A 114,586-nucleotide genomic window follows, 5' to 3' on the forward strand; every position below is an offset into this window, starting at 1 on the left:
CAGCTGCTCTACCAACTGAGCTATGCGTCCATTCCGGGGCGGTTTTGAGTGGCGCCCTGGTGTGGCGCCCCGCTGCTGGAGGCGCGCTGTTAGCAGACTCATCGGGGCCCGCAACCCCCTTTTCGTCGATCCGAGTCCGTTTTCGTAAAATACGCTCTCTTTTTGCGGATTAGCCTGACTTTAGACCTACCAGCCGACCGTCTTGCGGTTCTGGCGGTCGATCGACATCAGGATGCCGAGGCACAGCAGCACGGTCATCTGTGCCGAGCTGCCAAAGCTTACCAGCGGCAGCGGGATGCCGACGACGGGGGCGAGGCCCATCACCATCATCAGGTTGATCGCGACGTAGAAGAAGATCGTCGTCGACAGCCCCGCCGCGGTCAGCCGGCCGAAGCGGGTCTGCGCACGCTGGCCGACCTCGATGCCCCAGCGGATCACCAGCAGGAACGCGAGGATCAGCAGGCAGCCGCCGACCAGCCCCCATTCCTCCGCCATCGTCGCGAAGACGAAGTCGGTGTGACCCTCGGGGAGGTAGTCGAGGTGGCTCTGCGTGCCCTGGAGGAAGCCCTTGCCCCAGATCCCGCCCGAACCGATCGCGATCTTCGACTGGCTGATGTGATAGCCGGTGCCGAGCGGGTCGCTCTCGGGGTCGAGGAAGATCAGGATGCGGTTGCGCTGGTAATCGTGCAGCGCGAAGTTGATCGCGAGCGGGATCGCCACCGCCGCCGCGATCGCGCCGCCGGCGAACAGGCGCAGCGGGATGCCGGCCAGGAACATCACGGTCGCGCCGCCCGCGCAGATCATCAGCGCGGTGCCGAGATCGGGCTGGAGCATCACCAGCGCTGCGGGGACGCCGATCAGTACTGCAGCAGGCCAGACCGCGCCGAACCGCCGGGTCTCGCCCGGCGGGAGCATGTCGTAGAATTTGGCACAGGCGAGCACGATCGCCGGTTTCATGAACTCGGACGGCTGCAGGCGGATGAAGCCGAGGTCGAGCCAGCGTTGCGAGCCGCCGGAGACTTTCCCCAGCAGCTCGACCGCGAGCAGCGAGACGACCAGGATGCCGTAGGTCGGCAGCGATCCCGTCCTCCAGACGCTTTCGGGCACGTAGGACAGCCCGATCGCGCCGGCCAGCAACACGAAGAAGCGGATGCCCTGCGACAGTGCCCAGGGGTGCAGCGAGCCGCCCGCCGCGGAATAGAGCACGACCTGGCCGAAACAGCCGATCGCGACCACCAGCAGGATGACCCGCCACGGGAGCTTGGCGAGCGGCTCGGGGACGATCCGGTTCATCGCGTGCGCTCGGCTCGGGTGATCGCGCTCGCGCGGGGACTGGTCATGGCTGGCGATCCCGCGAATCGTCCTCGGCGACGGTGTTGCCGGGCGTGGTGAGTGCCTCCTGCGTGGCGTTGGCCATGTCGGTGGCGTTAGCGACCGCAGGCGCGTCGCTGGGGACGATCTCGTCGGTCTTGGTGGCGATCGCGGCCGGCGGCGCGGATTGCGCCTTGCGATAGGCGTCCGCGGTCGCGGCCATGCGCGTGCGGATGTCGCCGCCCCAGGTCGGTTCGACCTCGGCGAGCGACTTCAGGGCGCGCTCGCGGTCGAGCAGATACGTCATGATGTCGCGGCCGATCATCGGCGTGTCGAGGTTGCGCACGGTATGGCCGTTATGTTCGAGCACCACCGCGAGCGCATAGCGCGGGTTGTCGGCGGGGGCGAACCCGACGAACAACGCGTGATCGCGCATCTTGAACGGCAGCTGGCCGTTCTTGAGCACGCCGCCGCGACGTTCCGCCATCGTGATGCGGCGGACCTGCGCGGTGCCGGTCTTGCCCGCGATCGCCACGCCGGGGATCAGCAGCTTGGCCGCGCTGCCGGTGCCGCCCTGGTTGATCACGCCGAACATCGCGTCGCGGACGCGCGCGAGATGCTCGGAATCGATGTCGAGGGCAGGGGCGTCGCGGTGGACGTGGCTGGCGAGAATGCTCGGCTGCAACGCGCGGCCCGATGCGATCCGCGCGGCCATCACCGCGAGCTGCAGCGGGTTGGCGAGGACATAGCCCTGGCCGATCGACGCGTTCAACGAATCCGCGACGATCCACGGATGCTTGTACTTGCGCTGCTTCCACGCGGCATCGGGCACAGTCCCGTAGCGCTGCGTCGAAAAGGGCAGGTCGAACTTCTGGCCGAGCCCCAGCGTGCGTGCGACCGGCGCGATCCGGTCGTAGCCGACCCTCCGCGCCATTTCGTAGAAATAGATGTCGCAGCTCTGCATGATCGCGTTCTTGAGATCGAGCGCGCCGTGACCGCTTTTCTTGTGACAATGGAATACGCTGGTGCCGAGCCGCATCGCGCCCGAGCAGTTCACGCGAGCGCTCGGGTCGATACCGGCGTTGAGCAGCGCGAGGCCGTTCATCGGCTTGACGGTCGAACCCGGCGGATACAGCCCCTGCGTCACCTTGTTCATCAGCGGCACGTGATCGTCGTCGCTCAACATCTGCCATTCGAGATGGCTGATTCCGTCCGAAAAACTGTTCGGGTCATAGGCCGGCATAGACACCATCGCCAGCATCTCGCCGGTCCGGCAGTCGAGCACCACCGCCGAGCCCGAGTTGGTACCGAGCCGGCGGGCGGCATATTCCTGGAGCCCCGCGTCGATCGTCAGCCGGGCGGTCTTGCCCGGCACGTCCGGCTTGGTGGCGAGTTCGGCGACCAGCTTGCCGCGTGCGGTGACCTCAACGCGCTTCGCCCCGGCGACGCCGCGGAGCTCGGCCTCGAGCATCTTCTCCAGCCCGTCCTTGCCCAGCTTGAACCCGGGCGTGACGAGCAGCGGGTCATGCGTCTTCTTATATTGCTCGGCGTTCGGGACGCCGACATAGCCGGTCAGGTGCGCGACCGCGGCGCCGGCCGGATAGCTGCGCGCGAAGCCCCGCGTCGGCGCGACGCCGGGCAGTTCGGGCAGGCGCACGCTGACCGCGGCGAACCGCTCCCAGTCGAGATTCTCCGCGACCTGGACCGGCTGGAACCCGGCGGCATGTTCGAGATCGATCGCGATCCGCTCGACTTCGTCGGGCGGTAGCTGGAGGATGCGGCCGAGCAGCGGCAGCACGCGCTCCTTGTCGCGGAGGCGATCGGGGATGATGTCGACGCGAAAATCGGTGCGGTTGTTGGCGATCGGCACGCCGTGGCGATCGACGATCCATCCGCGCCGCGGCGGCAGCAGCGTCATGTTCACGCGGTTGCTCTCGGACAACATCGTGTAGCGCTCGTTCTGCGCGATCGACAGCCATGCCATGCGCCCGGCGAGCATCAGCCCGACGCCGCCTTGCGCCGCGCCCAGCATCCAGGCGCGCCGCGAGAAGCTGTATGCCTGCGACATCTCGGTGACGATACGCGGGGTATTCCTCACTCGGTGCCCCGCTTGTTCTGGATCGCCGCGACGATCCGCGCGGCCAGCGGGAAGACCAGCATCGTCACGACGATCTGCGCGAGCAGCACCGTGTCGACGTGCGCGCCGACCGGTACCGCGATGAAGCGCCCGGCCAGCAGGCTAGCGGCAATGAGTCCGCTCGCGATCAACCAGTCCTGCCAGTGATCGCGGAACGCAAGCCGCTGTTCGATCATGTCGATCGCGACGAACGCCAGCGACCAGAGCAGCACCGCACTGCCGAGCGGTTGCCCGCTGACCAGATCGTCGAAGAACCCGAGCGGGGCTGCGGCCCAGGGCCGGAACGCGAACCGTGCGAGCAACCGCCATGCGAGCAGCATGACGAGCCCGAACGGCGGCAGCAGGGGGATCGTCGCGATCACCGGGATGATCGTGAAGAGCGATCCGACCATGACCGTCGCCCAGGGGATCGCGCGCGACCGACCTGCGGGCAGCTTGGTCTCGAACGGCTTGTAGTCGACGCTGTCGACGACGCGCGGGGGCATCATGACGGCGCGCTCACTGCTGCGTGATCGGACGGGGTGGCGGCACGGGCATGAACACGCGCTCGACCAGCGCGAAATCGAGCGTGTCCGGATCCGCAAAGGTGCGCGCCATTACCGAGTCCGATCCCGTTTTGCTGACGCGCGCGACCGGCACGCCCGGCGCATAGATCCCCCCGGTGCCGGTCGTCACGAACAGGTCGCCGGCGTTGAACCGCACGTTGGTCGCGTTGACCGATCGGATATCGACCATACCGTCGCCGCGCCCCGCCGCGATCGCGGGCATGCCGTCGCGGGTACGGCGGACCGGCACGATGCTGTCGCCGTCGCTGAGCAACAGCACGCGCGCGGCGTTCGGCCCCGTCTCGACGACGCGCCCGATCAGCCCGTCGGGGCCGCGCACCGGCATGCCGGGCTGAACCCCGCTCCAGCGGCCTGCGTTGAGCAGCGCGTAGCGCCGCCCGCTCGACGCGCTCGAACTCACGAGGCGTGCGGTGACGACGGGGTCCGGCGAGCGGTCGCGGATCGCGAGCAGGCTGCGCAGTCGGCGGTTGTCATAGGCAATCGTCCGCGCTCGCATCAGCAGTGCGCGCGTGCGGTCGCGGTCCGCCCTGAGCGCAACGTTTTCCTGCTGCACGAAGAAGAAGTTGCCGATCGCATCGGGGATGCCGGCGACGCTCGAACCGACCGTGGCGAGCCCGGTCGACACCGGCACGGTCGCGCCGGCCACGCCCATGCGCAGCGCGGAGAAGGCGGGCGGATTGAACATGGAGGCGACGAGCAGCACCAGGCCCACCACCGCGCCAGCGACGGCGAGCACATAGCCCATGAACACACCATATTGCCGCCGCCGGGAAAACCCCGTGCGCCGGTCGCGGGCTGGCGCCATGCGCCTGTTCCCCTGTTCTCAGGTATCGCGCGCCCATCGGGGACCATCCCCGTCGAGTCACGCGATGCTAATCAATTTCCCCGGGTTCGTCGCTGTTCTTGGTCCAGCGTCGTCACCCCGGTGTCAGCCGCTCATCAGCACGCCGCGGAACAACGGATCCTCGAGCGCACGACCGGTGCCGAGCGCGACGCAGGTCAGCGGGTCCTCGGCGACCGTCACCGGCAGGCCGGTCTCGTCGCGCAGCACTTCGTCGAGACCCTGCAGCAACGCGCCGCCGCCGGTCAGCACGATGCCCTGGTCGACGATGTCGGCGGCGAGCTCGGGTGCCGTGTTTTCCAAAGCGACGCGGACGCCCTCGACGATCGTCGCGACCGGCTCGCTGAGCGCCTCGGCGATCTGGCCCTGGTTGATCTGGATCTCTTTCGGCACGCCGTTGACGAGATCGCGGCCCTTGATCTGGATGATCATGCCGATGCCGTCGACCGGCGGCTTGGCGATGCCGACCTCCTTCTTGATCCGCTCTGCCGTGGCTTCGCCGATCAGGAGGTTGTGGTTGCGACGGACATAGGAGACGATCGCCTCGTCCATCTTGTCGCCGCCGACGCGCACCGACGTCGTGTAGGCGAGCCCGCGCAACGACAGCACCGCGACTTCGGTCGTGCCGCCGCCGATGTCGACGACCATCGAGCCGATCGGCTCGGTGACCGGCATGTCCGCGCCGATCGCCGCCGCCATCGGCTCCTCGATCAGCCAGACCTGCGAGGCACCCGCGTTCGAGGCGGCATCGCGGATCGCGCGCCTTTCGACTTTGGTAGAACCGGACGGCACGCAGATCACGATCTCGGGCCAGCGCGCGAACTTGCGCGGACCGTGGACCTTCTGGATGAAATACTTGATCATCTGCTCGGCGACGTCGATGTCCGCGATGACGCCGTCGCGAAGCGGGCGGATCGCCTCGATGTTGCCCGGCGTCTTGCCCATCATCATCTTGGCGTCGTCGCCGACCGCCTTGACGCGCTTGATGCCGTTGATCGTCTCGACCGCGACCACCGACGGCTCGTTCAGGACGATGCCGCGGCCACGGACGTAGACGACGGTGTTCGCGGTGCCGAGGTCGATCGCCATGTCGTGCGACATGAACTTGAAGAAACGCGAGTAGAAGGCCATTCAATCAGGGTCCCGTAATCCTGGCCGCCGGACGGGCAGCCACCACCAACAATCATGCGCACACACATCATCTCGCGTGACCCGCCGGCGTTTTTAAGCACCGGGTGCCTATACTAAAAAGTGGCGTTTGCGGGTCGCGGGATGCCGTCGCTTGGTCTAGACGCAAACCCATGTCAATACGGCGTCTCCCCGAGCATCTGGTCAATCGCATCGCCGCCGGTGAAGTGGTGGAAAGACCCGCCAGCGCGTTGAAGGAGTTAGTCGAAAACGCGATCGACGCAGGCGCGGGACGCGTGTCGATTCTCCTCGTCGAGGGGGGCACATCGCGGATCGAAGTCGCCGATGACGGCTGCGGCATGACCCCCGCGGACATGGCCTTGGCGCTCGAACGCCACGCCACTTCCAAGCTGCCCGACGAGTTCATCGAATCGGTCGTGACGCTCGGTTTTCGCGGCGAGGCGTTGCCGTCGATCGCGAGCGTCGCGAGGCTTACCATCGAAAGCCGGATCCGCGGCGCGGAGGGATGGGCACGGACCGTCGACAATGGTCGGGTCGATCGCGAAGGCCCGGCCGCGCTCCCGCCCGGCACGCGCGTTGTCGTCGAGGACCTGTTCGCCCGCGTCCCCGCGCGCCGTAAGTTCCTCCGCTCCCCGCGCGCCGAATACGCCGCCTGCCTCGACGTCGTCCGCCGGCTGGCAATGGCAAGGCCGGATATCGGCTTCACGCTCGAGCATGACGGCCGCCGCGCGCTGTCGGCGATGCAGGTCGAGGATCGGCCGGGCAGGGTGGCGACGCTCACCGACCGCGCGCTCGCCGACAATTCGGTCGCGATCGACCTCGAACGCGAAGGCTTGGTACTAGGCGGGGTCGCCAGCCTGCCGACCTACAATCGCGGCATAGCCGACCACCAGTATCTCTTCGTCAACGGCCGCCCGGTAAAGGACCGCTTGCTGATGGGCGCGATCCGCGGCGCCTATGCCGAGATGCTCCCGCGCGACCGCCACGCCGTCGTCGCGCTGTTCCTCGACATCCCGACCGACCAGGTCGACGTCAACGTCCACCCCGCCAAGACCGAAGTCCGCTTCCGCGACCCGGCGATGGTCAGAGGCCTGATAGTCTCCGGCCTACGTCGCGCCCTCGACGCCGCCGGCCACCGCAGCCAACGCGCCAGCGAATCCGCCCTCTCCATGTGGCAACCAGAACAAACCTCCTCTCCCCCCGGGGGAGAGGAAGGGGCCCGTCCGCAAAGCGGATGGGAAGGTGAGGGCACGCCCCAGAGGCTCCCGCTGGAAAGCCGAAGCTACGGCGCGGTCAACGATTCCCGCCCAACCTTCTTCGCATCACCCCCCCAGGCAAGAGCCGAACCCGCCTGGTCACCCCCGCCCCAAACTGCCGCCTTCCCGATGGGCGTAGCGCGCGGCCAGGTCGCAAAAACCTACATAGTAGCCGAAGCCGAAGACGGCCTGGTCCTCGTCGACCAGCATGCCGCCCACGAACGCCTCGTCCTCGAACGCATGCGCGCAGCCCTGATCGGCGGCACCATCGCGTCCCAGGCCCTCCTGATCCCCGAAGTCGTAGAACTCGACGAATCCGCCTGCGACCGCCTCGAATCCCGCGCCGAAGAACTGTCCGAATTCGGCCTCGACCTCGAACGCTTCGGCCCCCACGCCATGCTCGTTCGCGCCACCCCAGCCTTGCTCGGCCAAAGCGACCCCAAAGGCCTCGTCACCGACCTAGCCGACGAACTCGCCGCCTTCGACGAAGCCCTCTCCCTGAAAGAGCGTCTAGACGCAGTAGCCGGTACGATGGCCTGCCACGGCTCCGTCCGCGCCGGCCGCATCTTGTCGGTCCCCGAAATGAACGCGCTGCTCCGCGAAATGGAAGTCACCCCCCACTCCGGCCAATGCAACCATGGCCGCCCAACCTGGGTAAAGCTTTCGCACCTCCAGATAGAGAAGCTTTTTGGTCGTAAGTAACTAAACCTTCTGTGGAAAGGCTGCTTTTTCGCCCAGTTTGTATGGAATCCCGCTAGGCTGTCACAAAACGCCGTGATTAGCGAGCGGTGTGTCCGCAATCGCTCAGTTGCGGACATTCGCGTTCCCTGCGATCTTGCGACATGGCGTCCAAATTTGAGTATCAATGCTGCTACTGCGGCAAGGCGATTTCAGAAACTGATCGAAGCGCACTTCGTATCAATCTGAGCGGTGTTTGGGCTGGCAATCATCGCGCGGTGCAAGACATGTTCTCTCACTCAGCTTGTGCAGCCGGGACGTTCGGCGCTACGCTTCACCCGTCCGTGCCGTTCGACGTAGAGGCATTCGATCAAGACGATTGAATGTCCGCTATTCCTCCCATTTCGGCCATTCCGCTATCGCCCACGTGCGGACATTCGATAGCGCCTACATGATGATCGGATGCCGATCACGTCTCTCGTCTTCGCCGGTGTCATCGCGGGTTTTTCGTTGATTGCGAGCGTGATGGCTGCTGTTTGCCAACTTCTCACTAATAACAAGGCGTTGTCGTTGGCGTTAGGGACGCTTGCGATACCTATCCTACTGTGCGCTTTACTTGCCTATTGGATATTGACGATGGAAGCGGATGATCCAGCACCCGGTAATGTCCTGATCGGCAGTTTGATCTTCGTTGCGGTAATCGCGCCAGTTGCGTTCCTTGCCAGTTATTTAACAATCAGCTTCCTTGCTCGCCGTGCATCGCGCAATGTCCGCTAACCTTCCCACATCGGACATTCGGCGTCTGCGCGCGCAGTTGCGATGGTGACTTCACCTTGGTGAAGCTCGCACACGGGGACATCGAGAAGCTGTTCGGGCGGAAATAAGGGGGCGGCGGCGACCTGCACTGTTGGTGATCGGTTTACAGGACTGGCTGCCGGTCCGCTAACCTCCCATCCCGACAATGTTCGCTTGCGCTAAAGGCGTGTTCGTGCATTCTGGGTGCGTATATCGTCGTGGACTGCAATTGATCCAGGCTGCTGCAACAGGGGACAGGCATTGAGATCATCTTTACGCAAGTGCGTGGTCGGATTGGCGTTGCTTACGGTTTCTGCGTTCGCTGAAGCGAAAGGCATCACATATGATTGCGATACAGCTGCCGATCACTTTTCCGAATTGAGCATGCCAGTCGACACAGCTACCTTTACGGTAACTGGAAAGGTACAACTGAAAACACTTGCCGCAAGCGCAACCTATGCTCCAATTGCTCGCGTTCAAATTGCATCTTCGGCTGCTCCGGGCCAAGCGCCCGATGTATACGCGGGGTTCGCGCTCACAGCATTACCCGTGGATGCTAAAAAGGCACCGGCCGGGACGCCTGCAGTTCAGATGCTAGGGTATAGCGTCAACGGCAAGGAGGACGATATCATCCCATTCTCGTTGCTGACGAAGCCGGGTACCATCCAGCCCTTTAGTTTGACGTATGACGGCAAGGCCGTCGTCGTGAACCTTGGAGGCGAAGCAAAACAGTTTCCTTTAAGAACGAAAGAACCCGTCGTGCGGCTCATTTGCTCGACGGGTGAGTTTCTTTTCACGGATCTTACAATTATCGCATCGCGGTAGTGCCATTTTGATAGTTCACCCAGTCCGGGCCATCGGTACGATGGCAGCGAACTCTTCTTAATTATGTCTGGCTTGTTCGGGTGTTCACGGCGCTGTGAACTCGGCACATGAGATTCGTGCCACGGTGGTCCTGGGAACAAATCCAGCGCAACCGGGGTAATCTATCGTCATGGCCATCGCTCACCATTTAAGGCATTGCGCCTCGATATGGACTCCCTCTCCCTATTCGGCCTAGCCGCGGTATCCTTCACCCTGCTATGCTACGCCAAGGAAGCCGGCTCGCACTGGTGGACGCTCGGTTTCGCCTTTGGATGCGTGCTCGGCTCGATCTACGGCTTCCTCCAGGGCGCGTGGCCGTTCGGGGTGGTCGAGCTGATCTGGACGGTCGTCTCGTTCCGCCGCTGGCTCAAGATGCGCCACGCTGCACCGTCCGCCGCGGAACCGGTCGCTTGACACTGCGTTCGCCCGCGCCTAATTGAATTCTCCCCGACACGACGGTTCCGGCGGCGCTTGTTTGCGTTCGTCGCTATCGTGCGTTTCGGTTCATCGCTAAGAGATGGGGTCTGTGCAGCCATGCCGGACCTCGTGGAGCAGGAGAACCAAGTTCATGGCACGTATCGCGGGTGTTAATATCCCGACCAACAAGCGCGTGGTGATCGCGCTGACCTATATTCACGGCATCGGTTCGACCAAGGCCAAGGAAATCGTGACGAAGCTCGGCATCGCCGACACCGCACGCGTCCAGGACCTGACCGACCAGGAAGTCCTGCACATCCGCGAGACGATCGACGCCGATCACACCGTCGAGGGCGATCTGCGCCGCCAGACCTCGATGAACATCAAGCGCCTGATGGATCTCGCCTGCTATCGCGGCCTGCGTCATCGCAAGGGCCTCCCGGTCCGCGGCCAGCGCACGCATACCAATGCGCGCACCCGCAAGGGCAAGGCCAAGCCGATCGCCGGCAAGAAGAAGTAATCCACTTTTTCAATGGATTACTCCGCCGGCGCTGGTCCCAACGGGCCGCCCGGCGTCACGCAGATACAGGTCAGGAAATACACCATGGCACGCGAACCTCAGCGCATTAAGCGGCGCGAGCGCAAGAACATCACCTCTGGCGTCGCTCACGTGAATGCCAGCTTCAACAACACCATGATCACGATCACCGATGCCCAGGGCAACGCGATCTCGTGGTCGTCGGCCGGCGCAATGGGCTTCAAGGGCTCGCGCAAGTCGACTCCGTACGCGGCCCAGGTCGCAGCGGAAGACGCCGGCAAGAAGGCCGCCGAGCACGGCGTCCGCACGATCGAAGTCGAGGTCAAGGGCCCCGGCTCGGGTCGCGAATCGGCCCTGCGCGCGCTTCAGGCAGTCGGTTTCCAGATCACGTCGATCCGCGACGTGACCTCGATCCCGCACAACGGCGTGCGCCCTTCGAAGCGTCGTCGCGTCTGATTCTCCGCCTCCCGTGCGCGGTTGATCGCGCCGCACGGGTGTATTTTATTGGTCGGCGGACACACCCGTTCGCCGGCCCCCAAATTAGGGGAAGCATGTGTCTGTCAACGCAAAGAACTGGCAGGAACTCAAGAAGCCCAGCGGCCTGGAGAAAAAGGCCGGTGGCGACACCAAGCGCAAGGCGACCTTCATCGCCGAGCCGCTCGAGCGTGGCTTTGGCCTGACGCTCGGCAACGCGCTGCGTCGCGTGTTGCTCTCGTCGCTGCAGGGCGCGGCCGTCACCTCGATCAAGATCGAGAACGTGCTGCATGAGTTCTCGTCTCTGGCCGGCGTCCGCGAGGACGTGACCGACATCGTCCTCAACGTGAAGCAGATTGCGATCCGCATGCAGGGCGAGGGGCCCAAGCGCCTCCAGCTCTCGGCAACGGGTCCGGGTGAAGTCAAGGCCGGCGACATCGCCGTCTCGGGCGACATCGAGATCATGAACAAGGATCTCGTGATCTGCCACCTCGATGAGGGTGCGACGCTCAACATGGAGCTGACCGCCGACATCGGTAAGGGTTACGTGCCCGCGACCGCAAACCGCCCGGCCGATGCGCCGATCGGTCTGATCCCGGTCGATGCGCTGTACTCGCCGGTACGTCAGGTTTCGTACAAGGTCGACCCGACTCGCGTCGGTCAGGACCTGGATTACGACAAGCTGACGCTGACGATCGAAACCGACGGCACGATCACCCCGGAAGACGCTGTGGGTTACGCAGGGCGCATCCTCCAGGACCAGCTCGCGCTGTTCGTCCACTTCGACGATTCGTCGGTCACGCGTTCGTCGGCCCCGATCGGCCAGGCAGCACCCGCTGCCGGTGGTGCGGAGCCAGCAGGCGACACCCAGCAGATCAACCGTTACCTTCTCAAGAAGGTCGACGAGTTGGAGCTGTCGGTGCGTTCGGCGAACTGCCTCAAGAACGACAACATCATCTACATCGGCGATCTGGTCGGCAAGACCGAAGCCGAGATGCTGCGTACGCCTAACTTCGGCCGCAAGTCCTTGAACGAGATCAAGGAAGTGCTGTCGTCGATGGGTCTTCGCCTGGGCATGGAAATCCCCGGCTGGCCACCTGAGAACATCGAAGAGATGGCCAAGAAGCTCGAGCAGGAAATCATGGGGTAAGCGACGTCGGACCCGCGCCATCACCCCAGCGAAAGCTGGTGTATTCCGGTTCGGGTCCGGTCCGCTCCTCGTGGAGATCCCAGCTTTCGCTGGGATGACGGTAATTTGGGTGGGCTCCTCGTCCCCACCAGCTCCCGGGTACCTCATACGGCCCCTGAACGAACGAAAAGGTATTAAACATGCGCCATCGCGTAGGCGGCCGTAAGCTTCAGCGGACCTCGGCCCACCGTCTTGCCCTGTTCCGCAACATGAGCGCCGCGCTCATCAAGCACGAGCAGATCACCACCACCGTCGCCAAGGCGAAGGAACTGCGTCCTTACGTCGAGAAGCTGATCACGCTCGCGAAGAAGGGTGGCCTGTCCAACCGTCGTCTCGCGCACGGCAAGCTGCTCGACGATGCGCAGCTGATCAAGTTGTTCGACACGCTCGCGACCCGTTATGCGGATCGCAACGGCGGCTACACCCGCGTCATCAAGGCCGGTATCCGCATGTCGGACGCCTCGCCGATGGCCGTCATCGAGTTCGTCGACCGCGACGTCTCGGCGAAGGGCCAGGACTCGGGTCCGGTGATGTCGGACGCCGAGTACGACGACGCAGCGTAAGACTGTTCTCCTGCGAACGCAGGGGCCCAGGATCACAAGCGAAATCGTCCGTTACCCTGGCCTCCGGCGTCCGCAGGAGAACAGGGAAACCGTAAGGGCCGCGTCCAGCAATGGGCGCGGCCTCTTTCGTTACGGGGCTCATCCGGCTATGCGCCCGACATGGAGCACCCAGACAGCATTCTCATCGTCGATTTCGGCAGCCAGGTAACCCAGCTGATCGCCCGCCGCGTGCGCGAGGCCGGCGTCTATAGCGAGATCGCCCCCTTCCAGTCCGCCGAGGCCGCGTTCGACCGGATGCAGCCCAAGGGCATCATCCTCTCCGGCGGCCCCGCCTCGGTCACCACCGAGAACTCCCCGCGTGTGCCGCAGCGCTTCTTCGAGGCGGGCATCCCGATCCTCGGCATCTGCTACGGCCAGCAGGTCATGTCGGCGCAGCTCGGCGGCAATGTGATCGTCTCGGGCGATGGCGGCGAGTTCGGCAGCGCCTTCATCGAGGTCAAGTCGAACTGCGCGCTGTTCGACGGCCTCTGGGCCGAGGGCGAACGCCACCAGGTCTGGATGAGCCACGGCGACAAGGTCGACGCGATTCCGCCCGGCTTCACCCCCGTCGCCACCTCGACCGGCGCGCCCTATGCGATCGTCGCCGACGAGGCGCGGCGCTTCTACGGCGTGCAGTTCCACCCCGAGGTCGTCCACACCCCCGATGGCGGCAAGCTGATCGCCAACTTCGCGCGCCACGTTTGCGGGCTGAGCGGCGACTGGACGATGGCGGAGTTCCGCGAGACCAAGATCGCCGAGATCCGCGCGCAGGTCGGCAAGGGCCGCGTCATCTGCGGCCTGTCCGGCGGCGTCGATTCGGCCGTGGCAGCCGTGCTGATCCACGAGGCGATCGGCGAGCAGCTCACCTGCGTGTACGTCGACCACGGCCTGATGCGCGCCGGCGAGAGCGAGCAGGTCGTCAGCCTGTTCCGCGGCGCGTACAACATCCCCTTGATCCACGTGAACGTCGAGGAGCTGTTCCTGAGCGGCCTCGCCGGGATCACGGACCCCGAGCTGAAGCGCAAGTTCATCGGCAAGACCTTCATCGATGTGTTCGACATCGAGGCGAAGAAGCTCGGCGGTGCGGAGTTCCTCGCACAGGGCACGCTGTACCCGGACGTAATCGAGAGCGTCAGCTTCACCGGTGGCCCCTCGGTGACGATCAAGAGCCACCACAATGTCGGCGGCCTCCCCGAGCGCATGAACATGAAGCTCGTCGAGCCGCTGCGCGAGCTATTCAAGGACGAGGTCCGCGTGCTCGGCCGCGAACTCGGCCTGCCCGAGATCTTCGTCGGCCGTCACCCGTTCCCCGGACCCGGCCTCGCGATTCGCATCCCGGGCGAAGTGACCAAGGAACGCTGCGACATCCTGCGCAAGGCGGATGCCATCTATCTAGAAGAGATCCGCGCGGCGGGCCTCTACGACACGATCTGGCAGGCGTTCGCGGTCCTCCTCCCGGTCCGCAGCGTCGGCGTGATGGGCGACGGCCGCACCTACGACAACGTGCTGGCCCTGCGTGCGGTCACCTCGACCGACGGCATGACCGCGCAGGCGTTCCAGTTCCCCGGCGACTTCCTGCCGCGCGTCGCGACCCGGATCATCAACGAGGTCAAGGGCATCAACCGGGTGACCTACGACTATACCTCGAAGCCGCCCGGCACGATCGAGTGGGAATAAGTTAGACGTTCATCACGCGATCCTCCCCCGCCAGGGGGGGGGGCTGGCTCTTGCCAGACGGAGGGGGAGGACACGATGCAGACGTTACCGCTTACCGCCCCCTCCGTCAGGCTACGCCTGCCACCTCCCCCTGGCGGGGGAGGATCGCTCGGCTCCCGCGCCAAATCATTGGTCGGCGTCCTGGCAATCGCTGCCAGCGCGCCGTTACTCCTCGGCGCCGCAGACCCGCCTGCCTGGACACGTCCCCAGGCACCGTTCCCGATCGCCGGCCCGATCACCTATGTCGGCAGCGAAGGTATCGCCGCCTACCTCATCAAGACCGGCGCCGGCGCGATTTTGATCGACGGTACGCTCGCTGAGAATGCTGGCATGATCGAACGCAACATCGTTGCAGCAGGCGTTCGTCTTCGCGACGTGAAGCTGATCCTCGTCACCCACGCGCATTTTGACCATGCCGGCGCCGTCGCGACGCTCAAGCGAGCGACTGGAGCGCAGGTCGTTGCCGGCGTACGTGACGTTCGCGCGCTGGAAACCGGCGTGCCACAGGGCGAGACCAACTACGGCGTCATCCGCTTCCCTGCCGCCCACGTCGATCGCGGCGTTCGCGATGGCGACAAGGTCGTCCTCGGCACCACCACGTTGACAGCCCGTGCGACACCCGGACATACGCCCGGCTGCACGACCTGGACGATGCAGATTCCCGACAAGCCGCGCCCGCTCGATGTCGTCTTCCCGTGCAGCGTCAGCGTCGCGGGCAATCGCCTTGTCGGCAACCGTGCCTATCCCGGCATCGTCGCCGACTACCGCCGGAGCATCGCGATGCTGGGCACGCTGCACGCCGACATCGTCCTGCCGTCGCACCCCGAACTCGCCGACGTGATCGCCAGAGGCAAACGCCGCGGCGCTGGCGACACGACCGCGTTCCTTGACCGCGCGCTGCTTCCGAAAATTGTCGCGAAGGCCAAGGTCGCCTTCGACGCAGACCTCGCCAGGCAGGCGCGCTAGCCCGCGATGCTGGTCCTTTGCGGCATCGCGGTGATCGTCGCGGGGTTTTTGCTCCGCTTCAATCCGCTGCTTGTCGTCGCCGTCTCTGTGCTGGTCACGGGCCTCGCCGCCGGTATCGCACCGGTCGCGATCCTCGCCGCGTTCGGCAAGGCATTCAACGAGAACCGTTTCGTCACCGTCGTCTACCTCGTCCTGCCGGCGATCGGCATGCTCGAACGCCACGGCCTCCAGGAACGCGCCAGGCTCACGATTGCCACGCTGAAGGGCGCGACAGTGGGCCGCTTCCTGACCGGCTATCTCCTGTTCCGCCAGCTCACCGCCGCGCTCGGCCTCACCTCGATCGCCGGCCCGGCCCAGACCGTCCGCCCGCTCGTTGCGCCGATGGCCGAAGCTGCCGCCGAAAGGCAGGGCGTCACACCCGGTGGCGACCGTATCGCGGCGATGGCGGCGGCGACCGACAATATCGGGCTCTTCTTCGGTGAGGATATCTTCATCGCGATCGGCTCGATCCTGCTGATGAAGGGTGTCCTCGAAGGCTACGGCATCGTCATCCAGCCGCTCCACCTCTCGATGTGGGCGATTCCGACCGCGATCGCCGCATTCCTGATCCACGGCTTCCGCCTCTGGCTGCTCGACCGCCGATTGGCGCGCGGCCGATGATCGGCATGATCGGCACCGGATTCATCTACGGCATCGCCGGCCTGATGTTCGCGGCGTTCGCAGTCCTGAGTGCAACCGACCGCACCAACCCGAAGCGCTTCGGCAATGCCGCGTTCTACGCAGCGCTGGCGATCAGCTTCCTGCTGGGGGAAAGCTCGGTGATGTCGGCAACGGCGTTCTCGTCCTGGCCCTCGTGGCGATCGCCGGATCTGGCGCGATGGGCCGCGGCGGGCGTGCTACGACTACGCTCGACGAACGGCGTGCCGAAGCCACCCGACTCGGCAATCGCATATTTCTCCCCGCACTTATCATCCCAGCCGCAGCACTCGGCGGAACGGTCCTGTTCCGCGCAGTCCCGAGCCTCGTCGACCCCAAACAGGCGACACTGGTCGCGCTGACCTGCGGCGTCCTGATCGCGCTGATCGCGATGCACATCTGGTTCCGCCCCCGCATCGCCACACCGCTCGCGGAAGGCGTCAGGCTGATGGACGCGATCGGCTGGGCGGCCGTGCTTCCACAAATGCTCGCAAGCCTCGGCGCGGTCTTCGCGCTCGCCGGCGTCGGCGACGTCGTCGGCAGACTAGCTGGTCACGCGATCCCCGAGGGCAGCCTGATCGGTGCAGTCCTCGCCTACACGCTGGGAATGGCGCTGTTCACGATGATCATGGGCAACGCGTTCGCGGCGTTCCCGGTGATGGCCGCGGCGATCGGCATCCCGCTGCTCGTCCGCCACTATGGCGGTGATCCGGCCGTAGTAGCCGCGATCGGCATGCTCAGCGGGTTCTGCGGCACGTTGATGACGCCGATGGCGGCGAACTTCAATCTCGTCCCCGCCGCGCTACTCGAACTGAAGGACAAGAACGCGGTCATCCGCGCCCAGATACCGACCGCCTTGCCCCTGCTGGCGGTCAATATCGGCTTGCTTTACTGGCTGGGCTTCCGCTGACCTGACGTCCTGATCTTTGTCCCGAGCATCACCAGCTTGCCCTCGATCCCGAACCAGTGCGGAGTTCCGGCCGGGATCAGAAAGACGTCGCCGACCGCAAGCTTCCGCGTCGTACCACCCTCGATCCGGTCACCTTCGACCAGCCCCGGAAAACGCAGCTTCGGCGCGACCAATGTACCGCCCGAGACGAGCGTCCCCGAACCCGCCATCACGGTCGCATATTCGGCTTCGTCGGGATGCACCGCGGGCTTGCCCGGCGCCTTCCAATATTCGAGCGCGGCACTCGTCCCGTCCGCTTGCACCAGAGGGGCCGCAGCAAACCCCTGGCCCGGTTTCATCGTCCTCTCCAACGCGATGATGCGCGACCGGACCTCGGCCGACGCGGCGAAGCTCGTCGGATCGGTCGCGGTCTGGGCGGGCAGGGCAGAGGCTGCGACGAGCGCTACCGCAGCGGCAAGGAAGGGTCTGATCACAGCTTCACCGTCCGACCTTCGCGTGCCGACCGGTAGATCGCCTCGACGATCCGCATGTCGCGAAGGCCCTCTTCCCCCGAGACGATTGGTTCGCGCCCGTCGAGAATGCACTCGGCGAGATGGTCCAGTTGGCCGGCGAATTGCGTCTTGCCGGGGCCGGGAGGAATATTGGTGATCTCGGTCTCGCGCCCGTCGCGGCCGGTCCACATGTGATTGCCGTCATAGCGGGTCGCGGGCTCCAGCTCGATACGGCCCTTGTCGCCCATCAGCAGGATGTGGTTCTGGTTGGCGCTGTACATCGACTGGCAACCGGCGATCGCGCCCGATGGGAATTCGAGCGTCCATTCGATCATGTCCTCGACCTCGCGGAAGCGCGGATCGCGGCGGTCTGTCGATTCGCGGGCAGTGACCGCGATTGGCTCCTCCCCAGTCATGTAGCGCGCCGCCTGAAGGCTGTAGACGCCCATGTCCATCAACGAACCACCACCGGACAAGGCACGTTTCAGACGCCATTTGCCAGGGTCGCCCTGGACGAAACCATGCTCGGAACGGACATAGCGGATCTTCCCCGCCGCGCCGCTGCGTGCCAGCCGCATAGCCTCGAGATTGAACGGCTCGAAGTGACAGCGATAGCCGATCATGAGCTTCTTGCCGGCGGTCTTGCACGCCCGGATCATCGCTTCGCACTCCGCGACGGACACCGCCATCGGCTTCTCGCACATGACGTGCTTGCCGGCCTTCGCGGCGCGAATGGTGTATTCGGCGTGCATCGAGTTGGGCAGGCAGACATAGACGATGTCGACGTCGGGATTGTCGCGGATGCGGTCGAAGTCGGCGTAGGAATAGATCGCGTTCTCGGGAACGCCGTATTTGGTTGCGGTCGCGACCGCCTTGGCCCGATCGCCACTGACCAGCGCCGTCACGCGCGAGTGGCTGCAGTTGACGAACTGCGGCAGGATCACGTCGCGGCCGTACTGACCGAGTCCGACGATCGCATAGCCCAGTTTCCGATCGGGCGCGGCGCGCGCCACCCCGCTGGACGTCGCTGCCAGCGTCGCCGCGGCCACCAGAAGATCACGCCTGCCGAATTCCATCACGGGTCCTTTCGAGAAACTGGGAGCATCTTCGCCGATCCGCGCGGGATCAACCAGCCACCATCGCTCAGCCAGTCGGCGAGCCGATCGGGCCAGTGCTGGATCGAGATGCGTTCCGAATGCATACCCAGATTGAATGCATGATCGGTGTCGGCATACAGATGCAGTTCGGCCGACACGCCCGCGCCGCGAAGTTGCGTGTAGAGCGTCATCGCCGACGTCGCGCAGCATTGGTCGAGCGATCCGGCGACCAGGAAAGCCGGTGGTGCACCAGCGGGCGCCCTGGCAGGCGTGCCGAGCGGTCCCGGATAGACGAGGATCTGGAAGTCCGGTCGTGCACTTGCGCGGTCGATCGCGTCGATCGCGTCGATCGGAGCCGACGCCGATGCCGGATTGTCCGCAACCAGCGACACGAGTTCGCCCCCCGCCGAAAAGCCCATCACGCCGATTCGCGCCGGATCGATCGCGTAATCGACGGCATGCGTGCGCACCCACCGGATCGCACGCCTGAGATCGGCAGCGGCATCGCGCCCGATATCGTAGGTCGAGCCTGGATCGCGCGCGAGGCGGTATTTGAGCACGAATGTCGTCACGCCGTAGCGGTTGAGCGCTTTCGCCGGCACTTCGCCTTCGTTGACCATCACCAGCATGCGGTGGCCGCCGCCGGGGACGACGATAACGGCGGCGCCGTTGGCGTGGGTTGCGGTCGCGCGATACACGGTCAGCGACGGGTTATGAACGTTGCTGACATAACTGTTCTTGACCGTCTCCGCTTCGGTCCGCCGCGCTTCCGATCCGGGCGCACCGTTCGGCCACAGCGCGATCGTCGGTGCCTGTTGTGCAACGGCGGGTGTCGCGAGCACGATCAGGGCGAAGGCTGCGCGGAGCGACATCTTGTATCCTCTAGCGCACCCTTGCATGGATGCGGTCGGCGAGACTTTTCGGCTTGATGCCTGCGCTTTGCTATTACGACCTTAGTCGTGGGGCTCCGGCGCACTCGGGCAACGTGGCAGCCTCGCGTCGAACCCAGTCGAGTGCGGTCGCGCACAGCATGTCCGGCGCGTCCTCCGCATCGAGCGTCACCGCGCGCTCGTCTGGCCCGAGTTTCTCCAGGGTATCGAGCTGGCTCGTGAGCAGGCTGGCCGGCATGTAATGGCCTGCACGACGGACCAGCCGCCGGGCCAGTTCGCCACTGTCGGTCGTATCCAGGAACACGAACAGCAGCGGGATGCCGACCGCCTGGGTCAGCCGGTCGCGATAGACCCGCTTCAACGCCGAGCACGCCGCGACGGCAGTCCCGTCGGCCTTCGCCGCATCATGCAGCCCGTTTGCGATCCGGTCGAGCCACGGCCAACGATCGTGATCGTCGAGCGGATGGCCGGCCCGCATCTTCGCGACGCTGTCGGCGGTATGGAACGCGTCGCCTTCGAGGAAATCACAGCCGAGGCGCTGGGCAAGGGCCGCGCCCAGGGTCGACTTGCCACTACCGCTGACGCCCATCACGATGATGGCATAAAGCGGCGCGTCGGCGCGCGGACTGGGAGCAGGGACGTGGGAAGGAGGCACTGGCTCTCCATAGGCTGAGCGCGGTCGATTCGTCACCGTCTATCGGCCGTGTGACCGGCATCGCCAATTACGACCTTGGTCGTGATCGCCTATCGCCGCCGGGTGGATTACCTGCGCTACGGACAGGCACAGGCTGTATAGCACGCCGCACAACAATCACCGGGTGAGCATGTGAAACAGACGCTAACCACTGCCGCTGCGGCAGCTACCTTGGCGCTGCTCGGAACGACCGCGCCCGTCCTGGCCGCGCCCGGCGCGTCGTCGCGATCCGTGTTCCTGGCCGCGCCGGCCGATCCGCGCGCGGTCACGGTGCGCGGGCGGGGCGACGGCCTGACGGACGATACCGCCGCGATCCAGGCTGCGATCGACAAGGCGGCCAGCGGCAAGGGTGGCGAGGGGATCGTCTTCCTGCCGGCCGGACGATACCGCATCTCGCGAACGATCTTCGTGTGGCCGGGCGTCAGGGTGTTCGGGACGGGCAAGACGCGACCGGTGATCACGCTCGGCGCCGCGACACCCGGTTTCCAGACCGGGGTCGCGAACATGCTGTTCTTCACGGGATCGCGTGCGGACAGTCGCGGTGCGCCGCCGAAGGTGCCCGTGCCGCCGCCGACCAGCGTGCCGTTCGATCCGACGATCGGCGACGCGAATTCTGGCACATTCTATTCCGCGCTGAGCAATGTCGATTTCGAGATCGGCGACGGCAATCCTGCGGCCGCCGCGGTACGGTTTCATCTGGCGCAACATGCCTATTTAAGCCATGTCGACTTTCATATCGGCTCCGGGCTCGCTGGCATCTACCAGGTCGGCAATGTCGGGCAGGACCTGCGCTTCTTCGGCGGCCGCTATGGTATCCTCAGCGAAAAGACCTCACCCGCGTGGCAATACACGCTGCTGGACTCGTCCTTCGAAGGCCAGCGCGATGCCGCGATCCGCGAACACGAAGCGGGACTGACGCTCGTCAACACCAGCATCCGCAACGTACCCGTCGGCATCGAGATCGACCGCGGCTATGGCGACTGGCTGTGGGGCCGCGATGTCCGGTTCGAGAACGTCTCGGACGCCGCCGTCGTGATCAGCAACGAGGACAATGTCTACACGCAGATCGGCTTTCAGAACGCTACCGCCAGCGCAGTGCCGATCTTCGCGCGGTTCCGCGACAGCGGGAAGACGGTCGCCGGGCAGGGCGCGCGATACCGCGTCAAGGCATTCACCTACGGCCTGACATTGTCGGGGCTGGGCGCGACCGGAAAGTACGAGACGCGGGTCGACGCCGCTCCGGTGTCCTCAACGCCCAAGCAGGGCCAATCCGCCATCCGGTCGCTACCACCGGTCGCGCAGTGGTTCGACGTACGAGGCGCGGGTGCGAAGGGCGACGACGCGACCGACGATACCGCGGCGATCCAGCGCGCGATCGACGTTCACCGCGTGGTCTACTTCCCCACCGGCTTCTACCGCGTGTCCGATACGCTCAGGCTTCGGCCCGACACGGTGCTGATCGGCCTTCATCCGGACATGACGCAGATCGGTCTTGCCGACGACACACCCGGGTTTCGCGGCATCGGTGCCGCCAAGGGACTGATCGAAAGCGCCAAGGGCGGGGCGGCGAACGTCTCGGGCATCGGCCTGTCCACTGGCGGCATCAATCCGCGCGCGACCGCGTTGCTGTGGAAGGCCGGCGCGGACTCGCTGGTCGATGACGTTCGCTTCCACGGCGGCCACGGCACCGCCCGCGCCGATGGCAGCCGGATCGATCCCTATAACGCCACCCACACCGCCGACGCCGATCCCCGCAAACGCTGGGACGGGCAATATGCGAGCCTGTCGGTCACCGACGGCGGGGGCGGTACGTTCAACAATCTGTGGACGCCCAACACCTTCGCCGCCGCCGGACTCCACGTCTCGAACACCAGCACGCCGGGGCATGTGTACGAGATGTCCGCCGAACATCACGCGCGCACCGAGATCGTTCTCGACGGCGTGAAGAACTGGGAACTCCTCGCGCCGCAAACCGAGGAAGAAGCGGGTGAAAGCCGCAACGCGGCCTCGCTCGAAATCCGCAACTCGAGCAACATCCTCGTTGCCAACTACCACGCCTATCGGGTCACACGTTCGCTCCAGCCGGCGCCGACCGCGGTGCGGATCTACAACTCGGACGATATCCGTTTCCGCAACGTCCATGTGAACGGCGAAAGCGGACTCGCGTTCTGCGACGCCGAGGGCTGCAGCACCGACCTGCGCGCCAGCAAGTTCCCGTACGAGAACGCGATTCAGGACCTGACGACCGGCCAAGCGGTGCGCGAACGTGAATTCGCGGTGCTGGACGTGAATCGAGGTGCCGGCCCGGTCGCACCCACCACCGGGCCGGTCGTCCGAAAGCTCGAAGACGGGTTCTACTCGATTGCGGGCGCGGCGGTCGATGCGAAGGGCAAGCTCTACTTCGTCGAGCATAACACGCACCGTATCTACGGCTGGACGGCAACCGAGGGGCTGTCGGTCGTTGCCGACGCGCCGACCGATCCCGTCAACCTCGCGGTCGATCGCTCCGGCGACCTGATGGTGCTGTCGTCGGACGGCGCGGCCGGCACGGTCTACAGCATCAAGCCGAGCGCGCCGGACAGCCTCGCCGTCATCGCGCCGACCCCCATCGCACAACACCGCGATGCCAGCGTCGCGCTGCCGGGCAATTTCTGGGTCAACGGCGAGTTCAAGGACCAGATCGATCCGACGACCTATCAGTTCACCACGCTCGGCGAGATGTTCGCGCGCGACATCGCCGTCCCCAAGCCCCGCGAATATGTTTCTCCCGACGGATCGCTCGTCCTCCCGGCCTATCGCACCGTCCAGCAAGGGCCGCCCAATCATCTCGGCTGGCGCTTCTCCGACGCGCTCGACACCTATGGTTTCGTGAAGGCCAAGCCTGGTGAGCGGGTGTTCGTCAGCAACGGCTCCGAAGCGAAGACATATAGCGGTTTGGTCGGCGCGGGCGGCAGCATCACCGATCTCAAGACGTTCGCCAACCGCGGCGGGGAGAGCGTCGCAGTCGGACCGGACGGTCGCGTCTATCTGGCCAACGGCCAGGTCTTCGTCCACGCGCCGGACGGTCGTGAAACCGGGCGGATCGACGTTCCGGAGCGCCCGCTGCAACTGATCTTTGGCGGCGCGAACGGACGAACCCTGTTCATCCTAACCCATCATGCGCTCTACGCCGTCGAGACCTGAAGAGCCCGCCGTTGCCTCGGCAGCGCCGCTGACGCATGACCCCGCAGCAGCAACGAAGGACGCGCACATGACCGATTGGACCACGACACGACGGTCGGCGCTGACCGGGATGGCTGCGACGATCGCCCTCCCGGCAATAGCGGCGCGGTCCGGAGGGCGGGCGATCACGCTGGTCGCCGGCACCTATGCGCGAGAAGGGGGCAAGGGCCTCTATCCGATCACGTTCAACCCCGAACGCGACACGTGGCGGGTCGGCACACCGGTGCCGGGCGTCGACGACGCCTCGTTCGGGATCGGCGGTGGCCCGAGTAGTGCCTATTATCTTGTGCGCGAAAAGGCCGCGGGCGAAGTCTCGGCGTATGCGGCGGACTGGTCGCGCCGCGGTACGGTCGCCACGCAAGGTGCCGATCCCTGCTACCTCGCTATCGACCGCGCCAGTGCATGTCTTGCCGTCGCCAATTACTCGAGCGGCAGCGTCGCGTTCCACCGCCTCGATGCGGAGACCGGCGTGCCGGGCGAACCGGTGCTGTTCCACCACACCGGCACCGGTCCCGACCATGGCCGGCAGGAGGCGCCGCACGCCCATTGGGTCGGCTTCAGCCCGGATCGACGCTGGCTTCATTCGGTCGATCTGGGAGCAGACACGATCTTCGCCTACCGCTTCGATCCGCAGGCGCGAACATTGGCGCATCCCGTCCCGGCATGGCGCGCGCCGGCGGGAGCGGGACCGCGCCATCTCGTGCATCACCCACGCCAGCCACTCGCCTATGTCGTGTGCGAACTGTCGAACGCGGTCATCATGCTCGACGCACGTGCCGACGGCAGTTTCGCGACCCGGCACGTGGTCTCGACGTTGCCCGCCGGGTACAAGGGTGCGTCGCAGGCGGCCCACATCGCGATCGACCGTGCCGGGCGGCGGCTCTACGTCTCCAACCGTGGCCATGACAGCGTTGCGGTCTTCGCGCTCGACGCCGGTGGCGTACCCAGTTTGCTCCAGCATATTCCCAGCGGCGGCAATTGGCCACGCTTCCTGCTGGTGCTCGAAGCGCAGCGTCGCGTCGTGGTCGGCAACGAGCGATCGGGTTCGCTGGCCATCTTCCGGATCGAAGCCGATGGCCGGCTGGCGGCAACAGGACAGACGTTATCGGTGCCTGGTGTGGTGTTCGTCGACCGAGTCTAGGCGCAATGGCCTAGCTCAAGGCACGCGTCGTTCGAGCATCGGCACTGCGGCTTCGTAGCGTGCCTGCTCGACGAACGGTGCCGATCGCGTCTTCACGTCGACGATCTGGCGCGGGATGACGCCCTCACCGGACGGCGCCGGTGACCATTTCGGCAAGCCCGTCGCGTTGGGGTTGCCGGTCTTGATGAACGCCGTGAAATAGCCTTGAAACACGGCCGATATCCGCCGGTCGTCCGCCGTCCACGCATAGGCCGGGTTCGTATCGAGATTGCCGAGCGCATATTCGATCTCGGCACTGTGCACCGCGCCGATCGGCGGAACGTCCGGGTTGGTCAACGGTGGCAACGCGGCCGGCCGGGCATGCGCGAAATAGTAATAATAGGTCGGCTGGTGCGTCCGGCGGTGCAGGTCGAACCACTTCCACGTCGATGCGCCCAAGAACGCGTCGCTCGCCAGCGCCGTCGCTGCAACCGGCACGTCAGCGTCCGACTTGGCGGGATACAGCGTGAAAAGCGCTTCGGCATCGGTGTAGAGGCGCGCGATGCCTGCGCGGTAGTTGGCGAGCGTCGGCGGTTGATCGCGCAGGATCCCCGTCCAGCTTCCTTCCTGCGAATTCGCGCCGACGAGCAGCGGCACGCGCGCCGCGCGCCCGGCTGCATAGGTATCGATCGGCGCTTCGGTCAGGAACTGCCCGTCGACGATGAAGTCCGCGCGGAACCGTTGAGCGCCCTGCGCTGCCAGCAAGGTCTCGGCCGGCATCGCGCGAAGTGCGGCCAGGGACGGCGCGCCCGCCGCCGATGTGAACGCGTCTCCGTCCCGCGTTGCCTGTACCAGCGCCTTCGGCCGGAAGGTCGGCGGCATCACGCCACCGCTCTCACCGATCGCGCCGGCGAACTGCGTACGGGTCAGCGGCGATGTCATCAGTACGCTGACCGACATCGAGCCGGCGCTTTCGCCACCGATCGTGATTCGCGCCGGATCGCCTCCGAATGCGGCGACGTTGCTCCGAACCCACGCCAGCGCGGCGGCCTGATCGAGCAGTCCGTAATTGCCCGCGGAATGGGTCGGCGATGCAGCGGCGAGGGCATTGGTCGCGAGGAACCCGAACGCGCCGAGCCGGTAGTTGATCGTCACGACGACGATCCCCTGCGCCGCCATCGCCGCGCCGTCATACCGCAGTTCCGACCCGTCCCCGGCGATCGCGCCGCCACCGTGGACGTAGAACAGCACGGGCAACCGTGCACCCGGCTTTGCTCCGGCCGGCGACCAGATGTTCAGCGTCAGGCAGTCCTCACTGATTCCCGGCGAGCGGAACTTCATGTCGGCGAACAGCGGTTGCTGCATGCAACGCGCGCCGAAGCGGTCGACCTTCCGCACACCGGCCCATGCCGCCGCAGCGCGAGGCGGTTGCCACCGCAGCGCGCCCAGCGGGGGCGTCGCATAGGGGATGCCGAGAAACGCGTCGACCGGCGTCGCGGCGCTCTGAACATGCGTACCTTCGAGACTGCCGCCCTGCACCTGCACGCGTTGCGCGGTCGCCGGCACGGACAACACGCCGAGCACGATACCCCAAGTCGCCAACCGCATGTCATTCTCCGTCATAGCTAGTAACGATGGTCGCATCCGGCCCGGTGTTTGCCAACCCGGCTGTTCGCTATTCCCGCGAATGCCGTTCGAAGCGGATCATACGCTACGATCGAGATAGCAATCGAGACCCTTCACAGCCCGTCAGCTTTGCTCGATAGCGATCGGACATGGCTGATTTCCGTTTCGTCCACGCTGCCGACATCCATCTCGACAGCCCTCTGCATGGCCTTTCGCGCTACGACGGCGTTCCCGCCGACGACATACGTGGCGCGACGCGAAACGCGTTTGATAATCTGATCCGGTTCGCCTTGGACGAGGCAGTCGATTTCGTCCTGATCGCGGGCGACGCGTTCGATGGCGATTGGCGCGACATGGGTACCGGCCTGTATTTCGCGCGTGCGATGGGCCGGCTGAACGAGGCGGGTATCCCGGTCTACCTGTTGGCGGGCAATCACGATGCAGCGTCAGTGCTGACCCGAAGCGTACCCTGGCCAGCCAACGTTCACCGCTTCGCTACGAAACACGCGGAAACGCACGTGATCGAGGCGCTCGGAGTCGCGATTCACGGCCACAGCTTCGCCAACGCAGCCGTCACCGACAACATCGCACTCGGCTATCCGGCCGTGGTGGCGCATCATTTCAACATCGGCATGCTGCACACGTCGCTCACCGGCCATGCCGATCACGAACGCTACGCGCCGTGCAGCGTCGAGGATCTGCGCGCGCGTGGTTACGATTACTGGGCGCTTGGCCATGTCCACGACTATCAATGCGTGTGCGAGGATCCGCCGGTGATCTTCCCCGGCAATCTCCAGGGCCGCACTATCCGCGAGACCGGACCCAAGGGGGCCGTACTGGTCGAGGTGCAGGATCGTACGATCACCGCGATGACGCCGATCGAACTGGACGTGCTGCGTTGGGCCCGTGCCGAAGTCGACTGCAGCACGGCAACCGATCTCGAAGCGGTCCAGTCGGGCATTCGCGACGCGCTCGCCCGCGCGCATGCGACAGGAGATGGTCGTCCGGTCATCGCGCGCGTCATCCTCCACGGCGAGACCGCGCTTGCCGGGACGCTGGCGGACCGCGCGTCCGGGTTGCGCGACGACGCGCGCGCGCATGCCGCGGCGATCTCGCCCGACCTATGGATCGAGAAACTGTCGGTCCGCGTCACGCCGCCACGAACCAGCACCGTCGAGGTTGGCGACGAGTTCCTGGCGCTGCTGGCCGAGGCACCGGGCAGCGGAGAGCTAGCCGCGTTGCTCGCCGCCGATCTCGCCCCGTTCCTGACCACGACCGCGGCGATCGGACCTGCCGATCCCGACGAACTGCGCCATGCAGCATCGGCAGGCGACTGGTCGCGGTTGCTGGCGTCGGCGGCGACCGCGTTGGAGGCGCGATTGGCACAGGGAGGGCAGGGCTGATGCGCTTTCGTCGCCTGCTGCTCGAACGCTATGGCCGGTTCGAGGATTGCGCGCTGGATTTTCGCGAAGGCACGCCCGACCTCCACATCGTCTACGGCAACAACGAGGCCGGCAAGTCCACCACGCTCGCCGCCGTCTCCGACCTGCTGTTCGGTTTCGGCCGGCGCACCGCGTACAACTACCGGTTCGACAACGCCCTGCTGCGGGTGGGCGCGGAGCTCGAAGACGACGGACGGACGCTTTTCTGCCGCCGTCGCAAGCGCGACAGCGCGACACTGGTCGACGTCGACGATCAGCCGATCGACGAAGGCGACCTGCTCGCCATGCTTCGCGGCCAGACACGCGAGACGTTCCGCCTCGCGTTCAGTCTCGACCAGAAGGGCTTGCGCGACGGAGGCCGCGCGATGGTCACGGCGAAGAACGACGTCGGCCAGGCATTGTTCGCGGCAAGTTCCGGTCTGACCGGTGTCGCGGGCACGCTCGCCGCGCTCGACGAGGAAGCCGACGCGATCTGGGGCAAGCGGGCCAAGGCCAGCCGCACCTATACCGCTGCCGAGCGGATGCTGACCGACAGCCGCCGCGCCGTGCGCGATCTCGAACTCAAGCCCAAGGCCTGGGTCGATGCCCATGCGGCGCTGGACCGCAGCGAGGCCGAACTCGTCGACCTGGAGCGTGAGCGCGATGTGCTCGCTGCGGATCATCGCCATGTCGAGCGCCTCCGCCGGGTCGGACCGAGCCTGCGCCGACGCGAAGCGCTGGTTGCCGCGGTCGCCGGGCATGCGGCGACGGTGATGCTGTCGCCGCAGCGCGAGGCGGCGGCGCTCGACGCGCTGTCGCTGGTCGCGACGGCGGATCGGCTCCGGCAAAGCGCCGCAATGCTGGTTGTCGACGCGGAGGACCGCGCGGCGCTGCTTACGCCCGATACCGCGGTGCTGGGCGTTGCCGAGGCAATCGACGGCCTGGTCGAACGGCGCGGCGCAGCGGCCAAGGCCGAGCATGATCGCGCCCGGCTGACGATCGAACGACACGCCCGCGAAGCGCGGATCGCCGACCTCCACCGCGATCTTGGCGGTCCGGTAGCGACCGCGCCGTCCCGCTTGCTGGTCGGTCGCCTCCGCGAGATCGCCCGGATGCATGCCGACGCAAGCTCGCGGCTTCAGGTGCTGGACCGCACGATCGCCGATCTCGTCGCTCGCGAGCGGCCGTTGCGCGAGCGGATCGCCGACGCGATGCTCAGCGAAACGCTCCCCGCTTTGATCGCAGCGGTCGACGCCGCCCGGCGTATGGGCGGCGACGTCGACGAGCGATGCGCATCGGCGGACCGTGCCGTGATCCGCGCCGAGGACGCGGTCGGTGTAGCGACGGCAAGGCTGGCACCGTGGTCGGGAACGCTGAGCGCGTTGGCACGTCTTCCAGGTATCGCGGAGGCGGAGATCGCCGCCGCCCAGGCGACACAGGCTGGCCATCGCACCGAAGCCGAGCAGGAGGCGGCCACCATAATTCGCCTCGAACAGGAGCGCGAGACGCTCGCGCTCGAACGGGCGGAACTGTCGGAACACAGCGGCGCAGTCTCGGGCGAGGCGGTGGACGACGCTCGTGCGATGCGTGAGCGGCAGTGGCACGAACTGCGCAACCACCTTCGCGGCCTTTCCGACTTGCCTGACCCGGTCGGCTCCAGCGATGCGTACGAGCGTGCGGTCATCGGCGCCGACGATCTGGCCGACCGGCGTTTCATCCTCGCCGAAGTTTCCGGCCGGCTCGCGAACCTCGACGCAAATGACGCCAGGCTACGCTTGCTGGCGGACCATGCGAGGCATCGCGGCGAGGGCGCCACCCGCGCGTTCGCCGACGCGCACGCCGCATGGCATAGGCGGCTCGTCGAGTCCGGGCTACCCGCGCTCGATCCGATCCCCCTCCGCGCATGGCTCGACGATCGCACCGCCGCGCTGGATGCCGACGCGCTCGCCGTCCAGACCCGCGAAGTCGCCACGACCGAGCAGGCGCGCCGCAGTGAAGCCCGCGCCGTGCTCGTCGCAGCGATGCCTGGCGGCACCGCGCCGCTGCTTCTCGCGCCATTGCTGTCACGCGCCGAGACGCTTCGTCGCGAAGGCGAGGCACTCGATCAGGCGTTGCGCGACGATCGTACCGAACTGCGGCAGGTCGAGACGTCGCTGGCGGAGCAGGGCCGTCGTCGCGCGCAGGCGAAGGCGGACGCCGATGGTGCTCTCCAGACCTGGCAGGACGAGCTCGCCGATACCGGACTCACGCTGGCGATCGAGGCGTCCGAGGCGCGGTTGGCCGTGTTCGACGATCTGCGTGGTGAACGCGACGCGGTCGCGCATCTCGATACCCGGCTGAACGGCATGGATGTCGACACCCGGCGCTTTGCGACCGACGTCCTGACGCTTGCCGAAACGCTCGGGATCGAGGCCAGCACAGACATCGTGGCGACCGTCGCGATTCTCCTGAGAAGGCTGGACGCAGCGCGGCAGACGGCACGCGCGCTTGCCGATCTCGCGGTAGAACGCGATCGTCGCCAGCGCGAGGTCGATGCCGCCGCCGCCGACCTTGCCGCGGCAACCGCGATCGTCGTGCCGATCCGCACCGAACTCGGCCTCGACGAACAGGGCGACTTGGCTGCTGCGATAGAGGCGTCGCGCGCCGTTCGCTGCCTCCGCGAAGAGTGCGACGAGGTTGAGCGGACGGTGACGGCGCAAGGCGACGGCTATGCGTTGCCAGACCTGATTGCTGCTTGGCAGGCACAGGATCCGGACGGGGTGGCAGGTCGCGCCGTTGCGCTGTCTGCACGAATCGCCGACCTCAACGCGCGCATTTCTGCGGCGGCGGCAGCAACCGGCGACGCCCGCCGCAGCTTTGCCGCGCTGGAGGGCGCGCCCGGTGCCGCATCCGACGCGCTCGCCGACGCGGAGCAGGCGCGCGCCGAAATGGGCGCGCAGGCCGAAGCCTATCTGCTCAAGCGGACCGAAGCGGTGATGTTGCGCTGGGCGATGGAGCGTCACCGCGAACGCCGCCAAGACCCGTTATTGTCGCGCGCCAGTGAAGTCTTCCGCACGCTGACGCTGGGCCGTTACGTGCAGCTTCGCGTCGACATGGAGGGCAGCGCGCCGCGGCTTGGGGGCCTGCGCGACGACGGCCGGACCGTCGTCGACGTCGGCGCGATGAGCGAGGGCACGACCGACCAATTGTTCCTCGCGCTCCGTCTCGCATCGGTCGAACAGTCTGTTGCCAACGGCGTCCGCCTGCCGTTCCTGGCCGACGACCTGTTCGTGAACTTCGATGACGATCGGTCGCGCGCCGGGTTCGAGGTGCTCGCCGACCTCGCCAAATCCACCCAGGTCCTGTTTTTCACGCACCATGCGCATCTTGCTGCCGTCGCCCGCGAGGTGGTCGGGACGACGCTCCATTCGGAGTGCGCGCTGGACTAGGCGCCGGTTGTTCGAAGCGAAAGGCCGGGCAAATCGAGTTCGACCTCGGAGACGATACGGATCGTCCCGCCGAGGCGCCGATACTGCTCGGCCCGGCGATAGGCACCGCTGTTGCGGACCGAATAGGCGAAGGGCGCACGGCCTGCGATGACCAGTGAGGTCGTCGTATTGCCGACCGCCGACACGATCCGCCCCCCGAGCGCAGCGATCGCGCAGGCGAGGCGACCGTCGCGGGGCTCGCCGAGAATGGCGATACGCTCGCCGCTGAGCGGTCCCGTCGGTGCGGGCCGCGGTGCGGGACCCGGCTTGCGTGGCGGTTTCAACCATTCGTCGAGCGCGATACCGGTATGGTCGATTGCCTTGACGATTACCCAGCCGGCCGCTCGCGCATCGCTGAGCGCGTCGTGATGCCGGTGCGCAATGCCGAGATACTGCGCGAGGCCGCCGAGGCGGTGGCTCGGCAGGTCGGGCCATGCTCGCTGCGCAACACGAACGCTATCGAGCCAGACCGTCTCGATCGGCGCGCGCTCATGGATACGGCACGCAGCGGCGAGCGCACCCTTGTCGAAATAGGAATGCGCTACCGTCGTTCGGCCCGACAGATGGCCGTTTACGACGTCGTGTATGTCCGCAAAGCTCGGCTTCCCGACGACATGATGCTCGGTAATCCCGTGAATGCGCGTATTGAACACGTTGAACTCGTCACGCGGATCGACCAGCGTTTCATATTCGAAGAGCTCCTGCCCGTCGCGAAAGCCGACGATGCCGACCTGGCAGATGCTGCTGACCCGCGAACAGGCGGTCTCGACATCGATGACGACGAAGTCAGGTGCTGTGTCAGGGGTATCGGATCGGATGACGGTCGCAGGGTCGAGCATTTCAAAGTCATATGTGTGCTGGGGCGATGTACGCAACCATTCCGATAGAGCGCTTGCCGAGGCGCTACTTCGCAGGGCGTGCCAAATCCGGGTAACGATCCAGGATCGCGCTCGTGACTCCATTGGTCCAGCCGAAGCCGTCCTGCACCGGATATTCCCCGCCGCCGCCGGGTGCCCGCTGCTCGATATTGTATTTCTCGAGCATCTTGCCGGTCTCGGCATAGGCAGCGCCGACCGTTCCGAGCCAGCGGCGCGCAATATCCTTGGCGAGCGCCGGTTCGCCGTTCTGGTCGAGACCCGCGATCGCGACCCATTGCAACGGCGCCCAGCCATTGGGCTCGTCCCATTGCTGCCCGGTTTTCAGTGTCGTCGTCCGCAAACCGCCCTCCGCCACCAACGATGTCCGCACCGCCGCGGCGACAGAGTTCGCCTGCGCGGGCGATGCGAGACCGACGAACAGCGGGTGCAGCATGGCGGCGTTGATGCTGGCGGTCGGCTTGCGCGTCGAGAGATCCCAATCGGCATAGCGCGCGGTCGTCGCCTGCCAGAGATAACGGTCGATCGCGATCTTGCGGTTGTTCGCCAGTGTCGCGAACGCGGTCGCACAGGGCGCATCGCCAGCGGTCCGGCAACGCTCGGCAATGCGGCGCTCCATCGCCCATAACAGGCTGTTCAGATCGACCGGCGCGATGTCGGTCGTGTGGATCGAGGCGAGCGACGCAGGATCGCGCAGCCAGCGGGAACTGAAGTCCCACCCGCTTTCCGCACCCGCGCGCAAATCGCGCTGCGTGTCGGTCGCAGGACGCGGCGCCGCTCTCGCCGCAGTCTCGACATCCTCGGCATAGGATTCGTCGCGCGGGGTATCACGGTCGTCGTAATAGCGGTTCAGCACATTGCCGTCGGGCATCCGTACCACGCGCAGGCATGCAGCTTTGCCGGTCAGGCATGTCGTGCCCTTCATCCAGAATGCATGCTCCGCTCTCAGCGCCGCCAGCCGCCGCTTGGCGATCGCGGGATCGGTGTTGGTCGAGAGATCGAGCATGAGCGCGTAATATGGCGGCTGCGACCGGCTCAGATAATAGGTCCGCGTCCCGTTCGGGATATGCCCGTAACGCTCGATCAGCCTCGTAAAATTGTCGAGCATCGATTCCACCAGCGGCTGCTGCCCATCGACCTTGAGACCCAGCATCGTGAAATAGCTGTCCCAGTAATAGATCTCGCGAAAACGCCCGCCCGGCACGACATAGGGGGCAGGCAGCGGCAATGCGGAACTGCCAGCGCTGGGCACGACCGGCTGGCGCACCAGTTGCGGCCAGAGCGTTCGGACATGCGTCCTGAGGTCGCCCGACCCGCGATCGTTCTCCCCGGGCACCACGAAGTTGGCGAGCACGAATGCCTTCAGTGCGGCACCGGCAGGCCTATCCCGCGCATAGTCCGCCATGATCGCACTAGCGCTGCGCTTGGGAACGGCGTCGACGAACGTCTTGCCGTCCGCGAACACATGCGCCTGCTGCACCGCGCGGAATAACGGACCGTAGATGTCCGCGGGCGACGGGGCCGAAAGCTGCGACGATGCCGAAAGCTGCGATCGGGCAGTCTGGGCAGGTGCCATCGCGGCGATCGAAGCCAGCGCAACGAAGTGGCAAAAGGTTTTCATCGCAGCGCTAACTCCCTGTTGAGCGGCCGATCTTTGCATTGGGAGGGCAGCAGGAGGCAAGCCTCCGGGGCGGCATTCTCTGCCACACGTCCGTTCAGATTTGGCGGCCTTCGGTCGCGCCGGTCCCTAGCCTGATTTCCAGTACTGGAAGCCGAGGCCGTTCGCACGCTATGGGACCAGGCTCTTCGCATAGGCAGTCGACAACCGAATGAGACATATCCCATCACGATTCCGTCGCCTTGACGGTGCGCTGGCCGACTTGCGTGTCGAGCAGCCGATGTTGCTTACCGAACTGGACGGTTTCCTGACCGGCGTAGCCGTCAGTCCGGACACGATACCGTCCGACGAGTGGATGCAGTCGGTATGGGGGGTCGATGCCGGCAACGGCGCGCCGTTCGACGACCCGCTCGACGTTCAGTGGTTTGCCGACGCAGTGATGGCGCGACTGGCCGAGATCATCCGCGATCTCGATCGGGGCAAGCCTCAGCCGATTTTCGATGTCGACGAGCGCAACGGCGAGGTGTTGTGGGAGCTATGGCTCGACGGGTTCGCGGATGCGATGGCGCTGCGGTCCGATGGTTGGGCGGCGCTTGCCGCCGGCGACGATGCCGAGGCGACGGGGGCGATCGAGCGTCTCTCGACCCTGATCGCCATCGCGAACGACGAGAGCGCGCTCGACAGCGTGGAGATCAATGCGGTCGACGCCGACGCGCCTGCCGAACTCGTGCGCAGCGTGCTGCCGATCTACGCTGCCCGGGCCCGCAATCGGGGCGCTGCGCCGGTCGTGCCATCGACCGGTCAGTCGATCAGGGTCGGCCGGAACGACCCGTGCCTTTGCGGCTCAGGCAAGAAGTCCAAACGCTGTTGCGGCTAACGCCCGCGAGGGGGCGAGGCAACCTCGTCGCGGCGTAGCGTCAGGACCTCGACGCCGTCGCTCGTGACCGCCACGGTATGCTCGAATTGCGCAGATAGCTTGCGATCGTTGGTCACCACCGTCCAGCCGTCGCTCTCGGTGGAAACCTTGCGGGTGCCTTGATTGACCATCGGCTCGACGGTGAACACCATGCCTTCGCGCAATCTCATACCGGTGCCCGGCCGGCCGAAATTCAGCACTTGCGGTTCCTCGTGCATTTCGCGCCCGATACCGTGTCCACAATAGTCGCGCACGATTGAATAGCCATTGCGCTTGGCGTGTCCCTCGATCGCCGCGCCGATGTCGCCCAGATAGGCGCCCGGTCGCACCTGCCGGATGCCGTGCCACATGGCCTCCTGCGCAACCTTGACGAGGCGGCGCGCGGCGGGTGGCGCGTTGCCGACCAGGTAGGTTTTGCTGGAGTCTGCGATGAAGCCGTTCTTCTCGAGCGTGATGTCGAGGTTGATGATATCGCCGTCCCGGATGATCTCGTCGGGGTTGGGCACGCCGTGGCAAACGACGTGGTTGATCGAACAGTTCAGGACATATTGGAAGCCATACTGCCCCTTGCTTGCGGGACGCGCGCCTAGGTCGACGGTAATGAACTGGTCCACCAGATCGTTGACCTGCAGCGTCGACATGCCCTCAAGATTGCGAGCGTCCAGCATCTCGAAAACCGAGGCCAGCAGCTTGCCCGCCACGCGCATCAGCGCCAGTTCGTCCGAGGTTTTCACCATGCCGTCAGGCCGCGAGGCGGGCTGGCCCGGCGCGCTGCATCGCCACGATCTCGATGAAGGACAGCGTCGGATTGGTCTCCGCCAGCATGCCGATTTTCATCCAGAACTCGGCCTGAGCGTTAATCGACCGACACATCACCGCGCTGCTGAGACGAACCTGCTCATGCAAATCATCGTCGATCTTCACGATACCCATGTTCACGAAATCCCATTTAATATACGAAACGTATACGTTCCGTATATGGGTGCGTCAACGACTAGAGAGTGCTCGGGTTAAAAAGCTGGTGCCCCCGGCGAGATTTGAACACGCGGCCTACGGTTTAGGAAACCGTCGCTCTATCCGGCTGAGCTACGGGGGCATCGGTTGGCGCAATACGCCGGTCAGGTGGGCCGATCAAGCTCGGGGCTCGGGTCAGTCGTGCACGATCATGTCGAGCTACGACGCTATTCTCGGTATGCCGACTCATCGACTGGGTGTAATCAAGGGGCGACGGGTATCACTGTCGATCCCCCGTCGCCGCTTGCCGTGCAGTGCTGGCGGTTAAGCCTTGACGTGCTGCGAGATGTACTTGTTCATCTCGAACATCGTGCACTTGTCACGCCCGAAGACCTTCTTCAGCTTCTCGTCCGCGAGGATCTCGCGCTTGTTCTCAGGGTTCTGAAGGTTGTGGGCCTTGATGTAGACCCAGACCTTGCTGATCACTTCGCTGCGCGGGAGCTTGTCGTTGCCGACGATCTCGCCGAGCTCGGGAGAGGGCTGGACGGGGGCGTGGATGCCGCCGGTCTTGGGAGCTGTAGCCATAAGCATTCCTTCCTGTTCGCGTGCGTGCGTTAGGCACTGCACACGTGTTCACGCCTTGGTGAGCGCGTCCGCCTTGTGCGCTGCCTTGCCGCCATTGTCACTCTTTACGATGAATTGCGGCTCCTCCTTGGAGGCTCTGACGGTATGGCCCTTGATCTTCGTGTCGCTGGTCTGTTTCTTTTCGACCTTGCCGTGAGCCTCGCCACCATGCGACTTCCAGGTAACCTCGTCGCCCTTCTTCGGATCCTTCACGGTGCCATCTCCTTGATTTGCAAGGATCAAGCGCGGGAACGACGCTTTGGTTGCATCGCTGGCGGGTTGCGGAGGCGGGGGGCTCGGGGCATCAGGGCGGCAATCAAGGAGACCGACCCATGAAGACCCGCGCCGCTGTCGCATTCGAGGCAAAAAAACCGCTCGAGATCGTCGAACTCGACCTCGAAGGGCCGAAATTCGGCGAAGTGCTTGTCGAAATCATGGCGACCGGCATCTGCCACACCGACGCATACACGCTTGACGGCCTTGATTCGGAAGGGTTGTTTCCGAGCGTTCTGGGCCATGAAGGCGCCGGCATCGTCCGCGAAGTGGGCGCAGGCGTGACCAGCGTGGCGGTCGGCGACCACGTCATCCCGCTCTACACGCCCGAATGCCGCCAGTGTAAGTCGTGCCTCAGCCAGAAGACGAACCTGTGCACCGCGATCCGCGCCACGCAGGGCAAGGGGCTGATGCCCGACGGCACGACGCGGTTCAGCTACAAGGGCCAGCCGATCTTCCATTACATGGGCTGCTCGACCTTCTCGAACTTTACGGTGCTGCCCGAGATCGCGGTGGCGAAGATCCGCGAGGATGCGCCGTTCGACACGTCCTGCTACATCGGTTGCGGCGTCACGACCGGCGTGGGGGCGGTGGTGCACACGGCGAAGGTTCAGCCGGGCGATACGGTCGTGGTGTTCGGGCTTGGCGGGATCGGGTTGAACGTGATCCAGGGCGCACGGCTTGCCGGCGCCGGGATGATCGTCGGCGTCGACATCAACTCCGATCGCGAGGAATGGGGACGTCGGTTCGGCATGACCCACTTCGCCAACCCCAAGGATGTCGGCGACATCGTCGCGCATATCGTTGCGCTTACCGATGGCGGTGCGGACTATACGTTCGACGCGACCGGCAACACGACCGTCATGCGGCAGGCGCTGGAGGCGTGTCATCGCGGCTGGGGCACCTCGATTGTGATTGGGGTGGCGGAGGCGGGGAAGGAGATTTCAACGCGACCTTTCCAGCTCGTCACCGGGCGCAACTGGCGCGGGACGGCGTTCGGCGGCGCGCGCGGGCGGACCGACACGCCGAAGATCGTCGACTGGTACATGAACGGCATGATCGAGATCGACCCGATGATCACGCACCGCCTGACGCTCGACGAGATCAACAAGGGCTTCGACCTGATGCACGCCGGCGAGAGCATCCGCTCCGTCGTGATCTACTGAGGGCGCGCGAATGTTCAGCCATATCATGCTCGGCGCCGACGATATCGCGGCCTCAAAGGCGTTCTACGACGCGAGCCTGGGTGCGCTCGGCGTGCCCGAGGGCGTCGTCGACGAGTGGGGACGGGTGGTCTACGCGCACGCTGGCGGTCGCTTCCTGATCACGCCGCCGATCAACGGCCAGCCCGCGAGCCACGGCAACGGCAGCACGATGGGGTTCGTCGCATCCTCGCCCGAGGCCGCCGATGCCTGGCATGCCGCCGGGCTCGCGAACGGCGGTACGGCGTGCGAGAACCCGCCCGGTCTCCGCCAGGGTACCGCCGGTCGCACGCTGTATCTGGCCTATCTGCGCGATCCGGCCGGCAACAAGCTCTGCGCGGCGCACCGGGTCGCGTGATGGAGACCGTTTCCACCAGCAAGGCCTATGGCGGCACGCAGGGCGTATATCGCCACGCCTCGACCTCGACCGGCACCGACATGACCTTCGCAGTCTATGTGCCGCCGCATGACGACGGCGCGCGGTTGCCGGTGCTTTGGTTCCTGTCGGGGCTGACCTGCACGCACGCCAACGTCATGGACAAGGGCGAATACCGCCGCGCGTGTGCGGAGCTGGGCGTGATATTCATCGCGCCCGACACGTCCCCCCGCGGCAATGACGTGCCGGACGACGAGGCGTACGACTTCGGCAAGGGGGCGGGCTTCTATGTCGATGCAACCGAGGAGCCCTGGGCGGCGAACTTCCGGATGCGGTCTTATATCGAGAACGAACTGCCGGCGCTGATCGCGGCCGAGTTTCCGATGGCGGACATGACGCGGCAGGGAATCACCGGTCACTCGATGGGGGGACATGGCGCGCTGACGATCGCGCTGCGCAATCCCGATCGTTTTCGAAGTGTGTCGGCATTCGCGCCGATCGTGGCGCCGCTGCACTGCGCGTGGGGCGAGAAGGCGCTCGGCGGGTACCTGGGGCAGGACCGGGCGACGTGGCGCGCGTACGACGCCTGCGCGTTGATCGAGGACGGCGCGCGGGTGAACGCGATCCTGGTCGATCAGGGCGATGCCGACGGCTTTCTGGCGGATCAGCTGAAGCCGGAGTTGCTGGCGGCCGCTTGCGACGCGGCAGGGATCGACCTGAAGCTGCGGATGCAGCCAGGGTACGACCACAGCTACACCTTCATCTCGACGTTCCTAGGAGATCATGTCGCCTGGCACGCCGAGCGGCTGAAATAGGCTTCGAAATCCGTCATCCAAGCGAACGCTGGATCTCTTCGGGGTGCGTAGCGCGCGCGCCACGCACGAGACCCCAGCTTTCGCTGGGGTGACGGGTAGGGCCGAAGCGCTGCGCTCTAACCGCCATTGGCATTCCCGTCATCGCAGTGAACGCGGGGATCTCAATTCCGTGGCGAATGACTCGCGCCACGCGTGAGCCCCCAGATTTCGCTGGGGCGACGGGTAGGGCCGAAGCTCTGCGCTTCAACCTCCATTGGCATTCCAGCGGTCATCGCAGCGAACGCGAGGATCTCAATTGCGTGGCGAATGACTCGCGCCTTGCGTGAGACCCCAGCGTTCGCTGGCGTGACGGGGGCGGGTGGTGATGACCGGGTGAGAGACGGTGAAGGGTGTCGCCTCTACATCGCCCCGCCCGTCGTCCCGGCGAACGCTGAGATCTTAGCGAATAGCGAACGACGCGCGCCGCGAACGAGACCTGCCCCCGATCGCGGCGCGCGCGCCCTCAGAACTTGAACCCGGCGGCTACGCCGTATCGCCGCGGTTCGACCGTGAAGATGTTGGTGAACAACCCCGATGACTGGTCGGTCACGTACTGGCCGGTGATCGCATCGTTCTTGGTCAGGTTCTGGACGAAACCGCGCACATAATATCGCTCGTCGGGGCCGTTCAGCTGGATCTGGGCGTTGATCACCTCATATCCCTGCACACGGTTGATGGTCTGGTTGAAGATGCTCGCCGTGAAGCCGCCGGTATAGGCGAGGTCGACGCGCGGGACGATCGTGAAGTCTCCGATGTCCGCCACGTATTGCGCGCCCGCCGAGAATTTATAGCGCGGTGCCTGGGGCAGATCGTTGCCGCGGATGTTGACGAGCACGCCGCTGCGATCGACCACGAACGGCAGTGCGCCGTTCGCATTCGTCCCGAACCCGGCATTGAGCGGCGCCTGCAACGCGGCCAGCGCCGGGTTGTAGTTGGCAAGGGCGCCGGCTGTCGCCGCGGCGAGCGCGTCGCACACGGAATACGCGCCGGTGCTGCCGTTCGCCAGCAGTGCGGTCGGCGGACGTAGCCCCAGCGCGGAGTTCACCGCGCCGACGAACGCGTTCGCCCCTGCGGCATTGCCGACCGTGGTCGGGCGCACGGTGCAATTCGAGGCGTTGGTGATGTCCTTGATGATAACCGTATCGGCGCGGCCACCCGACGGATCCTGTGGGTTGCCGATGAACTTGTCGCCCGCGACCTTGGACTTCAGGTAGCTGAAGTTCATGTTGACCGTGAACTTGGGCGAAGGGCGCATGATCGCCTCTGCCTCGACGCCGTAGATATTCGCGTTGATGTTGTCATTGACGGAGGTACGCGCGACGATCCGGCTCAGCTGAAGCTGCTTGTACCGATAGTAGAAGCCGGTGAGATTGAGTTGCAGCGTCCGGTTAAGGAAGCTGTTCTTCGAGCCGATCTCGAACGAATCCACAGACTCCGGCTTGAACGCCTGGTCGACTGCGAAGACCGGCGACAAGGGCGGATTGATGCCGCCGGATTTGTAGCCGCGCGAATAGGACGCATAGACCAGATTGTCGGGCTTGATCTTGTATTCGAGCACCGCGCGGCCGGTCAGCCTGCCGAACGCGACGCGGGCGACGCCGAACGGCTGGTTGCCCGCCGTGAACGGATCGTAATCCAGCGAGGCATAGTTGATCGCGTTCTCGAGCGCGTTGGTACCATAGGGGTTGAGCGCGGTCGTAACCGCAGAGACGACGATCGCATTGCCCTCCGCATCTCGGATCGGCTGGCCCGCCGCGGTGACGAGTGCGCGGCTCTTGGTGTCGAAGATGAAGGCGGTGCGCGCGCGAACCTCCTTCTCGTCGTGATTGTAGCGCAGCCCCAGCGTCAGCTTCAGCTTGTCGGTGAAGTCGAAATACGTCTCGCCGAAGATCCCGTACGACTTCAGGTGCACCGAGTCGGTGAAGCTGCGGTAGAACGGTGTCGAGCCGAAGGAGTTGGGCAGCGTCGCGCCGGCGACGCGGCCGCCCAGCACGTTGGCGGCGCCGATGATCGCGGCACCGTAATCGAGCGGGAAGGCGGTCACGTAATAGCTGTTGTCGCGAATTTTCTGGTCGAGGTAGATGCCGCCGACCAGGAAGTTGAAGATGCCGTCGAAGCGGCTGTCGAGATGTGCTTCGGCGGAGAATTGCCGAGAGCGGGCGTTCGAGCGATCGACGTCTTGGCTGCTCGGTCCGCACAGCTTGCTGCCGCTGAACACGCCGAGGTCCGGTCCGGGAGCCGATTGGCAGATCGTGCCGGTATTGCCGTTGGGGAACAGCGCGGCGACGGCATTGGTGAACGGGTTGATCCCGCCGGGGAACGCCGCGCCGGGGGCCGCCGCGGTGCCGATCAGGGTAAGCGCGCCGACATTGGCGCCCAGCGGGTTCTCGACTGCGAGATTATAGTCGTTGGTCGAATCCACCGAGTTGCGCGCATAGCCACCGGTGAAGTTGAACGAAACCGGTCCGAAATCGTGGAAGATCTTGGCGGTATATTGCTCTTCGTCGCTGAAATAGGTGGGCTTGTAATCGATATTGACGGTGCGGACGTCGTTCGGGTTGACGACCCCGTTATAGGTGTCGCGTCCGTAGAGGCTCTGCAACGCGTAGGGCACGAACGTCGCGCCGAGCGCGAAACGGTAGAACTCGCTCGACGAATACACCGCGGCCAGCGTCGAGTTGCCGTTGGTCGTTCCGTAGTCGAGCCGGTCCGGAAGGCAGCCCAGCACGCCGGTCGGATCGCGGTGGCAGAGTTGCTTCTGGATGCGCGAACGGTTGTCGCGCTCGTGGAAGTAATAGCCGATCAGGTCGACGCGCGTGTCGCTGTCCGGCTCCCAGGACAGCGTGCCGCGGACCGAGTACAGATCGCGATCGTCGATCCGGCCGCCGTCGAACAGGTTCTTAGTATAGCCGTCACGGTTCAGATACTGGCCGGCGACACGGATGCCGATGGTGTCGGTGATGGGCAGGTTGAACATGCCCTTCACGCGCTTGGAGTCGTAATTGCCGTATTCGAACTCGCCGGCCGCGTGAATCCCGGACAGATCGGGCTTGGCGGTGATGAAATTGACCACGCCGGCGGTCGCGTTGCGTCCGAACAGGGTTCCCTGCGGTCCGCGCAGAACCTCGATACGTTCGAGATCGTAGAATTCGGTCTCGAACAATCGCGTCGAGACCAGCGGCATGTCGTTGACGTGGATGGCGGTGGCGCTGTCGCAGGTCGCGCCGACGCAGAGATCGCCGATGCCGCGGATCGTGAAGCTCGACGAAGTGAAGTTGGTCTTGGTGAACGTCACGTTCGGCAACGTCTGCTGAAGGGCGACGGGGTTGACGATCTGCTGCTTTTCGAGATTGTCCGCGGTAAAGGCACTCACCGCGATCGGCACGTCCTGCAAACGCTGCGACTGGCGTTGCGCAGTGATGACGATATCCTCCGACCCATAAGGATCTGAAGCTTGCGTCTGCGTTGTCGCCTCCTGGCCGGGACCGTTCGTGGGGGCGGTATTTTGTGCGGAACTGGTAGTGGCGGTCTGTGCAACTGCCGGAACAACAGGCAGGAGTATCATCGCCGTTGCGGCGAGCAATTCGAACTTTGCCATGATCTATCCTCTCCCTGAACCGCGTCGGTCTTTGCCGTTCACGGTTTCGATTATCAGGTATGCTCAATAGGCGATCAAAAATCCAAGCCGTCAACGCTTTTCTCCCAAGGGAAACGGTGACAAATTCATCAGGAATGCAGGATGAAACAGTTGCAAATTCGAACCTATGTTACGGTGATCGGCCATGACGCTACGGCAACCTCCAATGTCGATTGAGCCGTTGCCCGCTGGAAGCGACGCGCTCGGCGACGACGGCAAGGTCGTGGTGCCACAGGATGTCGCCGATGCGATCAAGACGCTGATCCGCTGGTCGGGCGACGATCCGACTCGCGAAGGGCTGATCGATACGCCGCGGCGAGTCGCGCGCGCCTGGAAGGAATATTGCGCAGGGTACGGTGACGACCCCGCCAAGCATCTGGAGCGCGTGTTCGAGGAGGTCGGTGGCTATGACGAGATCGTCCTGCTGAAGGACATCCCGTTCCAGTCGCACTGCGAGCACCACATGGCGCCGATCATCGGCAAGGCCCACATCGCGTACCTGCCGCAGAATCACGTCGTCGGTATCTCGAAGCTGGCGCGCGTGCTGCACGGCTTCGCGCGGCGGTTGCAGGTGCAGGAGCGGCTGACCGCGGAGGTGGCCGACTGCATCTGGGACAATCTGAAGCCGCAGGGCGTCGCCGTCGTGATCGAGGCGAGCCACGCGTGCATGACCGCGCGCGGCGTGCGCACCCCCGGCGTGACGATGGTGACGAGCCGGATGATGGGCGTGTTCCGAGACGACGAGCGCAGCCGCAAGGAAGTGCTCGCACTGATGGGGCGCGGCGTTTGATGCGAACCGTCCTTGTTACGGGCGGGGCGAAACGGCTGGGGGCGGCGATCGTCCGGCGGCTGGCGGCGGACGGGCATGCGGTGGTCGTGCACCAGGGGCATTCCCCAGACGAAGCGGCGGCGCTGGTCGCGGAGATCGTTGCCGGCGGCGGGCGCGCTGCGGTGGTTGCGGGTGACCTGGGCGATCTTGGCGCGATCGGCGACCTGTTCGCGGCAGCGCGGGCGGCGATATGCGGCCCGATCGACGGGCTGGTCAATTGCGCCTCGCGGTTCGAGTTCGATCGGCCGCCGGGTGTCGATCCGGTGTTGTTCGCCGAGCTTGGCGCGATCAATTGCGGTGCGCCGGTGTTGCTGGCCTCGGCGCTGGCGTCGCAGGACGATGTTGCGGAGGGTGCGGTGGTGAACCTGCTGGACCAGAAGGTGGCGAACCTGAACCCCGATTTCTTCTCGTATAGTTGCGGGAAGATCGCGCTGGAGGGGGCGACGACGATGCTGGCGCAGGCGCTTGGCCCGCGCATCCGGGTGAACGCGGTGTCGCCTGGACTGACGCTGCCGAGCGGGGACCAGAGCGACGCGGAATTCGCGGCGGTGGCGAGCGACAATCTGTTGCGGCGGCCGGTGGGCGCCGAGGCGGTGGCGGACGCGGTGGCGTGGCTGCTGACCGCGAAGGGTGTGACCGGGCAGAATCTGTTCGTCGATTGCGGGCAGCGGTTTCTGACGCGGGACGGCGACGTGATGTTCGAGGGGCGGCATGGCTGAGTTCATAACGATCCTCGACGGTCTCGAGGTGATGATGCGGCTGGGGATCCATCCGCATGAGGTCGCGCCGCAGCGGGTGGTCGTGTCGGTCGAGATGACGGTGGTGTACCCGGCAGCCCTCGGCGACGATGCGATCGAGGAGGTGCTCGACTACGACTTCGTGCGCGCGGGGATCCTGGCGATGGTGGCGGAGCGGCCGTTCGCGTTGCAGGAGACGCTTTGCGAGGCGATCGCCGGGCTGTGTTTGGCGGATGCGCGGGTGAGGCGGGTTAAGGTTCGGACGGTGAAGGCCGACATCTATCCCGACGCCCGCGTCGGTTGCGAGATCGTTCGCGTACGCTGACGGCTCCCTCTCCCCTTCGGGGAGAGGGCTGGGGTGAGGGGCTGTTCCGGGGGTTGCGTTGCTGGGCTGCCCCTCACCCCGACCCTCTCCCCGGAGGGGAGAGGGAGTTGGCTTTCTTACGCCCGGTTCGCGGCCGACAACACCGCACGCACCGAAGCGGTCGCGATGTCCGTGTCCATGCCGACGCCGAACACCGTCTTGCCCTCCGCCGTGCGGCATTCGACATACGCTGCAGCCTGCGCATCGGCGCCGTGGCCGATCGCGTGTTCGTTGTAATCGACCACGTCGAGCGTCGGTCCGGTCGACTCCGCGATCGCCGCGATTACGCCCGAGATCAGCCCGTTGCCGCGCCCCGAGATCGACCGTTCCTCGCCGTCGATCGCCACCCGGCCGATGAAGACTCGCTGCCCCGAAGCGCCGCTCTCCTCGTAATCGCGCAGTTCCACCCGGTCGTCGGCCTGCGGCATGTAGGTCCGCTCGAACAGGCCCCAGATATCCGCTGCGTTCAGTTCGCGGCTGGTCTCGTCGGCATAGGCCTGGACGTGCCGGCTGAAGTCCGCCTGCAACCGCTTGGGCAGCTTCAGCCCCTTGTCCTGCTCGATCACCCAGGCGACGCCGCCCTTGCCCGACTGCGAATTGACGCGGATCACCGCCTCGTAGCTGCGGCCCAGATCTGCAGGGTCGATCGGCAGGTAGGGGACCTCCCACAGCGTGTCGTTCTTCGCCTCCTGCGCCGCGAAGCCCTTCTTGATCGCGTCCTGGTGGGAGCCCGAAAACGCGGTGAAGACCAGGTCGCCGGCATAGGGCGTGCGCGGGTGGACGGGGATGTTGGTGCAGTAATTGACCGTGTTCACGACGCCGTCGATGTCCGACAGGTCGAGCTTCGGGTCGACGCCTTGCGTGTACATGTTGAGCGCGACGGTCACGAGATCGCAATTGCCGGTCCGCTCGCCATTGCCGAGCAGGCAGCCCTCGACCCGGTCCGCGCCCGCCATCATGCCGAGCTCCGCCGCCGCGACACCGGTGCCGCGGTCGTTGTGCGTGTGCAGCGAGATCGCCACCGCATCGCGGTTGCGGATATGCCTCCCGAACCATTCGATCTGGTCCGCATAGATGTTCGGCGTCGCGCACTCGACGGTCGCGGGCAGGTTGAAGATGATCGGGTTCTCCGGCGTCGGCATCAGGACGTCCATCACCGCCTCGCAAACTTCCAGCGAGAAATCGAGTTCGGCGGTCGAGAAGGTTTCCGGCGAATATTCGAACTGCCAGCGGACGTTAGGCTGCTTGGCGGCTTCGTCGCGCAGCACCTTAGCGCCGTTGATCGCGATCTGCTTGACCTGCGCGCGGTCCATCCCGAACACGATCTTGCGCCACGCCGGCGAGACGGCGTTGTAGAGGTGGACGATCGCGGTCTTGGCACCGACCAGGCTGGCAAAGCTCGTTTCGATCAGATCGCGGCGCGACTGGGTCAGCACCTGGATCGACACGTCGTCGGGAATGCGCCCGGTCTTCACCAGCCCCGAGATGAAGTCGAACTCGGTCGCACCCGCACTCGGGAAACCGACCTCGATCTCCTTCAGGCCGACCTTGCAGAGCAGGTCGAAGAACCGCGTCTTCTTCTCGGCATCCATCGGATCGATCAGCGCCTGGTTGCCGTCGCGTAGATCGGTGGAGAGCCAGCGGGGCGGCTTGACGATGGTCTTCGACGGCCATTGGCGGTCGGGCAAATCGATTTGCGGGAAGGGGCGGTATTTGGTCGATGGGTCGCGCAGCATGGCTCGTGTCTCTCGTGTCGTCGGGAGCGTTCGGGTCAGCCCTTAGGCGCGAGGCGCGGGGCATGGCCACCGCGCAAACGATCGGCGCGCCTAAGGGCGCGTAAGTCGAAGCAGCAGGAGGCGGCCATACGTCATTGCTAGCGTCCCTATCGCGCGAACACGGTCCGTGTCCAGCGCGATAGGGAATTTGTGGGTTGATTGCGCTCGTTGGAAGCGCGGGGCCAGTTTATTGCGCGGAGAACGCCGCGTTGATCGTCAGGTCGACCTTGTCCGACACCACCGGGGCGTAGGCGCCGATGTTGAAGTCGCTGCGCTTGATCGAGGTCGTCGCGCGGAAGCCGAAGTTCAGCTTCTTGTTCATCGGGTTCGCGCCGGCACCGATGAAGGTCGCCTGCAGCACGACCGGCTTGGTGACGCCCTTGAGCGTGAGGTCGCCGGTGATGGTGGCCTTATCGCCGGTCGCGACGACCTTGGTCGAGACGAACTTGGCGGTCGGATAGGTCGCGGCGTCGAAGAAGTTGTTCGACTTCAGATGGCCGGCGAACGGCGCTGCGGTGACCGAGAGCTGGTCGATCGCAAAGTTGACTTCGACCTTGGTCGCGTTCGGCTTGGCGGGATCGATCGTGATGCTGCCGCCAGACGCGCCGAGCTGCCCTTCGAGCATCGAGAAGCCCATGTGGTTAACCTGCCAGGTAACCTGCGTGTGGTTGGGGTCGACTGCATAGGTGCCGGCGGTGACGCGAGCCTTGACGGGGGCGCCGGGGACGGCGGCGGTCTGTGCCAGCACGGGTGCGGCGGTGAGGGCGAGGATGGTGGCTAGGACTAGGCGCATGCGGGGTCTCCTGTTTGACGCGCGATGCTGGCCGAGCGGAGGGGGCGCGTCAAACGACGTTATGCCAACGCTGTGTTTCGGAATTGGGTCGGTGGGGTGAGGGGCGTGGGCGAAGTAGAGGGCACCGCCAGCTCTCGTTCCCCCGCGGACGCGGGGGCCCAGCTAAACCACGATCACCGCCCGAGACCCTGGACCCCCGCGTTCGCGGGGGAACGGGATAGGCAACGATTGACGCTTCCCCCAAAACGCCACCACCCCGGCGAAGGCCGGGGCCCAGTTGGAAAGGTCGAGGTAACCGAGCGTCGTCTTCCGTTAGCAACGTCCCCCAACTGGGCCCCGGCCTTCGCCGGGGTGGTAGGGTAGGGCAGGCTTCACGCTGACCTCAGCATTTTCCCTACGCCAGCCCGTCGGACCCGGCGAAGCCGTCCCCTATGGGCAGGCTCCGTCGTGCCGGCCGGTCGATAAAGCGAAAACTGACGAAGTCAGTTTTTGGCTTTATCGACCAGCGCGTTCTTCCCGATCCAAGGCATCATGCCGCGCAGTTCCGACCCGATCTTCTCGATCGGATGCGCCAGTGCCTGCTTGCGCGCCGCCTTCAGTTCGGGCTGACCTGCACGGTTGTCGAGAATGAAGTTCTTCACGAACCGACCCGACTGGATGTCGGCGAGAACGCGCTTCATCTCGGCCTTGGTCTCCGACGTGATGATCCGCGGGCCCGTCGTGATGTCGCCATATTCGGCCGTGTTCGAGATCGAGTAGCGCATGTTGGCGATGCCGCCCTCATACAGCAGGTCGACGATCAGCTTGGTCTCGTGGAGGCACTCGAAATACGCCATTTCCGGCGCGTAGCCGGCTTCGACCAGCGTCTCGAACCCGGCCTGGATCAGGTGGGTAATGCCGCCGCACAGCACGGCCTGCTCGCCGAACAGGTCGGTCTCGCATTCCTCGCGGAAGTTGGTCTCGATGATGCCCGAGCGACCGCCGCCGACGCCCGACGCGTATGCCAGAGCGATGTCATGCGCGTTGCCCGACTTGTCCTGGTCGATCGCGATCAGGCAGGGGACGCCGCCGCCGCGGACATATTCGCTGCGCACGGTGTGGCCGGGGCCCTTGGGCGCGATCATGATGACGTCGAGATCGGCGCGCGGCTCGATCAGGCCGAAATGCACGTTGAGGCCGTGCGCGAAGGCAATCGTCGCGCCCTGCTTGAGGTTGTCGTGCAAATCGGCAGCGTAGATCGCGGCCTGATGCTCGTCGGGCGCGAGGATCATGACGATGTCGGCCCAGGCGGCGGCTTCGGCGTTCGACTTGACCGCGAAGCCAGCGTCGATCGCCTTCTTGGCGGTGGCCGAACCTTCGCGGAGTGCGATGGCGACGTCCTTGACGCCCGAATCGCGAAGGTTCTGCGCGTGGGCATGGCCCTGCGAGCCGTAACCGACGATCGCGATCTTCTTGTCGGTGATGAGGTTCAGGTCGGCGTCGCGATCGTAATAGACACGCATTGAAATGGTCCTTTCTGGAAGCATTGGATTTTGAAGCGTCGGAGCCCGCAAATCCGTCACGCCAGCCGGAAATCCGTCATGCCAGCGGAAGCTGGTATCTCATGCGGCTCTTGCGGGACAGGAGCCGGGGGAGACCCCAGCTTTCGCTGGGGTGACGGTTAGGGGCGGGGTGAGATGGAAATGGGTGTTGATGAAGCTTGGGTAGCGTAACTCAGGCCGGCTCTTTGCCGCGGGCGATCGCGACGATGCCGGTGCGGGCGACTTCGATCAGACCGACTTCACCCATGAGTTCGACGAACTTGTCGATCTTGTCGATGCCGCCGGTGACCTCGAACACGAAGCTCGATGTCGTCGCATCGACCACGCGGGCGCGGTAGACGTCGGCGAGGCGCAACGCCTCGATCCGGTGGTCGCCGGTGCCGCGGACCTTCACCAGGGCAAGCTCGCGTTCGACGTGCGCGCCCTGTGCCGTCAGGTCGGTGACCTTGTGGACGGGGACGAGCCGGTCGAGCTGGGCGAGGATCTGCTCCATCGTCGCCGGCGAAGCGCTGGTGACGATGGTGATCCGGCTGACCGACTTGTCCGCGGTGATCTCCGACACCGTCAGGCTTTCGATATTATAGCCACGCGCGGTGAACAGGCCGGCGATCCGGGCGAGGATGCCCGGTTCGTTGTCGACGATGACGGCGAGCGTGTGCCGCTCGGCCTTTTCCTGGGGAATGTGCATCAAACCAGCGCCTTCGCTTCGTCGTCCATCGTGCCGGACACTTCGTTCGCCTGCAGGATCATGTCGGTATGTGCCGCCCCCGACGGGATCATCGGGAAGCAGTTGGTCAGCTGCGACACACGGCAATCGACGATCACCGGGCCGTCATACGCCAGCATCTCGGCGATCCCGCTGTCGAGCTGGTCGCGGGTCTCGATCAGGATGCCCTTCCAGCCGTAAGCTTCGCCCAGCTTCACGAAATCGGGCAGCGAATCCGAATAGCTCTCGGCATAGCGGCTCTCATAGGTGAGCTCCTGCCACTGGCGAACCATGCCCATGTACTGGTTGTTGAGGATGAAGATCTTCACCGGCAACCGGTATTGCGATGCGGTCGCCAGCTCCTGGATGTTCATCTGGATCGACGCTTCGCCGGCGATGTCGATCACCAGCGCGTTCGGGTTGCCGAGCTGCGCACCGATCGCGGCGGGCAGGCCGTACCCCATCGTGCCGAGACCACCGCTCGTCAGCCACTTGTTCGGCTTCTCGAACCCGAAATGCTGCGCGGCCCACATCTGGTGCTGCCCCACCTCGGTCGTGATGATCGGCGAGCGCGCGTGCGTCGCGTCGAACAGCGCGCGGATCGCGCGCTGCGGCATGATCTCGTTCGGGTCGTTCTCGGGGAAGTCGAGACACTTCACCGCGCGCCAGCCGGCGATCCGACGCTGCCAGTCGGTCGTGTCGGGCTTCGGATGCTGGCGGCTTTTCCAGATCCGCACCATGTCCTCGAGCGCATGACCGACGTCGGCGATGATCCCGAGATCGACGCGCACGGTCTTGTTCACCGACGAGCGATCTATGTCGATATGCACTTTCCGCGAGTTCGGGCTGAACGCGTCCAAGCGCCCCGTCACGCGGTCGTCGAAACGCGAGCCGAGCGCGACCACGAGGTCGGCCTGGTTCATCGCCATGTTCGCCTCGTACGTGCCGTGCATGCCGAGCATTCCGAGCCACTGCGGCCCGGAGGCTGGATAGGCACCGAGACCCATCAGAGTCGACGTCACCGGCGCGCCGGTGATGCGGACGAGTTCGCACAGCAGCTGGCTCGCGGCGGGGCCCGAATTGATGATGCCGCCGCCGGTATACAGGATCGGGCGCTCGGCCGCGGCGAGCATGTCGACGAGCTGCTCGATCTGCGCCTGGTCGGCCTTCACCTGCGGGCGATAGGTCTTGTGCTGGATCGGCCCCGGCTTCTTGTAGCGCGCGGTCGCGACCTGCACGTCCTTGGGAATGTCGACGACCACCGGGCCGGGACGCCCCGAGGTGGCGATGTGGAACGCCTCGTGGATCACGTCGCCGAGCTTGGCGGGATCCTTCACCAGGTAATTGTGCTTCGAGCAATGACGCGTGATGCCGACGGTATCGGCCTCTTGGAACGCGTCGGTGCCGATCAGCGCGGTCGGCACCTGGCCGGTGATCACGACCATCGGGATCGAATCCATCAGTGCGTCGGTGATCCCGGTGACCGCATTGGTCGCGCCGGGACCCGAGGTGACAAGCACCACGCCGGGCTTGCCGGTCGAGCGCGCATAACCCTCGGCCGCATGCGTCGCGGCCTGTTCGTGGCGCACGAGGATGTGCTTGATCCGGCCGCTGCGGAACAGCGCGTCGTAGATCGGCAGCACGGCACCACCCGGATAGCCGAAGACGACCTCCACGCCGAGATCGCACAGCGCCTCGATCAGGATATCGGCTCCACTCTTCTCGGTCATTTCATATCATCCTTTGCGAGAACGCTGCCTTTAGCGTCTCGTGGAGGGGCCGGCTACCGATATAAAAGATGCGTGTCAAACATCATTTCAGCAATATAGTTTCAAATTGCTGCAAGCGCGTTGGCAGGTCGAGGGTTTCGGTGCGGGTCCAGGCGGCGGGCGGCTGGTGTCGGAGCCACGTATATTGGCGCTTGGCGTAGCGCCGCGTGGCGAGCGATCCGGCGGCAATGGCGGTAGCTATGTCGATTTCGTCGCGGACCAGGGCTGCGATCTCGGGAACGCCGATCGCGCGGCGGATCGGGGCGTCCCACGCGATGTCGGCGCGGGCGAGCAGCGCGGCTATTTCGTCGCGGCTGGTGTCGGCCATCTCGGCGAAACGCTGGTCGATGCGCGCGTTGAGCCAGTCGCGGTCGGGAATGAGAATAAGCGCGCGGACGTCGATCGTCTCGCCGATCCCGCCGACGCGCTCGGTCTGCCAGTCGGCAAGTCTGCGGCCGGTACCGCGGACGACTTCGAGCGCGCGGGCGACGCGGGTGGTGTCGGCTGCGTTGAGCCTCTCAGCAGCCTGCGGGTCGAGCAGGGCAAGCGCGGCATGCGCCTCGGCGACGGGGAGGGCGCGGACTTGCTCGCGAAGGTCCGGATCGATCGCGGGGACGGGGGCGATGCCGTCTAGCAGGGTGCGGATGTAGAGGCCGGTGCCGCCCACCAGGATCGGCAGCTTGCCCTCCGCCAGCGTGTCGCAGATCGCTTGCGTCGCCTCGGCGGCCCAGCGCGCGGTGGAGTAGGTGGCGTCGGCGGCGTCGACATGGCCGAACAGGCGGTGCGGAGCGCTGGCCTCCTCTTCGCTCGACGGGCGAGCGGTGATGATACGGAGGTCGGCATAGACCTGCGCGGAGTCGGCGTTGATGACCACGCCGTCGTGGGCGTTGGCGACGGCAAGCGCGAGCGCGGACTTGCCGCTCGCGGTCGGCCCTGCGATGAGCGCCACCTTCGGGAGCGCGCCCGTTGATTGGGAGATGGGTATGTTCACGGCAACGCTTATAGCCTCGGGCACGCTGACCGCAGGCGATATTTCGACCGCGATGGACCGCTTGCGCGACGCCGGCTGCGCACCGGGCGCAAGCGGCTGGATCGACCAGGGCGACGCCGCCGACCTGATCTTCGGGATGGCGCCGGACGCGGCCCGGGTCGCGCTGGAGGGCGCGTTCGCGGCGACCGACGTCGTCGTGCAATCGAGCCTTACGCGGACCAAGACGCTGCTGGTCGCCGACATGGATTCGACGATGATCACCGTCGAATGCATCGACGAACTCGCCGATTACGCCGGCATCAAGCCGCAGATCGCCGAGATCACCGAACGCGCCATGCGTGGCGAACTCGACTTCGAGGCAGCCCTCGACGCCCGCGTTGCTCTGCTCAAGGGCTTGGCGGAAAGCGACATCGAACGTTGTCTCGCCGAACGCGTCACGATCATGCCGGGCGCGAAGGCACTGGTGCGGACGATGCGCGCGAGAGGGGCACTCGCGGTATTGGTGTCGGGCGGGTTCACGCGGTTCGCCGAGCCGGTGGCGAAGGCAATCGGCTTCGATCGGGCGATCGCCAACGTGCTGCAGATCGAGGATGGCGTGCTGACGGGGACGGTGACCAAGCCGATTGTCGGGTCGAACACGAAGCTGACGACGTTGCGCGCGGCGATCGCTGAGCGGGGGATTGCGGTCGAGGAGTCGCTCGCCGTCGGCGATGGCGCGAACGATCTGGCGATGATCGAGGCGGCGGGGTTGGGCGTCGCGTACCATGCCAAGCCGATCGTGGCGGCGGCGGCGGCTGCGCGGATCGATCACGGCGACCTGACCGCGCTATTGTATGCGCAGGGGATCGCGAAGCAGCATTGGGTCGTAGACTAGTCGTCCTTGCATCCTCCCCCTGGCGGGAGAGGATGCAAGGGATACTCTTACCCCTTTGCCAGAGGCGTACCGCTCGCGTTGCAGACATAGGAGGCCAGTTCCTCGCGCAACGGCAGGCCTTCGATCGAGCGCAGCGGACCATCGTGCGCAATGTTGGTCTCGACCAGCGCCCGGTTCGAACCGACGCCGAGGACGTGGAACAATCGCTTGCCGCAATCGACCTCGGTACGCGCGTAGGCGACCTTGCCGTCATGCTCCTGGCGCAGGATCGCGATGATCGTGCCGCCGACCGCCTGCCGCTCACGCAGCAGGAAATGCTTCGAGGTCGGATCGGACGGGGTTGGGATCAGTCGCCCCTTTACCGTCAGCTGGTCGGGCTTCGGGACGGCGACTTCCGTGCTGGAAAGATTGCGCAGCGATACGCCGTTATCGGCCATCGTATCGGTATTCGCAGGCTGTTCGCCCGAACACGCGGCCAACAGCGATGCGCCGGCAACAGCCAGCGCCAAGGTCTTCAAATTCATCCATCTTGCTCCCGGTCGATGTCAGAACGAAACGACCCGGTAGCAGAATTGATCCGGCAGCGGTCAATCGGTCGTGGCGGATCGCGGCGCGACCGAACGCCGGTCCACCTGCGCGGCAGCCTTTTTCGGCTTCCTCGGTTCGCAGACCCGTCGGGTTGGCTGGCACGCGATGCCGACCGAAGAGCAACCCTGCAACCTCGTTTCCGTCGGGCACGCCCGACACTGTTGCCGGACCGAAATGCAGTCTGTCGGTGTCGCGAACAGCGCCAGCGTCAGGACTATCATCGCGGTTTCCGGGGCAGGCGGGGCGTGGACATCGCCGATCAGGTCAGGGCGCGACGACTACGCACGGCACACCCGCCGCGGAGCACGCGCGCGTCGCGTCCGCTTTCGAACCGAAACCGCCTGCCTGGAGGCGGGTAACGCCCGCGGATTTCGTATAGAATGGCTGGGCGCCGCCAAGCTTGCCACGGACCCGACCCCACAGGGATTCGGCATTGCCCTGATCGCGGAACGCGCCAAGCTGGACGCGCCAGTTGCCGGTCGCGCGCGCCGGCTCCGGCCTTGGCGACGGCTTCGCGGCAACCGCTTTGGCAGGTGCCGGCTTGGCAGGTCGCGGTGTGGCGGACGCCGGCTTGGCCGAAGGCTCACGGGTAGGTGCAGCAACGTGCGCTGGCAGCGAACTCTCCGGCAGCTTCGATGGACGGCGTGTCTCGGCGACCTGCGCAGGCGGCAGGTCGGTCGGGCGGACCGTCGGACGGGCCGTCGAACGCGATGCCTGGGCCTGATTCGCGCTCAGAGCATATTGCTGCGCGAGCGCGGTGCCCTTCTCCCGGTCGGCCGGCGATATGTACTGGTCCATCTGCGCCAGCGTTTGCGAAGCCGACTGAAGCCCTGCGGACGATGCGCGCGTCATCAGCGCATAGGCGCGCGGAAAATCTCGCGGCACGCCGTCGCCGTTGAACAGCATCGTGCCGAGCACCAGCTGCGTCCGCGGTTCGCCCCGCGCGACCGATTTCTCAAGCCACGGCAGCGCCTCGGACTTCTTGCCGGCCTGGAACAGCGCCAGGCCATAATTGTCGCTGGCCTGTACGTGCCCCTTCATCGCCGCCTTGCGGAACCAGCTTTCGGCCAGTGCTGGATCGAGCGGGACGCCGCGACCGAGCTTGTACGCCTGGGCGAGGTTGAACTGGGCGTCCGGATCGCCCGCGACCGCCAGCGGCCGCCATTCGGCGATGGCGCGCGGATATTCACCCTTCGCCCAGGCGTCGACGCCAGTCTTCACGTCGGCGATCGCCGGTGCCGCCACAAGCATGCTACCCACGGCAACCGCGCGCCAAAATGACCTTTGCCAAGCCGTCATTGCCGTCATCCTACAACCCTCATTTCAACTTCGGTTCACCATGCCGCCGCGCGTTGCGCAAGGTAAAGAGTGACTTAATCCATCGTTTTGGTTCCGTATGCGACGCAAGTTATACTGCATTAACCAGTCCTTAGACCTGTGGGTGGCATCCCCGGCTCGAATACCGGGGGGCCGGACCACCGGGAGCAGGGGACTTATGCGCGTTCTAGCGTTGGCATCGCAGAAAGGGGGATCGGGCAAGACCACCCTGACCGGACATTTCGCCGTCCAGGCGGAGCGTGCCGGTCATGGTCCCGTCGTGCTCATCGACATCGATCCGCAAGGCTCGCTGTCGGACTGGTGGAACGAGCGTTCCGCAGACGAGCCTGCCTTCGCGCAGACCACGATCGCCAGGCTCGCCGCCGATCTTGAGATACTTCGCCAACAGGGCTTCAAACTGGCGATGATCGATACCCCGCCCGCGATCACGATGGCGATCCAGAGCGTGATCCAGGTCGCCGAGCTGATCATCGTGCCGACCCGCCCCAGCCCGCATGACCTGCGCGCGGTCGGCGCGACCGTCGACATGTGCGCGCGGGCCGGCAAACCGCTGATCTTCGTGGTGAACGCCGCGACGCCGAAAGCCCGCATCACCGCCGAAGCCGCGCTCGCCTTGTCACAGCACGGCACGGTGGCGCCGATCATCGTCCATCAACGGACCGATTTCGCCGTGTCGATGATCGACGGGCGTACGGTCATGGAGCTCGATCCGAAGAGCAAGTCGACTGCCGAGATCGAGGCGCTCTGGAGCTATGTCTGCGATCGGCTCGAAAAGAACTTCCGGCGAACCGTGTTCAGCGTGCCGACTGCTGCCGTTGCCCGTTCCGTCGCAGGCGGCTTCGGTCGTCGGATCATGGTCTGAGATCTTGGTACGCGGCATTCCTCTCGCGACGTCGTCGTTGCTGGCCCGCAAGGGTGCGGCGCGGCCGGCGATGATGCCGGAGGCATGCGATTCGTCACTGTCGGCGAACGGCGACGCTGGCGGTGGAGACGACGCCGCGCCGATTCGCTGCGCAACCGAACCGGTGTCGTCGCTCGCCGCAGGACATCCGCTGAAAATCGAATTGCGACCGATCCCGGCGATAGCGGTTTCGGTTGCGGACGCGGCGCGGATCGCCCGGGATGTGGCCTCAAAGGCCAGACACAAGCGCGCAGCATTCACGCTGCGGCTCGACGCCGATCGGCACTTGCGGCTTCGGCTGGCGAGCGCGGTCGCCAACGCATCGTCGCAGCGCCTCGTCACGCAGGCGCTCGACGCCTTTCTACACACGCTGCCGGAGGTGGACGCGCTGTTGGCGCAACTACCGCCCGGCAAAGCCCAAACGTCAGAACAGGGATCATCCCGATGAACACGCGCTCACTTCTCCTCGGTGGCATGGCGGCCCTCATGCTCGGCGGGACGATGGTCGGCTGTGCCGCCAACGGCGGCGGCGTGGCCTCTGCCAGCGATCGCAGCGGCGCGCTTGCGGCCAAGGACGCGGCGGCGAAGGCCGGCAATGCGCAGACGGCACTGGCCCGGCGCGACGGTCCGACGGCGGTAGGCTACGCGGAAGGCGCAGTCGCGTTGATGCCGCGATCGGCGGAATACCGCATGTTGCTCGGCCAGAGCTACCTTCAGGGCGGCAGGTTCGCATCGGCCTCGCATGCTTTCGCAGATACGCTGGCGCTCGCGCCGACCAACGGCAAGGCGGCGTTGAATCTGGCATTGTCACAGGTTGCGACGGGCGACTGGCAGGCGGCTCGGCATACGCTGGAAATCAACGCGGCGATCATTCCAGCCGTCGACCGTGGTCTGGCGCTGTCGTTGGCGGGTGATACCGCGGGCGGGATCACGGTGTTGACTGCGGTGGCGCGGTCGCCCGAGACGAACGCGAAGGTCCGGCAGAATCTGGCGCTGAGTTTTGCGCTCGCCGGGCGCTGGCAGGAGGCGCGGGTCGTCGCGGCCGCGGACATGGTGCCGGCCGACGTCGATGCGCGGCTCGAGCAATGGGTGGCGTTCGCGCAGCCCGTGCACGCGTCGGACCAAGTGGCCGGGCTGCTCGGCGTCCGCGCGGTTGCCGATGCGGGACAGCCGGTGGCGCTGGCGTTGAGCGAGCCTGGGCTTGCCGCACCTGGCGTTCCCGAGCAGGCCTTGGCGACGGCCGATCCGGTTGCGGCCCAGGCGCCGATCGTGATGGCCTCTGCAGCAGTCGCCGGACCGGTTGCGGGTGTGTCGCAGGTTGCCTTCGGTCCTCGGCAGGAGGTCGTGCAGGCGCTCCCCCCGATGCTGCTGCGATCGCAGCGAGGACCGATCAAGGTCGCCTCGGCTCCGGCCGTATCGGCGCGCGCGATGGCCGCCGCGACCTATGTGGCGAAGGCGCCAGCGACGGGCAACTGGTATGTCCAGCTCGGCGCGTTCGAAAGCGCGGGCGTAGCCCGGGACGCCTGGGGTCGTGCATCGCGCAGGTTCGCGGTGCTTGCGGGCCACACGCCGAGCGGGATGTCTTTCAAGGTGCGCGGTGAGGACTATTATCGCCTGTCGATAGGCGGCTTCAGCCGTTCGGCGGCGGATGCGATGTGCCACCAGTACCGCGCCAAGGGCGGCACCTGTTTCATCCGAACGAGCGCCGGCGACTCTATGGCGCAGTGGCTGCGCAAGTCGGGCATGCAGATGGCGTCGCGGTCTTAGGGCTGGTCTTCGTGACCCCGTCCTCCCTGCCAGGGGAGGACGGGGTATTCTTACCGAACCTCGCGGCCGCCTTTCCAAAGGCGCAGCACGCGACCCTGTACCGGCAGGCCATCGAACGGCGTATTCCCCGCCTCGGCCTTGAATGCGTCGCCGACGATCTGCCACGGCGCCTGTTGATCGAACAGCAGCAGGTCGGCCGGCTTGCCGACTTCCAGCGTACCCGAATCCAGCCCGAGCACGCGCGCCGGATTGCGCGCGAGCAAGGCGAACAGGCGTTCCAGCGTCAGATGTTCGTCGCGCACCAGCATCAACGCGAGCGGCAGCAAGGTCTCGGCGCCTGCCATGCCGCTCGTCGAATCGGCGAACGGCAGGCGTTTCTCTTCCGGTCCGCGCGGCTCGTGCCCCGAGCACAGGACGTCGATCGTCCCGTCCGCAATCGCGTCCAGTGCCGCTCGCCTGTCGCTCTCGGCTCGCAGTGGCGGCGAGAGCAGCGCGAACGACCGGAAGTCGCTGACCGCGATCTCGGACAGGTGCAGATGTGCGGGCGTGATGCCGCACGTTACCGCCACACCGCGACGCTTGGCGGCGCGGATCAGGTCGAACCCGGCGGCGGTCGTCACCTGGCGGATGTGAAGACGCGCGCCGGTATCCTCGGCGAGCATCAGGTCGCGCGCGATCGCGAGCGCCTCGGCAACGGCAGGCGCTGCGGGCAGGCCAAGGCGCGTGGCGGTCTCGCCCTCGGTCGCGACTGCGCCAGCGGTCAGTCCGCCATCCTCGGCATGCGCGATGACCGTCACGTCGAGATCGCGTGCATACGCCAGCACGCGCCGCATCACGCCGCTGTCGGCGATCCAGCGCTTGCCCGTCCCGACCGCCTTCGCGCCCGCCGACAGGCAGATCGCCATTTCGGCAAGGTCATGACCTTCGAGGCCGCGCGTGGCGGCGGCGATCGGATGGATCCAGAGGTCGGGTTTGCCGATCAACGCGGCGCGCTGGACGATGCCCGGATCGTCGAGCACTGGGGACTGATCGGGCATGAGGCCGATCCGCACGATGCCGCCAGCGCGGAACGCCGCGCGATCGACCTTCGCCACACCGAGATCGACGATGCCGGGCGCGACGGTCTTGCCCGCGCAGTCGACGGTTTCGGCATCGGCCGGAATGTCGACGATACCGGTCGCAACGATCACGCCGTCGCGAACGAGCACATTGCCCTTGGAAACGCCGCCGACCGGACAGGCGAGCGTCGCGTTGGTGAGGGCGACGATCATGCCCAACCCTCCACACCGCGCGCTCTTCGGGTGAGCACGTCGAGGCAGGCCATGCGGACGGCTACCCCCATCTCGACCTGTTCGGTGATCGCCGACCGCGCGTGATCGGCGACCGCGGAGTCGATCTCGACGCCGCGGTTCATCGGACCGGGGTGCATCACCAGCGCATCCGGGCCCGCCTTCGCGAGCCGATCGAGCGTCAGGCCGTAGCGGAGCCGGTACTCGCGCGTGGAGGGGACGTACGCGCCGTCCATCCGCTCGTTCTGCAAGCGGAGCATCATCACCACGTCCGCGCCCTCCAGCGCCTTGTCGAAATCGGCGAACGGCGTAACACCCATGCGCTCGATCATCGGCGGCATCAGGGTCGAAGGCGCGCAGACGCGGACCTCGGCGGCCAGCGCGGTCAGCGCCAGGATGTTGGACCGCGCGACGCGGCTATGCAGCAGGTCTCCGCAGATCACGACACGCTGCCCCGCGATCGAGCCCTTGCGCCGCCGGATCGTCAGCGCGTCGAGCAGGGCCTGGGTCGGATGCTCGTGCCGGCCATCGCCTGCGTTCAGGACGGGGCAGTCGACCTTGTCGGCGATCAGCCGCACCGCGCCGCTCGACATGTGCCGGATCACGATCACGTCCGCGCGCATCGCATTCAGCGTCATCGCGGTATCGATCAGCGTCTCGCCCTTCTTCACGCTCGACTGCGCTGCGTGCATGTTGACCACGTCCGCGCCGAGCCGCTTGCCGGCAATCTCGAACGACAGGAGCGTGCGCGTGCTGTTCTCGAAGAATGCGTTGATCTGGGTGAGGCCGGCGAGCCGCTTGTCAGGGGTCGCGTGCGTCCGGTTGGCACCGACCCACGTCTCGGCCTCGTCAAGGAGGAACGCGATTTCGTGTGGCTGAAGCCCGTCGATGCCGGTGAGATGCCGGTGCGGGAAGACGGCGCCGCCTTCGATGAGGGCGGCGGGGCGGTGATCTGACGTTCGCATTAAAAGCGCGGGATAGTGGCCAAGGGTGAAGGGAGCAAGTGCCGCAAGCGTGCAGGGGGACGGCGTGATGGTTAACCGGAATTTAGCGTGGGTGTGAGAGGGCGTTCGGGACAGGGGGAATGATGCGGAACGAAATGGTGGACGCGGCCGGGGTACGTTGGTGGGAAACGCGGCGCTTCGCTGTCGCGATGATCCTGTTGTCCGCCGTGCCATTATTGTGGCCGGCGCTGCCCCCGCTCGGCGACCTGCCCGGACACATGGGCCGGTGGCATATCGCGATGGCGTTGCCGACCTCGCCCGATCTCCAGCGCTATTATGCCTATCACTGGGCGCTGATCCCCAATCTCGGAATGGACCTGCTCGTACCAGCGCTGACGCGATTGTTCGGGCTCGAACCGGCGACAAAGCTGGCGGTCATGGCAATCCCGATGCTCACCGTGGCGGGAATTTTATGGACCGCGCGTGAGGCGCATGGGCGAGTACCGCCGACCGCGATCTTCGCGCTGCCGCTCGCCTATGCCTGGCCGTTCCAGTTCGGCTTCGTGAATTTCGCCCTGTCGCAGGCGCTGGCGTTCTGCGCGCTGGCGATGTGGATCAGGCTGGGGCGGCAGGATCGCCTGATGGTGCGCGCGATCGTGTTCGTACCGATATCCTGTGCGGTCTGGATTTCGCACAGCTTTGGCTGGGGGCTACTGGGGCTGATGGCGGCGGGGGCCGACTTGGCGCGATATCGCGTGGCCGGGCGGCGCTGGCCCGTGGCGCTCGGGCTCGCGGCATTCCAATGCGCTTCGCTCGCCATGCCGTTGCTCATCATGATCGCGTCCGCGGGGAAAGGCGCGGGGGGCCTCGGGGCGGCGGACTGGTTCAATGTACCGATCAAGACCTTGTGGCTTCTCTCGCTCTTCCGCGACCGCTGGCAGTGGTTCGATCTGCTGTCGTTGCTGCCATTGATCCTCGTGCTGTATTTCGCTTTGCGAAGCCGGCGGATGGGGTTTTCGGCCCTGCTTGGCTGGCCTGCGCTCTTGTGCCTGGCTGCCTTCGTCGTTCTGCCACGGTTGCTGATGGGCGGGGCCTATGTGGACATGCGAATGGCACCAGCGGCGATGATGCTCGGGCTGATCGCGATACGGCCGACGGATGCTGGCTGGTCCCGGATGCTCGCGGCGATGGCGGTAGGGTTCGCGCTGATTCGTCTGACAGGGACCACGGCCAGTTTTGCAGAGCGCTCGATCGAACAGCAGCGCGAGCTCGCGGCAATCGCAGCTCTTCCGCAGGGGGCGGCGGTGCTGTCGCTCGTCGCGCGGCCTTGCAACGGTGCGTGGACCGATCTCAGGCGCGATCATCTTCCCGGTCTGGCGATCGTGCGACGCGACGCGTTCACCAACGAGCAATGGGCGATCGAGGGGCAGCAGGCGCTGCACATTCGCTACAAGATTGCCGCGCCCTACACCTCGGACCCTAGCCAAAGCGTCTATCCGTCAATCTGTCCCGACATTGGCTCGAATTTCGCGACAGCGATCGCGCATTTTCCTCGTGCCGCATTCACGCATGTGTGGACGATCGGTTTTCCGCCTGGCGCGGCGAAGGCGGCGGATCTTCGCCTGATATGGACCAACGGTCAGTCCACGCTCTACCGGGTCGTGCGCTAGATCTGTGCCGTCACCAGCGCGTCGATCGCGCCCTGGAGAATGTAGGCGGCGGCCATCTTGTCGACGAGTTCGGCACGTTTGGCGCGGCTCGCGTCCTGTTCGATCAGCGTGCGGGTGACGGCAACGGTCGACCAGCGTTCGTCCTGGAGAAGGATGGGGAGGCCCATGTCCTTGAGGTTCTGTGCGAACGCGCGCGTCGATTGCGAGCGCGGACTCTCGCTGCCGTCGAGGTTGATCGGCAACCCGATGACGAGCCCGACGACCGCCTGCGCCTTGATGATGTCGGCGAGCGCGGCCTTGTCCTTCTGGAATTTCGTGCGGCGGATAAGGAGCGCGGGGCTCGCGAACGACCAGCCCGCATCGCAGAGCGCGGTGCCGATCGTCTTGGTGCCGACGTCGAGGCCGATCAGCCGGCCGCCGTTCGGGAGTGCGTCACGGAACTGCGCGGCGGAGAGCGTGATCATTTGAAAGCCTTCAGGCGGCGGTTGGCGTCGGCACGGATGTTCGCCCAGAACAGGCTGTAATCGTAGACGTGGTAGTTGTTGCCGGGCAGCACGTACGGGCCGAGGTTCGGGCCCTCGCCGATCAGCAGGAAGCCGCGGTCCGCACAGCGCGCGGGGACGCTGCCGATTGCCATCGTCGCGGTTTTCAGATCGGCGGACGGGACCAGCGTGCCAAGATTTGCGGTGGCAGGCGCGACCGCGTCGGCGGTGCCGGTCAGCGGGTTGGTGCAGACCATCGGCGTGGCCTTGCGCGGCTGTCCGTCGAAACCGGTAGTCTGGTCGTAGGTGTCGACGATCAGCGACGGATCGGCGGGTTCGGCGAAACTCTCCCACGACAGGATGCAGCCGGTCTGGTCCGCAGCGCGGCATTCGGGCAGGCCCATGCGCGGCAGGTCGGTCGCGCGCGAAACGGGCCAGCCGACGACATACGCCGCGACGATCCGTGCCTTCAGCTTCGGGTCGGTGGCGATCCGGTCGCGGAGCAGACGGGTGAGGTGGAGCGCACCCTGGCTGTGGCCCGCGAGGATGATCGGGCGGGTCGGGCCGACCTCCTTGAGGAACCGGTCGAATGCGGCGGAGACATCCCCGTACGCCAGCGCCAGCGCGCGTTCGCTATCTGCGGCGCTGGTCAGGAACGCGCCGAACGTCGCCTGACGATAGCGTGGTGCCCAGATGTCGCCGGCCTCGTTGAAGGCGCTTGCCTGGCCGCGAAGGAACAGTTCTGCCCGCGCATTGGTCTCGGGGTCGTCAATCGGCGCGTTCCAGTGGTCGCGATTGATGTACGAGGTCGGGTGGATGAAGAAGATCGCCGCGCCCGTGCCGCGCTCGCCGGGCGCGTAGCCGGGCGGCGTCCACAGCGCGGGATTGCCGGGCGCGTCGGGGCGGGCGAGCCACATGATTTTCCGCGCGTAGATGTTGCGCGGGGCTTCGCGTTGCGCCTGGAAAGTCTCGCTCGGGACCATCGCCACGCGCATCAACTGCGTGCCGAACAGGCGGTAGGCGAGCAGCGCGGCGATCGCGAGGACGATCATCGCGGCGACGAAATAGAGAAACTTGCGGGCCAAGCGGGACCTTCCGTGCAGGCGGTCCGGCTCCCGTGCCGTATGCGGGGGAAGGTTGCAATCGGTGCGTTCTTGTTGGGGAAACCGGCGGCGGCCCGGAAAAGGCTGGTTCCCCCGCGGAGGCGGGGGCCCAGGATCTCGGGCGGTATCGTTTGTAATCCTGGGCCCCCGCCTCCGCGGGGGAACCAGAAGGGGGCAGGGAGCTAGAAGGGTGTTGCGCCCCTGCTGCGGCGGGTGCTAGCCGCAACCCATGTCCGTAGATACTGCAACCGTGAAGCGGATCGCGAGCCTTGCGCGCATCGCGATCACCGACGAGGACGCCGCCCGCATGGCGCCGGAACTCGGAAACATCCTTGGCTGGATCGAGATGCTGGGCGAGGTCGATACGACCGGCGTCGAGCCGATGACCGCCGTCATCCCCAACACGCTGCGGATGCGCGACGACATCGTCAACGCCGACCCGCTGACCGGCGGCGGCATCCGTGAGCAGGTTTTGGCCAATGCCCCGGTGGCCGAACACGGGTTCTTCGCCGTGCCGAAGGTGATCGAATAATGACCGACCTTACCGATCTCGGGATCGCAGGCATCCGCGATGGCGTGCGCGATGGCTCGTTCAAGGCGCGCGAAGTTGCCGATGCGTTCATCGTGAAGGTGAGCCAGGCCAAGGCGTTGAACGCGTTTCTTGTCGAGACGCCCGAACACGCGATCGCCGCCGCCACTGCTGCGGATACCGCGCGCGCAGCCGGCGAGACGCTCAAGCCGCTAGCTGGCGTGCCGATCGGCATGAAGGACCTGTTCTGCACTAAGGGCGTCACGACGACCGCGGCGAGCCACATCCTCGAAGGCTTCACGCCGACCTACGAGTCGACCGTCTCGCAGAATCTCTGGGACGCGGGCGCGGGGATGCTCGGCAAGCTGAACATGGACCAGTTCGCGATGGGCTCGTCGAACGAGACCTCGGCGTTCGGCAACGTGATCTCGCCGTGGAAGCGCAACGATGGCGGTAATGCGTCGCTGGCACCGGGTGGGTCTTCGGGCGGTTCGTCGTCGGCGGTCGCGGCACGGCTCTGCCCCGGCGCGACCGGCACCGACACGGGCGGCTCGATCCGCCAGCCCGCCGCCTTCACCGGCATCTCCGGCATCAAGCCGACCTACGGTCGTTGCTCGCGCTGGGGGACGATCGCGTTCGCCTCGTCGCTCGACCAGGCGGGGCCGATGGCACGCGACGTCAAGGACTGCGCGATCCTGCTCGAGGCGATGGCCGGGTTCGATGCGAAGGACGGCACCTCGCTGCAGCTCGACGTGCCGAAATGGGAAGCGGGTTTGTCCGGCAATCTCAACGGTCTGCGCGTAGGTATTCCTAAGGAGTATCGCGTCGACGGGATGCCCGAGGAGATTGAGGCGCTCTGGCAGCAGGGCATCGACTGGCTGAAGGATGCCGGCGCGACGATCGTCGAGGTCTCGCTCCCGCATACCAAATACGCACTGCCGGCCTATTACATCATCGCGCCTGCCGAAGCGTCGTCGAACCTCGCGCGCTATGACGGCGTCCGCTACGGAATTCGCGACCTGCCGACCGGCGCTGGCTTGCAGGACATGTACGCCGCGACGCGTGCGGATGGCTTCGGCCCCGAGGTGAAGCGCCGCATCATGATCGGCACCTATGTGCTGTCGGCCGGTTTCTACGACGCGTATTATACGCAGGCGCAGAAAGTCCGGACGCTGATCGCGCGCGATTTCGAACGTGCGTGGGAAACGTGCGACGTTCTTCTCACCCCGACCGCACCGTCGGCGGCGTTCGCGCTCGGCGAGAAGTCGGCCGATCCGATTGCGATGTATCTGAACGACGTCTTCACCGTGCCGTCGAGCCTCGCAGGCCTGCCGGCGATGTCGGTGCCGGGTGGTCTGGACAAGCAGGGTCTGCCGCTCGGGCTACAGATCATCGGCAAGCCGCTCGACGAGCAAGGCGTGCTGAACGCAGGGCTCGCGATCGAACAGCGAGCAGGATTTACCGCGCGACCAGAGGCTTGGTCGTAACATGAGCGATTATCGTATCCAGGGCGAAACCGGCGAGTGGGAGGTCGTGGTTGGCCTCGAAGTGCACGCGCAGGTGACGTCGAACGCCAAGCTCTTCTCGGGTGCGGCGACCGCATTCGGCGCGGAGCCCAACACGCAGGTGAGCCTCGTCGATGCGGCGATGCCGGGTATGCTGCCGGTGCCGAACCGCGAGTGCATCCGCCAGGCGGTCCGTACCGGCATGGCGATCGAGGCGCAGATCAACAAATGGTCGCGGTTCGACCGGAAGAACTATTTCTACGCTGATCTGCCGCAGGGCTACCAGATCAGCCAGCTCTATCATCCGATCGTCGGTGAAGGCGCGATCGACATCAGTCTCGACGAGAAGAATCCGGATGCCGCGGGCAAGCGGATCGGCGTCGAGCGTATCCATGTCGAGCAGGATGCGGGCAAGCTGATGCACGACCAGCATCCGACCCAGTCCTATGTCGATCTCAACCGGTCGGGCGTCGCGCTGATGGAGATCGTGTCGAAGCCCGATCTCGCATCGCCTGCGGAAACAGGGGCTTACCTGCGGAAGCTGCGATCGATCCTGCGCTATGTCGGGTCGTGCGACGGCAATATGGAAGAGGGCTCGATGCGCGCCGACGTCAATGTCAGCGTACGCAAGCCCGGCGACGAGCTGGGCACGCGGACCGAGACGAAGAACGTCAACTCGGTGCGCTTCGTGATGGCGGTGGTCGAGCAGGAGGCCAAGCGCCAGGTCGAGGTGCTCGAAGCCGGCGGCAAGATCCAGCAGGAGACACGGCTCTACGATCCCGATCGCAACGAGACGCGCTCGATGCGGTCGAAGGAAGACGCGCATGATTACCGCTACTTCCCCGATCCCGACCTGTTGCCGCTGGTGTTGGACGACGCGTTCCTGGCCGAGTGCCGGGCTTCGTTGCCCGAGCTGCCGGATGCGAAGCGCGCGCGGTACGAGGCGCTCGGGATCACCGCGTATCAGGCGACGGTGCTGACCGCCGAGGTCGAGGCGGCGCGGTGGTTCGATGCGTTGCTCGATGCGGGTGTGAAGCCGGCGGCGGCGGCGAACTGGACGACGTCGGAGCTGTTCGGCGCGCTGAACCGGACCGGCAAGGACATCGAGAACTCGCCGGTGTCGCCGGCGCAGGCGGCGGAGTTGCTGGGGCTGATCGCTGACGGCACGTTGTCGGGCAGCCTCGCCAAGCAGGTGTTCGAGGTGATGCTCGAGACCGGCGACGGCGCGGCGAAGGTCGTCGAGGATCGGGGTCTCAAGCAGACCAGCGATACCGGGGCGATCGAGGCTGTGATCGCCGAGGTGATGGCGGCGAATGCGGACAAGGTCGCGGATTACCGCGGCGGCAAGGACAAGCTGTTCGGGTTCTTCGTGGGTCAGACGATGAAGGCGATGGGGGGGAAGGGTAACCCTGCCGTTGTGAACGAGGTGCTGAAGGGGATGCTTGGGGAGTCGGTGGCTTCGTAAGGCTACCGACTTCCTCACTCTCTCCCGCACCTGCTGGTCTCCCGTGCTTTCCGTTCTCCCGCGAGGGCGGGAGTCCAGGGTAACCGAACGCAGCACTGCTTGATTCCTGGGCCCCCGCGTTCGCGAGGGAACAGAAGGGGCGCCGTCTCCCAATCGCTGCCACCCCGGCGAAGGCCGGGGCCCAGTTGGGCGACGTTGCTAACTAAGGGCTGCGCTTCGTTACTGCGACCTTTCCAACTGGGCCCCGGCCTTCGCCGGGGTGGGGTAGTTGGGTGGAGTCCGGGAGTAGCTTTGGGCGGAGGCAGCCTTACCCGTCCACCTTCTGCGGATGATGCGGCACCAGGATCAGCGTGTTCTCCTCCACCCGCCACGACGCGAGGCGTGACAGGAAGTTCATTCCCAGCACGTTGGTCTCGCCAAACGCCGGCGACACCACGACCTGCGAGTCCCGCGCGACGATCGCGCCAAGACGCATGGTAGCAATCTTGCCCGTCTTCGCCGCGATGGACCCGTTGGCGGTCTGCAATACGATCGGCACCACGCCCACTCGCGCGTCGATTCCCGCAGCGTCCGCCGTCTGTTCCGAGATCGCGGTGATCGTCGCGCCACTGTCGATCAGCAGGCGACGGCTCACCCCGTCGATCGTCGCGCGCGCCCAGAAATGACCGTCCGGCGACATCCGGATTCGGACTTCTCCGCCGACCACCTGCTGGTCTTCGATCTTCAGGAACCGCGCGATCTTGCCCGCATACGGGTCGAACTGGCGGCGCTGATCGACCGCGATGAACAGCACGCCGACCAGTACGAGCGTCATGCCGATATTCACCAGCGTCCGCACGATCGGAATGCGCCGCGCAACGACGATCACGGCGACGGCGATGCCGAGGGCCAGATAGAGCGTGTGCGGTTGGCCGGGGTTGGGAAGCGTGAAGATCGATGGATCCTGAAAACAGTGGTCAGTGCAGTATCTTAGCCTAGTTGCGACAACCTGTATCGGTGCTGACCGATGCGGGAGCGCGCCACAATCGCGAAAGGGATCGATCCGAAACCGGCCGGATTGCCGTCCCAGTGGATTGCGCATCGCAGTCGTACCCGCTTCACTACGACCCGGGGGCGGCAGATGGCGATCAGATGGACAATGCCGGTCGCCATCGCGCTGCTCGCCAGCGGTCCGGCATCGGCCGCATCACGCCAGTCCAGCGTCGAGCGGCGGCTTGCGGCCATGACGCCGGCGCAATTCCAGGCCCGAACGACGCTCCAAGACGATGATCTGGACACGGTCGCGACGATCACCACCGCGAACGGCTTCGTCGAGCGAAGGCCGTTGCTGGGGCCCGCGCTCGATGACGTCTTTCTTCGCGCTTTCATCGACAAGACGACGGGACGGACCGCGTACCAGGCCTACGTCATATTACGGTATCGCGGCTATGGTTGGGCGAATTGGGATACCGCAAACTATGCAACGCCCGCCGGGCCGCGCGCGATTGCGACGCAGCGGATTGCGCGCCTGAAGGCATCATGCCCGAGGGGCTTTGCCTGCCTGAGGTCTGAAACAGTCGGGTTTGCTATCGCCGCGCCAGTGTTGAAGGCCAGTGCCAGACTGTCCGTCGGCGATGGAACCACGTCATGGCCATTCAAGATCACGGCGCAGAACGGCACCGAACGCGCTTTCCTGCTCTCGACGGCGGAAATCGCCGGCTTGTCGATGGCGGTCGATGCGTATCGCGCCGACCGCCACCTGCCGATCCTCTGACGCTTACTGCGCGTCGCCGTCCTGGTTCTTGACGACGCCGCCGGTGCCACCGACGCCGTCGGGCAGGCCGCTGTCGGTGAACGTCTCGGGCTCGTCGCCGCCGTCGCCGCGCTCGACGGCATCGGAGCGCGACTCAACCGCCTGTTCAATATCGCTGCGGGTATCCTCGTCACGGTCTTCGGGGAGCGTTTCGGGGTTCGTGCCGGAATGGGGATCGGTCATGTCTTCAAAACTCGGGCTGGATGGGGGCAGGGTCGTTCGACGGACTACCGGGATCGGGAAAATCGACGTCCGGCGCGGGCGGATTGAACTCGGGTGGCGGCGATGTCGGTTCGGCGGGCGACGTGGGCGTCGGAAATTCTGCCGGGGGTTGGGTAGCCATGATGCTTCTCCTTCTGGATGTTCAACGCCCGTAATCATGGGGAGTTGCCTATCTGCTTGCCCCGGCATGCAACGTTGGTATAGACGCGCCCGCTACGGCGATGTCCTGTGCGGGCGTGGCGGAACTGGTAGACGCGCTTGGTTTAGGTCCAAGTATCGCAAGATGTGGGGGTTCGAGTCCCTTCGCCCGCACCAGCCCGCCGCGCAGGCGAGGCGACCGCCCGAAGAATTATCCTGAATGCTCTTTTAGACAAAGGCCGGACATGCAGACTGTCGAGACGTTGAACGAGGGCCTCAAGCGCGCCTTTACGCTCACCATCACCGCGAAGGATATCGATGCCAAGGTCGATGTCGAGCTGAAGCGCCTCGCGCCGCAGATGAAGATGCCGGGCTTCCGTCCGGGCAAGGTACCGGCGAACCTCATCCGCAAGATGCACGGCCCGGCGCTGACGCAGGACGCGCTGAACGCGGCGATCCAGGAGAGCGTCCAGACGCTCGTCGCCGAGAAGCAGCTTCGCCCCGCGATGCAGCCTTCGGTCGCGCTGGAAGACGGCTATGACCTCGGCAAGGACGCCGTCGTCAAGGTCGAGATGGAGGTCCTTCCGCAGGTCCCCGCACCCGCGATCGACGGCCTGAAGCTCGAGCGCCTGACCGTGCCCGTCGCCGACGATTCGGTCACCGAGCAGCTCCAGAAGTTCGCCGACCAGCAGAAGAAGTGGGACGACGCAGCCGACGATTATGTCGCGGCGATGGGCGATCTCGTCACCGTCGATTTCGTCGGCAAGACCGCCGACGGCGTCGCATTCGAGGGCGGCACCGGCACCGACATGGGCGTCGAGCTCGGCGCCGGTCGTCTGATCCCGGGCTTCGAGGATCAGCTCGTCGGCGTGAAGACCGGCGACGACAAGGTCCTGAACGTGACCTTCCCCGAGGAGTATCAGGAGAAGTCGCTCGCGGGTCAGCCGGCGACGTTCGACATCACCGTCAAGTCGGTGAAGACCGCAGGCGAGAGCAAGATCGACGAGGATTTGGCGAAGTCGCTCGGTCTCGAGAGCCTCGAGCAGCTCACCGGCCTGCTCAAGGGTCAGATCGAGCAGGAGCATAACGGTCTCACGCGCACGCACATGAAGCGCAAGCTGCTCGATCAGCTCGCCGAGGGTCACGACTTCGAAGTGCCACCGTCGATGGTCGAAGCCGAGTTCAACCAGATCTGGTCGCAGCTCCAGCACGAAGCCACGCATGAGGCCGATCCCGAGGCTGCGATGGCCGAGATGGAAGGCGAGCGTGACGATTACCGCAAGATCGCCGAGCGTCGCGTGCGCCTGGGTCTGCTCCTGTCCGAAATCGGCCAGGCGAACGGCGTCGAGGTTTCCAACCAGGAAATGCAGCGTCTGATCGCCCAGGCTGCGCAGCAGTATCCGGCCGAGCAGCGCCAGCAGTTCATGCAGTACGTCCAGCAGGAGCCGATGGCGGCCGCCCAGCTGCGTGCGCCGCTGTACGAGGACAAGGTCGTCGACTTCCTGTTCGAGAAGGCCGAGATCACCGACCGCGAGACGACGCGCGAGGAGCTGGAAGCAGCGATCGAGAGTGAGGATGGTTTCGCGAGCGGCACGCACGTCCACAACCATGACGATCATGACCATGAGGGTCATGACCACAAGCCGAAGAAGAAGGCTGCCGCCAAGAAGAAGGCAGCACCGGCCGACGACGCGGCTGCTTCGGACGACGCCGTGACGGAAGAAGCGCCTGCTTCGGATGCGACGGAAGAGGCCAAGCCTGCGAAGAAGGCACCTGCCAAGAAGAAGGCGGCTCCTGTCGAAGCCGAGACGGCCGTGACGGAATCGTCGCCGGTTGCTGCGGAAAACGCGGAAGGCACCGAGGCTGCGGACGCGCCGGCGAAGAAGCCACGCGCGAAGAAGGCTCCGACGAAGACCGAGGCGTAACGCACCTTCGAGCGCCTCAGTAATCGAGGCGCTCCACCCCACCGGGTCACCTCCCCGGCGGAGGCCGGGGTCCAATTGGAAAGGTAGCTGTAACGGCGCGCAATGCTTCGTTATGGACCTTTCCCAATTGGGCCCCGGCCTCCGCCGGGGAAGTGCGTTTTCAGGGTGGTCCGGTGGCCGAAAATACCGTTTTCAACTTCGCTGGGCAGGGCAGGGCATGATCGAACCGAGAATTGCCGTCCTGCTCCCGTGCTACAACGAGGAAGCCGCGATCGCGCAGACGATCGCGGGCTTCCGCACCGCGCTGCCGGGCGCCACCATCTACGTCTACGACAATAACAGCGCCGACCGCACGATCGAGGTCGCGCGTGCCGCGGGTGCCGTCGTCCGGACCGAACGCATTCAGGGCAAGGGCGCGGTCGTCCGCCGGATGTTCGCCGATATCGACGCTGACATCTACGTTATGGCCGACGGTGACGCGACCTACGACACTGCGTCTGCGACGAACCTGGTAAACCGTGTCCTCGACGAGCAACTCGACATGGTCGTCGGCTCGCGCATCAGCCAGGTGCAGGAATCCTATCGCCGCGGCCACCGCTTCGGCAACGCGCTGCTCACCGGCATGCTCGCGCGCCTGTTCGGCCGCAGCTTCACCGACATCCTCTCGGGCTACCGCGTCTTCTCGCGCCGGTTCGTGAAAAGCTTCCCCTCGCTGTCGGCCGGGTTCGAGATCGAGACCGAGATCAGCGTCCACGCGCTCGAACTGAAGATGCCGATCGGCGAGGTCGAGACACCCTATTACGCACGCCCCGAAGGCTCCGAATCGAAGCTCAGCACGTACCGCGACGGCTGGCGCATCCTCCGCACGATCATGACGCTGTACCGGATCGAGCGCCCGCTCTGGTTCTTCGGCGTGATCGGCAGCGTGTTCGGCCTGCTCGCGCTGATCCTCGGCATCCCGCTGGTGCTGACCTATATCGAGATCCACCAGGTCCCGCGCTTCCCGACCGCGATCCTGATCACCGGCCTCGGTATCTTCGCCGCGCTCAACGTGTTCACCGGCCTGATTCTGGACACGGTAGTCCGCGGCCGCCGCGAAGTCCGGCGCCTAGCGTATTTGGCATATCCCGCGCCAGGCATATGACTCCCTCGCCCCTTCGGGGAGAGGGAAGGAGGAGCCGCTTTGGCGACGGGAGGGTGAGGGGCGGTTGGCGGATCCCAACCGCCCCTCACCCTCCCACCCGCTAGTGCGGGCGGGCCCCTCCCTCTCCCCGGAGGGGCGAGGGGAAGCTGTCCCTGCGCCGACGGGCAGGCAGGGCTTGAACTCCCCTCCCGGACCGCCGATGTTAGCGGTTCACTGGGGCATAAGAGAGATTTCCATGCACAATCCGTTCGAGACCGGCGATTTCGCGAGCCCGTTGGCCAGCGCCGGGCTCGGCCTGCAGCAGACGCAAGCAGGCCTGGTTCCCATCGTCATCGAGCAGTCGAACCGCGGCGAGCGCTCGTTCGACATCTTCTCGCGCCTGCTCCGCGAGCGCATCATCTTCGTGACCGGTGGCGTCGAGGACGGCATGGCCTCGCTGATCACCGCACAGCTGCTCTTCCTCGAGTCCGAGAACCCGAAGAAGGACATCTTCATGTACATCAACTCGCCGGGCGGTGTCGTCACGGCGGGTATGGCGATCCACGACACGATGCGGTACATCCGTCCGCGCGTGGGCACGGTCTGCATCGGCCAGGCCGCGTCGATGGGCAGCTTCCTGCTCGCGAGCGGCGAGCCAGGCATGCGCGTCGCGATGACCAACGCGCGCATCATGATCCATCAGCCATCGGGTGGTGCACAGGGCATGGCCAGCGACATCGAGATCCAGGCGCGCGAGATCCTGCGTATCCGCAAGCGCATGAACGAACTGTATTCGCAGTATACCGGCCAGCCGATCGAAGAGATCGAGCGCCGGATGGACCGCGATACGTTCCTCGAAGCGAACGAAGCGAAGGATTTCGGGCTGATCGACGAGGTCTTCGACAAGCGTCCCGCGGTGTCCGAGGATGGTGCGAAACCGGCTTAAGCGATACTGGCATGGGGCGAATCGTAAACCCCGCCGGTTTATTTGATTGTAGGAACTCCGGGGTGCGTTACGGTAGCGGCCCCGGAAACGGCACGTGCACCGACATGCGCGAGAGGTGATTGAATGACGAAGCTGAGCGGTGGCGACTCGAAGAGCACCCTCTATTGCTCGTTCTGCGGGAAGTCGCAGCACGAGGTCCGCAAGTTGATCGCCGGGCCGACGGTCTTCATCTGCGACGAGTGCGTCGAGCTATGCAACGACATCATCCGTGAGGAGACGAAGTCGGCGCTGGTGTCCAAGAAGGACGGCGGCGTGCCGACTCCGCAGGAGATCTGCGACGTCCTCGACGATTACGTGATCGGCCAGAAGCGCGCCAAGCGCGTGCTGTCGGTGGCGGTGCACAATCACTACAAGCGGCTCAATCACGGCGCCAAGGGTGCCGATGTCGAGCTGTCCAAGTCGAACATCCTGCTGGTCGGGCCGACTGGTTGCGGCAAGACGCTGCTCGCGCAGACGCTTGCCCGCATCCTCGATGTGCCGTTCACGATGGCCGATGCGACGACGCTGACCGAGGCGGGTTACGTCGGCGAGGATGTCGAGAACATCATCCTCAAGCTGCTTCAGGCGTCGGACTATAACGTCGAGCGGGCGCAGCGTGGGATCGTTTATATCGACGAGATCGACAAGATTTCGCGCAAGGCCGAGAACCCCTCGATTACGCGCGACGTGTCGGGCGAGGGCGTGCAGCAGGCGTTGCTGAAGCTGATGGAAGGTACCACCGCGTCGGTGCCGCCACAGGGTGGTCGCAAGCATCCGCAGCAGGAATTCCTGCAGGTGGATACGACCAACATCCTGTTCATCTGCGGCGGTGCGTTCTCGGGTCTCGAGAAGATCATCGGGGATCGCCTCCAGGGCAAGTCGATCGGCTTCGGCGCGTATGTCGCCGGGCCGGACGAGCGAAAGACCGGCGAGACGCTGAAGTCGGTCGAGCCCGAGGATCTGCTGAAGTTCGGGCTCATCCCGGAATTCGTCGGCCGTTTGCCGGTGATCGCTACGCTCGAGGATCTCGATGTCGATGCGTTGGTGAAGATCCTGAAGGAGCCGAAGAACGCGCTGGTCAAGCAGTACCAGAAGCTGTTCGAGATGGAGGACGTCGCGCTCGGTTTCACCGACGACGCGCTGGTTTCGGTCGCCAAGAAGGGCATCGAACGCAAGACCGGCGCGCGCGGGCTTCGCTCGATCCTGGAGAGCATCCTGCTCGACACGATGTTCGACCTGCCCGGCATGGACGGCGTCGACGAGGTGATGATCGACAAGGACGTGATCGAAGGCCGCAAGGAACCGATCCGCGTCTATGCCGAGAAGAAGAAGACCGGCGACGCCGCTTAAGCGAAACTGGTTGAGATACTGGAGAGGGCGTCGAGCGATCGGCGCCCTTTCTGGTTTGGGTCGACGAGCGTGGTCCGCTCTTCTCGACGTTCCCCCGCGAAGGCGGGGACCCAGGGTACCAGACGGTAGTGGGCGCGGGTTCTGGACCCCGCCTTTCGCGGGGGAGCGGAAGAATAGCGAGCCGATCATCGCATAATTGCGGGCGCAGGCATCTTCACTTACGCATTGCCGTCCCCGCGTTTCTTTCCCTTCCCTTTGACAAAAGCGAGGACGGCCCGGTGCTGAAGCTAAGCCGTCAAAAGCCGAGCCCGCTCCAGATCCTTTGGGCGCCCGAACAGCCTAAGCATTCCGGCTAACTCTGCGCGCTCGGGCACGTAGATGGCGCACCCTTCCACAAAGATCGGCACGCGAGTCCTCGGCAAAACCTCCGTCCATCCGGCCGCCGTTGCAACATGAAACCCCGCCATGATCTCGACGACCAATGGCGGCGTCTCCCACCGCCCGAACACCGTCGACCGGAACAACGAACTCGCGTCGTCCTCGATCGGCACGACGCCGAGCCTGGCCATCAGTCGCCGGGCACCGCCAACGCTCGTAACCACATCGACATCGCCAACCGCAATCGACGTTACCCCGTGAAGCGCCACCGCCGCGCTCGCAATGACCCACCACGGGTTCCGCGCATCACGCATCGTCGTCGCAACCATGACCAGCGTTTCGCCAAGATCAGAAGCCAGCATCGCAGCAACCTAGCCGATCCTCGCCCCGCGGCAATCGCTCCGACTCGGACCCTTATAGCCCCCTCACGCATTCGTTATCCGAGTGGAACGAGGGAGCATGCATGACGATCGACGTGGCCGACCGACCGAACGAACACGTGGTAGAAACAATGCCGGACGGCATGGCCCTTCCCATTTGGACGCTGATCGCCCCGGTTCTCGGCCTCGTCGCGGTCCTCGTCGGCCTCGCCAAGATGGGTGCGCTTGGCACTGCGGCGGCGGTGATCGTCCTGATCGGCAGCGTCCTCGCCGCCGTCCATCACGCAGAGGTCATCGCGCACAAGGTCGGCGAACCGTTCGGTACGCTGGTGCTGGCGATCGCGGTTACCGTGATCGAGGTATCGCTGATCGTCTCGCTGATGCTCTCCAACGCCGGCGACGCGACGACGCTCGCGCGCGACACGGTGTTCGCGGCGATCATGATCATCCTCAACTTCATCATCGGTATCTGCCTGCTCGCGGGGGCGGTGCGGCATCACGAGCAGCGGTTCACGCTGAAGGGCATGACGGCAGCGCTCGGCGTGCTCGCGGCGATGGCGGTGCTGTCGCTGATCCTGCCGAACTACACCTCGTCGACGCAAGGCCCGACCTACGCAGCGTCACAGTTGATGTTCGTCGCGGTCGTATCGCTGATCCTCTACGGCACGTTCGTCCTGGTCCAGACGGTCCGCCACCGCGATTATTTCCTGCCCTCGACCGACGACAAGGACGACCACGCCGCGCCGCCTTCGGGTCGGGCGACGGGCATCGCCTTCGCCGCGCTGCTGGTCGCGCTCGTCTCGGTGGTGCTGCTCGCGAAGACGCTGTCGCCGACGATCGAGGCAGCGGTGCTTGGCGCCGGCCTGCCGCTGACGGTGGTCGGCGTCGTGATCGCCGCACTCGTGCTCGCACCCGAAAGCCTCGCCGCCTACAAGTCGGCGCGGCGCAACCGGTTGCAGACCAGCCTCAACCTCGCGCTCGGCTCCGCCCTGGCGACGATCGGGCTGACGATCCCGAGCGTGGCGATCGTGTCGCTGGTGCTAGGCCTGCCGATTGCGCTCGGCATCGATGCGAAGAGCATGACTCTGCTGGCGTTGTCGTTGTTCGTTGCCACGCTGTCGCTCGGCACCGGGCGGACGACGGTGCTGCAAGGCGTCGTCCACCTCGTGATCTTCGCCGCCTATCTGTTCACGACGGTGGTGCCGTAAGCTCAGGGGCGTTGCGTCGAGAGATAGGCGATGACGTCGGCGCGGTCCTTGGGGTTGGGCAGGCCTGCGAACGCCATCGTCGTGCCGGGCACCATCTTGCGAGGGTTGGTCAGCCAGACGTCCATGCGCTTGGCGTCCCAGTTGCCGCCGAGCCCCTTCAGTCCGGCGGTGTAGGAGAAGCGCGGGCGCCGCTCGCCGATCGGACCGCCCATGACGCCGTAGAGGTTCGGGCCATCGGTATCGCCCGCATATTGCCCGATCGTGTGACACGCGGTGCAACGGCGGAAGACGCGTTCGCCGCTGGCGATCTGGCTGGTCGTGCCGGCGTCGGGGCTCGAACCGCAGCTGGCGAGCGTGAGTGCCAGCACGGGCCAGCACCGCAGGTTCATCGCGTCTGGCGCGCGGCCAAAGCCAGGCCGACGGCGATCTGTACGACGGCGTAGAGACGGCGGCGGCCGGGACGGTCGATGAAGGGCTTCACGAGTTTCTCGGTCCCAAGCGCATCGTCCTTCCAGAGATCGACGTGGCGGCTAGGTTGGAGCAAGCCGATCAGGCCGTCGCCGACCATGAAGATCGCCGCCATCTCCGCAGCGCGAGAGCTCCAGATATTCTCCTTTGCACGCAGGAGTCCAGGAGTTACAGGCGTCGTCTCCTGGGGCCCTGGGCCCCCGCCTTCGCGGGGGAACGGTGGAGATGTCATTGGGGCTTGGCCTTCGCGGCTTGGGTGGCTTTCCAGGTTGCAACGTCTTCCAGCGCAACACTACGCCGCAGGACCAGCGCATCCGGGTCGATCACGAGATGCGCGCCCGCCGGGACCGATAAGCTCGCCTTCCCGCCAGTCATCGGCCAAGTCCGCGTCTTGCCGTCGATTTGCACCTGTACCGGAAGTGGGAACGAGCCGTTTCCCGGCACTTTCCAAACCAAATTCAGCGTATTCCCCGTCCGTGTCTCGACCAGTTCGGGCAGCGCGGCCTGCCGAAGATAAACGTCGAAGAACCACGTATAATCCTTCCCCGTGACCTTGCGGACGAGTGCTTCAAACTCCTTCGACGAGCCGAACCGCGGCGCGAAATTGCCCGGTTTCGGATCCGCGCGCCCGTAGACTGCGAGCCGGGTCACGTCGAAGAACGCCTTGTCGCCAATCAGACCGCGCAGGGTGTGGAGCATCCACGAGCCCTTGTAGTAGATGTCCTGTCCAGCACCGCCCTTGTCGGCTTCGTACACCTCCTCCTCGGTGGTGATACGCTGCTGCGTGATCGGCTTGAGGTTCGCGATCGAGGCGCGCTCGGTCTGCAGGATCGTTGCGTAGCGTGCACGGCCTTCGCGCCACTGCCCGTAGAGCGGCTGCATGTACGTGCCATAGCCCTCGTGCAGCCAGTAATCATCCCAGTTGGCGGCGGTCAGCTGGTTGCCGAACCACTCATGCGCGAACTCGTGCTGGAACAGCCAGTCGAACCCTTCCGGCGCCTTGGCATATTCGTTGCCGTAGGCGTTGATGGTCTGGTGCTCCATGCCCTTGTGCGGCGTCTCGACCACGCCGACCTTCTCGTCGCCGAACGGGTAGGGGCCGATCATGGTTTCGAAGAAATCTAGCGTCGGGGCGAACTCGGCGAACAGCTTTTCGGCCTGCACCTTCTCGCCCGGCAGATACCAGTAATACATCGGGATGCTGTTGCCGAAGCGACTCTTGTAGGTGCCGCTGATCTCCTCATACGGCCCGACATTGAGCGCGATGCCGTAGGTGTTGGGATGCTTGGCGCGCCAGTTCCAGGTCGTCCGCCCGTCCGCCAGCGTGTCGACGCCGAGCAGCACGCCGTTCGACGGCGCCTTCAGCCCCTTGGGTACGGTGATGTGCAGCGTCACCAGCGCGGGCTCGCCGGTCGGAAAATCGAGGCATGGCCAGAACAGGTCGCAGCCATAGCCTTCCGCGGTGGTTGCAAACCACGTGCGGCCGTCGGGCGTCTTCGACCAGACCATCCCGTCGTCCCACGGCGCCTTCACCGCGACGTGCGGCGTGCCGCCATAGGTGATCTTGGCGGTGACCATGCCGCCCGTTGCGACGGGCTTGGGCAGCGTGATCGTGAGCCGTCCCTCGGGATTGCTCCACGCCGACGAAGCGATCGGCACGCCGTCGATCGAGATCGCGCTGACCGGCAGATTGCGGTCGAGGTCGATCGGCAGGCGGGTGAGGGGGGCTTTTGCGGTGAAGACCAGGGTCGCCACGCCGTTCAGGCTCTCGGTCTCCGGCAACACCTCGAACGCGAGATCGGCGCTGTCGAACTGTAGCGCGGTCTGCTCGGGTGTAAGGACACCGCCGGAACGCTGAGTCTGTGCGGTGATCGCCGGCTCGCCCTTCTTCGGCAGCGGGGCGGCGGCGAGGAGCGCGGTGGCGCTGGCGGCGAGGAGGAGACGCGAGATCATGCCGCGTTCTCGCGCTTGGGCCGTTCGCTTACAAGTCCGATCCAGCATCGTCGGTTCTCCTGCGAACGCAGGAGCCCAGGGTTGCGCGCGTTGCCGTTCGTGGCCCCGGACTCCTGCGTTCGCAGGAGAACGGATGGGCCCGGCCACCACGCCAAAACTGCTAACCACCGCCAACCAATTGATGGACGGTTCATCCTCACCATATAAGCTGTAGATTATGCCCCCATGCAGGCACCCACCGGAGCGTTCATGACCCAGTACCCCGTCCTTCCCCTTCGCGACATCGTCGTCTTCCCGCACATGATCGTGCCGCTGTTCGTCGGCCGCGATAAGTCCGTTGCCGCGCTCGAAGCGGCGATGGCGGCGGACAAGGAGATTTATCTCGTCGCGCAGGTCGACCCGGCCGAGGACGATCCCTCGCGCGACGACCTGTATTCGATGGGCGTCACCGCGACCGTGCTGCAGCTGTTGAAGCTCCCCGACGGTACCGTCCGCGTGCTGGTCGAAGGCAAGCAGCGCGCGACGCTGGACACGCTGGACGAGAGCGGCGAGTTCTTGACTGCGACCGTAGAACCGGTCGCCGATGTCGAAGTCGAGGGGGCCGAGGTCACCGCGCTGATGCGTTCGGTGGTCGATCAGTTCGAGAACTATGCCAAGCTCAACCGCAAGCTCGCTTCCGAGACCGCGGTACAGATGTCGGAGATCGAGGACGCGTCGAAGCTTTCCGACGCGGTCGTCGCCAACATCGCGATCAAGGTCGCCGAGAAGCAGGCGATGCTGGTCGAGATCGACCCATCGAAGCGTCTCGAGATGGCTATGGTCGCAATGGAGGGCGAGCTGGGCGTCCTGCAGGTTGAGAAGAAGATCAAGAGCCGCGTCAAGCGCCAGATGGAGAAGACGCAGCGCGAATATTACCTCAACGAGCAGTTGAAGGCGATCCAGCGCGAACTCGGCAACGAGGACGGTGAGGGCGAAGGCGACGAGATCGCCGAGCTGACGCAGAAGATCGCGACGCTCAAGATGAGCAAGGAAGCACGTGGCAAGGCGACGTCCGAGCTGAAGAAGCTCAAGACGATGGCGCCGATGAGCGCCGAGGCGACCGTCGTGCGCAATTATCTCGACGTGCTGCTCGGGCTCCCCTGGGGCAAGAAGTCGAAGATCAAGAAGGACATCGCCGCCGCACAGGTGACGCTGGACGAGGATCACTACGCGCTCGAGAAGGTCAAGGACCGGATCGTCGAGTATTTGGCGGTGCAGGCGCGCACCAACAAGCTGAAGGGGCCGATCCTGTGCCTCGTCGGCCCTCCCGGCGTCGGCAAGACCTCGCTCGGCAAGTCGATCGCCAAGGCGACGGGGCGCGAGTTCATCCGCCAGTCGCTCGGCGGCGTGCGTGACGAAGCCGAGATCCGCGGTCATCGCCGCACCTATATTGGCTCGTTGCCAGGCAAGATCGTGACGAACCTCAAAAAGGCCGGCACGTCGAACCCGCTGTTCCTGCTCGACGAGATCGACAAGCTCGGCCAGGATTTCCGCGGCGATCCGGCGTCGGCGCTGCTCGAGGTGCTCGACCCGGAGCAGAACGGCAAGTTCCAGGATCACTATCTGGAGGTCGACATCGACCTGTCGGACGTGATGTTCGTCTGCACCGCGAACTCGCTCAACCTGCCGCAGGCGCTGCTCGACCGCATGGAGATCATCCGTCTGGAGGGGTATACCGAGGACGAGAAGGTCGAGATCGCCGAGCGCCATCTGGTCGAGAAGCAGATCGAGGCACACGGCCTGAAGCCGGGTGAGTTCACGCTGACGCAGGAGGGGCTTCGTACGCTCATCCAGCAGTACACGCGTGAAGCTGGCGTGCGTACGCTGGAGCGCGAGATCGCCAAGCTGTGCCGCAAGGCGCTGCGCCAGATCCTCGAGAACAAGACGACCAGCGTCACGATCACGCCCGAGAACATCGGCGAATATGCCGGCGTGCAGAAGTATCGCCACGGCCTCGGCGAGACCGAGAACCAGATCGGTGCGGTCACCGGGCTCGCCTGGACCGAAGTGGGCGGCGAGTTGCTGACGATCGAGAGCGTGACGGTCGCGGGCAAGGGGCAGGCCAAGCTCACCGGTAAGCTCGGCGACGTGATGAAGGAGTCGATCGAGACCGCGTTCAGCTTCGTCAAGGCACGCGCGCCCAGCTACGGGATCAAGCCGAGCCTGTTCGCGCGGAAGGACATCCATATCCATCTGCCCGAGGGTGCGGTGCCGAAGGACGGTCCATCGGCGGGCATCGGCATGGTCACGTCGATCGTCTCGACGCTGACCGGCGTGCCGATCCGGCGCGAGGTCGCGATGACCGGCGAGGTGACGCTGCGCGGTCGCGTGCTGCCGATCGGTGGCCTCAAGGAGAAGCTGCTGGCGGCATTGCGCGGCGGAATCGAGACCGTGCTGATCCCGGCGGAGAATGAGAAGGACCTCGCGGAGATCCCGGCGAACATCAAGGCGGGGCTGAAGATCATTCCCGTTTCGCACGTCGACGAGGTGCTTCGCCTGGCGCTCACCGAGCCGCTCGAAGCGATCGAGTGGACCGATGCGGACGAGTTGGCGGCGCTGCCACCCGCACCGATCGCGCCGGTCGGGGGTAGCTTGCACCACTGATCCATGTTTGGATCGAGAGCGATGACGCGGCGGTTTCGTTTGACAGCAGACGGGGCCGCCGCATTATTGCGTGCTGAGTGCGGTCGTGAGTCCATCGCGGCCGATTCGAGTTTTTTCCGGGGGATTATATGAACAAGCAGGAGCTGATCGCGACGGTTGCCGACACGTCGGGCCTGGTAAAGGCCGACGCAGTCAAGGCTGTCGAGGCGGTGTTCGAGGCAATCGAGGCATCGTTGAAGAAAGGTGACGAGGTTCGCCTGGTCGGTTTCGGTACGTTCTCGATCTCGAAGCGCAAGGCGTCGACCGGCCGCAATCCCCGCACCGGCGAGCCGATGACGATCAAGGCGTCGACCCAGCCAAAGTTCAAGGCCGGCAAGGGCCTGAAGGACGCGGTCAACTAGAACCGGTGTCGATAGGGCTGGACAGGTGGACGGGGTCTGCCTAAAGGCCCGCTTCCGAACGAGTTTCGGGCGCGTAGCTCAGTGGTAGAGCACACCCTTCACACGGGTGGGGTCGCTGGTTCAATCCCAGCCGCGCCCACCAGATTTACGCCGGCTCCCTCGCACGAGGGGGCCGGCGTTGCTGTTTCTGGCATCCGTTCGGAGCCGCGATACCTTCGTGTCATTCCTGCGGAGGCGGGAACCGATCACCTCAAACGGGCTTGATAGCCGCCAAGGTTTGCCCCCCGTCGTTGGGTTGACGAATGTGGTAAAGGGCAGCGCCAATCTTCACCCTCATTTCCAACATGACAGCTTCTTCACTAGCCTGGTTCGTTCGATCGAACTATCCGCACAGCGAATGGTTCAGTCCCGACTCCTCGACATCGCGATCAGCGAATTCGGCACCAAGGGGCTGGAGGGTGCGAGCACGCGCGGGATCGCCGCCGCGGCCGGCACCGCGATGTCGTCGATCACCTATCACTACGGTGGCAAGGAGGGTCTGTACCTCGCCGCTGCCGATCGCATCGCGGAGCGCATGTCGGCGGTAATGGGCGATCCGTCCGAGCTGTCGCATGATCTCGCGGCTGACGACGTCGGCGAAGCCCGCGCCCAGATCCACCGCATCTTCGGGCGGCTCGCGGACAAGATGGCGAGCAACGAGAGTGCCGACTGGACGCTATTCGTGCTTCGCGAACAGATGAAGCCAGGCGCGGCGTTCGAACGCATCTATGGCGGCGTGATGGGCCAGATGGTGCGCAGGCTCGCCGACCTCGTCTGCATCGCCACCGGTTGCGCCGAGATCCGCACCGGTCGGATCGCGACGATCACCTTGATGGGGCAGGTGCTGAGTTTGCGCGCCAGCCGCGCGACCTGCCTCAAACTGCTCGAGCGCGACACGCTCGAACCCAAAGACATCCTCGATATCAAGGCGCGGATCGACGCCAATATCGACGCCATTCTCGATTCGATGCGTGCTGAAGAACAGGGCCAGGCATGACCGACCAGAACACTCACTCCGATAACGACCATGACGACGCCAAGAAGGACGATGACCGCAAGTCCGATCCGAAGGGTGAGGACCGGCAGTCCGATACCGACCAGCAGGATGAGTCCGACGAGGACGAGAATGACAAGAAGCCGTCGGTTTTCAAGAAGCCGCTGTTCTGGATCATCCTTGTCATCGTCGTCGGCGGGCTGATCATCGGCGGGGTGCTGTACTGGCTGCACGCACGGCAGTTCGAGTCGACCGACGATGCGTTCGTCGACACGCACATCGTCCGGCTTGCGCCACAGGTCGCCGGCACGCTGGTGCAGGTCGCCGACATCGACAACCGCCACGTCGAGGCCGGGCGGCTGCTCGCGGTGATCAAGGCGTCGGGTCGCGACTCCCAGGTCGCCGAGGCGCAGGCGAACGAATCGCAGGCCCGCGCGCAGTTCGCGCAGGCGCAGGCGCAGGTCACCGCCGCCGAGGCGCAACGCCAGCAGGCCGCCGCACAGGCGCGCGTCCCGATGGCGGCGGCAGTGAAGGCGCAGCAGGATCTCGCCCGCTACGAGGCGTTGCTGCGGCTCGACCCGAGCGCGGTCGCCGGGCAACAGCTCGATCAGGCGCGCGCCACGGCCCGCCAGACCGCCGCCGATGCTGCCGCCGCCCGCGAGCAGATCGATACCGCCACCGCCCAGATCAGTGTCGCGAAGAAGCAGGTCGGCGCGGCGAAGTCGGTGATCGACGCCCGCCGCGCGCAGGTCGACCAGGCGAACGTCACGATCGGCGATCTTCGGCTGACCGCACCGGTGGCGGGACAGGTGGTCAACCGCTCGGTCAACGTCGGCTCCTATGTCGCGCCCGGCACGCAGCTGATGGCGATCGTGCCCGACACGATGTGGATAACGGCCAACTTCAAGGAAACGCAGCTCACGCTGATGAAGATCGGCCAGCCCGTCGACATCCATGTCGACGCGTATCCCGGTGTCTACTTCAAGGGCCATGTCGACTCGATCCAGCGTGGCGCTGGCCAGGCGTTCGCCTTGCTGCCCCCGCAGAACGCGACCGGCAACTATGTGAAGGTCGTCCAGCGCGTGCCGGTGCGGATCGTGTTCGACGCCAAGAATGGCCCCGATCCGAAGCGCTATCCGATCGGCCCCGGCATGTCGGTGGTGCCTACCGTCAAGGTCCGCTGAGGTGGCAAAGTCTTCCTCCAAGGCTGGGGGCAAGGTCGATGCGGGGGGCGGCCACAGCTGGTCACCGAGCCGGTCGGCTGCGGGCAAGTACAGCCCGTGGCTGATCGTCGCGATCATCTCGATCCCGACATTCATGGAGGTGCTCGACACCTCGATCGCCAACGTCGCGCTCGATCATATCTCGGGGGGGCTGTCGATCACCACCGATCAGGCGACGTGGGTGCTGACCAGCTACCTCGTCGCCAACGCGATCGTCATTCCGATCTCGGGCTGGCTGTCTGACGCGATCGGCCGGAAACGCTATTTCCTGCTGTCGATCGCGCTGTTCACGCTCGCCTCGCTGATGTGCGGCCTTGCGCCCAATATCGCTACGCTCGTCGTTGCCCGGGTGCTGCAAGGCATTGGTGGCGGTGGCCTGGCGCCGGTCGAGCAGTCGATCCTCGCCGACACCTTCCCGCCCAAGCAACGCGGGATGGCGTTCGCCGCGTTCGCGATCGTCGTGGTCGTCGGCCCCGTGCTTGGGCCGACGCTTGGCGGCTATATCGTCGAGTATTCGAGCTGGCACTGGGAGTTCCTGATCAACGTGCCGGTCGGCATCGCCGCGTGGTTCCTGGTCGAGACGTTCGTGGACGAGCCGGACCAGGTGAAGAAGGACCGTGACGAGCGGTTCAAGAACGGCCTGACGATCGACTATGTCGGCGTCGCGCTGGTCGCACTCGGGCTCGGCTTCCTTGAGCTCACCTTCGATCGCGGCGAGCGCGAGGACTGGTTTTCGAGCGGGTTCATCGTCATGTCGGCGATCATCGCCGCGGTGTCGCTGGTCACGCTCGTTATCTGGGAACTGAACCACAAGGACCCGGTGATCGACCTCAAGCTGCTGAAAAACCGCAATTTCGCGCTGACCATCGGCGTGATGGGCGTCACCGGCATGATCCTGTTCGGCACGACGCAGCTCATCCCGCAGATGCTGCAACAGGTGCTCGGCTACAGTTCGCTCGACGCCGGCCTCGCGCTGACCGCCGGCGGTCTGGCGACACTCGTTATGGTGCCGTTCGCAGGGCGGTTGAGCGGCCTCGTCGACGTCCGTTTCCTGCTGTTCCCGGCGTTGCTGGTGCAGGCGTTCGCGCTGTGGAACATGAGCCACCTGACTGCGGACATCGCGTTCTCCGATGCGGCGTTCGCGCGGCTGTTCCAGGCGATGGCGCTGCCGTTCCTGTTCGTGCCGATCAACGCGATCGCCTATGTCGGTCTCAAGCAGACGCAGACCGCGCAAGCGTCGAGCCTGCTCAACGTCTCGCGCAACCTGGGCGGCACGATCGGCATCTGCTTCGCGCAGACGCAGCTGGCGGGCGGGTTGCAGCGGCATCAGTCGGAACTGACGCAGACGCTCAATCCGCTCGATCCGAACTACAATGACTGGATGCAGAAGGCGGCGAGCGTGTTCGGCGGACAGGGCGATTCAACGACGCCTTTGGCCGTTCTGTACAGTCAGATGCAGCGGCAGGCGACGATGCTCGCGTTCCTCGACGTGTTCCGCGCGATGATGGTGGTCGTGCTGTGCGTCGCGCCACTGGTTCTATTCATGCGCTCCGGCAAGACCGGCAGCGCGCCCTCGGGAGGGATGCATTGATGCGTGCGCGGTTCATGGTGGTTGCGGTCGCGGCCCTGCTCGCGGGGTGCACCGTCGGCCCGAATTACGTCGCTCCCGAGATGGCGGTGCCGCCGGCGTTCGTCGGCCCGCAGGCTAGCGTTGGTACTTCGGTTGACCCGGTGCGCTGGTGGTCCGCGTTCGGCGATCCGCAGCTGGACGGCCTTGTCGAGCGCGCGCTCAAGGGCAATCCCGACATCGCGATCGCCGCCTCGCGCGTGCGCCAGGCGCGATTGCAGGAGATCGTCGCGCGCTCGCAGGGGTTGCCGAGCGTCAACGCCAGCGCCAGCCCAAGCCATGTCGAGTTCAGCAAGAATGCCGGCCTCTCGTCGATCGCGCGTGCGTTCAGCGGCGGTACTGGGGCAGGCGGCACCGGCTCGACCGGCGGCATCGCTCTCCCTGGCAGCGGGATCACGACGTACTCGGTCGGGTTCGACGCGAGCTGGGAGCTCGACCTGTTCGGCGGCGTCCGGCGCAGCACCGAGGGCGCGCGGGCACGGACCGAAGCTGCGGTCTGGTCGAAGCGCGACGCCGCGGTAACGCTCGCCGCCGAAGTCGCGCAGGCGTATTTCGCGCTGCGGCTCGACCAGGCGCAGATCGTGACGATCGAGGGCGAGATCGTCCGCCAGCGTCGTGCGCTGGAGATCGCGGGCAACACTGCCAAGGTCGGTCTCGTGCCGCCGATCGACGTTACGCGGCAGCGTGCCTCGATCACATCCACGGAAGCGCGCGCCGAACCGGTCCGCGCCGATGTCGACGTCCGCATGCACGCGCTGGCGATCCTGCTTGGCGAGCCACCCGCGACGCTGATGGCCGAACTCGCAGCACCTTCGGTCGCACCGCTCGGCGTACCGACTATCCCAGCCGGTTTGCCGTCGGAACTGTTGCGTCGTCGTCCGGACGTGCGTGCGGCCGAGCGCGATCTCGCGGCGTCGACCGCGGATATCGGCGTGGCGGTGGCGGATATGTATCCGAAGTTCAGCCTTACAGGGATGAGCCAGCTGATCTCGACCGCGCTCGGCAATCTGTTCTCGGGTGACAGCCTCCAGCTGACCGCGAGCGGTGCAGCGCAGTTTCCGCTGCTCGACTGGGGCCGGCGCAAGTCGACCGTGAAGTCGCGCGAGGAGGACCGCGAGCAGGCGTATCTGCGCTATCGCTCGACGGTGTTGCAGGCGTTGCGCGACGTCGAGGATCCGCTTGCGCAGATCGCGGCCGAGCGGAGGCGGAACGCGGCGTTGCAGCGCGCGGTGGTCGATGCGCAGAGCAGCGCGAAGGCGGCGGAGTCGCAGTACCGGACCGGCTTCGTGGCGCAGACGACGCTGCTGAATGCGGAGACGGACGTGCTGACGGCGCGCGAACAGCTGGTGTCGAGCGATGCACAGTTGCGGCAGCTGACGGTGGCGTTGTTCAAGGCGTTGGGGGGCGGTTGGGAGCAGGCGGAGTAGGGGGCCGCTTCAAATCGGTCCGTTACACCGCACTTCTTGTTCTCCCGCGAAGGCGGGAGAACAGTCTGGGCTCCCGCCTTCGCGGGAGAACAAATTGGTCAGTGGACTGCGCTCCGTTACCTCGACCTTGCCAACTGGGCCCCGGCCTTCGCCGGGGTGGCGGTCTTTTTGGAGACGGTTGCTCCAAGCGGGTAACGGGTAAATTAAAATGGGCGGCCATACAGCCGCCCCAAAATCACTTCTTCTTGTTCTTCCGCGCCGCATACTTCGCGTCACGAATCGCCTTCTTCTCGGCATCGGTCAGTTCGACCTTGGCCTCGGCCTCGCGCTTCTTAGCAGCAGCAGCCTCGGCCTCGGCCTTCTTCGCAGCCTTGGCCTCATCCTCTGCAGCACGCTTGGCAGCGCGCTTCTCGCGCTCGGCCAATTCCTTGGCCTCACGCGCGGCGAGGCGCTCGGCTACTACGGCTTCGTCGATCGGCGGCTTGGCACGCAGCGCTTCGAGCGCCTTCTGCTTGGCGGCGGCTGCGCTGCTCGTACGGTCCTGGAAGCTGGGGTCCTTGAAAGAGGCCATTGTCGTGAGATAATCCTGTAATATCGGTCTGACCGTCCGCACGCAGGAATGCGTGGGCAGTGACTCTGGCAGCGCCTGTAAATCATCGCGCGCCGGATCGGAAGAGATGTGTTCGATAGCGCGGTTTTCAACCCCGTGGGCCTTAAGCGCCCCGATCGGCCGTCATCGAACCGTCATATCATCGTCACGCAAGCGTCACCGAAATCGCATCGCAGCGTCATCTGGCCAGCCTAACCGCCAACTCACGGTCGGCAGGGGGGAGCCTGGGTCGATCCGAACACACAACGGTACGACTCGGGAGTCCTTCGCATGACCAGCTTTACTCGCCTCGGCACGATCCTGCTGACCGGCACGGCCTGCCTCGCACTCACCGCATGCGGTGGCGCCGACGACGTCGCTTCGCCGGGCGCAGGCACGGTGATCATCACCCCGCCGGCCACGCCGACCCCGACGCCGTCCACCCCGACGCCGACCCCATCGGCGATCACGGCCGCGCAGTTCGCCTCGACCTCGGGCGGCCGCTCGGACGGTACGATCACGATCAGCGCCGACGAGCAGCTTGCGATCGTCAACGCTGGCACCAGCAACAACGTCAGCGGCACCAACGTCCTGACCGGCGTGTACCCGACCGCCGCGACGTCCGCCACGACCGCGACCGACCCGTCGTCGATCAACCCGTTCTTCGCCAGCACCAACTTTGTCGGCGCGCTCAACGGCCCGACCGACACCGCGTTCCAGGGCTGGACCTGCGCCTCCACGTCCGCCGAGTTCGGCGGTAGCACGACCGCGCGTTGCACCGCGGTTCCCGCCGTCGGCGCTGGCGGGTCGACCGCGGCGTGCCCGACCGGCACGATCGACGACGGCCTGGTCCAGACGTTCCGCGCCTGCCGCCTGCCGACCAACATCACGTCCAGCCTGACGCTGCCGAAGATCGCCGGCGTGTTCTACCGCCTGCGTGGCCAGACCGAAGTCGGCGCCGATGTCGGCACGACCGGTGCCGATACCGGCGTGACGCTGACGATCGCACCGGGCGTCGTCGTCGCCGCGGACTCGACCGAAGTCACCGCCGATCTCCTGCTCGTCAATCGCGGGTCGAAGATCAGTGCGGTCGGCACGCGCGACGCGCCGATCATCTTCACGTCGCAGCAGAACCTGACCGCCAACGGCGTCAGCGATGCGACGCAGGGCCAGTGGGGCGGGATCATCCTGCTCGGCCGCGCCCCCGTCGCGGTCTGCGCCACGGGTACCGGTCCGAACAACGCCGGCGGCACGAGCACGACCTGCCAGCAGGCGATCGAAGGCGTCACCGGGCGCTTCTACGGTGGCCCGACCGCAGCCGACAACAGCGGCACGATGCAGTATGTCCAGATCCGCTACAGCGGCATCGCGATCAGCGATGGCAACGAGCTCCAGGGCCTGACGCTCGGCGGCACCGGTTCGGGCACGACGATCGATCACGTCCAGAGCCACAACTCGGCCGATGACGGCATCGAGATCTTCGGCGGCACCACGAACATCAAGTATTTCGCGGTCACCGGCGCAGACGACGACGGCTACGATATCGACAACGGGTATCGCGGCTTCATGCAGTTCATCATCGCCGCACAGCGCCTGCTGGGTGCGACCGCCGACTCGTTCTCGACCGAGATCGACTCGAACGGTGCCGAGGACCTGTTGCCACGCACGTTCGGTCAGTATTCGAACTTCACGTTCGTCCAGACAGCGCTTGCGCCGGCCGCGATCCGCCAGCGCGGTGGTTCGGACATGCGCTTCATCAACGGCATCGTGAAGTCGCCTGCGACCGTCGCCTGCCTCAACCTGATCGCGCAGGAAACTAGCCAGGCCGATCGCTCGACGATCCGCGCGGCCGATGCCTCGAAGCAGGACCAGGGCCCGCCGATCTTCACGTCGGTCTACTTTAACTGCAACGGCCGGTGACGCCTCCGGTCGGCTCTCCGCAGTCGATGATGTGAGCAGCGATGCCGGGGTGGTTCCAAAGACCACCCCGGCATTCGCCCATAGACCCCCTGATCTGGATATTCGGCCATGCAAACGCGCTTCGGCTATGCCACCTTACTTCTCCTGACCTCGCAGCTGGTCGCGCCGGCCGTGCTCGCCCAGACCGGCGGCGCCGCACCGGCTCCAGCTGTCTCGCCACCCGCCACGACGACGCAGACCGGTCCGACCTCGACGCCGGTGGACACCTCCGCGCCCCAGGCTGCCGGAGCGCAAGCCGAAGTGTCGGCGCCGGGCTATGATCCCAATGGCGGCGAGGACATCGTTGTCGTCGGCCGCAACATCCCGAATTTCGTCCGCGCGACTCCGCAGGTCGTCTCGGTCCTGTCGACCGAGGACATCGCGCGCACCGGCGAAGGCGACATCGCCGGCGCGCTGTCGCGCGTCACCGGTCTCAGCATCGTCGGCAACGGCTTCGTCTATGTCCGCGGTCTCGGCGACCGCTACTCGTCGTCGCTGCTGAATGGCTCGCCACTGCCGAGCCCCGAGCCGCTGCGTCGCTCGGTGCCGCTCGACATCTTCCCGACCACGATCGTCGGCTCCGCGCTGGTCCAGAAGACCTATTCGGTGAACTATCCCGGTGAATTCGGCGGCGGCGTGATCAACCTCACGACCAAGGCGATCCCGGACAAGAACTTCCTGTCGTTCGGCGGCTCGGTCTCGGCCGACACCGCGACCACCAGCGAACTCGGCTACACCTATTATGGTGGCGATGCCGACTGGATCGGCTTCGACGACGGCACGCGGAAAGTGCCGAGCTTCATCAAGAACGCACCGAGCGGCACCGGCAACATCTCCGCGGCACAGGCCGCGACGCTCAGCAACGCCTCGACCTCGCTGCTCCAGCGCAACAACCAGCTCCCCGCCAATTTCTCGGGCGAGATCAGCGGCGGCTCGGTGTTCGACATCGGTTCGGGCCGCCTCGGCGTGATCGCGTCGGTCAGCGCGAGCAATACCTTCCGCACCCGCAGCATCACGCAGCAGGATTCGGTCACCAACGAAGGTCTGCTCCGCAACGATTTCCAGACCCTGCTGACCGACAACCGGATCGTCGCCAACGCGCTGATCGGCGTCGGCTACGAGTTCGGCGAGAACAGCATCAAGCTGACCAACGTCTATATCCACGACACGCTGAAGCAGGCGCGTGGATCGGCGGCGACCACCTACAACAACTCGAGCGGCCTGCGTTTCCAGCAGAACACCAACTGGTTCGAACGCCAGCTGTTCGAGAGTCAGCTGGTCGGCGCGTTCAAGCCGACCGACGCGCTGACGCTCGACCTCCGCGGCGCCTATGCCAACTCGAAGCGCAATGCGCCGTACGAGCGGCAGTTCGACTATCTCTGCTCGAACACTACCACGACCGGCCAGCCCATCACCGTGCAGGATCCGAACGGGACCGGCGGCGCGCAGTGCAACGGCGCCTACCAGGTGACGCAGCGCTTCTCGCCATTCGCGTCGATCATCTTCAGCGAATTGAAGGAAGACCTCTACAGCGGTCAGGCGGATGCCGCGTACAAGCTGTCGACCGAGCGGCCGATGACGCTGTCGACCGGCTATTTCTACTCGGATACGAAGCGCACGTCGTCGCGTCTCCAGTTCAACTACCAGACGCCGCGCGGTGGCGGCACCGCGCCGGGCTATCCGTACAATCTGCTCCGTCCGGATTACCTGCTCGCGATCGATACCAACGATCCGCTGAACTCGCTCGAATTGCAGTTCAACACCCCGCTCGGTGCGTATCAATATGATGCGTCGCTTCGGATCCACGCGGGCTATGTCCAGGCCGAGGCCGAGGCGACCGACGGTGTCCGCGCGACGATCGGCGTGCGCTACGAGACGGCGGACGAGCGGGTTACCCCGATCGGTGCGACCACGACGCGACTGAAGAACGACTATTTCCTGCCGGCCTCGACGCTGACCTGGAACTTCGCGCCCGACATGCAGCTTCGTGCGAGCGCGTCGAAGACGATCTCGCGCCCGCAGTTTCGCGAGCTTGCACCACAGCAGTTCCGCGATCCCGAATCGGATCGCCTGTTCTTCGGTAACCCGCTGTTGCAGGATACCAAGCTCTACAATCTCGATGCGCGCTACGAATGGTTCTTCGCGCGTGACCAGCGATTTACGCTCGGCGCGTTCTACAAGCGGATCGACAAGCCGATCGAGCAGGTCGGGTTCTATACCGGCGCCGACGATCGTCTCCAGACCGGCTTCACCAACCTGCCCAAGGCCAAGCTGTACGGCGGCGAGGTCGAGTTCCAGAAATACGTGCCGCTCGACACGCTCGGCAGCGATTTCTTCGCGACGCGCCGCCTGCTGTTCATCGCCAACTACACCTATACGCAGTCGTCGATCACGGTGGACGGCAGCTGCGTCCCGAACGTGGTGGACCAGACGACCAAGGTCGCGGGCTGCCAGACCGGGTTCGCGCCGGCCACGGGTAATTTCCGCGACGGTGCGCCGCTCACCGGCCAGTCGGACCATCTGGTCAACGTCCAGCTCGGGCTGGAGGACACCAAGTCGCTGTCGCAGATCACGGTGTTGTTCAACTACGCCAGTGACCGCGTGACCAACCGCGGCCCGTCGAACCTCGGCGGCACGGGCTTCCTGCCGGACATCATCGAGAAGCCCGGCATTCGCCTCGATCTCGTCGCCCGCCAGGGGGTCGAACTGCGCGGCGCCAAGTTCGAGGTGAAGGCCGAGGCACGCAACCTCACCAAGACGCGCTTCACCGAGGGCCAGACGTTCGAGAACGGCAACAAGGTGTACATCAACCGGTATAATCTGGGCCAGGTGTTCACGCTGGGGATCAGCACGACCTTCTGAGGAAGGGGGCGGTCGTTCAGGTTGAGCTCCAGAGGCGAGCGCAGCCGGAGCGACCAGCCCCCTAAGAAGGGGACCTCCCCGGTGAAGGCCGGGGCCCAGTTGGAAAGGTCGGCATAACGTAACGCCGTCCTCCGTCAGCAAAGTTGCCCAACTGGACCCCGGCCTTCGCCGGGGAGGTGCTTTGAGAGTGCTAGGTGCTGAGGCGCACGAGTTGCCGCTGCGCCAAGCCGTCCGTTCTCGCTGGACCAATCATGGCCCTCGACCAAGCCTAGCCCCACGGCTTCTCGCGAAACCATTTGGTGATCACATACTTGACCCCTGCACGCACCTTCATGCCGTGATGCAGCGTCGCCGGATTCATGCTCCCATCGGCGCGCCGGTTGTTCCACGCCAGCAGCTTGCCCGTTTCCGGCTGGACGATCTTGTCGATCGCCTTGAAGCGCGTCGCGCCGCCGGCGTCCGGCTGGTTGAGGTAGATCATGACGGTCCACGTCCGATTGCCCGCAACCCCGCAATAGCGCTGATAATCGACGCCGTTCGGCTCGAAATAATCGGTATGGCCCTTGAACTCCTGACCGACGGCATAGCGCTGGCCCTGGAGCGGTTCGCCGTGGACCGGGTCGAGTCCGGTCAGCGCGGCAATCCGGCGCTCGACCTCGATCGTCATCGGGTCGATCGGCGAAAGGTCGCCGGTCTCGCTGGTCCGGTAGTTCGCATCGCCGTTCGAATCGGAGATCGTCGACGGGCGCCGCACCGCGTCGATCTGTTCGATCAACGCGGCACACAGGTCCGACGGCAGGAAGTCGCGCCGTACGAACAAATCGAGCTTCGCGCTCGGTACGCGCTGCACGCCGGGCACGGACAGCCGCGCGATGACCGGTTCGGGGGGCAGGCCGGAGCCGCTGGAAGGAGTTTGCTCGGGCATCCGCGTCTTCTGCCAAGCCGAAACGCGGAGCGCTACCCCGCGAAACATCCGCTATCGACGCGCAAGCCATTGACGCGGAATTGTAACATGGCATGCCTACGTGCAAGAGAGCCGGAAATTGGGATGGGTCGCGCATGCGATTGAAGCTGGACGCGCGGGCGCGCCGTATCTTGCGGCGGATGCCGGTCGTGAATGTCTATAGTGTCGTCGAACTCGCGCTGCTCGCCGGCCTTGGGGTGCAGTGCGCGCGGCTCGTCTGGACGGTCGTTACCCCCATCACGCCGCTTGGCGATTGGCGCCCGGCCGCGCCGATGGTCGTCGGATCGCCCGCCGATCTATTGCGCAGCTTCGATCCGTTCTTCCGTCTGGGGGGCGCCGCCGGTGCGCCCGCGACGGTGACGTCGCTGCAACTCACGCTGTTCGGCACGCGGATGGACGAGGCGATGGGCCGCAGTTCGGCGATCATCGCCGGTCCCGACGGCGTTCAGCAGAGCGTCGGGGTAGGTGATGAGATCCAACCCGGCGTCCGTCTGAAGGCAGTTGCGTTCGATCACGTCACGATCGACCGGGGCGGCGCTGACGAGGACCTGTTCCTCGATCAGTCGGGCGCCGTCACGCCCGTGGTCCCAGGCGCCGCGCCGGCTGGCGCAGCGGCCCCGGTCGTCGGCATTCCGGTCGCGCAACTCCGCAGCGAGATCGGCTTCATCCCGCGTATCGATGGCGGCCGCATCAGCGGGCTCACCGTCCGCGCGCAGGGCTCGGGCAATGCGTTTCGTTCGGCCGGGCTCAAGGACGGCGACGTCGTCACCTCGATCGGTGGCCGACCCGTTTCCGGCCCCGGCGATCTCGACCGGGTCACCAAGGATTTCGCCGGCGGCGGCAACGTCCCCATCACCGTAGAACGCGGCCGGGATACCCTGCCGCTCGCCATCACGATCGCGCCTCCCCAATGAAAATGGCCCAATGAAAAAGCTTATTATCGGTCCCGTCGTCGCGCTCGCGCTGGCCGCCAGTGTCCATGCGCAAACCACGCTCAACGTCCGCGACGCCGATATCCGCGCGTTCATCGCCGATGCCGCCAAGGTCACCGGCCGCACGTTCATCATCGACAACCGCGTCGCCGGCAAGGTGACGGTCGTCACCGATCGTCCGCTGTCGCGCTCCGAATATTTCGAGATATTCCTGTCGACGTTGCGCGCCAACGGCCTCGTCGCGGTGCCGACCTCGAACGGCGCGTTCCGCGTCCAGCCGCTCGACAACGCCGCCTCGCAGCCAAGCCGGATCGGCGTCGCGGGGGCGGCCCGCAACAGCTATGTCACCGAGATCGTCCGCCTCCGCGCGATCGACGCGCAGTCCGCGGTCGAGACCGTCCGCCCGCTCGTCAGCGCGCAAGGCTCGGTCAGTGCGAACCGTGGCGGCAACAGCCTCGTCGTGGTCGACTTCGCCGACAATATCCGCCGCATTCGCGAGGTTCTCCGCCGGATCGACACCGATACGTCGTCGACCCGCGTCGTCGCGCTCAAGAACGCCAGCGCCAAGGAGATCGCGACTGCCTTGCAGGGCCTGATCGGTACGGGCACCGGCGGCGGGCAGGGCGGGGCGGCCGCGACCGGCCCGAGCGCTTCCGTGGTTGCCGTCGAGGGTTCGAACGCGGTTGCGCTGCGTGGCGATCCAACCACTGTCGCACGCTTGGCGCAGGTCGCGGCCGACCTCGACCAGAAGGCGCGCAACGGTACCGAGATCAAGGTCGTTTTCCTCGAGAACGCCGATGCCGAGCAATTGCTGCCGGTGCTCCAGGAACTGGTCGGCCAGACCCCGACACAACCGACGCAAACGGCGCTGTCCCGTTCCAATTTCGGATCGAGCAGCACCAACGGCAACGCGGGCGGCCAGTCGAACGTCTCGCAGCCACAGATCCCGCAATCGGGACCTAGCTCGAGCGGGTCTTCCGGTTCGGGCCAGGCCGCGATCACGGCAGCGGGCGGCAAGACCGCCGCCGTCGTCACGCGGTTTGCCGGCGCCAACGCGATCGTCATCGCCGCCCCCGCCGAGATCCAGCGTCAGCTGAACGAAGTCGTCCGCCAGCTCGATACGCGTCGTGAACAGGTGCTCGTCGAGGCAATCGTCGCCGAAGTCTCCGATTCCACCGCTCGGACGCTCGGCGCGCAGTTCCTCATCGGCGATCCCAGCGGCGGTGCATTCGGCGCGTCGACCTTCGCCAATTCCGCGCCCAACATCCTGCAGATCGCCGGTGCGATCGGCGCGACCCAGCTCAACACGTCGAGCACCACGACCACCAACACCGATGGCAGCACGACGACGACCAAGAACACCAGCGCGGCAGCGGACACGCTCCAGCAGTCGGCGATCGCCTCGATCCTCGGCGCGGCGGGCGGCTTTGGCGGGTTCGGCGGCAAGATCGGCAGCACCTTCTTCGGCGCGATCATCAACGCGGTGAAGAGCGACACGACCTCGAACCTCCTCCAGGTCCCGCACCTCGTCACGCTCGACAACCAGGAGGCGCACAGCCTCGTCGGTCAGGAGATCCCGATCACCACGGGGCAGGCGCTGAGCACCAATTTCGATAACGCCTTCCGCACCACGCAGCGCCAGAATGTCGGCATCGAACTGACCGTGCGGCCGCAGGTGAATTCGTCGGGAACGGTGAAGCTCAACCTGCGCCTCGAGGTCAGCTCGATCGCCGGCCCGGTATCGAGCGACAACAGCGACCTGATCCTCAACAAGCGCGAGGTGGAGACCGTCCGGACCGTCGACGACGGCCAGATCGCGGTGATCAGCGGCCTGCTCGACGACAACGAACGCCGGACGATCGAGAAGATTCCGCTGCTCGGCGACCTGCCCGTGCTCGGCCACCTGTTCACCTCGAAGGCGAAGCAGCGTTCGAAGACGAACCTGATGATCTTCATCCGTCCGACCATCCTGCGCACCGCGGAAGACAGCCGCCGCCTGACCGAGCAGCGCTACGGCTATGTCCGCCTGCAACAGGGGCTGCAGGAGCCCGGCGTGGAGCCGTCGATCGACCAGCTCGTCCGCGATTACATGGGCGCGGCGCCGCCGATCCCGTCCGGTCCGATCCCGGGCAGCATCGAGGACCCGCGCATCGCCGTCCCGGTGCGGACCTCGACGATGGTCGTGCGGCCCAGGAAATGATCATCCGCGAAGGCCACGAGATCGGCGCGTCTACTCCCCTCCCGCTTGCGGGAGGGGTCGGGGGAGGGGCTGCCTTGATCACGGACGACGCAATCGAGGGGTATGTCATTCCCTCCCCCAACCCCTCCCGCGAGCGGGAGGGGAGCAGTGAAGCGTCATCATCGGCAACGCTCCCCCAGATCACGATCCCCTACGCCTTCGCCCGAAAGTTCGGCGTCGTCGTCGATCACACCGACACCGATTCTCACCTCACCGTCGCGATGCGCGCCGGCGCCGATCCCAAAGTCCTACTCGAGCTCCGCCGCTATCTCGCGCGCCCATTCGACGTCACCTTCGTCGAGCAGGTCGCGTTCGACCGCCTTCTCTCGAACGTCTACGCGATGGACGGCCAAGCCAACGCGCTAGCCGCGGTCGGGATGGGCGACGAACTCGACCTGCTCGCCGGCGACATGCCGACCGCGGAGGACCTGCTCGACACCGCCGACGACGCGCCTGCGATCCGGCTGATCAACGGCATCATCGCCGACGCCGCCCGCAACGGCGTGTCGGACATCCACATCGAGCCCTACGAGACCGGCCTCGTCGTCCGCATGCGGATCGACGGCGTGCTCCGCGAGACGCTGCGCATGCCACCCAACGTCGCGCCGGTCGTCGTCAGCCGCATCAAGGTGATGGCCCGCCTCGACATCGCCGAGCGCCGCGTGCCGCAGGACGGCCGCATGGGGCTGACGCTGGGCGGAAAGCTGCTCGACGTCCGCGTCTCGACGCTGCCCTCGCGCGCCGGCGAACGCGTCGTGCTGCGTATCCTCGACAAGGAAAACGCCGGCATCGACCTGGAGGCGCTCGGCCTGCCGCCCGCGTTGTTCGCACTGCTGAACGAAGCACTGAGCGAACCCAACGGGATCATCCTCGTCACCGGCCCGACCGGCTCGGGCAAAACCACCTCGCTCTACGCGGCGCTCCGCCTGCTCAACGACGGCAGCCGCAACATCCTGACCGTCGAGGACCCGGTCGAGTACGCCGTCGACGGCGTCGGCCAGACCCAGGTCAACCCGAAGGTCGGCCTCACCTTCGCGGCGGGCTTGCGCGCGATCTTGCGACAGGATCCCGACGTCGTCATGGTCGGTGAAATCCGCGACCGCGAGACCGCCGAGATCGCGGTGCAGGCGTCGCTCACCGGCCATCTCGTCCTGTCGACGGTCCACACCAACGACGCGATCGGCGCGATCACGCGCATGCGCGACATGAAGGTCGAAAGCTTCCTGCTTGCGTCGACGCTGCGCGCGGTGATCGCCCAGCGCCTCGTCCGGCGGCTGTGCCCAACCTGCCGCAGGGCCGTGCCCGCGTCGGACACGGTAGCCCCGCTGCTCGGCATTGCGCCCGACGCGATCGTCTACGTCGCGCAAGGCTGCGAAGACTGCAACCAGACCGGCTACAAGGGCCGCATCGGCGTCTTCGAGGCGGTCCGCATCGACGACACCATCCGCCGCCTGATCAACACCGACGGCCACGAATCCGAAATCACGGCACACGCCTTCGCCAAATCTCCGAACCTCGCACAGTCCGCGCGCGACCTCGTCCTCTCCGGCCAGACGACGGCGGAGGAAGCCGTCCGGGTATCCCGCCGCGACACCACCGAAGTCGTCGAAAATGCGTAACGCCCCAGAGATCCTCCTTGGAACGGGGAGGGCAGGATGATGGCTGACTTCGACTATATCGCGATCGACACCAAGGGCGCCGAACGCCGCGGCCACGTCGCCGCGTCGGACATCGACGTCGCGCGTGCCACGCTCGATGCGCGTAAATTCTACGTCGTGAAGATCACCCCCGGCGCGCCGCCACAGGCGTCGAAAGGCCGCCCGCTGTTCGGCCTTCAGCTCGGCACGCCGAAGATGTCGGGCAAGAATCTCACGCTCTTCACCCGCCAGCTCGCCACCCTGAACCGCGTCTCGCCACTGGAGGAGTCGCTCCGCACGATTACCCGCCAGACCGAGCAGGACAGCGTCCGAACGATAGTCCAGCACGTCCACGCCGGTGTCGTCGAAGGCCGTCGCCTGGCCGACGCGATGGCGCGCGAACCGAAAAGCTTCCCGCCACTCTATCGCGCGATGGTCTCGGCCGGCGAAAGTTCGGGCTCGCTCCCGACCATCCTAGACCGCCTCGCAGCCCTGCTCGAACGCCAGGCGGAGATTCGCGGCAAGCTCATCACCGCGCTCGCCTATCCCTCGATCCTCGCGCTCGTCGCGTTCGGCGTCGTCACCGCGCTGATGATGTTCGTCGTGCCGCAGGTGGTCGAGCAGTTCGACACGGTCGGCCAGCAACTCCCGCTGCTCACGCGGATGGTGATGGCGTTCTCGGCGTTCCTCGTCGGCTATTGGTGGGTCATGCTGCTGATCGTCGTGGGCGGCGGTCTGGCCGGTTGGCGGGCGCTGAAGGACCCGACGATCCGACTCGCGTTCGACGGGTGGCTGCTCCGCATCCCGCTGCTCGGTCGCCTGATCCGAGACCTTCACGCAGCCCGGATGGCGCGCACGCTCGGCACGATGGTCGCAAGCCGCCTGCCTCTGCTCGACGGCCTCAACCTGACGGCCAGCACGATCCACAACCGGCGCCTCCGCCAGGCCTCGGACCAGATCGTCGACGCGATCCGCGGTGGCGGCAGCTTGTCCGCCGCCATGCGCCGCGCCGGCGTGTTCCCGCCGCTGCTGACGTATCTCGCGGCATCGGGGGAAGCCGCCGGTCGCCTCGACGAGATGCTGGAGCGCGCCGCCGACTATCTCGAACGCGAGTTCGACCGCTTCACCGCCACCGCATTGTCGCTGCTCGAACCGCTGATCATCGTCGTGATGGGCGGCATCGTCGCGACGATCGTGCTATCCATCCTGCTCCCGATCCTCCAGCTCAACACGCTGGCCGGACAATGAGGTTGTTCATGCGTCCCGAAGCCAAGAAACGTCCCGAACTCCGCAAAAAACGCGAAGCCGGCTTTACCCTAGTCGAGTTGATGGTCGTGATCGTCATCATCGGCCTGTTGGCGACGATCGTCGCGCTCAACGTGCTGCCCTCGGGCGATACCGCGCGCATTCAGAAGGCCAAGGCCGACATCGCCCAGATCGAGGGCGGGCTGGAACTCTACAAGCTCCAGAACATGACCTTCCCCAACACCACGCAGGGCTTGGGTGCACTCGTTACGGCGCCCGCCGGCCTGACCGATCCGTCGCGCTACCAGCGTGGCGGCTACCTCAAGAAGCTCCCGAACGATCCCTGGGGTCACCCATATCTCTACGCCTCGCCCGGCGCGCACGGCGAGGCGGACGTCTGGACATTCGGTGCGGACGGCAAGGAAGGCGGCGAGGGGATCGATGCCGATATCGGCAGCTGGCAATAAGCCCTTGGACCGGGCCCCCGCAGACGCGGGGACACTGCCGCGTGCGCGCGAACGTGGCTTCACGCTGGTCGAGCTGATGGTCGTCGTCACGATCATCGGCCTCGCCTCGGCGGTGGCCGTGCTCGTCATGCCGGACCCGCGGGGCCGCGTGCTCGACGAAGCGACGCGCTTCGCCCTGCGCACCCGTGCGGCGCATGATTCGGCGATCGTCGAAGCACGCCCGGTGAGCGTCTGGATCAGCGGCGGCGGCTATGGCTTCGACCGGCGACTGGCGGGCGGCTGGACACCGATTGCGGAGAAACCGATGCGCGTCGAGCGCTGGATTGACGGCACCAAAGCCAGCATCGGCGACGCCAGCGGCCGGATGCGCGTAACGTTCGACCCGACCGGACTCGTCGACCGTCCCGCCGAAATCCGGCTCGATCGTAGCGGTGTCGCCGCCACGGTCCATATCGACGCCGATGGCAGCGTGCGCGCCGATGCGGGCTGAGCGCGGCTTTACCCTCATAGAGATCATGGTCGCGCTGGCAGTCTTCAGCCTCGCGGCGATGGCGCTCGTGCGTCTCGAGAGCGCGACGATCCGCGGCGCGTCGATCCTGGACGAGACGCTGGTCGCGCAGATGGTCGCCCGCAACGTCGCGATCGACGCCGTGACCGCCGCACAGCCGCCGACCGCAGGGCGCGTGACCGGCGTCGAGACGAACGGCGGCCAAGCCTGGACGTGGACGCGGCAGGTCAGCGCGCTCGGCGGATCGAGCGTGTTGCGAATCGACGTGGCGGTCGCCGACCGGACCGGCACCCAGCTCGGCCGCCTGACGATGGTGCGACCGGCGCCGCGGATGGTGATGTGAGCCGGCCCCGATCCGAAGCCGGCTTCACGCTCATCGAAGTCATGGTCTCGCTGATGATCTTCGGGATGATCGCCGCGGCCGGCGTCGCCATCCTGTCGTTCAGCGTGAAGGCGCAGAGCAGCACCGGCGCCAAGCTCGACGACATCAGCGCGCTCACCCGGACGATGTCGATCCTCTCGGCAGACCTCGCCCAAGCGTCGAACCGTGCCTCGCGCGACGAGGCCGGCACCAGCGTGCCCGCCTTCGTCGGCGAGAGCGGATCGGGCGTCACGCCGATGCTGCGCCTCGTCCGGGCCGGGTGGAGCAACATCGATGGTGCCGCGCGGTCGAGTACGCAGAAAGTCGCCTACCGCGTCGACGGGGGCACGCTTCAGCGCATCGCCTATCCGATGATCGATGGTGCCCAGCCGCTGGCCCCCGCCGCGCTGCTGACGAACGTCACCCAGGTCGCGCTTCGCTACCGCATCGCCGGTGCCTGGAGCGATCGTTGGGACGGCGCGAGCGGCCGGCCCTTACCCGACGCGATGGAACTCACGGTCGTGCGGAAGGACGGCACGCAGTTCCGCCAGATGTTCCTCGTCGGCACCAGCTATGTCCCGGCACCAGCCGATGGCGAGGGCCCTTCGGTCACTCCGCCGCCCGGCACGCCATTGCCCGGCAATCAATCGCAGGAGACGCCCGGTGCGCGCACCTGATCGCGCCACCGAGCGCGGGCAGGAACGGGGGGCGGCGTTGCTCACCGTGCTGATGCTCGTCGCGATCATCGCGGTGATGGCAGGCGCCGCGCTGGAGAAATTGCGCCTGTCGACGCGGCTGGCGGGAAACGCGGCGACCGGCGAACAGGCGCGCGCATTCGCGTTCGCCGCCGAGACGATGGCGCTCACCCGCGTCTCCAACCTGCTGGGCCAGAGCCCCAAGCGCGTGACGTTGGCCGGCGGCTGGAGCAACACGCCGTTCGGCCTGCCGGTCCCTGGCGGCTTTGCGACGGCGCGCGTCCGTGACGGCGCGAACTGCTTCAACCTCAATTCGCTGGTGAGCATGACGACGCCGGGCGTGTACATCGCGCGCGGTGAAGTCCGTCCGCAATTCGTCCGCCTGATGCGCTTGCTCGACGTGCCGGTCCAGGTTGCGGAACAGGTCGCGGCGGGGGCGACCGACTGGATCGACACCGATCAGGACCAGCTGCCGATGGGCGCGGAAGACGGTGCGTATCTCGGTCGCGAGACGCCGTATCGCACTTCAGGCACGCTGATGACCGATCCGAGCGAACTCCGGGCGGTCGCGGGGATGACGCCCGAAATCTATGCGAAGATCCGTCCGTGGATCTGCACGCTGCCGATCGCCCGGCCCGCGCCGATCAACGTCAACACGCTGTTGCCCGAACAGAGCGTGCTGTTGGCGATGCTGTATCCCGATACGCTATCGATCGGCAGCGCCCAGCAATTGCTGCTGCGGCGACCGGTGCAGGGCTATGCGACCTTCGACGAATTGCAGAAGGGTGCGTCGTTGCTTGGCGCTGCCAACATCGCGCCGGGCGTGGACGCGCAGGTGCTGTCGAAATGGTTCACGCTCGATATCGACGTCACCCTGGGAACGACGCAAATGCAGGAACGTGCGCTGATCGACGCGAACCGGCTTCCCGCGCAGCTCGTATCGCGGCAATGGGGCGAGCCATCATGACCACTTTGCTGTTCCTTCCCGCCGGCGAGACCGGATTTCGCTGGATGCGCGTTGTCGATGCGCGCGTGGCCGGGGAGGGGGAGGGGATCCCCGAGACCGACGACGCGACGATCGCGATCGCTCCTGCCGATGCGGTGACGCTGCATTGGGCGGAACTGCCCTCGCGGTCGGTAGCCCAGGCGACCGCCGCCGCCCGGATCCTCGCATCCGAGGCAAGCGCATCGCCGCTCGCCGAACTCCACGTTGCGGTCGGCGACGAGGGAGCGAGCGACCGTCCGATCGGCGTGGTCGGCGCGGCAACGATGCGCGACTGGCTGCGGATGTTGGCGGAGGCCGGCATCGACCCGGTCGCCGTCATCCCCGCGCCGATGCTCCTGCCACGTCCCGACGAAGGGTATGCCCGTGCGGAGGTCGCTGGCAGCGGTGTGGTACGCGGCACGTCGAGCGGGTTTGCAGACGAGGCCCGGCTGACCGAACTCGTGACCGGCGGCGCCGCGCCGACGACGATCGATCGCGACACGCTGGAGGCCGCGATCGTTGCTGCCGCCGCGGCGCCTACGCTCGACCTGCGCCAGGGTCCGTTCGCCCGGCGGCGCCGGTTCGCGATCGACTGGGGGTTGATCCGACGGCTAGCGCTGTTGTCGCTGACGATCCTGGCCGTGACGCTGGCGATCTCGCTTGTCCGGATCGCCAAATACAGCTTCGGCGCGGACGCGCTGGAAGCGGAGGCGAACACCGTTGCCGTCGCCGGCCTGCCGCGCGGCGAGACGGTAGTCGACGCCGCCCGCCAGCTCGACGAACGTCTTTCGCGCGTCCGTGGGCCGGGGGTCGGTTTCACCAACACGACGGCAGGGGTGTTCGCAGCGGTTCGTGCCACCCCCGGAACCGAAGTCACCGCGCTCGACTTCCAGGCGAACGGCGACCTGCGGTTGTCGGTGGCAGTCGAACGCGAGGCCTTGGCCACCGATCTCAAGCGCGCGATCGAGGCGGCGGGCTTCACCGTCCGCGCCGGCGTATTCCAGGCCGCCGCGGGTCGCGTGACGGGAGAACTCACGGTCAGCCCGGGTTCGGGCAGCGCAGCGGGGAGCGGACGATGACCGGACTGAAGACATGGTTCGATGGGCGCTCGCTGCGGGAGCGCCGCTTGTTGCTCGTGATGGCGGCACTCGCGGTACTGACCTTGCTCTGGGCACTGGTCATCCGTCCGGTCGGCGACGGCCTGTCGAGCGCGCGTGAACGCCATGCCGACGCCGTCACGCGGCTGGGCGAAACGCAGGCACAGGTCGCGACGTTGCGCGATATCCAGCGGTCCCGCGCTACGCCGCTGACCGGCACGCTCGCCGACGCGGTGCGCGCCGACGCGGACCAGGCTGGTTTTGCGCTGGCGTCGCTCGATCAGGATGGCGCGGATCGTGTTCGCGTCAGCATCCAGTCGGCGCGGCCCGCGGCGCTCGTCGCATGGCTGGCGCGGCTCGAACGGCTGGGCATTCTGGTCGATTCGGTCGCGATGACCGACAAGGGCGACAAGACGGTCGGCGTCGCGCTCACGTTGAAGGCACGTGCGGCATGAGGCGTATCCGTTTGCGCACAGGGCCGACTGCGCTGTTCGGCGGTATGCTGCTGATCGCGCTGATCGTTTTCCTGCCGATGCGCGCGGTACTTGGCTGGGTCGGCGTCGGCGACGAAGGACTGGTGGCACGGCGCGTGTCGGGGACGATCTGGGGTGCGACGTTGACCGAAGCACGGTTCGGCGATCTGGCGCTCGGCGACCTGCACGCGCGACTGTCGCCACTGCCGCTGCTGGTCGGTCGCGCGACGATCGTCTTCGCTGGTCCCGAATCGGTGTCCGCCAAACCGATAAGCGGGTCGGCGAGCGTCAGTCGCCATGGCTTCGGGGTCGATCACATGACCGCGACGGTCGCGACCGGCCGGCTGTTCGCGCCGGTGCCGGTCTCCGCGCTCGACCTCGATGACGTGTCGGTGCGCTTCCGTGACGGCCAGTGCGAAGCTGCCGAGGGCCGGGTCCGTGCGACGCTCGCCGGCGATGTCGGCGGGATCGCGCTGCCGCAGTCGGTGAGTGGCACTGCACGCTGCGACGGCTCCGCCTTGCTCCTGCCGCTGACGAGCCAGGCCGGCACCGAGGGGATCGCGCTCCGGATCGAAGGTGGCGGCACGTACCGCGCCGAACTGTCGTTGCGTCCGTCCGATCCGCTCGCCGGCCAGAAGCTCGAACAGGCCGGGTTCGTCAGCGGACCGAACGGCTATCGGCTCGCGATCGAAGGACGTTTTTGACAGGTTTTTGCAAGTCGGCGGTTGACGGATGGCGACGACCCCCGCTAGGGGCGACGCCTACGCGGCGGTCGTAGTTCAATTGGTTAGAGCGTCGGCTTGTGATGCCGGATGTTGCGGGTTCAAGTCCCGTCGGTCGCCCCATTATTTCCTTATTTTCCTGAGCTTCCCCGATGCGGGCGCTTTGGGCTGGTAAAACCGGCCGGAAAATAATATTTCACATCCCGGTAATTTTATTCTTCCTGACGGAGCCGGCGATGACAGCGGTTTGGGACCTTCCCGATTTCGACCAGCACGAGGGCGTTCATGCCTTCACCGATCCCGAATCGGGTCTGCACGCGGTGATCGCGGTGCACTCGACCAAGCTCGGGCCGGCAGCCGGCGGCGCACGCTTCTGGCATTATGCGGACAATGGCCGCGCGGTGACCGACGCATTGCGCCTGTCGCGCGGCATGAGCTTCAAGAACGCGATGGCCGGTCTCGAGCTGGGCGGCGGCAAGGGCGTCGTCCTTGCGGCAAAGCCCGGCGATGTCATCACCACCGCGCAGCTCGAGGCGTTTGGCCGCGCGGTCGACTCGCTCGGCGGGCGCTACGTCACGGCCGAGGACGTCGGCATGTCCGAAGAGCGCATGAAGGTGATCGCCAGCCAGACACGCTACGTTTCCGGGCTGCCGGTCGCTAGCGGCGCTGCAGGCGGCGATCCTGGGCCGTACACCGCGCTGGGCATCTATCTCGGCGTGAAGGCGGCGGCTCAGCGTGGCCTCGGCGCGACCGACATGAAGGGCGTCCGCGTCGCGATCCAGGGGGTCGGTTCGGTCGGCGGCGGGCTTGCTCGGTTGCTGGCCAAGGACGGCGCAGTGCTGACGCTGGCCGATGTCGACGAGGGCCGTGCGCAGAAGCTGGCGGGTGAACTCGGCGCGACCGCGGTGGCGGCCGAGGCGATCCTGACGACCGACGCCGACATCTTCAGCCCGAACGCGCTGGGTGCAATCCTGACCGAGATGTCGATCGCCGCACTGAAGGCTAAGGTCGTCGCGGGCGGCGCGAACAACCAGCTGAGCGTTCGCGAGGACGGTGGCCGGCTGCACGATCGGGGTATCCTGTATGCGCCGGATTACGTGATCAACGCAGGCGGCATCATCAACGTCGGCCTGGAATATCTAGGCCATGGCGACGAGGCCGAGGTGAAGGCGCGGATCGCACGCATCCCCGAGCGCCTGATCGAAGTGTGGAACGAGAGCGACCGCACCGGCCAGCCGATCTCGGACGTTGCGGACAGCATCGCGAAACGCCTGATCGGCCGCTGATATCCTTCTCCCCACCGGAGAGAAGGTGGCGCAAGGCGCCGGATGAGGGGTGGTTGGGATAACGCCCGAGCCTCACTCCCCCTCACCCTCCCACCGCACGTGCGGCGGGCCCCTCCCTCTCCCCGCCGGGGAGAGGGGCTTTGAGTTCGCCCTCTCTCCGGCAAGTCCGCCCTCTTCCCGGCGGGGAGAGGGGCCTTAAGTCCGAGGTGACAGCCTCGTGATGTTGCCATAATGGCTATCTCCAGTGGCCACCCTGCATGCCTTCGCAAACCCCGCGCGCTTCCTGAAGATCGCCAAGCCGTTGACGCCAGCGCTCTTCTGGGCAGGCGTCGCGCTGATCGCGGTCGGCTGCTGGGCGGGCCTCACGCAGACCCCGCCGGACTATCTCCAGGGCGAGACGGTCCGCATCCTCTATATCCACGTGCCTGCCGCCTGGCTCGGCATGGGCGGATGGAGCGGGATCGCGATCTCCAGCATCATGTTCCTCGTCTGGCGCCATCCGCTCGCCAGCGTTGCCGCGCGCGCGATCGCGCTGCCCGGCGCAGTGTTCGCGGCGCTCTGCCTGATGACCGGCTCGATCTGGGGACGGCCGACCTGGGGGACGTGGTGGCAATGGGATGGCCGGCTGACCTCGATGCTGCTGCTGTTCTTCGTCTATCTCGGCTACATGGCGCTCGCGAAGGCCGATGCGGATCGGGGTGGCGACGGGCGTGTGCCGGCGCTGTACGGGATCGCCGGGTCGGTGCTGCTGCCGATCATCCGCTATTCGGTGGTATGGTGGAACACGCTGCACCAGGGGCCGAGCATAGGGCTCACGCAATCGACGATCGCCGGCTCGATCCTCTGGCCGCTGCCGATCATGCTGGCCGGGTTCACGTTCGTGTTCGCCGGGATCGTGTTGATGCGCATGCGGACGATGCTGGCCGTCGCAAAGTCCGAAGCACGCATGCGTCGGATGGCCAGATCTTGAAGGTGGGCGCATGAACCCTTGGCCATTCGTGACCGCTGCGTACGTGATGACGCTGGGTGGCGGTGCGATTCTGTCGCTGCTCAGCTATCTGGCAATGCGAAAGGCCGAGCGATGAAGGCGAAGCATCAGCGCCTGACGCTCGCCCTGCTGGCGCTTGGCGCGGTCGTAGTCGCGGGATTGCTCGCGCTGTCAGCCCTCAAGGATCAGGCTGCATTCTTTTATGCGCCGTCCGACGTGCGCCGCGACGGACTGCCGCTCGGGCGTGCGGTGCGGCTGGGCGGGATGGTGGAGAGCGGCTCGGTCAAGCGCGCCGCGGACGGGATCACCGTGCACTTCGTCGTCACCGATGGGCAGGCAACGACCCCGGTCGTCTTCGCCGGCATCGTCCCCGACCTGTTCCGCGAGAAATCGGGCGTCGTCGCCGAAGGGCAGTTCCAGCCCAATGGCGGCTTCGTCGCGTCGAACCTGCTCGCCAAGCACGACGAGAAATACATGCCGCCGGAAATGGCCGGCAAGATGCACGAGACCAAGTCGCTCGAACCGGACGCCAAGCAGTGATCGCCGAAGCCGGCCTCGCCGCGCTTTGGTTCGCAGGCGCGCTCGCGGCGTTGCAGCTGGTGATGGCCGCGATCGGTATCGTGCGAGATCGAGACGACGTCGCCGCGGCGGTCCGGCCGGTAGCGATCGTCCAGGGCCTGCTCGCGCTGCTGGCGATGGCGCTGCTGATCGAGCTGTTCCTCGACTCCGACATGTCGGTGAAACTGATCGTCGAGAACAGCCATTCTGCCAAGCCGTGGCTCTACAAGTTCGCCGGCGCCTGGGGGAATCACGAGGGCTCGATGCTGCTCTGGGTGACGATCCTCGGGCTGGCCGGCGGCGCGGTCGCGATCTTCGAGCGCTCGCTGCCCGAGCGGACGCTGACCGCCACGCTCGGTGCACAGGCGATGATCGCGCTCGGCTTCTACGCGTTCCTGCTGTTCTCCTCGAACCCGTTCGCGCGGCTCAACCCCGCTGCCGCCGATGGCCTCGGGCTCAACCCGCTGTTGCAGGACCCCGGCTTGGCGTTCCATCCGCCGACGCTTTACGTTGGCTATGTCGGCCTATCGGTCGCGTTCTCGTTCGCGGTTGGCGCATTGGTCACCCGGGACGTCGGGCCGGCGTTCGCCAAGGCGATGCGGCCCTGGGTGCTGATCGCCTGGATATTCCTGACCCTTGGCATCACGGCGGGCAGCTATTGGGCCTATTACGAGCTCGGCTGGGGCGGCTGGTGGTTCTGGGATCCGGTCGAGAATGCCTCGTTGATGCCGTGGCTCGCGGCAACCGCGCTGCTCCATTCGGTGACCGTGCTGGCGACGCGAGACGGCCTGCGCGCCTGGACGATCATGCTGGCGGTAGTCGCCTTCTCGATGTCGATGATCGGCACGTTTTTGGTGCGGTCCGGCATCTTGACGAGCGTCCATGCCTTCGCGGTCGACCCGGAACGGGGTGCGTTCATCCTGGCGTTGCTGGCCATCTATATCGGCGGTGCGCTCGCGCTGTTCGCCGTGCGGATCGGCACCGTCCGCGCGGGCACGACCTTCGATCCGGTCAGCCGTGAGGGCGGTCTGGTCGCGAACAACCTGCTGTTGTCGGTGATTCTCGGGATCGTCCTGATCGGCACGCTCTATCCGATCGTCGCGGCCAGCTTCGGCGTGCAGCTATCGGTCGGACCGCCGTTCTTCAACAAGGCCGCGGGACCGATCGCGCTGCTGCTGGTCGCGGTGATGGCGGCCGGACCATTGCTGCGCTGGCGGCGCGACGATGCGAAGGCGGTGCTTGGCAGGGTGATGCTGCCGATCGGCGCGACGCTGGTCGCGGCATTCGCACTGCTGTTCGTCCGGCCGGGCGTGCTGCCCTGGGCAGGGCTGTCGCTCGCCGCGGGTCTCGCCGTTGCCAGCGTCGCGCCGTTGTGGAAGCGCAACCTCAAGCGCACTCCGTTGTTCACCTACGGCATGGTCGTCGCGCATCTCGGCATTGCGGTAAGCCTCGCGGGGATGGCCTCGGACAGCGCATTCACGCAGGAAACGCTGGTCGCGGTTCGGGCGGGCGAGCCGGCGCGGGTCGGACCGTACACCGTGACGCTGGACGGAATCTCGCCGAAGATCGGCGAGAACTGGACGGCGCTGGAAGCGCGTCTGACCGCCACGCGCGGCAGCCGCGAAACGATACTGCGTCCGCAACTCCGCTTCTTTGCCAATCCGCCGACAAGCACCAACGAGTCCGCGATTCTAACGGTTCTCGACGGCCAGCTCTATACCGTGCTCGGCCAGCCGGACGGGCAGGGCCGGTGGCAGCTCCGGCTGTGGTGGAAGCCGTTCGTGACGCTCATCTGGTTTGGCGGTGTACTGATCGCGCTGGGCGGCGCGCTGTCGCTGCTCGGGCGAGTGCGGCGCGAGCGGCGGGCTGCGATACGGGCATATTGGGCATGAAGCGTTTCGCACTCTGGGGGCCGCTGACGATCTTCGCGCTGCTTTTCGCCGTGGTCGCAAGCGGCCTGATCCGACCTGCCGAAAAGACCGTTCGTTCGGCAATGGTCGGCAAGCCTGTCCCGGAATTCGCGTTGCCGGCGATGGTCCCGGGCAAGCCCGGCCTGACCACGGCTTCGTTTCGCCAGGGCAAGCCACGGTTGCTCAACATATTCGCGAGCTGGTGCATCCCGTGCATCGCCGAGGCGCCGCAACTGATGCGGCTGAAGGCGATGGGCGTTCCGATCGACGCGATCGCAGTCCGGGATACCGCGCCCACGATCGCGGGCTTCCTGCGGCGTAACGGCGATCCGTACGAGCGGATCGGCAGCGACAGGGCCGGCCGGGTGCAGCTCGCGCTGGGCTCGTCTGGTGTGCCGGAAACGTTCCTGATCGACGGCCGCGGAATCGTCGTGAAGCAGATCATCGGCGATATCCGGCCGGAGAACGTCGGTGAGATCGCCCAGGCCTTGAAGGACGCGCAGTGATTGGGCCCTGCTTCATTCCCCTTCCGCTTGCGGGAGGGGTTAGGGGAGGGGCTTCTTCCCTCTCACAACGACGGCTGCTTTCGCGTCATGCCCTCCCCCAACCCCTCCCGCGAGCGGGGGGGGGGAGTCTGGCAGCACTGTTGCTCTGCATCTCGCCGGTATCCGCTCAGCCGGTCACGCCGCCCGCGCACTACGCCAACGTCCAACTCGGCGACCCGGCCAAGGAAGCCTCCGCCCGCGCGCTCATGGAGACGCTGCGCTGCCTGGTCTGTCAGGGCCAGTCGATCGCCGACAGCGACGCCGATATGGCCGCCGACATGCGGGCGCTGGTCCGGGAACGGATCGAGCGTGGCGAGAAGCCCGCCTCGATCCGCGACTGGCTGATCGCGCGCTACGGCAATTACGTGACCTATGATCCGCCGCTGTCGGGCGTCACCTGGCCGCTGTGGTTGGCGCCGATCCTGCTGCTCGCGCTTGGCGGCTGGATTGCGCGATCGAGTTTTCGCCGGAGGGTGCGCTGATGGGCTATGTCATGCTCGCTGCGATCGGGGCCGGCGCGTTCGGGCTGCTCGCGGTGCTGAAGGTCGATCGCCTATTGTGGACGATGGTCGCCTCGGCGCTGATGCTGGGCGCAGCCGGGTATGCGTGGCAGGGACAGCCGGGGCTCGCTGGACATCCGGTCGCGACCGGGCTCGCGCCGACGCCTGACGATGGCGCGATGCTCGAACTGCGCGACCAGATGCTGGAGCGCTATACAGGCGCAGCGGCGTATCTGGTCGCGGCGGATGCGATGACGCGGATCGGCGATCGGCGTGCGGCCGTGCAGGTGCTGCTGGGCGGTATCCGTATCGCGCCGAACAGCCTGGTCCTGTGGACCGGGCTCGCCAACGCATTGGCGGCGCATGACGGCAACCAGGTTTCGCCGCCCGCATTGTTCGCGTTTCAGCAAGCAATGCGACTGGCGCCAAGACATCCGGCTCCGCCGTTCTTCCTGGGGCTCGCCTATGTACGGGCAGGTGATTTTGCAGCGGCTCGACCCTATTGGGCGAGAGCGCTAGCTTTGACTCCGGCGAATATTTCGTATCGTGGCGAGATCGCTACGCGCTTGGCGCTACTCGATCGCTTCCTGGCTCAGCAAGGAATGCAGAAGGGGTTCTGAGCCCTATCATGCCCTCGGCGGCTGGGACCCATATCGGCAGGCCATGGTCATTGATCACCCGGCTAGAGTTTCTGGGTCCCCGCCGCCACAGGGATGACGAGGTCGCGGGATTGAACGATCGCGCTGACCTCGCCAACCTGCCGTTCGTCTTTTACTGACCCCTGCCGGTCTTGCCCTGCAGTTCGTCGATCTTCTTCGACGCATCCGCCTTAGTCAGCGTCTCGTCGAAATCTTCATGCGCTTCCTCGGACAGCGTCTTGAGGTAGCTCGCCTGCGCACCGGTCATCTTCTCGTCGCCGGTGGTCCAGTCGTCCGGGTCCTTCTCGGCGTTCGAGAACGGTTCGGACTTGGGGTTCGGGGTATCGGACATTGGAAATTCCTTTCCCCTGTCCAACACCCATGTTCCTCATCCGTTCCCGATTATCCGGCCCATGCTTCGTAAGGTAAATCTAGATCATCTGCGACCGCCTTGTACGCGATCTTGCCCTTGTAGACGTTCAGTCCGTTGGCGAGATGCGGGTCGGCCTTCATCGCTGCTTCGGCACCGAGGTTGGCCAGCTTGAGCGCGAACGGCAACGTCGCGTTGTTCAGCGCGAATGCCGAGGTCCGCGCAACCGCGCCCGGCATGTTGGCGACGCAATAGTGGATCACGCCATCGACCTCGAACACGGGGTTCTCATGCGTGGTAGCGTGCGACGTCTCGAAGCACCCCCCCTGATCGATCGCGATATCGACCAGCACCGAACCGCGCTTCATCGTCTTGAGCATTTCGCGCGTCACCAGCTTCGGAGCAGCGGCGCCCGGTACCAGCACTGCGCCGATCACCAGATGCGCGTTCTTCACCGCCGCGGCGATCGCGGCTTTCGATGCGTAGGCCGTCTTGATCTGGCTCGAGAAGAACATGTCGAGTTCCGCCAGACGATCGTTCGAGATGTCGTAGATCGTCACGTCGGCGCGCATGCCGACCGCCATCTGCGCGGCGTTGACGCCCGAGACGCCGCCGCCGAGGATTGCGACCTTCGCCGGTGCGACACCCGGAACGCCGCCGAGCAAGACACCACGTCCGCCCTGCTCCTTCTCGAGATAATGCGCGCCGACCTGTACCGACATGCGGCCCGCGACTTCGGACATCGGCTTCAGCAGCGGCAGCCCGCGGCGGTTATCGGTAACGGTCTCATACGCGATGCAGGTCGCGCCCGACTTCATCAGCCCCTCGGCCTGCGGCTTGTCGGCGGCGAGGTGAAGGTAGGTGAACAGCAGGTGGCGCGGTTCGAGCATCGCGATCTCGACCGGCTGTGGTTCCTTGACCTTCACGATCATGTCGGCGCCGGCGAACACCGCGGCCGCCGTCGGCAGGATCGTCGCACCCGCGTCGACATAGTCCTGGTCCTCGAAATCGATACCCGAGCCGGCCTGCGTCTCGACCACGACCTCATGACCCGCGGCGACCAGTTCGGCGACCGACGGCGGCGTCAGGCCGACGCGGAATTCGTTGTTCTTGATTTCCTTGGGGACACCGACGCGCATGACATTCCACTCCATTATCGTTGCCGTCTTGTAGCGCGCATCGCGCGGGAAGGGTTCGCAAACTCGTCCCGGCGGAGTAGCGCGTCTGCATTCCAGTTGCGCGAAATGGTATAAGAACGAGATAATCTTGAACATGACGATCGAACGCAGGATCCTGGACCTGCTGGCTGCCAATTCCGACCTGACCAGCGCGGAGCTGGGCGACGCGGTCGGCCTGTCCGCGAGCGCCGCACACCGCCGAGTCGCGCAGTTGCAGGAAAGTGGCGCGATCACCGGCTACCGCGCCGTCCTATCGCGGGCGGCGCGCGGCGATCCGAGCATCGTGCTCGTCAACGTGACGCTCCGCGATCAGCGTAAGGAAACCATGGCGGCGTTCGAAGCCGAGATCGTCGACTGTCCCCAAGTCGTGCAATGCTTCCTCATGAGTGGCGAAGCCGACTATATGCTTCACGTTGAGATCCGCCACGGCGAGACGTTCGAGCGGATTCACCGCGAGACGCTGTCGCAACTTCCCGGCGTGACGCGGCTAGCCTCGCACTTCGTCATTCGCGAGGTCGTCACCCGTTAGTGTTTTCCTGCGAACGCAGGAATCCAGGATCACGAGCGATGTACGCCGTTACCCTGGGCTCCTGCGTGCGCAGGAGAACATGAATGATCAGCCCCGGTTAATCCACGTTGCCAGCCCCGCCGTTGCCGCCCTCCGGCCCCCATGCTAAATGCAGCCGATTGGGCACAGGGTGAAATCGGAAATTCGATGATGATTGCTGCACTTCCGGGTCGAATTACCGTCCAGTGAGCGTCGATCAGACCGCCGCGGCAACGACCGCGCAACCTGGCTCTGCATCGGACGACGATACGGGCCATCACCACTCGGACGGCATGCTGAAGCTCGCCTTTGGTGCGATCGGCATCGTCTTCGGCGATATCGGCACCAGCCCGCTCTACGCCTTTCGCGAGACCTTCGCCGGCCATCACAAGCTCGCGCTCGACGCCGCGCACATCATGGGCGTCATCAGCCTGATGTTCTGGTCGATGATGATCGTCGTGACGGTCAAATATGTCATCATCATCATGCGCGCCGATAACAAGGGCGAGGGCGGCAGTCTCGCGCTGCTCGCGCTCGTCTCGGGCAAGACCAAGACGAAGCGCTGGAGCAAGGGGATCATCCTGCTCGGCGTGTTCGCGACGGCGCTATTCTACGGCGACAGCATGATCACGCCCGCAGTCTCCGTGCTGTCGGCGGTCGAGGGCCTCGCCGTCGCCGCACCGAGCTTTGCCGGGCTCGTCCTGCCGATCGTCATCGCGATCCTCATCGCGCTGTTCTGGGTGCAGAAAAGCGGTACCGCGCGGATCGGGCTCGTGTTCGGGCCGATCATGCTGGTGTATTTCAGCGTCATCGCCGTGCTGGGCATCCTCAGCATCGTCCAGACGCCCCATGTCCTGTGGGCCCTGTCGCCGCACTACGCCGTCGAATTCTTCCTGATCGACCCCGAGCGTGCGTTCCTCGCGCTGGGTTCGGTCGTGCTCGCGGTCACCGGTGCCGAAGCGCTCTACGCCGACATGGGCCATTTCGGGCGCAGGCCGATCGGCATATCCTGGCTGTTCTTCGTGCTCCCGGCACTGATCCTGAACTATATGGGGCAGGGCGCGCTGTTGTTCCGCGATGGCCAGGCCGCCCTCGTCAGCCCGTTCTACAATCTCGCGCCCGAGGGGCTGCAGCTTCCGCTCGTGATCCTCGCGACGATGGCCGCCGTGATCGCGTCGCAGGCGGTGATATCCGGCGCGTTCTCGGTGACGCAGCAGGCGATCCAGCTCGGCTTCATCCCGCGTCTCCGTATCGAGCACACCAGCGCATCGACCGCGGGCCAGATCTACATCCCGCTCGTCAACGGCGCGCTGATGACGATGGTCATCCTGCTGGTGCTGTTCTTCCGTACTTCGTCGAACCTGACGAGCGCGTACGGCATCGCTGTGACCGGTGCGATGTTCATCGACACCTGCCTGCTCGGGGTCGTGCTGTTCAGGCTCTGGAACTGGCCGAAGATCGCCGCGATCCCGCTGCTGGCGATCTTCTTCACGGTCGACGGGGCCTATTTTGCCGCCAACCTGACCAAGGTCCCGGCCGGCGGCTGGTTCCCGCTGCTGGTCGGCTTCATCATCTTCACCTTCCTGACGACCTGGTCGAAGGGGCGGATGCTGATGATCGACCGGATGCAGGA

At 65.8% G+C, this 114,586-nt stretch carries 105 protein-coding genes, 5 tRNA genes and 1 pseudogene (2 of these 111 only partly in view); 69 read left to right on the plus strand and 42 right to left on the minus strand.

The features are described from left to right. The 6 genes from SJY41_RS02535 to SJY41_RS02560 all read right to left on the minus strand — a co-directional run. A tRNA-Lys gene (locus tag SJY41_RS02535) sits at positions 1–30 on the minus strand (it extends 46 nt beyond the left edge of the window). 156 nt (positions 31–186) lie between these two features. After that, positions 187–1,293, minus strand: coding sequence for a rod shape-determining protein RodA (gene rodA / locus SJY41_RS02540; RefSeq protein ID WP_380778794.1), 1,107 nt, complete (start codon positions 1,291–1,293; stop codon positions 187–189). A 43-nt stretch (positions 1,294–1,336) separates the two neighbouring features. Then, complete coding sequence (gene mrdA, locus SJY41_RS02545; RefSeq protein WP_380784037.1) at positions 1,337–3,379, minus strand: penicillin-binding protein 2; 2,043 nt, start codon at positions 3,377–3,379, stop codon at positions 1,337–1,339. 26 nt (positions 3,380–3,405) lie between these two features. Beyond that, a complete protein-coding gene (gene mreD / locus SJY41_RS02550) occupies positions 3,406–3,936 on the minus strand; it encodes a rod shape-determining protein MreD (protein ID WP_380778796.1) in 531 nt (176 codons plus the stop codon). Positions 3,937–3,946: 10 nt separating this feature from the next. After that, positions 3,947–4,819 (minus strand): rod shape-determining protein MreC, encoded by an 873-nt coding sequence (gene mreC, locus SJY41_RS02555; RefSeq protein ID WP_380778798.1) that lies wholly within the window; start codon positions 4,817–4,819, stop codon positions 3,947–3,949. A gap of 123 nt (positions 4,820–4,942) precedes the next feature. Continuing rightward, complete coding sequence (locus SJY41_RS02560; protein ID WP_055878614.1) at positions 4,943–5,986, minus strand: rod shape-determining protein; 1,044 nt, start codon at positions 5,984–5,986, stop codon at positions 4,943–4,945. Positions 5,987–6,156: 170 nt separating this feature from the next. Here SJY41_RS02560 and mutL point away from each other — a divergent pair, with 170 nt between their 5' ends. From mutL to SJY41_RS02620, 12 genes and pseudogenes are all read left to right on the plus strand, one after another. After that, positions 6,157–7,962 carry a DNA mismatch repair endonuclease MutL gene (gene mutL, locus SJY41_RS02565; protein WP_380778801.1) on the plus strand — a complete coding sequence of 602 codons (1,806 nt, stop codon included), beginning with the start codon at positions 6,157–6,159 and terminating at the stop codon, positions 7,960–7,962. Between the two features lie 438 nt (positions 7,963–8,400). Then, complete coding sequence (locus tag SJY41_RS02570; RefSeq protein ID WP_380778803.1) at positions 8,401–8,715, plus strand: hypothetical protein; 315 nt, start codon at positions 8,401–8,403, stop codon at positions 8,713–8,715. 312 nt (positions 8,716–9,027) lie between these two features. Further along, positions 9,028–9,558, plus strand: coding sequence for a hypothetical protein (locus tag SJY41_RS02575; RefSeq protein WP_380778805.1), 531 nt, complete (start codon positions 9,028–9,030; stop codon positions 9,556–9,558). 207 nt (positions 9,559–9,765) lie between these two features. Beyond that, on the plus strand, positions 9,766–10,011 hold the full coding sequence (locus SJY41_RS02580) for a hypothetical protein (protein ID WP_380778806.1): 246 nt from the start codon (positions 9,766–9,768) through the stop codon (positions 10,009–10,011). A gap of 154 nt (positions 10,012–10,165) precedes the next feature. Beyond that, on the plus strand, positions 10,166–10,534 hold the full coding sequence (gene rpsM, locus SJY41_RS02585; protein ID WP_333994044.1) for a 30S ribosomal protein S13: 369 nt from the start codon (positions 10,166–10,168) through the stop codon (positions 10,532–10,534). Between the two features lie 84 nt (positions 10,535–10,618). Continuing rightward, complete coding sequence (gene rpsK / locus SJY41_RS02590; protein WP_031395237.1) at positions 10,619–11,008, plus strand: 30S ribosomal protein S11; 390 nt, start codon at positions 10,619–10,621, stop codon at positions 11,006–11,008. A 97-nt stretch (positions 11,009–11,105) separates the two neighbouring features. Beyond that, entirely contained in the window at positions 11,106–12,176 is a 1,071-nt protein-coding gene (locus SJY41_RS02595; RefSeq protein WP_031395236.1) for a DNA-directed RNA polymerase subunit alpha, read from the plus strand. Between the two features lie 179 nt (positions 12,177–12,355). Then, positions 12,356–12,778, plus strand: coding sequence for a 50S ribosomal protein L17 (gene rplQ / locus SJY41_RS02600; protein ID WP_056482675.1), 423 nt, complete (start codon positions 12,356–12,358; stop codon positions 12,776–12,778). 159 nt (positions 12,779–12,937) lie between these two features. After that, positions 12,938–14,494: a glutamine-hydrolyzing GMP synthase gene (gene guaA / locus SJY41_RS02605; RefSeq protein WP_056057854.1), complete on the plus strand. Its 1,557-nt coding sequence runs from the start codon at positions 12,938–12,940 to the stop codon at positions 14,492–14,494. A 75-nt stretch (positions 14,495–14,569) separates the two neighbouring features. Then, positions 14,570–15,499, plus strand: coding sequence for a subclass B3 metallo-beta-lactamase (bla, locus tag SJY41_RS02610; protein ID WP_380778811.1), 930 nt, complete (start codon positions 14,570–14,572; stop codon positions 15,497–15,499). A 6-nt stretch (positions 15,500–15,505) separates the two neighbouring features. After that, on the plus strand, positions 15,506–16,159 hold the full coding sequence (locus SJY41_RS02615) for a DUF969 domain-containing protein (RefSeq protein WP_380778813.1): 654 nt from the start codon (positions 15,506–15,508) through the stop codon (positions 16,157–16,159). A 5-nt stretch (positions 16,160–16,164) separates the two neighbouring features. After that, positions 16,165–17,105 (plus strand): annotated as a pseudogene (locus SJY41_RS02620) (DUF979 domain-containing protein). On the opposite strand, the gene SJY41_RS02625 reads toward SJY41_RS02620, so the two are convergent. From SJY41_RS02625 to SJY41_RS02640, 4 genes are all read right to left on the minus strand, one after another. Beyond that, the gene (locus tag SJY41_RS02625; protein ID WP_380778815.1) at positions 17,084–17,578 is read right to left on the minus strand and encodes a cupin domain-containing protein; all 495 of its coding nucleotides are present in this window, start codon (positions 17,576–17,578) and stop codon (positions 17,084–17,086) included. The pseudogene SJY41_RS02620 and the gene SJY41_RS02625 sit on opposite strands and share 22 nt — an antisense overlap. After that, entirely contained in the window at positions 17,575–18,672 is a 1,098-nt protein-coding gene (locus SJY41_RS02630; RefSeq protein ID WP_380778817.1) for a Gfo/Idh/MocA family protein, read from the minus strand. Before SJY41_RS02630 ends, SJY41_RS02625 begins: the two co-directional genes overlap by 4 nt. After that, complete coding sequence (locus SJY41_RS02635) at positions 18,672–19,565, minus strand: alpha/beta hydrolase (protein ID WP_380778819.1); 894 nt, start codon at positions 19,563–19,565, stop codon at positions 18,672–18,674. Before SJY41_RS02635 ends, SJY41_RS02630 begins: the two co-directional genes overlap by 1 nt. Positions 19,566–19,638: 73 nt before the next feature. Next, positions 19,639–20,238: a gluconokinase gene (locus tag SJY41_RS02640; RefSeq protein WP_380778821.1), complete on the minus strand. Its 600-nt coding sequence runs from the start codon at positions 20,236–20,238 to the stop codon at positions 19,639–19,641. A 171-nt stretch (positions 20,239–20,409) separates the two neighbouring features. Between SJY41_RS02640 and SJY41_RS02645 the strand changes: the two genes are divergently transcribed. Both SJY41_RS02645 and SJY41_RS02650 read left to right on the plus strand, forming a co-directional pair. After that, entirely contained in the window at positions 20,410–23,460 is a 3,051-nt protein-coding gene (locus SJY41_RS02645) for a glycosyl hydrolase family 28-related protein (RefSeq protein WP_380778823.1), read from the plus strand. A gap of 67 nt (positions 23,461–23,527) precedes the next feature. Further along, positions 23,528–24,640 (plus strand): lactonase family protein, encoded by a 1,113-nt coding sequence (locus SJY41_RS02650; RefSeq protein ID WP_380778825.1) that lies wholly within the window; start codon positions 23,528–23,530, stop codon positions 24,638–24,640. A 15-nt stretch (positions 24,641–24,655) separates the two neighbouring features. On the opposite strand, the gene SJY41_RS02655 is transcribed toward SJY41_RS02650, so the two are convergent. Further along, a complete protein-coding gene (locus SJY41_RS02655) occupies positions 24,656–26,227 on the minus strand; it encodes a carboxylesterase/lipase family protein (protein ID WP_380778826.1) in 1,572 nt (523 codons plus the stop codon). Between the two features lie 167 nt (positions 26,228–26,394). Here SJY41_RS02655 and SJY41_RS02660 point away from each other — a divergent pair, with 167 nt between their 5' ends. Together SJY41_RS02660 and SJY41_RS02665 are read left to right on the plus strand one after the other, a co-directional pair. Further along, positions 26,395–27,648: an exonuclease SbcCD subunit D gene (locus SJY41_RS02660; RefSeq protein WP_380778828.1), complete on the plus strand. Its 1,254-nt coding sequence runs from the start codon at positions 26,395–26,397 to the stop codon at positions 27,646–27,648. Further along, positions 27,648–31,094, plus strand: coding sequence for an AAA family ATPase (locus SJY41_RS02665; RefSeq protein ID WP_380778830.1), 3,447 nt, complete (start codon positions 27,648–27,650; stop codon positions 31,092–31,094). The genes SJY41_RS02660 and SJY41_RS02665 overlap by 1 nt, the downstream gene beginning before the upstream one ends. Here the strand turns inward: SJY41_RS02665 and SJY41_RS02670 are convergent. Further along, positions 31,091–31,972, minus strand: a complete 882-nt coding sequence (locus SJY41_RS02670; protein ID WP_380778832.1) for an exonuclease domain-containing protein — start codon at positions 31,970–31,972, stop codon at positions 31,091–31,093. The genes SJY41_RS02665 and SJY41_RS02670 overlap by 4 nt on opposite strands. A 64-nt stretch (positions 31,973–32,036) precedes the next feature. Continuing rightward, positions 32,037–33,629: an alpha,alpha-trehalase TreF gene (treF, locus tag SJY41_RS02675; protein ID WP_380778833.1), complete on the minus strand. Its 1,593-nt coding sequence runs from the start codon at positions 33,627–33,629 to the stop codon at positions 32,037–32,039. A gap of 208 nt (positions 33,630–33,837) precedes the next feature. On the opposite strand from treF, the gene SJY41_RS02680 reads away from it, so the two are divergent. Continuing rightward, positions 33,838–34,503 carry a UPF0149 family protein gene (locus SJY41_RS02680; RefSeq protein ID WP_380778835.1) on the plus strand — a complete coding sequence of 222 codons (666 nt, stop codon included), beginning with the start codon at positions 33,838–33,840 and terminating at the stop codon, positions 34,501–34,503. Here SJY41_RS02680 and map read toward each other — a convergent pair. From map to SJY41_RS02705, 5 genes are all read right to left on the minus strand, one after another. Continuing rightward, entirely contained in the window at positions 34,500–35,279 is a 780-nt protein-coding gene (gene map, locus SJY41_RS02685; protein WP_380778837.1) for a type I methionyl aminopeptidase, read from the minus strand. The two genes, SJY41_RS02680 and map, sit on opposite strands and share 4 nt — an antisense overlap. Before the next feature lie 4 nt (positions 35,280–35,283). Continuing rightward, positions 35,284–35,475, minus strand: a complete 192-nt coding sequence (locus SJY41_RS02690) for a ParD-like family protein (RefSeq protein WP_380778839.1) — start codon at positions 35,473–35,475, stop codon at positions 35,284–35,286. A gap of 86 nt (positions 35,476–35,561) precedes the next feature. Then, a tRNA-Arg gene (locus SJY41_RS02695) sits at positions 35,562–35,638 on the minus strand. A 182-nt stretch (positions 35,639–35,820) separates the two neighbouring features. After that, on the minus strand, positions 35,821–36,081 hold the full coding sequence (locus SJY41_RS02700; RefSeq protein ID WP_031394799.1) for an SWIB/MDM2 domain-containing protein: 261 nt from the start codon (positions 36,079–36,081) through the stop codon (positions 35,821–35,823). A gap of 48 nt (positions 36,082–36,129) precedes the next feature. After that, entirely contained in the window at positions 36,130–36,333 is a 204-nt protein-coding gene (locus SJY41_RS02705) for a DUF2945 domain-containing protein (protein WP_380778841.1), read from the minus strand. A 119-nt stretch (positions 36,334–36,452) separates the two neighbouring features. On the opposite strand from SJY41_RS02705, the gene SJY41_RS02710 reads away from it, so the two are divergent. The 3 genes from SJY41_RS02710 to fghA are packed head-to-tail and all read left to right on the plus strand — an operon-like array spanning position 36,453 to position 38,786. After that, on the plus strand, positions 36,453–37,559 hold the full coding sequence (locus SJY41_RS02710; protein ID WP_380778843.1) for an S-(hydroxymethyl)glutathione dehydrogenase/class III alcohol dehydrogenase: 1,107 nt from the start codon (positions 36,453–36,455) through the stop codon (positions 37,557–37,559). 10 nt (positions 37,560–37,569) lie between these two features. Beyond that, on the plus strand, positions 37,570–37,953 hold the full coding sequence (locus tag SJY41_RS02715) for a VOC family protein (protein WP_380778845.1): 384 nt from the start codon (positions 37,570–37,572) through the stop codon (positions 37,951–37,953). Continuing rightward, the gene (gene fghA / locus SJY41_RS02720) at positions 37,953–38,786 is read left to right on the plus strand and encodes an S-formylglutathione hydrolase (RefSeq protein ID WP_380778847.1); all 834 of its coding nucleotides are present in this window, start codon (positions 37,953–37,955) and stop codon (positions 38,784–38,786) included. The genes SJY41_RS02715 and fghA overlap by 1 nt, the downstream gene beginning before the upstream one ends. Before the next feature lie 502 nt (positions 38,787–39,288). Here fghA and SJY41_RS02725 read toward each other — a convergent pair. Next, positions 39,289–42,423: a TonB-dependent receptor gene (locus SJY41_RS02725; protein ID WP_380778849.1), complete on the minus strand. Its 3,135-nt coding sequence runs from the start codon at positions 42,421–42,423 to the stop codon at positions 39,289–39,291. Positions 42,424–42,628: 205 nt separating this feature from the next. Between SJY41_RS02725 and folE the strand changes: the two genes are divergently transcribed. Genes folE through SJY41_RS02740 form a run of 3 tightly spaced genes read left to right on the plus strand, consistent with a single transcriptional unit; the run spans position 42,629 to position 44,353 of the window. Further along, positions 42,629–43,252 carry a GTP cyclohydrolase I FolE gene (gene folE / locus SJY41_RS02730; protein WP_380778850.1) on the plus strand — a complete coding sequence of 208 codons (624 nt, stop codon included), beginning with the start codon at positions 42,629–42,631 and terminating at the stop codon, positions 43,250–43,252. Further along, positions 43,252–44,010 carry an SDR family oxidoreductase gene (locus SJY41_RS02735; RefSeq protein WP_380778852.1) on the plus strand — a complete coding sequence of 253 codons (759 nt, stop codon included), beginning with the start codon at positions 43,252–43,254 and terminating at the stop codon, positions 44,008–44,010. Before folE ends, SJY41_RS02735 begins: the two co-directional genes overlap by 1 nt. After that, positions 44,003–44,353 carry a dihydroneopterin aldolase gene (locus SJY41_RS02740; RefSeq protein ID WP_380778854.1) on the plus strand — a complete coding sequence of 117 codons (351 nt, stop codon included), beginning with the start codon at positions 44,003–44,005 and terminating at the stop codon, positions 44,351–44,353. The genes SJY41_RS02735 and SJY41_RS02740 overlap by 8 nt, the downstream gene beginning before the upstream one ends. A gap of 116 nt (positions 44,354–44,469) precedes the next feature. Here the strand turns inward: SJY41_RS02740 and leuA are convergent, their stop codons facing one another. The 6 genes from leuA to miaA form a co-directional block, all read right to left on the minus strand. Next, positions 44,470–46,128 (minus strand): 2-isopropylmalate synthase, encoded by a 1,659-nt coding sequence (gene leuA, locus SJY41_RS02745; protein WP_380778856.1) that lies wholly within the window; start codon positions 46,126–46,128, stop codon positions 44,470–44,472. Between the two features lie 226 nt (positions 46,129–46,354). Beyond that, complete coding sequence (locus SJY41_RS02750; protein ID WP_380778858.1) at positions 46,355–46,960, minus strand: YceI family protein; 606 nt, start codon at positions 46,958–46,960, stop codon at positions 46,355–46,357. 482 nt (positions 46,961–47,442) lie between these two features. Further along, positions 47,443–48,462 carry a ketol-acid reductoisomerase gene (gene ilvC / locus SJY41_RS02755; protein ID WP_380778860.1) on the minus strand — a complete coding sequence of 340 codons (1,020 nt, stop codon included), beginning with the start codon at positions 48,460–48,462 and terminating at the stop codon, positions 47,443–47,445. A gap of 211 nt (positions 48,463–48,673) precedes the next feature. Then, positions 48,674–49,189: an acetolactate synthase small subunit gene (gene ilvN / locus SJY41_RS02760; RefSeq protein WP_380778862.1), complete on the minus strand. Its 516-nt coding sequence runs from the start codon at positions 49,187–49,189 to the stop codon at positions 48,674–48,676. After that, positions 49,189–50,937: an acetolactate synthase 3 large subunit gene (locus SJY41_RS02765; RefSeq protein WP_380778864.1), complete on the minus strand. Its 1,749-nt coding sequence runs from the start codon at positions 50,935–50,937 to the stop codon at positions 49,189–49,191. The genes ilvN and SJY41_RS02765 overlap by 1 nt, the downstream gene beginning before the upstream one ends. 82 nt (positions 50,938–51,019) lie before the next feature. Beyond that, the gene (miaA, locus tag SJY41_RS02770; RefSeq protein ID WP_380778866.1) at positions 51,020–51,925 is read right to left on the minus strand and encodes a tRNA (adenosine(37)-N6)-dimethylallyltransferase MiaA; all 906 of its coding nucleotides are present in this window, start codon (positions 51,923–51,925) and stop codon (positions 51,020–51,022) included. 34 nt (positions 51,926–51,959) lie between these two features. Between miaA and serB the strand changes: the two genes are divergently transcribed. Beyond that, positions 51,960–52,841, plus strand: coding sequence for a phosphoserine phosphatase SerB (gene serB, locus SJY41_RS02775; RefSeq protein WP_380778868.1), 882 nt, complete (start codon positions 51,960–51,962; stop codon positions 52,839–52,841). 47 nt (positions 52,842–52,888) lie between these two features. Here serB and SJY41_RS02780 read toward each other — a convergent pair whose 3' ends face one another. Both SJY41_RS02780 and SJY41_RS02785 read right to left on the minus strand, forming a co-directional pair. Beyond that, on the minus strand, positions 52,889–53,365 hold the full coding sequence (locus tag SJY41_RS02780) for a hypothetical protein (protein ID WP_380778870.1): 477 nt from the start codon (positions 53,363–53,365) through the stop codon (positions 52,889–52,891). A gap of 328 nt (positions 53,366–53,693) precedes the next feature. Then, positions 53,694–54,680: an SPOR domain-containing protein gene (locus SJY41_RS02785; protein WP_380784038.1), complete on the minus strand. Its 987-nt coding sequence runs from the start codon at positions 54,678–54,680 to the stop codon at positions 53,694–53,696. Positions 54,681–54,924: 244 nt separating this feature from the next. Here SJY41_RS02785 and SJY41_RS02790 point away from each other — a divergent pair, with 244 nt between their 5' ends. The 3 genes from SJY41_RS02790 to SJY41_RS02800 are packed head-to-tail and all read left to right on the plus strand — an operon-like array spanning position 54,925 to position 57,435. Beyond that, positions 54,925–55,629 (plus strand): AAA family ATPase, encoded by a 705-nt coding sequence (locus SJY41_RS02790; protein ID WP_380778872.1) that lies wholly within the window; start codon positions 54,925–54,927, stop codon positions 55,627–55,629. 4 nt (positions 55,630–55,633) lie between these two features. Continuing rightward, entirely contained in the window at positions 55,634–56,116 is a 483-nt protein-coding gene (locus tag SJY41_RS02795) for a hypothetical protein (RefSeq protein WP_380778874.1), read from the plus strand. Continuing rightward, on the plus strand, positions 56,113–57,435 hold the full coding sequence (locus SJY41_RS02800; RefSeq protein WP_380778876.1) for an SPOR domain-containing protein: 1,323 nt from the start codon (positions 56,113–56,115) through the stop codon (positions 57,433–57,435). The genes SJY41_RS02795 and SJY41_RS02800 overlap by 4 nt, the downstream gene beginning before the upstream one ends. A gap of 50 nt (positions 57,436–57,485) precedes the next feature. On the opposite strand, the gene SJY41_RS02805 is transcribed toward SJY41_RS02800, so the two are convergent. Then, entirely contained in the window at positions 57,486–58,706 is a 1,221-nt protein-coding gene (locus tag SJY41_RS02805) for a dihydroorotase family protein (protein WP_380778878.1), read from the minus strand. Beyond that, positions 58,703–59,689: an aspartate carbamoyltransferase catalytic subunit gene (locus SJY41_RS02810; RefSeq protein ID WP_380778880.1), complete on the minus strand. Its 987-nt coding sequence runs from the start codon at positions 59,687–59,689 to the stop codon at positions 58,703–58,705. The genes SJY41_RS02805 and SJY41_RS02810 overlap by 4 nt, the downstream gene beginning before the upstream one ends. 122 nt (positions 59,690–59,811) lie before the next feature. Here SJY41_RS02810 and SJY41_RS02815 point away from each other — a divergent pair, with 122 nt between their 5' ends. Then, a complete protein-coding gene (locus tag SJY41_RS02815) occupies positions 59,812–61,338 on the plus strand; it encodes a hypothetical protein (protein ID WP_380778882.1) in 1,527 nt (508 codons plus the stop codon). Here SJY41_RS02815 and ruvX read toward each other — a convergent pair. Both ruvX and SJY41_RS02825 read right to left on the minus strand, forming a co-directional pair. Continuing rightward, positions 61,335–61,802 carry a Holliday junction resolvase RuvX gene (gene ruvX / locus SJY41_RS02820; RefSeq protein WP_380778883.1) on the minus strand — a complete coding sequence of 156 codons (468 nt, stop codon included), beginning with the start codon at positions 61,800–61,802 and terminating at the stop codon, positions 61,335–61,337. The two genes, SJY41_RS02815 and ruvX, sit on opposite strands and share 4 nt — an antisense overlap. After that, positions 61,799–62,905: a DUF3089 domain-containing protein gene (locus SJY41_RS02825; protein ID WP_380778885.1), complete on the minus strand. Its 1,107-nt coding sequence runs from the start codon at positions 62,903–62,905 to the stop codon at positions 61,799–61,801. Before SJY41_RS02825 ends, ruvX begins: the two co-directional genes overlap by 4 nt. A 247-nt stretch (positions 62,906–63,152) precedes the next feature. On the opposite strand from SJY41_RS02825, the gene gatC reads away from it, so the two are divergent. Genes gatC through gatB form a run of 3 tightly spaced genes read left to right on the plus strand, consistent with a single transcriptional unit; the run spans position 63,153 to position 66,422 of the window. Next, positions 63,153–63,455 carry an Asp-tRNA(Asn)/Glu-tRNA(Gln) amidotransferase subunit GatC gene (gene gatC, locus SJY41_RS02830; RefSeq protein ID WP_380778887.1) on the plus strand — a complete coding sequence of 101 codons (303 nt, stop codon included), beginning with the start codon at positions 63,153–63,155 and terminating at the stop codon, positions 63,453–63,455. Continuing rightward, entirely contained in the window at positions 63,455–64,939 is a 1,485-nt protein-coding gene (gene gatA / locus SJY41_RS02835) for an Asp-tRNA(Asn)/Glu-tRNA(Gln) amidotransferase subunit GatA (RefSeq protein WP_380778889.1), read from the plus strand. Before gatC ends, gatA begins: the two co-directional genes overlap by 1 nt. Before the next feature lies 1 nt (position 64,940). Next, on the plus strand, positions 64,941–66,422 hold the full coding sequence (gatB, locus tag SJY41_RS02840; protein ID WP_380778891.1) for an Asp-tRNA(Asn)/Glu-tRNA(Gln) amidotransferase subunit GatB: 1,482 nt from the start codon (positions 64,941–64,943) through the stop codon (positions 66,420–66,422). A gap of 307 nt (positions 66,423–66,729) precedes the next feature. On the opposite strand, the gene SJY41_RS02845 is transcribed toward gatB, so the two are convergent. Next, the gene (locus tag SJY41_RS02845; protein WP_380778893.1) at positions 66,730–67,503 is read right to left on the minus strand and encodes a TIGR02281 family clan AA aspartic protease; all 774 of its coding nucleotides are present in this window, start codon (positions 67,501–67,503) and stop codon (positions 66,730–66,732) included. Positions 67,504–67,542: 39 nt separating this feature from the next. Between SJY41_RS02845 and SJY41_RS02850 the strand changes: the two genes are divergently transcribed. Next, on the plus strand, positions 67,543–68,175 hold the full coding sequence (locus tag SJY41_RS02850) for a hypothetical protein (protein ID WP_380778895.1): 633 nt from the start codon (positions 67,543–67,545) through the stop codon (positions 68,173–68,175). A 3-nt stretch (positions 68,176–68,178) separates the two neighbouring features. Here SJY41_RS02850 and SJY41_RS02855 read toward each other — a convergent pair whose 3' ends face one another. Both SJY41_RS02855 and SJY41_RS02860 read right to left on the minus strand, forming a co-directional pair. Then, a complete protein-coding gene (locus SJY41_RS02855) occupies positions 68,179–68,397 on the minus strand; it encodes a hypothetical protein (RefSeq protein ID WP_380778897.1) in 219 nt (72 codons plus the stop codon). Between the two features lie 4 nt (positions 68,398–68,401). Continuing rightward, a complete protein-coding gene (locus tag SJY41_RS02860; RefSeq protein ID WP_380778899.1) occupies positions 68,402–68,557 on the minus strand; it encodes a hypothetical protein in 156 nt (51 codons plus the stop codon). Between the two features lie 109 nt (positions 68,558–68,666). Between SJY41_RS02860 and SJY41_RS02865 the strand changes: the two genes are divergently transcribed. The 5 genes from SJY41_RS02865 (at position 68,667) to clpX (ending at position 73,957) form a co-directional block, all read left to right on the plus strand. Beyond that, positions 68,667–68,751, plus strand: a tRNA-Leu gene (locus tag SJY41_RS02865). A 68-nt stretch (positions 68,752–68,819) separates the two neighbouring features. Continuing rightward, a complete protein-coding gene (gene tig, locus SJY41_RS02870) occupies positions 68,820–70,499 on the plus strand; it encodes a trigger factor (RefSeq protein WP_380778901.1) in 1,680 nt (559 codons plus the stop codon). Positions 70,500–70,716: 217 nt separating this feature from the next. Continuing rightward, a complete protein-coding gene (locus SJY41_RS02875; RefSeq protein ID WP_380778903.1) occupies positions 70,717–71,643 on the plus strand; it encodes a glycosyltransferase family 2 protein in 927 nt (308 codons plus the stop codon). A gap of 235 nt (positions 71,644–71,878) precedes the next feature. Then, on the plus strand, positions 71,879–72,568 hold the full coding sequence (locus tag SJY41_RS02880) for an ATP-dependent Clp protease proteolytic subunit (RefSeq protein ID WP_107954964.1): 690 nt from the start codon (positions 71,879–71,881) through the stop codon (positions 72,566–72,568). A 123-nt stretch (positions 72,569–72,691) separates the two neighbouring features. Then, positions 72,692–73,957, plus strand: a complete 1,266-nt coding sequence (clpX, locus tag SJY41_RS02885; protein ID WP_056048170.1) for an ATP-dependent Clp protease ATP-binding subunit ClpX — start codon at positions 72,692–72,694, stop codon at positions 73,955–73,957. A gap of 287 nt (positions 73,958–74,244) precedes the next feature. Here clpX and SJY41_RS02890 read toward each other — a convergent pair whose 3' ends face one another. After that, positions 74,245–74,697, minus strand: a complete 453-nt coding sequence (locus tag SJY41_RS02890) for a hypothetical protein (protein ID WP_380778906.1) — start codon at positions 74,695–74,697, stop codon at positions 74,245–74,247. 101 nt (positions 74,698–74,798) lie between these two features. Between SJY41_RS02890 and SJY41_RS02895 the strand changes: the two genes are divergently transcribed. Next, on the plus strand, positions 74,799–75,923 hold the full coding sequence (locus tag SJY41_RS02895; RefSeq protein ID WP_380778908.1) for a calcium:proton antiporter: 1,125 nt from the start codon (positions 74,799–74,801) through the stop codon (positions 75,921–75,923). 2 nt (positions 75,924–75,925) lie between these two features. On the opposite strand, the gene SJY41_RS02900 is transcribed toward SJY41_RS02895, so the two are convergent. The 3 genes from SJY41_RS02900 to SJY41_RS02910 form a co-directional block, all read right to left on the minus strand. Continuing rightward, the gene (locus SJY41_RS02900; protein ID WP_380778910.1) at positions 75,926–76,312 is read right to left on the minus strand and encodes a c-type cytochrome; all 387 of its coding nucleotides are present in this window, start codon (positions 76,310–76,312) and stop codon (positions 75,926–75,928) included. Beyond that, on the minus strand, positions 76,309–76,506 hold the full coding sequence (locus SJY41_RS02905) for a hypothetical protein (RefSeq protein WP_380778912.1): 198 nt from the start codon (positions 76,504–76,506) through the stop codon (positions 76,309–76,311). Before SJY41_RS02905 ends, SJY41_RS02900 begins: the two co-directional genes overlap by 4 nt. A gap of 113 nt (positions 76,507–76,619) precedes the next feature. Further along, complete coding sequence (locus SJY41_RS02910) at positions 76,620–78,344, minus strand: M1 family metallopeptidase (RefSeq protein ID WP_380778914.1); 1,725 nt, start codon at positions 78,342–78,344, stop codon at positions 76,620–76,622. A gap of 249 nt (positions 78,345–78,593) precedes the next feature. Here SJY41_RS02910 and lon point away from each other — a divergent pair, with 249 nt between their 5' ends. The 7 genes from lon to SJY41_RS02945 all read left to right on the plus strand — a co-directional run bounded on the left by lon (position 78,594) and on the right by SJY41_RS02945 (position 86,698). Further along, complete coding sequence (gene lon / locus SJY41_RS02915) at positions 78,594–80,987, plus strand: endopeptidase La (protein WP_380778916.1); 2,394 nt, start codon at positions 78,594–78,596, stop codon at positions 80,985–80,987. 128 nt (positions 80,988–81,115) lie between these two features. Further along, positions 81,116–81,388 (plus strand): HU family DNA-binding protein, encoded by a 273-nt coding sequence (locus tag SJY41_RS02920; RefSeq protein WP_380778917.1) that lies wholly within the window; start codon positions 81,116–81,118, stop codon positions 81,386–81,388. Between the two features lie 67 nt (positions 81,389–81,455). Then, positions 81,456–81,530 (plus strand) — tRNA-Val (locus SJY41_RS02925). A gap of 255 nt (positions 81,531–81,785) precedes the next feature. Further along, a complete protein-coding gene (locus SJY41_RS02930; protein WP_380778919.1) occupies positions 81,786–82,424 on the plus strand; it encodes a CerR family C-terminal domain-containing protein in 639 nt (212 codons plus the stop codon). Beyond that, entirely contained in the window at positions 82,421–83,605 is a 1,185-nt protein-coding gene (locus tag SJY41_RS02935) for an HlyD family secretion protein (protein WP_380778921.1), read from the plus strand. The genes SJY41_RS02930 and SJY41_RS02935 overlap by 4 nt, the downstream gene beginning before the upstream one ends. A 1-nt stretch (position 83,606) precedes the next feature. After that, positions 83,607–85,235 (plus strand): DHA2 family efflux MFS transporter permease subunit, encoded by a 1,629-nt coding sequence (locus tag SJY41_RS02940; RefSeq protein ID WP_380778922.1) that lies wholly within the window; start codon positions 83,607–83,609, stop codon positions 85,233–85,235. Further along, complete coding sequence (locus SJY41_RS02945) at positions 85,235–86,698, plus strand: efflux transporter outer membrane subunit (RefSeq protein ID WP_380778924.1); 1,464 nt, start codon at positions 85,235–85,237, stop codon at positions 86,696–86,698. The genes SJY41_RS02940 and SJY41_RS02945 overlap by 1 nt, the downstream gene beginning before the upstream one ends. Positions 86,699–86,933: 235 nt before the next feature. On the opposite strand, the gene SJY41_RS02950 is transcribed toward SJY41_RS02945, so the two are convergent. Continuing rightward, on the minus strand, positions 86,934–87,269 hold the full coding sequence (locus tag SJY41_RS02950) for a DUF6481 family protein (protein ID WP_056058003.1): 336 nt from the start codon (positions 87,267–87,269) through the stop codon (positions 86,934–86,936). A 309-nt stretch (positions 87,270–87,578) separates the two neighbouring features. On the opposite strand from SJY41_RS02950, the gene SJY41_RS02955 reads away from it, so the two are divergent. Both SJY41_RS02955 and SJY41_RS02960 read left to right on the plus strand, forming a co-directional pair. Further along, positions 87,579–89,207, plus strand: coding sequence for a hypothetical protein (locus SJY41_RS02955; RefSeq protein ID WP_380778926.1), 1,629 nt, complete (start codon positions 87,579–87,581; stop codon positions 89,205–89,207). Between the two features lie 108 nt (positions 89,208–89,315). Next, the gene (locus SJY41_RS02960; protein WP_380778929.1) at positions 89,316–92,108 is read left to right on the plus strand and encodes a TonB-dependent receptor domain-containing protein; all 2,793 of its coding nucleotides are present in this window, start codon (positions 89,316–89,318) and stop codon (positions 92,106–92,108) included. Between the two features lie 268 nt (positions 92,109–92,376). Here SJY41_RS02960 and SJY41_RS02965 read toward each other — a convergent pair whose 3' ends face one another. After that, positions 92,377–93,033 carry a prolyl hydroxylase family protein gene (locus tag SJY41_RS02965; RefSeq protein ID WP_380778931.1) on the minus strand — a complete coding sequence of 219 codons (657 nt, stop codon included), beginning with the start codon at positions 93,031–93,033 and terminating at the stop codon, positions 92,377–92,379. 134 nt (positions 93,034–93,167) lie between these two features. Here SJY41_RS02965 and SJY41_RS02970 point away from each other — a divergent pair, with 134 nt between their 5' ends. The 20 genes from SJY41_RS02970 to SJY41_RS03065 all read left to right on the plus strand — a co-directional run bounded on the left by SJY41_RS02970 (position 93,168) and on the right by SJY41_RS03065 (position 110,840). Continuing rightward, positions 93,168–93,986 (plus strand): type II secretion system protein N, encoded by an 819-nt coding sequence (locus tag SJY41_RS02970; RefSeq protein ID WP_380778933.1) that lies wholly within the window; start codon positions 93,168–93,170, stop codon positions 93,984–93,986. Positions 93,987–93,996: 10 nt separating this feature from the next. Then, a complete protein-coding gene (gspD, locus tag SJY41_RS02975; protein WP_380778935.1) occupies positions 93,997–96,204 on the plus strand; it encodes a type II secretion system secretin GspD in 2,208 nt (735 codons plus the stop codon). Between the two features lie 179 nt (positions 96,205–96,383). Continuing rightward, positions 96,384–97,862: a GspE/PulE family protein gene (locus tag SJY41_RS02980; protein ID WP_380784039.1), complete on the plus strand. Its 1,479-nt coding sequence runs from the start codon at positions 96,384–96,386 to the stop codon at positions 97,860–97,862. Positions 97,863–97,901: 39 nt separating this feature from the next. Then, a complete protein-coding gene (gene gspF, locus SJY41_RS02985) occupies positions 97,902–99,128 on the plus strand; it encodes a type II secretion system inner membrane protein GspF (RefSeq protein WP_380784040.1) in 1,227 nt (408 codons plus the stop codon). A gap of 8 nt (positions 99,129–99,136) precedes the next feature. Then, a complete protein-coding gene (gspG, locus tag SJY41_RS02990) occupies positions 99,137–99,592 on the plus strand; it encodes a type II secretion system major pseudopilin GspG (RefSeq protein WP_380778937.1) in 456 nt (151 codons plus the stop codon). 4 nt (positions 99,593–99,596) lie between these two features. Further along, positions 99,597–100,082: a GspH/FimT family pseudopilin gene (locus SJY41_RS02995; RefSeq protein ID WP_380778939.1), complete on the plus strand. Its 486-nt coding sequence runs from the start codon at positions 99,597–99,599 to the stop codon at positions 100,080–100,082. Continuing rightward, on the plus strand, positions 100,072–100,443 hold the full coding sequence (gene gspI, locus SJY41_RS03000) for a type II secretion system minor pseudopilin GspI (protein WP_380778941.1): 372 nt from the start codon (positions 100,072–100,074) through the stop codon (positions 100,441–100,443). The genes SJY41_RS02995 and gspI overlap by 11 nt, the downstream gene beginning before the upstream one ends. Beyond that, positions 100,440–101,138, plus strand: a complete 699-nt coding sequence (gene gspJ / locus SJY41_RS03005) for a type II secretion system minor pseudopilin GspJ (protein ID WP_380778943.1) — start codon at positions 100,440–100,442, stop codon at positions 101,136–101,138. The genes gspI and gspJ overlap by 4 nt, the downstream gene beginning before the upstream one ends. After that, entirely contained in the window at positions 101,125–102,123 is a 999-nt protein-coding gene (gspK, locus tag SJY41_RS03010; protein WP_380778945.1) for a type II secretion system minor pseudopilin GspK, read from the plus strand. The genes gspJ and gspK overlap by 14 nt, the downstream gene beginning before the upstream one ends. Then, on the plus strand, positions 102,120–103,220 hold the full coding sequence (gspL, locus tag SJY41_RS03015; RefSeq protein ID WP_380778947.1) for a type II secretion system protein GspL: 1,101 nt from the start codon (positions 102,120–102,122) through the stop codon (positions 103,218–103,220). The genes gspK and gspL overlap by 4 nt, the downstream gene beginning before the upstream one ends. After that, the gene (gene gspM / locus SJY41_RS03020) at positions 103,217–103,693 is read left to right on the plus strand and encodes a type II secretion system protein GspM (protein WP_380778949.1); all 477 of its coding nucleotides are present in this window, start codon (positions 103,217–103,219) and stop codon (positions 103,691–103,693) included. Before gspL ends, gspM begins: the two co-directional genes overlap by 4 nt. After that, positions 103,690–104,415, plus strand: a complete 726-nt coding sequence (gspN, locus tag SJY41_RS03025) for a type II secretion system protein N (protein WP_380778951.1) — start codon at positions 103,690–103,692, stop codon at positions 104,413–104,415. Before gspM ends, gspN begins: the two co-directional genes overlap by 4 nt. A 64-nt stretch (positions 104,416–104,479) precedes the next feature. Further along, positions 104,480–104,556, plus strand: a tRNA-His gene (locus SJY41_RS03030). Between the two features lie 113 nt (positions 104,557–104,669). Beyond that, complete coding sequence (locus tag SJY41_RS03035) at positions 104,670–105,719, plus strand: Leu/Phe/Val dehydrogenase (RefSeq protein ID WP_380778953.1); 1,050 nt, start codon at positions 104,670–104,672, stop codon at positions 105,717–105,719. A 244-nt stretch (positions 105,720–105,963) separates the two neighbouring features. Next, entirely contained in the window at positions 105,964–106,689 is a 726-nt protein-coding gene (gene ccmC / locus SJY41_RS03040) for a heme ABC transporter permease CcmC (RefSeq protein ID WP_380778955.1), read from the plus strand. A 111-nt stretch (positions 106,690–106,800) separates the two neighbouring features. Further along, on the plus strand, positions 106,801–107,247 hold the full coding sequence (ccmE, locus tag SJY41_RS03045; protein WP_380778957.1) for a cytochrome c maturation protein CcmE: 447 nt from the start codon (positions 106,801–106,803) through the stop codon (positions 107,245–107,247). Beyond that, positions 107,244–109,157 (plus strand): heme lyase CcmF/NrfE family subunit, encoded by a 1,914-nt coding sequence (locus SJY41_RS03050; protein WP_380778958.1) that lies wholly within the window; start codon positions 107,244–107,246, stop codon positions 109,155–109,157. Before ccmE ends, SJY41_RS03050 begins: the two co-directional genes overlap by 4 nt. Continuing rightward, complete coding sequence (locus SJY41_RS03055) at positions 109,154–109,681, plus strand: DsbE family thiol:disulfide interchange protein (RefSeq protein ID WP_380778960.1); 528 nt, start codon at positions 109,154–109,156, stop codon at positions 109,679–109,681. The genes SJY41_RS03050 and SJY41_RS03055 overlap by 4 nt, the downstream gene beginning before the upstream one ends. A 140-nt stretch (positions 109,682–109,821) precedes the next feature. Next, positions 109,822–110,202, plus strand: coding sequence for a cytochrome c-type biogenesis protein (locus SJY41_RS03060; RefSeq protein ID WP_380778962.1), 381 nt, complete (start codon positions 109,822–109,824; stop codon positions 110,200–110,202). Further along, positions 110,202–110,840: a tetratricopeptide repeat protein gene (locus SJY41_RS03065; protein WP_380778964.1), complete on the plus strand. Its 639-nt coding sequence runs from the start codon at positions 110,202–110,204 to the stop codon at positions 110,838–110,840. Before SJY41_RS03060 ends, SJY41_RS03065 begins: the two co-directional genes overlap by 1 nt. Positions 110,841–110,991: 151 nt before the next feature. Here SJY41_RS03065 and SJY41_RS03070 read toward each other — a convergent pair whose 3' ends face one another. Both SJY41_RS03070 and ald read right to left on the minus strand, forming a co-directional pair. After that, positions 110,992–111,210 carry a DUF3072 domain-containing protein gene (locus tag SJY41_RS03070; protein ID WP_380778966.1) on the minus strand — a complete coding sequence of 73 codons (219 nt, stop codon included), beginning with the start codon at positions 111,208–111,210 and terminating at the stop codon, positions 110,992–110,994. A 50-nt stretch (positions 111,211–111,260) separates the two neighbouring features. Next, complete coding sequence (gene ald, locus SJY41_RS03075; protein ID WP_380778967.1) at positions 111,261–112,367, minus strand: alanine dehydrogenase; 1,107 nt, start codon at positions 112,365–112,367, stop codon at positions 111,261–111,263. A gap of 133 nt (positions 112,368–112,500) precedes the next feature. Between ald and SJY41_RS03080 the strand changes: the two genes are divergently transcribed. Beyond that, positions 112,501–112,935 (plus strand): Lrp/AsnC family transcriptional regulator, encoded by a 435-nt coding sequence (locus tag SJY41_RS03080; RefSeq protein ID WP_346427805.1) that lies wholly within the window; start codon positions 112,501–112,503, stop codon positions 112,933–112,935. Between the two features lie 224 nt (positions 112,936–113,159). Continuing rightward, positions 113,160–114,586 carry the 5' portion of a potassium transporter Kup gene (locus SJY41_RS03085; protein ID WP_380778969.1) on the plus strand. 508 nt of this gene lie beyond the right edge of the window, so the window shows 1,427 of its 1,935 coding nt (coding positions 1–1,427); it begins with the start codon at positions 113,160–113,162; the stop codon falls past the right edge of the window.

This window comes from Sphingomonas sp. R86520 (assembly GCF_042466285.1).
Lineage (GTDB): Bacteria > Pseudomonadota > Alphaproteobacteria > Sphingomonadales > Sphingomonadaceae > Sphingomonas.

Coding starts and splice junctions, on each gene's coding strand:
- serB (WP_380778868.1), top strand. CDS start 51,960: ATGTTCACGGCAACGCTTATAGCCTCGGGCACGCTGACCGCAGGCGAT.
- mreD (WP_380778796.1), bottom strand. CDS start 3,936: ATGATGCCCCCGCGCGTCGTCGACAGCGTCGACTACAAGCCGTTCGAG.
- SJY41_RS02955 (WP_380778926.1), top strand. CDS start 87,579: ATGACCAGCTTTACTCGCCTCGGCACGATCCTGCTGACCGGCACGGCC.
- SJY41_RS02935 (WP_380778921.1), top strand. CDS start 82,421: ATGACCGACCAGAACACTCACTCCGATAACGACCATGACGACGCCAAG.
- SJY41_RS02660 (WP_380778828.1), top strand. CDS start 26,395: ATGGCTGATTTCCGTTTCGTCCACGCTGCCGACATCCATCTCGACAGC.
- SJY41_RS02740 (WP_380778854.1), top strand. CDS start 44,003: ATGGCTGAGTTCATAACGATCCTCGACGGTCTCGAGGTGATGATGCGG.
- mreC (WP_380778798.1), bottom strand. CDS start 4,819: ATGGCGCCAGCCCGCGACCGGCGCACGGGGTTTTCCCGGCGGCGGCAA.
- SJY41_RS02855 (WP_380778897.1), bottom strand. CDS start 68,397: ATGACCGATCCCCATTCCGGCACGAACCCCGAAACGCTCCCCGAAGAC.
- mrdA (WP_380784037.1), bottom strand. CDS start 3,379: ATGTCGCAGGCATACAGCTTCTCGCGGCGCGCCTGGATGCTGGGCGCG.
- SJY41_RS03070 (WP_380778966.1), bottom strand. CDS start 111,210: ATGTCCGATACCCCGAACCCCAAGTCCGAACCGTTCTCGAACGCCGAG.
- SJY41_RS02725 (WP_380778849.1), bottom strand. CDS start 42,423: ATGGCAAAGTTCGAATTGCTCGCCGCAACGGCGATGATACTCCTGCCT.
- gatB (WP_380778891.1), top strand. CDS start 64,941: ATGAGCGATTATCGTATCCAGGGCGAAACCGGCGAGTGGGAGGTCGTG.
- SJY41_RS02910 (WP_380778914.1), bottom strand. CDS start 78,344: ATGATCTCGCGTCTCCTCCTCGCCGCCAGCGCCACCGCGCTCCTCGCC.
- ccmE (WP_380778957.1), top strand. CDS start 106,801: ATGAAGGCGAAGCATCAGCGCCTGACGCTCGCCCTGCTGGCGCTTGGC.
- SJY41_RS02635 (WP_380778819.1), bottom strand. CDS start 19,565: ATGTCGCTCCGCGCAGCCTTCGCCCTGATCGTGCTCGCGACACCCGCC.
- gspM (WP_380778949.1), top strand. CDS start 103,217: ATGACCGGACTGAAGACATGGTTCGATGGGCGCTCGCTGCGGGAGCGC.
- SJY41_RS02875 (WP_380778903.1), top strand. CDS start 70,717: ATGATCGAACCGAGAATTGCCGTCCTGCTCCCGTGCTACAACGAGGAA.
- rplQ (WP_056482675.1), top strand. CDS start 12,356: ATGCGCCATCGCGTAGGCGGCCGTAAGCTTCAGCGGACCTCGGCCCAC.
- SJY41_RS02570 (WP_380778803.1), top strand. CDS start 8,401: ATGCCGATCACGTCTCTCGTCTTCGCCGGTGTCATCGCGGGTTTTTCG.
- gatA (WP_380778889.1), top strand. CDS start 63,455: ATGACCGACCTTACCGATCTCGGGATCGCAGGCATCCGCGATGGCGTG.
- SJY41_RS02750 (WP_380778858.1), bottom strand. CDS start 46,960: ATGCGCCTAGTCCTAGCCACCATCCTCGCCCTCACCGCCGCACCCGTG.
- SJY41_RS02920 (WP_380778917.1), top strand. CDS start 81,116: ATGAACAAGCAGGAGCTGATCGCGACGGTTGCCGACACGTCGGGCCTG.
- rpsM (WP_333994044.1), top strand. CDS start 10,166: ATGGCACGTATCGCGGGTGTTAATATCCCGACCAACAAGCGCGTGGTG.
- SJY41_RS02650 (WP_380778825.1), top strand. CDS start 23,528: ATGACCGATTGGACCACGACACGACGGTCGGCGCTGACCGGGATGGCT.
- SJY41_RS02780 (WP_380778870.1), bottom strand. CDS start 53,365: ATGAATTTGAAGACCTTGGCGCTGGCTGTTGCCGGCGCATCGCTGTTG.
- SJY41_RS02900 (WP_380778910.1), bottom strand. CDS start 76,312: ATGAACCTGCGGTGCTGGCCCGTGCTGGCACTCACGCTCGCCAGCTGC.
- gspL (WP_380778947.1), top strand. CDS start 102,120: ATGACCACTTTGCTGTTCCTTCCCGCCGGCGAGACCGGATTTCGCTGG.
- map (WP_380778837.1), bottom strand. CDS start 35,279: ATGGTGAAAACCTCGGACGAACTGGCGCTGATGCGCGTGGCGGGCAAG.
- SJY41_RS02670 (WP_380778832.1), bottom strand. CDS start 31,972: ATGCTCGACCCTGCGACCGTCATCCGATCCGATACCCCTGACACAGCA.
- SJY41_RS03035 (WP_380778953.1), top strand. CDS start 104,670: ATGACAGCGGTTTGGGACCTTCCCGATTTCGACCAGCACGAGGGCGTT.
- mutL (WP_380778801.1), top strand. CDS start 6,157: ATGTCAATACGGCGTCTCCCCGAGCATCTGGTCAATCGCATCGCCGCC.
- SJY41_RS02710 (WP_380778843.1), top strand. CDS start 36,453: ATGAAGACCCGCGCCGCTGTCGCATTCGAGGCAAAAAAACCGCTCGAG.
- bla (WP_380778811.1), top strand. CDS start 14,570: ATGCAGACGTTACCGCTTACCGCCCCCTCCGTCAGGCTACGCCTGCCA.
- SJY41_RS02700 (WP_031394799.1), bottom strand. CDS start 36,081: ATGGCTACAGCTCCCAAGACCGGCGGCATCCACGCCCCCGTCCAGCCC.
- SJY41_RS02715 (WP_380778845.1), top strand. CDS start 37,570: ATGTTCAGCCATATCATGCTCGGCGCCGACGATATCGCGGCCTCAAAG.
- SJY41_RS02630 (WP_380778817.1), bottom strand. CDS start 18,672: ATGGAATTCGGCAGGCGTGATCTTCTGGTGGCCGCGGCGACGCTGGCA.
- gspF (WP_380784040.1), top strand. CDS start 97,902: ATGGCTGACTTCGACTATATCGCGATCGACACCAAGGGCGCCGAACGC.
- gspG (WP_380778937.1), top strand. CDS start 99,137: ATGCGTCCCGAAGCCAAGAAACGTCCCGAACTCCGCAAAAAACGCGAA.
- guaA (WP_056057854.1), top strand. CDS start 12,938: ATGGAGCACCCAGACAGCATTCTCATCGTCGATTTCGGCAGCCAGGTA.
- SJY41_RS02580 (WP_380778806.1), top strand. CDS start 9,766: ATGGACTCCCTCTCCCTATTCGGCCTAGCCGCGGTATCCTTCACCCTG.
- SJY41_RS02895 (WP_380778908.1), top strand. CDS start 74,799: ATGACGATCGACGTGGCCGACCGACCGAACGAACACGTGGTAGAAACA.
- SJY41_RS02735 (WP_380778852.1), top strand. CDS start 43,252: ATGCGAACCGTCCTTGTTACGGGCGGGGCGAAACGGCTGGGGGCGGCG.
- SJY41_RS03065 (WP_380778964.1), top strand. CDS start 110,202: ATGGGCTATGTCATGCTCGCTGCGATCGGGGCCGGCGCGTTCGGGCTG.
- gspI (WP_380778941.1), top strand. CDS start 100,072: ATGCGGGCTGAGCGCGGCTTTACCCTCATAGAGATCATGGTCGCGCTG.
- folE (WP_380778850.1), top strand. CDS start 42,629: ATGTCGATTGAGCCGTTGCCCGCTGGAAGCGACGCGCTCGGCGACGAC.
- SJY41_RS02960 (WP_380778929.1), top strand. CDS start 89,316: ATGCAAACGCGCTTCGGCTATGCCACCTTACTTCTCCTGACCTCGCAG.
- SJY41_RS02930 (WP_380778919.1), top strand. CDS start 81,786: ATGGTTCAGTCCCGACTCCTCGACATCGCGATCAGCGAATTCGGCACC.
- ilvC (WP_380778860.1), bottom strand. CDS start 48,462: ATGCGTGTCTATTACGATCGCGACGCCGACCTGAACCTCATCACCGAC.
- SJY41_RS02890 (WP_380778906.1), bottom strand. CDS start 74,697: ATGCTGGCTTCTGATCTTGGCGAAACGCTGGTCATGGTTGCGACGACG.
- SJY41_RS02950 (WP_056058003.1), bottom strand. CDS start 87,269: ATGGCCTCTTTCAAGGACCCCAGCTTCCAGGACCGTACGAGCAGCGCA.
- SJY41_RS02970 (WP_380778933.1), top strand. CDS start 93,168: ATGCGATTGAAGCTGGACGCGCGGGCGCGCCGTATCTTGCGGCGGATG.
- leuA (WP_380778856.1), bottom strand. CDS start 46,128: ATGCTGCGCGACCCATCGACCAAATACCGCCCCTTCCCGCAAATCGAT.
- SJY41_RS02905 (WP_380778912.1), bottom strand. CDS start 76,506: ATGGCGGCGATCTTCATGGTCGGCGACGGCCTGATCGGCTTGCTCCAA.
- SJY41_RS02655 (WP_380778826.1), bottom strand. CDS start 26,227: ATGCGGTTGGCGACTTGGGGTATCGTGCTCGGCGTGTTGTCCGTGCCG.
- SJY41_RS02845 (WP_380778893.1), bottom strand. CDS start 67,503: ATGCGCAATCCACTGGGACGGCAATCCGGCCGGTTTCGGATCGATCCC.
- rodA (WP_380778794.1), bottom strand. CDS start 1,293: ATGAACCGGATCGTCCCCGAGCCGCTCGCCAAGCTCCCGTGGCGGGTC.
- SJY41_RS02850 (WP_380778895.1), top strand. CDS start 67,543: ATGGCGATCAGATGGACAATGCCGGTCGCCATCGCGCTGCTCGCCAGC.
- fghA (WP_380778847.1), top strand. CDS start 37,953: ATGGAGACCGTTTCCACCAGCAAGGCCTATGGCGGCACGCAGGGCGTA.
- SJY41_RS03055 (WP_380778960.1), top strand. CDS start 109,154: ATGAAGCGTTTCGCACTCTGGGGGCCGCTGACGATCTTCGCGCTGCTT.
- SJY41_RS02965 (WP_380778931.1), bottom strand. CDS start 93,033: ATGCCCGAGCAAACTCCTTCCAGCGGCTCCGGCCTGCCCCCCGAACCG.
- SJY41_RS02690 (WP_380778839.1), bottom strand. CDS start 35,475: ATGGGTATCGTGAAGATCGACGATGATTTGCATGAGCAGGTTCGTCTC.
- ilvN (WP_380778862.1), bottom strand. CDS start 49,189: ATGCACATTCCCCAGGAAAAGGCCGAGCGGCACACGCTCGCCGTCATC.
- SJY41_RS02790 (WP_380778872.1), top strand. CDS start 54,925: ATGCGCGTTCTAGCGTTGGCATCGCAGAAAGGGGGATCGGGCAAGACC.
- gatC (WP_380778887.1), top strand. CDS start 63,153: ATGTCCGTAGATACTGCAACCGTGAAGCGGATCGCGAGCCTTGCGCGC.
- SJY41_RS02665 (WP_380778830.1), top strand. CDS start 27,648: ATGCGCTTTCGTCGCCTGCTGCTCGAACGCTATGGCCGGTTCGAGGAT.
- rpsK (WP_031395237.1), top strand. CDS start 10,619: ATGGCACGCGAACCTCAGCGCATTAAGCGGCGCGAGCGCAAGAACATC.
- gspD (WP_380778935.1), top strand. CDS start 93,997: ATGAAAAAGCTTATTATCGGTCCCGTCGTCGCGCTCGCGCTGGCCGCC.
- SJY41_RS02860 (WP_380778899.1), bottom strand. CDS start 68,557: ATGGCTACCCAACCCCCGGCAGAATTTCCGACGCCCACGTCGCCCGCC.
- SJY41_RS02785 (WP_380784038.1), bottom strand. CDS start 54,680: ATGCTTGTGGCGGCACCGGCGATCGCCGACGTGAAGACTGGCGTCGAC.
- SJY41_RS02945 (WP_380778924.1), top strand. CDS start 85,235: ATGCGTGCGCGGTTCATGGTGGTTGCGGTCGCGGCCCTGCTCGCGGGG.
- lon (WP_380778916.1), top strand. CDS start 78,594: ATGACCCAGTACCCCGTCCTTCCCCTTCGCGACATCGTCGTCTTCCCG.
- SJY41_RS02560 (WP_055878614.1), bottom strand. CDS start 5,986: ATGGCCTTCTACTCGCGTTTCTTCAAGTTCATGTCGCACGACATGGCG.
- tig (WP_380778901.1), top strand. CDS start 68,820: ATGCAGACTGTCGAGACGTTGAACGAGGGCCTCAAGCGCGCCTTTACG.
- SJY41_RS02810 (WP_380778880.1), bottom strand. CDS start 59,689: ATGCGAACGTCAGATCACCGCCCCGCCGCCCTCATCGAAGGCGGCGCC.
- SJY41_RS02765 (WP_380778864.1), bottom strand. CDS start 50,937: ATGACCGAGAAGAGTGGAGCCGATATCCTGATCGAGGCGCTGTGCGAT.
- clpX (WP_056048170.1), top strand. CDS start 72,692: ATGACGAAGCTGAGCGGTGGCGACTCGAAGAGCACCCTCTATTGCTCG.
- SJY41_RS03080 (WP_346427805.1), top strand. CDS start 112,501: ATGACGATCGAACGCAGGATCCTGGACCTGCTGGCTGCCAATTCCGAC.
- treF (WP_380778833.1), bottom strand. CDS start 33,629: ATGAAAACCTTTTGCCACTTCGTTGCGCTGGCTTCGATCGCCGCGATG.
- SJY41_RS02880 (WP_107954964.1), top strand. CDS start 71,879: ATGCACAATCCGTTCGAGACCGGCGATTTCGCGAGCCCGTTGGCCAGC.
- SJY41_RS02805 (WP_380778878.1), bottom strand. CDS start 58,706: ATGATCGTCGCCCTCACCAACGCGACGCTCGCCTGTCCGGTCGGCGGC.
- SJY41_RS02815 (WP_380778882.1), top strand. CDS start 59,812: ATGCGGAACGAAATGGTGGACGCGGCCGGGGTACGTTGGTGGGAAACG.
- ruvX (WP_380778883.1), bottom strand. CDS start 61,802: ATGATCACGCTCTCCGCCGCGCAGTTCCGTGACGCACTCCCGAACGGC.
- SJY41_RS02615 (WP_380778813.1), top strand. CDS start 15,506: ATGCTGGTCCTTTGCGGCATCGCGGTGATCGTCGCGGGGTTTTTGCTC.
- SJY41_RS02680 (WP_380778835.1), top strand. CDS start 33,838: ATGAGACATATCCCATCACGATTCCGTCGCCTTGACGGTGCGCTGGCC.
- ald (WP_380778967.1), bottom strand. CDS start 112,367: ATGCGCGTCGGTGTCCCCAAGGAAATCAAGAACAACGAATTCCGCGTC.
- SJY41_RS02800 (WP_380778876.1), top strand. CDS start 56,113: ATGAACACGCGCTCACTTCTCCTCGGTGGCATGGCGGCCCTCATGCTC.
- gspN (WP_380778951.1), top strand. CDS start 103,690: ATGAGGCGTATCCGTTTGCGCACAGGGCCGACTGCGCTGTTCGGCGGT.